Source organism: Paenibacillus xylanexedens (assembly GCF_007676705.1).
Taxonomy (GTDB): domain Bacteria; phylum Bacillota; class Bacilli; order Paenibacillales; family Paenibacillaceae; genus Paenibacillus; species Paenibacillus xylanexedens_C.
Genome location: NZ_VEBF01000003.1, coordinates 1 through 115,343, shown reverse-complemented (window position 1 = coordinate 115,343; position 115,343 = coordinate 1). Strand labels below are relative to the sequence as shown.

The window sequence follows — 115,343 nt, the reverse complement described above, 5'->3', positions numbered from 1 at the left end:
AAGAAAACGACAACAACCACGAAACAGGTTGTACATACACTCGGTAATCTCTCAGCTGTTAAAGTGACAGCGCGAAGTTCCGTAAGATTAACAGATGTCAATATCTTGGCGCAGGATGATGGCAATGTGGTTACGTATACATTGTCTTATAAAAACAATGACAGCACCCCAATGATGATGCTCGATTACTGGAGCAAAGTGAAAACTAAGGGTGGAACATCGTTCTCACCTAAACTGATTGCAAAAGATCAGGAAAAGAAAACCGTCCCGCCTGGATCAACAGTTGACCTGACCTATGTCATGAAAGTGGGTCGCGAGGTGAAACTGAGTGATCTGAACTTCCTCATCGTGAAATGGGATTTCAGTCAAGCTAACTATGAACGTACGCTGGGTAAGTTTAACGTGCCCGCATCCTATAGCATTACTACGCCTGTAGGTAAGCCAAAGACGGTTCGTCTAAGCGACTCTGCGGTGAAGGTGAAAGTATCTGGCATTAAAGTGTTTCCAGGTGAAGATAAGAATCAGTATGTGAAAATTGGCGTGAATTTAAACAATATCAGTTATAAAATGCTTGAAAATCCGAATATCAAATGGATCTTACGTACGCCAAGTGGTACGAACTACCCGTTAACTCCGGATAAAGACAGCACGAGTGTCAGCATCCAAGCTCAAGCTAATAAGGCCCTCAGTCTGATGGCATCTCTCCCAACGTCAGTGAAGCTGCAAAAGTCTGAGCTATTGCTAGTAGAAGAACAGGGTGAAGAGAAGAGTGTTCTTCCTGTTGCTGCATTGCAATTGCCAGAGGCTAGCAAAACGAATGTAGAAGTCGCTACCAATCAGCCCAATATCATTTCTGTTGAAGGACAACGACTTTCTACATTGCTTGAATCCGCTAAAGTCCGAATCGATGATGGTGAATATATTCTTAACCTTCAAATGAAGCTCAAGAATGAAGGCAAAAAAGTGATTAAAGTGCCGACGTATACCTTCGAGGTACGCAATACAGACGGAACAGTCTATCCGATTGAAACCAAAGCATTGGATACATTGAAGTTGAACCCGGGCGATCTCAAGACAATTAAGCTCAGTGCAACCCTTCAGGGTGATGGAGATACAAGTAAAATCAAGTTGTATGTGATGAGTCCGGTAGACAAAAATGAAAGCACAGAATCCACAACGCCTTCTCCAACGAATGGATTTGTCTTCTCCTATCCTGTAGGTGTCTATGGGATTCCTGAATCGGTATCCAGTGGAGATGGATTGATGACCGAAACGGTCATTAAGAATAACAAAGGTACATTTGGTGTGTCTTTTGGATCGTTACAGCGGTTGCCGTGGCTTGATAGTGATATTATTGCCGCAAAAGTGACCATTCGTAATGCAGGTAACAAAACGGTTCAACTTCCTGAGCTTGAAGCAATGTTTATGCTTGATTCTGCTCAGATTGAAGGTGACAAGAAGCTAATCTACACACAAAGTGGCAAGCTACTTGGAGCCGGCATGACAACCGAAGCTTACCTGTTGACCAAGATTCCTTCTGAATTAAGTATATCTCGTCTGGAACTTAGTCTGAACGAGAAAGTTAGTGAAGAAGAGACGAATGAGTGGATTACTTTAAATACGTCTGGATTAATTCCGCCTGTATCTTATGTTGGAAGTGGCAAGACATACACATCGGGTACTGCTGATAAAGAGACCGAAATGGGTGTGCGGAGAACGATTCGTTATCCGGGAACGTCATCGGACATCGTATATACCGAATTCGAAATGACGAACAAATCACTGCGTCAGAGTGGGCTTGGCAAACTGGTAGGTTACTTCAAAACATCGGATGGCCAGTATTACAGAGCAACTGCAAAGCAAGCAGAGCGTCTGCCTGGACCGGGCCAAAAGTCGATTGTTACGTTCTGGGCTAAGATTCCGAAGTCCGTTACCTTCTCAGACCTGCGCCTGATTGTGGGTGAAGGTATTGCAGACAGCAAATTTGTAACCGGTGAAGGGGAAGCGACTGCTTATGTGAATGCTCTGGCATTTGAAGTGCCGCCAACCTCCATTAGCGTTCAAGGCTCGTTGACCAATATTGATCTCTATCCTTACTCTTGGACTGCCAACAGTGTGAGAGCATATCTGGCAGGAAGTTCGTCTGTACAGATCGAGATGAATTACAGCTTATCCCGTAATGAAGAGATTGAGATGGGTGAGAACGAGCACAAGTTAATCCTTACAATGACGGACCAAGCAGGTAAATCATATGAGAAAGAGCTGACTTTGGGAACCGATCTGAAAGTGGGAACCAACCAGACACTGAGCTGGAGCGTAGAAGACAGCTTCTTCGAGAAGTTGCGTGGTGGTTCGTATCGCTTAAGCGTAGATGATCAGTTCCAGGGACAACGTCTTCGTCTTGCAGAGCAGAGCTACGGATATGACTTGACCAAGCTTCCGAAGGAAGAACCTGTCGATTTGAGATAAATGTATATTCGAGTAATAGTAAGATTTGTCCCCAAAACCTCGTTTCCACTCCCACGGAAACGAGGTTTTGCTTGTCGCATGGCGTTTTTTTCTCTATAGTTAAAGTTAATAGATTACCAGAGGAGGAAAATGATTCACATGAAACCTTATATGAAAATATCCCTCGCTGCGCTCGCCATTGGTGTTGGCGTGTGGGTTGGGTCGGTATACAGCAATACAGCCATTGGAGCAGGCACCAGCCAACCAGGTACAGCGGATGATCCAGTCGTAACGAAGAGTTATGTAGATCAGCAGATCCAACAGGCTTTGGGCGGTAAGATCCCGACAGGAAGCGGTAATACCAATACGGGAACAGACAGTAATGCAGGAAATGGTAACAATACAGGCTCCACGGGAACCGGAAACTCAGCTAGTACAGGTGGAGATACATCCCTTCCTCCATTGGTCTCAGGCGCTTCTGATGCCGTTGAGATCGTAACGGTGAAGCCAGGTCAACAGCTGATCGGCAAGTCTGGCGCGGAGTTCATTGTACGTAGCGGCAAGGCTGTGATCGTCAGTGAAGGTACGAATGGTGTAGCGGATCTGACGGACGGGATTGACCTGACGAATGGACAGGCAGCGCCGACCAATCACTTGCTCTCTTTTCCAAGGGATGGACGGGGGATCACGGTATTGGAAGGAAACAAATATAGCCTGACCGTAATGGTTCGCGGTGGATATACTCTGAAATAGGATTTGTAGCTGTATAAGGAATTATTCATTAGTCATGCATTTCATTTGCTCAGATTACCCAGTTCTAACAAACATTAATACGGCTAGCCAACCTTGTTCCTGCTCACTCTATAACTGTTGACAATCAATTAATGGAGGTGCAGGAGCCATGGCTAGAAGCAATCGTAAGGTCGTTCCCGAAAGTCGTCAAATGCTGGATCAGATGAAGTATGAGATTGCTGCAGAATTTGGTCTCAATGTGGGTTATGGTGGCAGAGGTTTGGCTGGTGCGGATACAGAATTTGGATCTGAACTGGGTGAAGTGAGTGATCACTCCTATGGGCAATACAAAGGGTGGGGACATCTGACTTCCCGCGAGAATGGATCGGTTGGTGGAGAGATCACCAAAAGGCTAATTCGCCAAGCAGAGCAGCACTTATAGGGCATTTTCCTTATCCCAATCCGTTTGACACGTCTTGACAAATACGTTAAGATGGCATTTGAGGTATGCAACCTTTTCCACTAGGGAAAGGTTGATTTTCGTTTGAGGCAATTACCTGAAAAATCCTTATCTTCGCAACTGCGGACCCTGCGTCCTTATTCCATTTTGGAAAGCTTCGAGGGTACAGTGAACGAATCGCTGTCATGTTTTGTTCGGGCAATCGCCATACTACTAGTTATGGGAGGTTGAAACTTCATGTCTGTTAAAGGCCGGCATCTATTTACATCGGAGTCTGTAACCGAAGGACATCCGGATAAAATCTGCGATCAGATCTCAGACGCCGTATTGGACGCGTTTCTTGCAAACGACCCCAATGCTCGCGTAGCTTGCGAAGTTTCCGTAGCCACAGGCTTAGTGCTTGTCATCGGTGAAATCAGTTCAGCTTCTGAATACGTGGACATTCCGTCCATCGTTCGTAATACAATTAAGGATATTGGCTACACACGTGCCAAGTTCGGTTTTGATTATAACACTTGTGCAGTTCTGACTTCTCTGAATGAGCAGTCTGCTGATATTGCCCAAGGCGTTAACGCAGCGCTTGAGAACCGTGACCCGGAACAAGTGGCTCGTGAGACAGAAAACATTGGTGCAGGTGACCAAGGTCTGATGTTCGGTTTTGCAACGAACGAAACACCGGAACTCATGCCTTTGCCAATCGCATTGTCCCACCGTATCGCACGCCGTCTGGCGGAAGTGCGTAAGAACGGTACATTGGAATATCTTCGTCCGGATGGTAAAACGCAAGTAACGATTGAATACGACGGTGACAAGCCGGTACGTGTGGATACAATCGTGGTGTCTACTCAGCACGCTGAAGAGACTACACTGGAGCAGATCCAAAAAGACATCAAGGAACATGTAATCTTGCCTGTCGTTCCAGCTGAATTACTGGATGAGCAGACTAAATATTTCATCAACCCAACAGGCCGTTTCGTTATTGGCGGACCTCAGGGAGATGCAGGCCTCACTGGACGTAAAATCATCGTAGATACCTACGGCGGTTATGCACGTCACGGCGGTGGCGCGTTCTCTGGTAAAGATCCGACAAAAGTAGACCGCTCCGCAGCATATGCGGCTCGTTACGTAGCGAAAAATCTTGTAGCTGCAGGTCTTGCAGACAAAGTGGAAATCCAGCTCGCTTACGCGATTGGTGTAGCCAACCCGGTATCGATCAACGTGGATACATACGGAACTGGCAAAGTCAGCGAAGAGAAATTGGTTGAGCTTGTTCGCAACAACTTCGATCTTCGTCCGGCTGGCATCATTCGTATGCTGGATCTGCGTCGCCCAATCTACAAACAAACCGCTGCTTACGGTCACTTCGGCCGTACTGACCTGGATGTACCTTGGGAGCAAGTGGACAAAGTAGATCTATTGAAAACTCAAGCAGGTCTGTAAGTTTCTGTTCAACACGTGTAGAAGCCCAAGATTCCTATAAGGAATCTTGGGCTTCTTTTTTTGCATTAGTATTATGGATATCTCATTAACAAAAAAGGTAAATAGATTTACATATTATAACTATTCGCTAATCAAATATTTCCTTTTTGCCGAAATACATAAAGAGGTCTATACATGGAATAAACAGTTGAATCTGGATGAGGAGGAACGAAAGGTGAGTATAAAAGGATTGATCCGTAAAGGGATCATCGGATTGTTAATTGTATTATTGACTACGCAAGGTTGGTATAGCGGTATGGGGTGGAAAGAAAGCAAAGCGTATGCGGATAATGATTTAACTGGATTAGGAATAGAGTCGTCTGTTCCAGCGTTAGGCGCCATAAACGTTGACAGTACATTACCGTTTAGTCTTGTCTTCCAGAAGCCGGTAAGAAAGGTTGCAGGTACGCAGGAAAACATATCCATATACAGATTACCGGAGAACAAGCTGGTTGCAGAAGTTCCTGTGAATTCTGCAGTAAATGTTTTAGCCGATTCCGCTGATATCCCGGGTGTAGGAAAAATCATTAATTTTCAGTTGAACGAAGCATTAAAAGGTGGGCACTACGCCATTCGAATCGGAGCGAAATCCTTTGAATACGGAGATAATGAGCCTTTTGATGGCTTAAATGAAGAAGCTTGGTCATTCTATACCTTGGGACTAGGGGCTACGACTATAAATTCTTTATTTCCAACCAACGGAGCAGTTTCAGTTACTCGCGATTCAAATTTACAAGTAACTTTTAGCAATCCAATTGATGTTGGTGTGGGGGGAATTGTGATTTACGAAGGCGGTGTTGAGTTTGAGAGGTATGACATGACTCTACCACAGTCTCGTGTTGTGATAAGCGGAAATACGCTTACGATTGATCCTGTAAAAAGTTTTTCTAATAATGCTACATACTCAGTTAACATAGATCAAGGAGCTTTAAGAGATAAGGCAGGGAATGATGTCTCTGGAACTGGAATAAATGGATGGAACTTTACAGTTTTTCAATCTGATCCTACTTCCTTAATTGTATCTTCTCTATCACCATCTAACGGAGCGAGTGGAGTCGCACTGACAGGAGAACTGGCAGTGACGTTCAATAAAGAGCTGGATCCTCGCTATCCTGGATCAGTAACGCTGAGAAATGCGAGTGGAGCAGTAATAACAACATCTACGTCTGTCAATAGCTCGAATCATCGACAGCTGCGAATTATCCCATTGAGTAGTCTAACTAGCAATACAAGCTATACCGTGGATATTCCAGGAGGAGTGTTGCGAGACAAATCAGGTAATCTGTATACAGGACTTAACGGAGCCACATCGTGGACATTCCGTACACTAACGTTAGATCGAACTGCTCCTGTTCTCAAAACCTCCAAAATGTACAGTAATACCATCATTCGTCTGACCTATGATAAATTGCTCTCAAGTCTTGATCCTCTGCCATCCAGTTTCTCCGTTACTGTTAATGGGGAGTCACGTAGTGTATCTACGTCTTATGTGTCTGGAGATAGTGTTTACGTAGTTCTAGATACAGGTGTAGCAGTAGGACAAGTGGTTCGCATTGGATACTCCCCTGGATCATCAACGCGCAAAATTCAGGATTTATCTATGAATTCGGCAGCTGCCTTCGGAGCCAGAGATGTGGAAAATAGTTTGGAATCAATCATGTCCAAACCTAGAGAAGGCAGCGTCTATAACAGTACGCTCAATCTCTATTATCCTGAGACCGTATATATTAACTCTAGTGAAGCATACAAACAATTCAGCGTGACTGCAGATGGAACTTCTGTGGGTGTAAGTAGCATTTCTACCAATAACAGTTCACTTGTCACCCTGAACCTTAGTCGTTCGATTACGAATGGTGAAGTCGTCCGTGTATCCTATCAGCCGAGTGAATGGGCTGTAAAGGATAGTCGCGGTCAAGCGCTTGCCGGATTTAGCGAATTTTACGTTCGTAATAGTATTGATACGAAGAACCCAGAGTTCCAAAACGCTGAGGTCAGCGGCAATAAACTGTGGATTCGCTACAACGAACCGCTAAGTAAATCAAATAAACCTTTGAAAAGTCAGTATTCGGTACTGGTAGACGGGAAAGCTGTATTTGTCAATGATTCGGAAATTGAAGATGATCTCGTGACACTGGCATTGGCCTCGTCTGTCACTGATACACAGACCGTGACACTATCTTACGTTCCTGGAACGAGCCGTCTAACAGACCTAAACGGAAACCCGGCAGGATACTTGAATTTAACCCCCGTGACCTACACATATGGAAATGGAACGATCCTGTCTGGTGTGTTACAAGGAGACACGATACTTATTAACTTCCGTAATGCTTTAAAGGCAGAATCTGCATTAAGTCCAGCTCAGTTCAGAGTACAGATTGGCAGCAATAACGTAGCTGTTAGCTCCGCATCGGCATCCGGCTCAGTTGTTACTTTAAAGTTGCCCACTTCTGCATCTGCAGGACAAACAGGAATCGTTAGTTATACACCGGGTGCAGTTTCGCTTCGGGATGCTCTTAATACTGAAGTAGCGGCTTTTGGTCCACTAACATTGCAAATAAAAGAGGTAGATACAGTTACAACCACACCCACTGCTCCATTGGAGGGCCGTCCCTCATGGATTAGTGAAGTAGGTGCAGCTGAATCCGGTTTTGGACAATCAATGTACATTATGAAAAGTGATACAGCTGCTGTCGAAACTATAACTTCACGGAACAATCGTCCAACACGGCAGTTTACCATTGATGAGACCAAGCTTGCCCAAGCATTTGAATATGCGTATTCAAGCGGGAAACTAAACCAACCCGTCATGTTCGAAGTTCCAGAGAGTGAAGCAACAGCATCTGTGGGAATCCCGTTCCATACGCTCTCTCGGATAGCTGCAACTTATCGCACTGGTTCATTTGGCATTAAATATAGTGATAGTGTCTGGCTTGTGCCCTTGTCGCAACTGGAAGTTGTGGCTATGGGACAAAGTGCAGGGATAACAACAGCCCCTGGTACTGCCATATTATATGTGCAGTTAGAGGCTCTTCCTATATTCTCCTTAGGAACGTTAGAGTATATGTTAACAAGTTCGAACGCTCAGCGACTGGCTAACGTGACAGAAGTTCATATTGAGCTCTATAACGGAAATACCGGGCAAACTGTAGAACAGAATATCAAAAGTCAGTTTTGGATGCAACTTCCTGGAAACACGTCAACAGTCTTATCCGGATTCACTGCTGTGGATTCGAACACACAGACGTTATCCTATGTACCAACAACTTTCAGAACTACAACATCTGGAATGGTTGCTAGAGGTAAATTAAACGGTAATCAGATCGTAGCCCCCGTGACTCATTTGGTAAGCTTCCCGAATGCAAAACCATGGGCACGAGATGCTATTACAGAGTTGGCCTCCAAGTGGATCATAAGTGCTGATAACCTTACTGTATTTAAGCCAGATATGAAAATCACTAGAGCAGAGTTTGCTGAGTTGATTGCCAAAGGATTAGGGCTAAAAGGCAATCGTGCAGCTGCACAACAGTTCCGAGATTTGAATGCAAACAGTTCAACCTATGCATATATAGGCGCTGCAGTGGAGGCGAAAATTATTGAGGGTGTTGGCGATAATAAATTCCAACCCAATAGATTCATCACCCGGGAACAAATGGCCATTATGTTGATGAGAGCAATGAATTACGCTGGGCAAACAGCAACCCTTCAACTGTCAGTTGAGGATACCTTATCTAAATTCAAGGATAAGAAATCTATTAAATCCAAGGACATTGTTGCTAAAGCAGTACAGACAGAAATTATTAATGGTGTGTCGGATACTGAATTTAAGCCGCTGGCACATGCAACAAAAGCACAAGCGGCAGTCATGCTAAAACGTATGCTAAATAGAATTGGTTATCTGTAACCGATAATCTTAAAGACATAATTATTGTTAGTTATCAAAGAAGCACATCAGCCAGAGTAATCCGCTGATGTGCTTCTTTTTATATGAACTTCATATGAATAACTGAAAAAATTACATCCGAGATATGAAAGTGTGCTATTTTCATAATCTATGCATGCTAATATAGGGGACAAACGTAACTTTTTCCACAAAAAGCAGTCTATTAATAGAAGAGTATACTAGAGATCTCGCTATCTGCTGCCTACTTGGCAGTGTTCGTGATGTCTAAGATTGATATACAAGATGGGAGAGACGTTTCAGACATGCTGGGGAAACATGGGAAACAGCTGGAAGACGTTAAGGGCAGTAAGGTGAAGAAATGGGCGATTGTGACGCTGGCGGGTGTTATCTGGATTGCGCCGGTGATGAGTGCAGGCGGGCAGATGTGGTCAGGCACTTCGTGGCAATCGGTGGCCGCAGCGGCATCTACGAGTACAAGCAAGTTGAGTGAAGAAATTCTGACTTCGGGTGCGAAGCTCATGAAATACAGATATACAACAACACGTTCCGGTTCCAAGGTCAACGTATTGGCGGATGTAATCCAGGTGGATCTGCAGAACCCATATGTGAAGCTGGATGTGATGACAGGCAAGGGCGGTAATCTGAACAGCAAACAGAGCACAGGTGCCATGGCTAAGGAAAATGGTGCAGTAGCTGCTGTGAATGGCGATTACTTCAATGTTTCCGGGGAGCTCGCGCCGATTGGTGGACAGGTCTCCGATGGCGTGCTGGTCTCCACACCTTCTGTACTATCGGGCATGTATGCCCTCACGGTGACCAAGGATGGCAAACCGATGATCGATGAGTATTCCTTTGACGGAACTGTGAAGGCGCAGGATGGTTCAACCTTTGCTTTGCGTGGGATAAATAAAGAGGATTATACGGTAGAGTCGGGTGCGGTGAAATATAGTCATGCCAACTCGATGTATATTTATACACCCGCCTGGACGTCCACCAAACGTCCGAATGACCCTTCCACAACGCCAACAGAGGTTCTAGTACAGAACGGAGTAATTACCCAAATCTCGGATAAAAAAGCGCTAAACATGACGGTGCCGAAGGATGGGTACATTTTGCGCGCGCATGGAACAGCGGCGACATGGATCATGAGCCATCTATCTGTTGGGGAAACCTTGGATGCCGATTACAAGCTGAAAGCCAAAACAACCGGGCAATCGGTTGATCCAAGTAATCTGGAGATGATGATTGGCGGTCATACGATTCTTGTGAACGGTGGAAAGGCAGCATCCTTTTCCCGTGATATCGCATCTTCCGGCATCGGTGGCATTCGTGCAAGAACGGCAGTAGGATACTCCCAGGATGGTCGGTATGTCTACATCATTGCAGCGGAGAAAAACAGTAACAGCAGCGGTATGTCGCTGACGGAACTACAATCCTTTATGACCAGTGTGGGTGTCTGGAAAGGCATGAACCTGGACGGAGGCGGCTCCACAACAATGGTGACACGTCCGTTGGGTGAGCAAACCGCCGGTCTGACGTTCAATACAGAGTATGGCACCGAGCAACGTCAGGTTGTAAACACGCTGGGTGTGTTCTCTACGGCTCCTGCAGGTAAACTGAAGGGCTTTGCTGTGAGTGGCAGCCAAACGTTGCTGGTGGGACAAGAGGGCAAGTACACAGCCAAAGGATATGACACCTACTACAACCCGATCGCAACAGGCGATATCAGCATGTCCTGGAAGTCCAGCAACAACGGTATCGTGAGTGTCAGCAACGGAACGATTAAAGGCGTGAAGCCGGGTACAGCAACCCTGACGGCAACGAGCAATGGAGCTTCATCCTCCATTAAAGTATCGGTACTGGGTGGAAGTGAATTGGCTTCCCTGACAGCAGGATCGGGCCTCGGTTCGCTCAAAGCGGGCACAACGATGTCGATTCCGGTAACGGCAACGACGAAGAGCGGACAAAGTGTAACGGTTCCGGCAGACTCGCTGACATGGGAATTTATCGGGTTCAAAGGTAAAGTGACTGCTGACCAATTAACCGTATCTTCAGTCGATTCTGGTGCACAAGTGGGATATGCCATTGGTCGCTATGATGGTTACAGCACAGTCGTAGTACTCTCGGCATCTGCCAGCGAAACGATCTGGGAGAACTTCGAGAATGTGAATTATCCGATCAACTTCACGACGAACGCAGCGGGTGTAACGGGTACGGCAACCGTTACAGCAGGAACAGATGAGAAAGCCGGCTCCAATGTACTGCAACTCGGTTATGATATGACTGCTGGAACAGGAAAAATGTATGCTTATGCACAACTGAATGGCTCTACCGGTAGAGAGGTATCTGCTGCAGCTACATCGATGTCGATGGATGTTATGGGAGATAAGAGCCTGAACTGGCTGCGTGCCGAATTCACGGATGCCAATGGCAAAACGGTATATGCCGATCTCGCCAAGGCGATTGACTGGAACGGGTGGAAGAAGCTGAGCGTGGACCTGAACGGACTGAACATCGCCTATCCGGCGAAGCTGAAGCGGATCTATGTGGTGAATGTGGAAGAAGGTCAGGATGAGCGGGCGAAATCAGGTACGGTTGCTTTTGACAACATCGCATTCACGATGCCTTCCAAGTCCAGTGAAGTCGGATTGCCTACGGGTACAGCTTCGCTTGTGCTTGGACAGAAATCGATGACGGTGAATGGAACGAAAAAAGCGATTGACGCAGCACCAGTCCTGAAAAATGGTACCACGTATGTGCCAATCAAACATGTTTTGGATGCTTTTGGTGGTCAGGCAAGCTGGGATAGCAAAAATCAGCGGATCACGGTATTGCGTGGTGGCAAGCTGATTGATCTGGTTGTAGGGCAGAAAGAATTCATTCTAAATGGTAAAAGACAGAGCGCAACTGTTGCACCATACGTAACGGGTGGTAGGACTTTAGTCCCGCTTAGACTCGTTTCCGAGCAACTTGGTCTGACTGTAAAATGGGAACAGAAAACGAAGACCGTTACCATCTCATCGTGATATGGTATGATATATACCGGAAACGATAGAAATGGAGTCGAACAAACGTGGATTTACAAGCCGATGCCATAGACCGCGTCATTAAAAACGCCATACAAGTCATGGAAAACAGCAAATATCAAATGTTCGAAATTATGGACGCGACTCGCGATGAGCTGAAAACACTCAACGAGGAGTTAAAGTCGGTGCTGAAGGAGACGGCGGAAACGATCGAGAAAGTAGATCAATTGGAGCTGAACTACCGTCGTTCCCGGATCCGGCTGACGGAGGTTAGCCGTGACTTTGTCCGTTATTCCGAGCATGATATCAAGCAGGCGTATGAGAAAGCAACACAGCTGCAGCTGGATCTGATGATTTATCGTGAGAAGGAAATGTATCTGAAGGCCCGTCGGGATGATCTGCAGAAGCGTGCCAAAAATGTGGAAGCTTCTGTGGAGCGTGCCGAGACCATCGGTTCGCAGATGGGTGTTGTACTCGAGTACCTGTCAGGTGAACTGGGTCAAGTGACCCGGATCATCGAATCTGCCAAAAATCGACAAATGATTGGTTTGAAAATAATTTTGGCCCAGGAAGAAGAGCGGAAACGCATTGCTCGTGAGATTCATGACGGCCCTGCGCAGATGCTCGCCAATCTAGTGCTTAGGACGGAAATTGTAGAAAGAATGCTCATTAAGCAGGATTTTAAGATGGTCCAGGCCGAAATAGTAGATTTGAAAGGCCAGGTTCGTTCCAGTCTTGAAGAAATGAGAAAAGTAATTTTCAATCTGCGTCCTATGGCACTGGATGATCTGGGACTGATTCCAACGCTTCGGAAGTACGTGCAGGATTTTGAAGTAAAAACGAAAATCCGGTCGCTTTTTGAAACAAGAGGCAAGGAACATCGTTTATCTTCAGCCATGGAGGCTGCAATCTACCGCCTCGTGCAGGAAGGTCTGTCGAATGCTGCAAAGCATGCTTATCCCACATATGTTGTAGTGGAAATTACATATCAGGCTCAGCTCGTCAAAATTGTCGTTCAGGACAATGGGCTTGGGTTCAAACCGGAGCTTCTTGCGAAGAAAAGCAAGGATCATACCCACTTCGGTCTGATTGGGATGAGAGAACGGGTTGAACTGTTAGAAGGAAGAATAGAGATTGAATCCGGAGAAAATCAAGGAACCAAAATAGTAATTCATATCCCGACAAACGTGGATAAGGGGAAGGAGTAGCAGGATGATGGAAAACCGTGATACTGGTAAAGCATCAATTAAAGTTCTTTTGGCTGATGATCATCAGCTGTTCCGTGAGGGACTGAAACGCATTTTAAATATGGAGGACGACATTGAGGTCATCGGCGAGTGCGGCGATGGTATCCAAGTGCTCGAATTCTGCAATCAGGATAAGCCTGATATCGTATTGATGGATATTAACATGCCGATCGAAAATGGGGTTGAGGCAACGGAGAAATTGCGTGAGCTGTTCCCTGATGTCAAAGTGATTATCTTGTCCATTCATGATGATGAAAGTTATGTATTTGAGACGCTTCGTAAAGGGGCTAACGGATACTTGTTGAAGGATATGGAGGCCGAGTCTCTGATCAATGCGATTCGTTCCGTGCATGAAGGACATGCGTTCATTCATCCGAAAGTAACCGGCAAACTGATCATGCAGCTGCGTCGTATGACGTATCTTAATGAAACAGGGGCAATGAGTGAAGGAGCTTCGAAGGAAGCAGGCGTTAAATTTGTCGCTGGCGACAACAACCCGCTCACACGTCGTGAGGCTGAAGTACTGCGCTTGATGGCAGAAGGTAAGAGCAACAAAATGATTGGTGAATTCCTGTTCATCAGTGAAAAAACGGTAAAAAACCATGTCAGCAGTATTCTGCAGAAGATGGAAGTGGACGACCGTACACAAGCTGTAATCAATTCGATTAAATATGGTTGGGTTACGCTCTAATACCTTATTTTTTCTTAAAGTAATATTCTTATCGGAAGTCAGTCCATTGGTTGATTCAACCTGATGAAGTATAGATTGGTGTACACTCGCGCCCTTTCCAGAATGTTGGATTGGTCTGCGGGTTAATGGACTTTATCGCTGTGAATGAGCAAAGTGTAAAGTTGTACGGAACATATGTTCAAGCTTAGGCGTGAATGAATGACCTGGCCTGTCTTTCTTCGTCCGGTGTCGATCAGAATGGAATATGAGTGATAGGAGTTGCAAGTGTAACCCTTCAGAAAGTACAGCATATACTGCTGTATACAGGGATGTTCGCCATGGGTGAGCATGACCTTCCGAGGAGGTGCAGTTGCCATGGTTGCTCATCTGACTATGATTCTGCTCATATACTTCCTGGCGGCAATGGCCGTTCATGCCATGCACCAGCGCCATCTTTCCCGTCCGGAATCTGAAGGCTTCGAGCAGATCCTGCTCATCCCTTCCAATCAGGCAGGACGGATCGAAGGCACTGTTAGAGCACTTTGCCGGGAATTGTTATACCGTGGAAAGAGCTTCAGATTAACAGTTGTCGCTGATCGTACAGAAACGGAAACGATTACGATTATTGAAAAGCTTATGCAAAGGCAAGGAATGGAGACATCTTATCTGCCTGCTGTCCCTGCTGATATTGAACGGGTAGCACAGACCGATCACACGTTTCGCTTGATTGATTTGCGTGAGCCAAAGCAATAAATCTGGGTGTGAACGAAAATTGGATGGGTATTTCTCAGATCTACAGTGAAAAGATTACAGCAGAAGCTGTAGTCTTTTTTTTGTAATTGTAGCCAAGTCTGCTTTTAAATTAAAAATGGGTTTTTATGCAATCTATGGTTATTGTCTGGGTGTGGTGAATTCTTGATCAAAGAAATAAGCTTTTCGAAGTCAGAACTCTTAATTTAAAAGTATAGACGAAGCAGACTGGAAAAAGTTTCGCAATTTTAAAGAAAGATTCTGGTTATTAGAAGAATTTATATGATGCATGACTAATCTTGTGATGTAGAGAATCAATTGGTATAGTGATAAGTAGATTGATCGTATGAAGATTGAATATGGACATGAAGCACATGCTCCGGCGAACAGCCGGGTTGGCATGTGCTTTTTTGCGTTCGGAAAATGTGCGATGGGGGAGGAGAGTAAATGAAAGTTGCCTTATATGTATGCCGTGTACGGGAAGGGTGGAGGATGATCTTGTCTCTCGATGTTCGAGTGGATGTGGCTTGGTGGCTAGAAGGGGGAAGTGGGCGACATGTGCTGCGCTGGTTGTTGTTGGATCCAGCGTTGCCGTTAAGTCAGGCATCTTGGTTGGTTGAACATTTTGAGATGGAGCGGGGCATGGATCAGTGGGGCGAGCGCGAATGGCAGAGTTATCTTGCGCGGAAGCTGGATGTGTATGAACTGGCCTCAGGGGAAACAGAGGCTAGGAAAGCTACAGCGGGCAAAGCGGGGAGTGCCGCTGTGCGTGGCATTCAGGTAGGCGGGATGCCAGAGACGTATCCCGCCGGGCAGTGGGCTCAGCTGGAGCGGGACGCGGCCCTGCTGGCTGAGCGGATCAGCGGCCGCCAATTACTGGCGGCCGAGGCGGAGGCGTTGCTGGCGGATACCGCCCAGCCGCCAGGGGAGTGGCGCGCGGCTGCACAGCTCGCGCGCTTGCATGGGCGGCTGAGCATCACAGCCGCCCTCGAAGGGCCTGCCACGCGCCGTCGGCACGCGTGGCTTGGACGCGCGCGGAGCGCGCCCCGCTGCCACCGTTGTGGCAGCGAAGCCAGGCAGCGCGTGCCCTGCGCTGCCTGCGGCCTGGCGGCGTGCGCCTACTGCGAGGCTTGCCTCGCGCTGGGGCGCAGCCGTGCTTGTGCGCTGCTGCTACGCAGTGCAGCGCAAGGGGCCGTGCCACGACGCGGCGAAGCACCGCGTGGCACGGCCTTGGCCCCCACCGGCGGCAGGCTTGCCCGGTGGGGGCTTAGCGCAGCGCAGAGCGCGGCAGCAGCCGCGGCGCTCGCGTTTTTGGCCCGGCCACCCGCAGGGGATGGGCCGGGGCGGTTTTTGCTCTGGGCCGTGACTGGGGCCGGCAAGACCGAAATGATTTTCCCACTGCTCCAACATACAATGGATCGTGGCGGACGAGCTCTGGTCGCTACGCCGCGCAGGGACGTGGTGCTGGAACTGGCTCCGCGTCTGGCGAAGGCTTTCCCGGATACCTCACTCGCTACCCTTTACGGAGGCAGTGACGAACGCTGGAAAGACGCTCAGCTCACGCTTGCCACTACACATCAATTGATGCGTTTTTATCAGGGGTTCGATCTCGTTATCATCGACGAACTGGATGCTTTCCCCTATCACAACGATCCTATGCTCGCTCACGCGGCGGCATCCTCCTGTAAACCGGAGGGGAATTTCGTTTATCTATCTGCCACACCGCCTGCTCGGCTCCAAAGGGAAGCAGCACAGGGGAAACTCAATCATGCCAAAGTTCCAGTACGTTTCCACCGTCATCCTTTGCCCGTGCCAAGATTGATCAAGATGGTTACCGTTGCTGAATGTATTAAGAAACGAAATCTTCCTTCTGCCTTGAAGACTAACATTCAAATTTCATTGCAGCGTGACGCCCAGGTATTTGTCTTTGTAACACGCATTGCCCAGATTGAGGCGTTTGTGAACCTGATGCGTCGTACCTTTCCCGGAATTCATATCGAAGGAACTTCATCTCAGGACCCCGATCGCGCTAGTAAAGTTACAGCCTTTCGTGAACGTATAATTCGTCTGCTCGTAACCACCACAATTCTGGAGCGTGGCGTAACCATTCCGCGAAGCGATGTCTTTATATTGGATGCAGACAATGGTCTCTTTGATGAGGCATCGCTGGTTCAGATGGCGGGCAGAGCAGGGCGTTCCAAGGATGATCCGGCGGGTAGAGTGGTTTTTGCATCGTCTCGTCGGACACGTTCTCAGGTGAAGGCCGTTGCACAGATTCGGAAAATGAACGCTATCGCTCGTCGCAAAGGCTATCTGCATTCGCCATCCCAAAGATAATCGTCATCTACCAAGTTTATATCCATATTTTACATTCACCAGACTGGAGGTTTGCATCCTAATGTTCAACTGGCTCAGTGACATCACCGATCACGCGCAGTACTTGACTCAGCGCCTTCACCAACTGCTCGCCCCACCGGGTGCGACTTGTCTGACATGTGGCACTCGGGCGATCCTTTCTCCACTCTATCCAGATATATGTCTACGTTGTGTGAAGCAGATTCCATGGATTCGTTCCATCCGCTGCCTGCGTTGTGGTCGGGGTGTCGGTTGCCCGGACTGTGCTCGTCCACACATGCAAAACCGTTCTTTTATCTCCAACCGCAGCGCCGTACAATACAACCCTCTTATGAAAGAATGGATAAGCATGTACAAATTCAGAGGCCATGAACGCTACGCGCCGCTCTTAACCGCACTGTTGATTCAAGCTTTTCAAGCGATGAGCGAGGAACAGAATTCTGCTTCGGCAAAAGAACCCCCAGCCCCCGTGGCTCATTCCGCCACACCTGCTCAACAAAAGAAGCCGCAATGGCAGCCTGACGCGGTCACCTATGTTCCCGTGAGCAGCGAGCGCCTGGCCGAGCGCGGCTTCAATCAGGCGGAGCGGCTGGCCGCAGGACTTGCCACCGCCTGCCGCCTACCCATCGTTGATCTGTTGCAGCGCCAGATCAACACCACCAAACAAAGCTTTAAATCACGCGGTGAGCGTATCGAAACGATGAAGAATGCTTTTTCCATCAACCCGGATGGCATGCAGTTAATTGAAGAACTGTACAGGGAATCTTATCTGCCAACACAGATGGGCATGTCACATGCCAAACCCATACAGTTACTGCTGATTGATGATATATATACAACAGGTAGCACCTTGGACGCTTGTGGACGAGTTATCCTAAATAGATGCTTCTCAATGGAGATTCCGGTCGAGATTTACACGCTGACACTGGCAAGATCCTAATTAACAAATGGACTTGTTGTCTATTTGTGGAATGCTTACTTCTTGATACACGAATAATATGTTCAACGGGAGGAGATAGAAGTGATATTTTAAACTAAAGTAGCCATGAGTGGGCTTGCGTATATATGCATCCTGTTCCCTCTTTTGTTTTGCAAATAGACTATGGCTTCATCAGAGAAAATAAGGTAATGTATAGTTATTATCTATTCGGAAATGGAAGTTTGAGAGGGGCGTTTTAGCGATGAATCTAGGTAATTGTCCTCGCTGTGGTAAATTATATGCGTTAAATTTTAGAGATGTATGTTCAAACTGTATTAAGGAAATAGAGCTGGAATATCAGATCTGTGTAGATTATTTGCGCGAAAACAAGGGCACCAACATACAGGAACTATCCGATGCAACAGAAGTTTCAATTAAAAACATTACCAAGTTCATTCGTGAGGGACGAATTTCCATCGAGAATGCCCCGAATATGATGTATCCTTGTGAAGTATGCGGTACATTGATTCGTGAAGGTCATATGTGTGATTCTTGCCGTCATCGTTTGACGAAAGACTTGGCAGGAGCAGCTCGTGAAGTAGGTCAGAAGGATAACAACAATGTAGGCGGACGAACCTACAATGCTGTCGACAAACTACGCGATTAATAGGAGCGAGGGCTCAAATACATGTTTTGCTATAACAAATGTTTTGAAACGTACCGATAAACTTATTAAAGATTATCGGTTTTTTTTATTATCCTAATCATTTTGATAACATAAAGATAAAGTAAGAAAAACGTATATCGTCGTAAAACCCTAATGTGGAAGGAAGTGCAGTTTAAATGAAAATCAATGAACCGAGTAGAATTGGCGCCATCAATTCATATCAAAGGAACGTTGAATCCAATCAGCAGGCTGATGCCAAGAAGAGCCGCCGTAAGGACGAAGTATCCATTTCTCCGGAGGCGATGAAGATGCTTGAGGAACAAAGTCGTACACAGGATGCAGGACGCATACAACGGATACAGGAACTGAAAGAACAGGTTAGTTCGGGAACGTATCAGGTAGATAGTAGCAAGCTTGCTGACAAGCTGCTGCCGTATTTTAAGTCTTTTGATAAGGAATAGGTGATCACGTAATGGCAGCACTGGACAGATTGATTGCAGTTTTGCAGCAAATGGAACAAAGTCACCGCGATATGCTGGCACTCAGCGAGGTCAAGAGACAGGTCATTGTCAAAAACGATGTGGATGAGCTCATTGCCCTCCTCAACAAAGAATCTCGATTCATGAAACAACAGGAGCCATTGGAGATCGAGCGGCAGAGCGCAGTTCACGAACTCCTACAGGAGCGAGGCATCAAGTCCATGCTGAACCTGAATATCACCGAGATCTCGAAGCTGATTTTTGATCCGGCTGACAAACAGCGATTGCTTGAAGTCCAGAAGAAGCTGGCGGGAACACTGCAGGAGTTAAAGGAAATCAATCAACTGAATCAAAAGCTGATCGAGCAATCATTGATGTTTATTGACCTATCCATGGACATCTTTGCTTCTCGACCAGAACAGGATGCCACGTATCAGCATCCTGCTGATAAGAACGGTAATCCAGGGCGAATCGGTCTGTTTGACACGCGTGCCTGATTAATTAGGGGGAAACCAGGTGACATCTACATTTCATTCAATCGAAACGGCTAAACGCAGTTTGTTCACACAGACGACAGCTCTTAGCACAACAGGCCATAACGTAGCCAATGCCAACACGGAAGGCTATTCACGACAAAAAGTAAACATGCAGGCATCCATTCCAATGGAGCCGTTCGCATTTCTGCATAGCACAACACCAGGACAGCTCGGTACAGGGGTAGAGTTCGACTCCATTACCCGTGTGCGTGAAAAATTCCTGGATGACCAGTATCGCAATGAAAATACCAACTTCGGAAGTTGGTCCATTCAACGAGATACACTTGAGAAACTTGAAGCTATTGTAAACGAACCATCCAATACTGGTTTTCGCACTGTTATGGATAACTTCTACAAATCATGGTCAGATCTAAGTAAAAACCCAGAGGACGTTACAGCACGTCGGATCGTGAAAGAAACGACTCTGGCGCTAACAGATGCGATGAACCAGATTAGCCGCCAACTGGATGCGCTCAGTCAGGATCTGGACAGTAACATTGCAGTGAAAGGTAATGAAATTCAGGGCTATCTGGGCAACATTGCAAACCTTAATAGTGCTATTGTGAAAGTAGAGTCTCTTGGCGATAATGCCAACGATTTACGTGACCAACGTGATCTAATGACAGACAAGTTGTCTAAGATCATGAACGTTACAGTTACAGATTCTCCGCAAGGATACCAAGTTCAGATGAATGGACAGGCACTCGTCACAGGCGGGGCAGTACAAGTAGCGGTAGATCCTGCTTTTCTGAATGCTGCGTATACAGCAGGCACGCTCACCAACGGCGAGGTCCATGGCATGATCAAGTCCAGAGACACGTTGGTGACGGATTATCAGAAACAAATGGATGACTTAGCTAATACGCTTGCCAACGGAGATATGCAGATTACGCTGCCAGCAGGCTCCGTCCTGCCAGATAATACTGTTCTGGATGGAGTGACATATACTGGAGCTGCACGTACACTGACCGCTGATTTGACTGTTACGGTTAAAGGCTTAAACGGTTTGCATCAATTGGGATACAGCATGGATGGAACGACTTCTCCCGGATTGCCATTTTTCACATCATCTGATGGTGGAACCGCGATCACTGCTGGCAATATTTCTTTGAATGCAGCGATTCTGTCTGATCCGAATAAGATTGCGACATCTTTAAGAACAACTACTGATGCCTCAGGCACAGAGACTGTAATCAAGGGGAATAATACACTGGCGAATCTACTTGCCAATCTGAAAGATACGCCCATGAAGTCTGCTGATGGTTTACGTAATGCAACGGTTGGTGCTCAGTTCAGTGCCATTGTGGGACAACTCGGGGTCCAATCTCAGGAGGCGGCACGTCAGACATCGAATTCGGAGTTCCTTGTAGAACAAGTAGATACTCGCCGTCAATCGGTTAGTGGTGTTTCCCTGGATGAAGAGATGGCTAACATGATCAAATTCCAGCATGCATATAGTGCATCAGCACGTTTTATGACCACATATGACCAATTGCTTGATAAATTGATTAACTCTACCGGTACGGTAGGCAGATAATAGAAGGGAGTGACTAGAAGACAATGAGAATAACAAATAATATGCTTAGCTCACAGTTGATTCTTAACCTGAACCGGAATGCGCAGCAGATGAACAATACGCAAACTCAATTGGCCACAGGCCGTAAAATCAATAAACCGTCTGACGACCCTGTAGGGATTACATACTCCCTTCGTTATCGTGCCGAGCTGTCTTCCAACGAACAGTATCAAAAAAATGTGGATAGCACGATTTCATGGTTGGATTTTAATGATACGGTAATGGATCAGGCGGGCAGTGTAGTTGAACGTTTAAGGGAACTAACGGTGCAGGCAGGGACTGGAACCAACCCACAAGCTGCACTGGATAGTATTAATGAAGAGGTAATGCAACTTAAGGCACAACTCGTTGATATTGCAAACAGTAAACTGAACGGGAAATACATTTTCAATGGCGAAACTTATGATCAAAAACCTTATGACTTTCCTACAAGCGGTGATGGTTCATTTGATACAACCAATGCAGCAGCAGTGATAACCGACCCTGGCAAGATTAATTTCATTGTTGGTGAGAGCATACAAATGCCGATTAACGTAACTGGTAATGAGTTTTTTGGGAATTCAACCGACACAGACAATCTATTTGTAATATTCAATACAATCAGTCAAGCACTTACAGATGGGAATTTGGAAGAACTGTCTAATCAGCTTGATACAATTGACAGTCGCACAGACAAAATGCTAGCTATTCGTGCAGAGGTTGGGGCTAAAACCAACAGGGTTGATCTTATGCAAGGAAGATTAAGTGATCTAGAGGTTAACTTGACAGATTTGCAATCCAAAGTAGAGGATGCGGATTTTGCTGAATTAGCTATTCAATCAAAAATTCAGGAAAATATCTATAATGCTTCGTTGTCTACTGGTGCCAAAATCATTTCTCAGTCCTTGGTTGATTTCCTTAGATAAATAGGAAGGGTGATCTTTTGAAAACCATTCCCACCCTACAAATTCACACTACTCCTTCAATTTTGCATATTGATGCTGATCTGGGTCAGCAATCTATTCGTCAACCGAAGGCAGATGTTCAGATGAAGACGCGTCCGTCGAAACTGACCGTGGAGAGTCATCCGATCCGCTTCGAGGTTGATCAGAGCAGAGCAATCTCTGCCTATACTGGCGGCAACATGATTGATATGAATGCTCGCATATACTCAGGGATCGAGAAATTATTTCTGGAAAATATGGCTGAGCGTGTTCAGCAAGGGAATGAGCTGGCGGCTATACACAAGCCAGGCAATACGATTGCGAATATTATAGGGACCAATTGGAAGTCCAAGCCCTTCCCCGAAACAAGAACGCCCGCCTCTATGGATAACGTGGATATACGCATTGAGACGCGTGCACCAAGTGTTCGTTTCGAAGCGGCTGTCTCTGAGATGAACGTCATCGTAAATAAACCTGAGATTGAGTATCAGCGTGGCAAGTTAGACATTTATGTTAAGCAGTATGCTTCTGTACAATTCACTCCACCTGCTATAGATCTGGAGTTATAAGCTATAATGAAAGCTATAGACGGTCATTCGTATGCCTGCTATAGCTTTTTTTGCATCAAAAAAACTATCGCCAAGGAGGCGTTTATGATTAAGATTCAGACAAGCATGTGGGGAGAAGTAGAGGTCAAGGGCGAAGATGTATATCAATTCCCGAAGGGGTTACCTGGGTTCGATGAAGAGACTGAATTTGCATTGGTTCCTTGGGAAGATACGCCGTTCAGTTATTTACAATCCACAAGGGAGCCGGGACTGGCATTCCTTTTGGTAAATCCATTTACTTTCGTACCAGATTACTGCTTTGAATTGGGAGAGGTAGATAAGGAAGAACTGGAGATTATAGAGCAAGTATCCGTGTATTCTATGGTGACCATCCATTCGCAGGCGAACAAATCAACAATGAACCTGCTTGCACCCGTAGTTCTTAACCCCGAGCAGCATGTAGGGAAACAAGTCGTGCTCCATCAGTCTTCTTACGATACACGCCATCTGATCTGGGCAGAAGACGATGCCAAGTCAGTGAAGGGTGGAGTGTAAATGCTGGTATTATCACGTAAAAAAGGCGAGTCTATTATCATTCAGGATCAGATTGAAGTGACTGTGCTCGCTGTAGAGGGAGATACAGTGCGAATTGGAATCTCCGCTCCCAAGCATATTGATATATTCAGGCAGGAAATATATGCATCCATTCAAGAGACGAATCGGGAGTCTGCAACCCCGCTTGCAGCCAATATTGAAGCCTTTATGGAACGTCTACGAAATACAGAACTCAAAAAAGATTAAAAATATTCCAATTAGCTATAAACAGTTGCTCACCTTCCGCCGATATATTATATAGACGCTGCTTCGGCAGGGCGGCCGACCTTAATGTCGCGGCGTTTACCACAAGGATGTGGAACTAACTTAATTTCAGGGAGGAAATACCATAATGATTATCAACCACAATATTGCAGCAATGAACACACACCGTCAGCTGTCTGTAAACACAACCAACACTAACAAGTCGATCGAGAAGCTGTCTTCGGGTCTGCGTATCAACCGTGCAGGCGATGACGCTGCTGGCTTGGCAATTTCCGAAAAAATGCGTGGACAAATTCGTGGTTTGGACATGGCTGCCAAGAACTCACAAGATGGCATCTCGCTGATCCAAACAACTGAAGGCGCACTGAACGAAGTGCATTCGATCCTGCAACGCCAAAGAGAACTGGCAGTTCAATCTGCTTCGGATACAAACGTGACAGCAGATAGAACTGCTTTGAAAGATGAATTTGATCAGCTTACAGAAGAAGTCGGACGTATCAAAGATACGACAGAATTCAACACAATGAAGCTGTTGAATGGAAGCGCAGGAACTGCTGGCGTATTGAAGCTCCAAGTGGGTGCGAATGCTACTCAATCGATTGAACTGGATTTGGGTAAAGCTGGAGTAAAACTGGATGATATTGAAACAGCAATCGCAGCTGCAAACATCAGCACACAAGGTGGAGCGGATACTGCGATTACTACACTTGATACTCAGATCGCTTCCGTATCTTCGGGCCGAAGCTACCTGGGTGCCGTTCAAAATCGTCTGGAGCACACAATCAACAACTTGAATACTTCGTCGGAAAACCTCTCTGCTGCTGAATCTCGTGTTCGTGACGTTGATATGGCGAAAGAAATGATGGCACAAACCAAAAATAACATCTTGGCGCAAGCTTCGCAAGCGATGTTGGCACAAGCAAACCAACAGCCGCAAGGCGTTCTGCAATTGCTTCGTTAATTTTAAAAGATTGTTTAGAAGAACCAGAGCATCTAGCTCTGGTTCTTTTTTGTTTTTATTTTTTAAAAAAGGTTATGAGCTAGGTTTGTTTTTCCGATAGTTATAGTAACGACGCTTCAAAAGAAAGGAAGAAATTTTTACATGACTCAAACTATTCTTTCAGCACAATATATGCAAAAATTTTCTTGTATCGGTTCTGCATGTGAAGATAGCTGCTGTTCCGGCTGGCGCGTAGACATTGATGAAAAAACCTATCAAAAATATCGTAAAGTTAAACACCCGAAGTTAACTCCTATGTTCAAAGAATTTGTTTCCAGAAATCGATCAAATCCAAATAAATTTAGATATGCTAAGCTCAAAATGGATGATAATCATAGCTGTTCATTTTTAAATGAAAAAAAATTATGCTCGATTCAATTAGAATTAGGAGAATCGTATCTTTCTAAAGTTTGCAGCACATATCCACGGAATATTAATAGAGTGGATGAAGGGCTTGAAAAATCAGGAACAGTGTCTTGTCCTGAAATTGCCAGATTAGCTTTGCTCAATCCTGATGGAATTGAATTTGATCAAATTATTCAAAGTGGAGAGGCAGAATCTAGCCGTCATAGAGTGTTGCATACCCAAAATGAAAAGGCGAATCCAATTGCTGAATATTTCTGGGATTTAAGAATTTTCACCATACAGATTTTGCAGGATCGAAATTATGAGCTTCAGAATCGTTTGATTTTCTTGGGAATGTTTTATAAAAAACTTGATGAATATATGAAAGCAAGTCGCTATAAAGAAGTGCCTCATTTGATTTCTAGCTATAAAATTATGTTTAATGATTCGAGTTTGAAAAATTCTTTTGATGCAATCCCCGTGCAACAGGTAGTACAAATGGAATTGATTAAAAAGATTGCTCAGCAAAGATTTGTTTACGGTATAGGAAGTAAGAGATACGTGGAACTGTATGATAAGGTGATAAAAGGATTGGATGCATCTGAAAATTCGCTTTTGGACGAAAAAGCTGCTGCATATGATCGTGCTTTCCACTCTTACTATCATCCTTTCATGTCAGAACACGAATATATTTTGGAAAATTATCTGGTCAACCATGTTTACCAAAATCTTTTCCCTCTTTCTGGTTTTGATGAAATCTTCGACAATTACGTCTTGCTTGTCATCCACTATGCGATTATTAAATTGCATCTTATCGGACTTGCTGGTGCGGAAGAAGGTCTTAGTCAAGAGTCGATAATTGCTACAATTCAGGTTTTTTCTAAAGTAGTTGAACATAATAGTTTGTTTTTAAGTGGGATCTTTAATCTCTTAAAAGAGAACGGTTTTACAAGTATGGCTTACATGTCTGTATTGATCAAAAACTAACTTCAAAAAAGCAAATTTTCGGAATTCCTAAACCATTCACTTCTTATTGCCGATAATAAGGAGTAATGAGTGAATTTGAATGTCGGAGGGTTTGGAGATGAATATTCAGTTTTCGCTGTCAGCCAAAACTAAGTCTGAGGTTTCACCTGCGATTGCCGGCTTGGGGACTCTTGGAACACTTGTGTCCGCTTCCCATGGAACTAAGGATTTGAACAGTCTTGAACAACAAGGACTTGTTACTGCTTCTTTAGGGCAAGAGCAATTAATTAGTCGCATCGAGAAGGCAGTAAAATCGTTAGAAGGTCCGCAAACTACCCTGGACATTAGTATTCACGAAAAAACAAATCAAATCCTAGTGAAAGTGCTTAACAAAGAGACTGGTGAATTACTTCGTGAGGTCCCGCCTGAAAAGACATTGGATTTAGTAGCTAACATGATGGAGCTCGCTGGAATTATTGTTGACGAGAGAGTATAAGAGGGAGGGAAATTAATGGTTACAAGAGTTAATGGCTTTTCGGGTATGGATATAGATAGTTTGGTCAAAAGCATGATGGCATCCAAGCGAATTCCTTTGGATAAAATGAATCAAAATAAACAGGCTCTGCAATGGCAACGAGAGACTTACAGAGAAGTAAACAGCCAACTGTTTGATTTCGGGAAAAACAAGTTGACAGCTCAAGCTAGTGGTTATCGTAATTCGGCTGCTCTCAACACGCAAATTGCAACTATGAAAGATAGCAGTGGCAATATGGTTGATTCGGCAAGTTCAGCCGTTAAGGCTGAAGCACTGGCTTCGGCTAATGGTGTTCAGATGGATGTAACAGTTACGAAGTTGGCTACAGCAGCCAAAATCGAAACACCTCCAAAGTCCGGAATAAAAAATACGGATACTTTAGCAACTCTAAAAGGCTCTAGTGATCTTACTGAGCAGTTCAAGGTTACAATCAACGGAAAGACCCTTGATTTTAAGGCTACTGATCAACTTTCTTCTGTTCTTTCCAAAATTAATGCTGATCCGGATATGAAGGTTAAAGCTGCTTTTGATGATTTATCAGGGAAGCTCATACTTACGTCTAAAATAGAAGGCTCAGCTAGCAAAATTGAGATTCCTGGTGCTTTAAAACCTGAAGTTAGCGGAGACTTTGCAGTAAACAATAGTTTTTTAACACTGTTCGATACACAGCAAAATTGGACTGATAAGTCAGTTGCAGCAAAGGGGGAGCAAGCCGAGTATTCAATTAATGGTGGGGGAGTATTGAAAAGTGATTCAAATTCTGCCACGCACAATGGAGTTAAATTGACGTTCCAAGGTTTAACTGCTGATAAAGGTCCTATTACTGTAACAACCAAAACGGATCCTACTAAGGCGCTGGAAACAGTCAAAGCCTTTATTGAGGATTACAATAAATTGATCAATAATTTAAATACGATGATCAGAGAAGAAAAATTCAAGGACTTTCCTCCTCTTACAGAGGAACAACGTTCTGCTATGAGTGAAACCGATATTACAGCTTGGGAGAAAAAAGCTAAAAGTGGTCTACTTAAGAATGACCCCTTCTTAAAAACAATGCTTAGTGAGATGCGATCAGCCCTGCAGGTTCCTGGCTTAAGCTCAATGGGCATATCGACTAAATATTATTATGAGAATGGTAAACTCCACCTAGACGAACAGAAATTCAAAGAAGCTATTGAATCGAATCCGCAGCAATTAACTGAGTTATTCCTAGGGACAGGAGAAAATGTATCTCAATCCATATTCGGTAAATTAGCAGCTGCTGCAGATAAGGCAATGGATAGTATTTCTAAGAGAGCGGGTACATCAAAGTTTGACGGAAGCACCACGGTTGCTTTTAAACCTGAAAGCATCATGGGTAAACAAATGGAAGACTATAATAGTCGTATTAAAAGAATGACAACTCAAATGAGTGCTGCTGAAAATCGCTATTACAAACAATTTGCAGCTATGGAAGCAGCAATGACCAAATATCAATCGCAACTCTCACAGTTAACAGGATCAGTCGGTTAATTCAATTCACAATAATAATTATGTAAAGGGTGAATGAGAAGATGATGACTTCCCCACATGAGAAATATCGCCAAAATGCAGTTCAAACTTCTCCTGCACAACTTCTAATCATGACTTACGATGGAGCAATTCGTTTTGTGAAAACAGCGATTCATGGAGTCGAAAATGGAGATATTGAAAAAGCAAATCTCTTTTTCGGAAAGGCTCAGACGATCGTATTTGAACTTATGGCTACTTTAGACCGCTCTTATGAAATATCGGAAAGTTTATTTTCCTTATATGAATATATGAATCATCTTCTAATTCAAGCCAATATCAAAAAATCCAAAGAACTGGCCGAAGAAGCTCTCGGCTACCTGTGTGATCTAAAAGAAACCTGGATCGAAGCCAGCAAACTTGATTCTGCGACTCCGGCGCCTTCCGTAGGGAGTGCGGTTAATGTCTGATTCGATCAGACTTCTCGAAGAGCTGTCGGAAGATATCCAGAGCAGGCTGGGTGCGCTGACTTATGAAGAGCTCTCCGAACTGATGGACCGAAGACAGATCATCGTGGATCAGATCGAACAGGAAGCGTCGGAAAGTCCGCTAACAGAAGCAGAAAAACAGTGCATAAGAGCGGTTATTGGCCGTGATACGACGATTCAAGTTCGCATTAATTTCTTACGCAACGAAGCGGCTCATTGGCTGAAGCAGCGCAACCAGGCTAAAGCACAGCGAAGCGTCTATGAAACAGCCTATACGCCAGATGCTTATCTGATGGATAGTCGGAAATAGAATGTAACAACAAGGCATATCGGTGCTTTGGAGACAGAGGAGATATGCAGCTTCTGTTTCCACTTGCCGGATGTCTTATTTATTTTGCGGATTATCGGAAGAACTGGATTCAAACACGTAGAAACCAGTTATTTAACTCATAGTTTAAACTTTGTCTAACCACCTTAACTGATCAATATCTTTTACTGGAATATATTTGAATAAAATCATTTTGAGGACACTTCAAGCAGACTTCGTCTAGTCATTTGTGAATCTGAAATTACTAGCCTGGCATCAGACAGCATACGTACACCATCATCTCTGCCGGCAGAGAAGGAGTTATCAATCTTTTTACCTTTGTTATCTACGAATGTTAGCGGTTGTAATACGTCTGAGCGTACAATGAATGGTTTAGCTAAGTTGAAGTTAGAGGAACCCCAATCAGTAATTAGCAGTAGAGCTGGAGTACCCTTTGCCATGCTATTAATCGTGTAATGCCAATTTTGGGGCAACGTAATCGAATGAAGATCAAGTTTAAAGTTTAGCGACTTGTACGGTACCGTGGGTCGCCTTTTTTTTAACAATGCTGCTCGATAATTCCCTGTATGTATGGTCGCTAGGCTTGTTACCCGTCCAGTAATCCTCCTCGGCTAGGATCGTTTTTTTCTTTTGGAGCATAGATATACACTGTATACTACGCCCGGTAGGCATCGCGAAGCGTGAAGGATATACGGCTGATTTTTTGCAGTTCTTCTGCAGGTATTCTCTTCTCTTGAGCATCAGCATGATTAGTTGGAGACAGGAGTAGTATCCATGTGAACAGAATGAACAAAAGGAGTGCAACTGACCATTTCGACTTTAGAACGCTGCGAATCATCTTGGTAACCTCCCCTTATACAATAGATAATAATTGCCACACTGGATTTTGACATTTAATGGATATGAACATCAATTGGACTCTTTATGCTTGTTATTCACCTCTACGCTAAGTTGCCCCTGTACCACTCGATCTAGATCGACACCACCATTCGTCCAGTGGCTTGTTTGAATTGTTGGAGGTGGTTATTTATAGATACGGGCCATACACCGCAAGTTTAATGAGGAATAAGGTTTTTTTATGGAACCTACTATTAAAAATGGTCGACAACTAGTAGGTAATCAAAGTAAGATTGATTCGGTGTTCTGTACGGATGATGAAAACCTATTAGAATTTGTTGAATGTAAATCAAACATCACTATTGTAATGCCTTCTACCTTGCCGATTACTGAGCTTAGTCGGAGAGATAGGAAAAAAATAGATTATCTTAGGCTTGCTTATGATTATTTAAGTGGAAATTTATGTTCGCCAGAAATATACATAGCATGCTTTAACGTAGATTACGATGATTCCGAAATATGATCCGCTTACATAATGCATCCTATGAGGCGCAGACACTTTAAATAGCTTCTCAGATTTTTTATTGTCTGAGCAGATGTCATAATTCGTATTCTCTAAATGTTGAATCAATTACATTTTTCATAGGTTCGACAATAATATACAAAAAACTTCCAATAAAACATTTTCATTACCAATTGACAGTGGATAACTTTGGATGGTATTATCTGAATTGTGGGCAGAGGTTAAGGCCGAAAGCTTCACTTCATTTGATGACGAAGGGAATGTTAGTGCATGCAAGGTAAAGTAAAATGGTTCAACGCAGAAAAAGGTTACGGTTTCATTGAAACTGAAGACGGCGGCGACGTATTCGTACATTTCTCCGCAATTCAATCCGAAGGATTCAAAACTTTGGAAGAAGGTCAATCCGTAGAATTCGACATCGTCGAAGGCGCGCGTGGACCGCAAGCAGCTAACGTAATCAAATTATAATCATCCGGACAATCCGACCTACATATATGGTTAGATGGTTACCAAATTGAATTATCGATAGCATCAGACTCCGGTACGTTCCGGGGTCTTTTTTTGTTCTACTAGATTGCAGATTTGAGAATCATCCAGGAAACATTATTCTTAAGAATCTAATAGATTCAAGCGATTGATTAAAGTTCATTTTACATAATAGATTGAGCAAGCTCAAAATAGGTTAATTACATCATCAAGCGCCTAATAAGACATAGCATGAAAATTTGCGATTATGGCTGAATATGATGGAATATCGCGAAATATGGCGTTATGCCTACATTGGCAGATGTGGCTTGAACAGACGTCATTATTCGGTCACCGGGAGTTTTTACATCGCGCTTACATTCGTGTTATAATGAAGTGGCAAAGGAAAAAGGAGGAGTGCCCTATGAATTTAAGTATTCGAGGTCAACAAATCGAGGTTACTGATGCTTTGAAGGATTATGTCGACAAAAAGTTGAGTAGACTCGAGAAGTATTTCGATGCACCCCTTAACTCTGACGGTGCTGTTACATTGAGCACGACGAGAGGCTTGCATACGGTAGAGGTGACGATCCCTTTGAAAGGCATTGTGCTCCGCGCTGAGGATGAGAGCGACGATATGTACGCATCCATTGACTCCGTGGTAGACAAGCTGGAACGTCAGATCCGCAAACATAAAACAAAAATTAACCGTAAGTTCCGCCAGGAAGGCAGCCTGAAAACACTCTTCGTTGAAGATCCAACAGGCACTGTAGCTACAGCTGAACTGGATGCGGACACGGATGAAGATGATCTGGAAGTTGTACGGACGAAACGCTTTATGTTGAAACCAATGGACGTTGAAGAGGCAATCCTCCAAATGAACATGGTTGGCCACAATTTCTTCGTATTCTCCAACATTGACAGTGAAGAAGTTAGCGTTGTTTACAAACGGAACGATGGTAAGTACGGATTGATCGAACAAGGTTAATCTTAACGTACAAGATCATTGGATCGGACTTGGGTATAATATCTAATAATAATGAACACAGGAACTGTAGTTTCCTGGATTAGACTTAACAAGAGCTTCCATCCCTTAGGGGATGGGGCTCTTTTGTGCGTAAAAGGGCTGGGAAATGACCTTTGGAAATAAAATGGTGAAACTATTCCCTATGCTGCTGCGTCTAATAGATAGTAAGAAGAGGCACAGACTGTGCAATTATACGACCAGATTCAAATGGTTACGAAAATATTCGTACACATGCATTCGAGAACTGGATATTGAGATTTACATCCAAATTTACCATCAAAATTTGTTGACAGGGCGGTCTACCGTGCAAAATCAAACATGGCAATCGATGGCTTCCGCTAACGACTATGATTTTTTGCACTTAAACTCGATTTGATATGTCTCAGAAGTTCAAAGAAGTGTGCCGTGGCGTGTTGCGGCGACCCTTACAAACTGTTACAATTTATGCAAAGAGAATCATTGTCCTGATGGAGAATTGTCAACGAATGATCGCTAATCATAATCAATGACAGGCACAGCACCATGAACATGATTCGCAAGGCTCGGGCTTCGGCTAGTTTTTAATAACCGAATCCGTTTGAACACCGAATCAGCTTCATGAGGAACCCTTGGCAAGCCTGAAGTTGATTCATCATATTACTTATTAGTATATGATTTGAATTTGATTTTTACAGGGATGACGAAGAGGGCAGAAATGACCTGTAGAAGCGAAGCGTTCGCCTTTATCCCCTGATTTCCCCCTCTGAGAAGAGAGTTTAAAAGAAATCAGGGGATAACAGCGATCGAAAGGACATTCTGGCAACTGAGTTGACGAAGTGTAATCTTCATTAAGCTCAAATCATATTGTTTGTCACCCCCGGGCAAGTGGATGCAACATCCATCCGATGGTGTCGCGTGGCGGCAACAGGGGGTCTATTCTGTTTTGCACGAAAGGGGTATACCATGCTAGGACTTGTCAAAAAGATCTTCGGCGACATGAACGAACGTGATGTTAAACGTCTGATGAAGACGGTCGATGTGATCAATAAACTGGAACCACAATTTCAGGCGTTGTCTGATGAACAACTGAAAGGTAAAACGGACGAATACCGTGCTCGTATTGAAAAGGGAGAAACGACAGATGAACTTCTTCCAGAGGCATTTGCAACCGTGCGTGAGGCATCACGCCGTGTACTGGGCAAACGTCACTACGATGTACAGATGCTGGGTGGTATCGCTCTGCATGAAGGCCGTATTTCCGAGATGAAAACGGGTGAAGGTAAAACACTGGTAGGAACACTTCCGGTATATCTGAACGCATTGATGTCCAAAGGTGTACACGTGGTTACGGTCAATGACTATTTGGCACAGCGGGATAGCCAGGAAATGGGACAAATCTACGAATTTATGGGCATGACGGTAGGGGTTAACCTGAGCGGTATGGACCATGCTTTGAAACAACATGCTTATGCATGTGATATTACGTACGGAACGAACAACGAATTTGGCTTTGACTATCTGCGTGACAACATGGTGCTGTACAAAGAGCAAATGGTACAACGTCCATTGTTCTTCTGTATCATTGATGAAGTGGACTCCATCTTGGTCGATGAGGCGCGTACGCCACTCATTATCTCTGGACAAGCTCAGAAATCGACGGACATGTACTATTCAGCAGATCGTTTTGTGAAGCGTCTGGTTCCTGAAGAAGACTTTACGGTAGACATCAAGGTGAAATCCGTAGCGTTGACTGAGGCGGGCGTGGCAAAAGCAGAGAAAGCGTTTGGTATCGAAAACTTGTATGATCATGCCAATGTAACTCTCAACCATCACATCGTACAGGGTTTGAAAGCTAATGTAATCATGCGTCGTGACGTAGATTATGTGGTCAGTGATGAGGAAGTTATGATCGTTGATGAATTCACAGGTCGTCTGATGTCTGGACGTCGTTACAGTGATGGATTGCACCAGGCGATTGAAGCCAAAGAAGGCATTGAAGTACAAAACGAGAGCATGACGCTTGCTACGATTACCTTCCAGAACTATTTCCGGATGTACCGTAAACTTGCGGGGATGACGGGTACAGCGAAAACCGAGGAAGAAGAGTTCAAAAAAATCTACGGTCTCGAAGTACTGCAAATTCCAACCAACCGTCCGAACAAGCGGGATGACATGGCAGATGTCGTGTACAAGAGCATCGATGGCAAGTTCAATGCCGTTGTGGAAGAGATCGTGGCACGCCACAGTAAGAACCAACCCGTTCTGGTAGGTACAGTATCCATCGAGAACTCGGAGCGCCTGTCTGACATGCTCAAACGCCGTGGTGTAAAACACCAGGTACTGAACGCCAAGTACCATGCGGAAGAAGCAGAGATCATCTCAGGAGCTGGCCAAGCGGGTGCAGTAACGATTGCAACCAACATGGCTGGACGCGGTACAGATATTATCTTGGGTGAAGGTGTAGCTGAAGTAGGCGGCCTTCATATCATCGGTACAGAGCGTCACGAATCACGCCGGATTGATAATCAGCTGCGTGGTCGTGCGGGACGTCAAGGTGACCCGGGTTCAACACAATTCTATCTGTCACTCGGCGATGAATTGATGAGACGTTTCGGTGCAGACAATGTATTGAACATGATGGAGCGCCTTGGTTTTGAAGAAGACCAACCGATCGAGAGCCGGATGATTACCCGTGCAGTAGAATCGGCGCAGAAACGTGTTGAGGGTAACAACTTTGACGTACGTAAAGTCGTTCTCCAATATGATGATGTAATGAACCAACAACGTGAAATTATATATAAACAGCGCCGCGAGGTACTGGAGTCCGAGAATATCAAACAGATCGTTATGGATATGATCAAGCCATCCATTGAACGCATCGTCGAAGCACACTGTAGTGACGATATTCCGGAGAACTGGGAGCTACAGGAAGTTGCCGACTACATGAACAGCAAATTGCTGGATGATGGTTCGATAACAAAAGATGATCTGTGGGGCAAGGAAGCAGAGGAGATCATTGAGTTCCTGTTTACGAAAGTTCAGAACAAGTACAATGCACGTGAAGAGCGAATTGGCGAAGAGATGGTTCGTGAGTTCGAGAAAGTGGTTGTGCTCCGTGCAGTAGACAGCAAGTGGATGGATCATATTGATGCGATGGATCAATTGCGTCAAGGTATCCACCTTCGCGCCTACGGCGGTACAGATCCACTGCGTGAGTACCAGTTCGAAGGCTTCGAGATGTTCCATCAGATGATCGCTTCGATTCAGGAAGAAGTAGCAACATATGTGATGAGAGCGCAGATCGAGAGCAATCAGGAGCGTCAAGCGGTTGTTGAGGAAAGCCAGATCTCGACAAGCGGTGAGCCTGCTGAGAAACGTCCAGTGAAGGTTTCTGACCAAATCGGACGTAACGATCCATGCCCATGCGGTAGTGGTAAGAAGTTCAAACACTGCCACGGTCAAGAGTAGTCAAAGGTTTTTCTATACACGAATGACATGAACGGCTCCTCGCAGCCGGGTATTCCATAGGATGAAGTGAAGGATGCAAAACCGGTTAATGGTGCATAGTTATAGTAATATGACCATGATCACGGAGAAGAGATATACTGATACACCAGTAATCTCAACACCAGGTGGCGCATCGGATACTTGATCTGGAGGAATGCCCTGGATGCGGGGAGCTTATCTTAATGAAAAGAGGAATTGCACATGATCGATCCAAACGTGAAGCATGACCTGCGTGAAATAGGCAAGAAACTAACAAACCTTAGGGGGTCTCTTTGACTTAGATCTGAAGCAAGAGATGATCGGCAACTTCGAAGTGAAGATGTCTGCCCCGGATTTCTGGGACGACAGTGACAAGGCACAATCCGTAATCGCTGAGCTAAACGCGGTGAAGGGATCTGTGGATCAGTACACCAAACTTCAACAAGATTATGATGATGCGGTGATGATGATTGAACTGGCGGACGAAGAAGGCGATGAAGACCTCGCATCCGAGATTGGCAACAGTATTACAGCGATCGTGAACAAGGTTGCAGAGTTCGAACTTCAACTACTCCTGAATCAGCCGTATGACAAGATGAATGCGATTCTGGAGCTTCATCCGGGTGCGGGTGGTACCGAGTCTCAAGACTGGGGACAGATGCTGCTCCGGATGTATACACGTTGGTCCGAGAAGCGTGGTTTCAAGGTTGAGGTACTGGATTATCTGCCAGGTGATGAGGCTGGGATCAAAAGTGTTACGTTGTCGATCAAGGGACATAACGCTTATGGCTATCTGAAAGCCGAGAAGGGTGTACACCGACTGGTGCGGATATCTCCTTTTGACTCATCAGGCCGTAGACATACGTCCTTCGTATCCTGTGATGTGGTACCGGAGATTGATGATACGATTGAATTGGACATTCGCACAGAGGATCTCAAGATTGATACGTACCGGGCAAGTGGCGCGGGTGGACAGCATATCAATACCACCGACTCTGCCGTGCGGATTACTCACCTTCCGACAGGTGTGGTTGTAACGTGTCAGAATGAACGTTCACAGATCAAGAACCGTGAGCGAGCGATGACGATGCTCCGTTCGAAATTGTATGAGCGCAAAATTGAAGAGCAAAAACAACAGCTGGATGAAATCCGAGGAGATCAGTCGGATATTTCATGGGGTAGCCAGATTCGCTCCTATGTGTTCCATCCCTATAGTATGGTAAAGGATCACCGTACAAGCGTAGAGACTGGAAATACAGGAGCAGTAATGGACGGCGACCTCGATGCATTCATCGATGGTTATTTGCGTAGCCAGATTAAAGTAGAAACCGATTAATATAAGTTCCTGTATGGACCCATACGTGTAGGCGTATGCTGGTGTGTACAGGAGCTTTTTTTGAGTTTACAGACAAAAGGAGAGCAAGATGACATGCAACAACGATCACAACTTCACAATAATCGCAAAAAGAGGATAACTAGCCTCATTCCACTCAATGGTCCATGGAGGAACGTGGTGGATACGGTATCCATCATTGTAGGTTCGTTTTTAATCGCAGTGGCCTTTAATTTATTTTTATTACCGAATCAGATCGCTTCGGGTGGGGTATCAGGGTTATCAATCCTGGGCAAGGAGTGGCTCAATCTGGAGCCGGCATACACCCAATGGGCAATTAACATTCCACTCCTGATCGCGGGTTTCCTGCTCATTGGCAAGCAGTATGGTGTTCGCTCAGTACTGGGAAGTATTGTCCTGCCACTGTTAGTCTATCTTACGAAGGATTGGGCGATTCCAACAACGAATCCGCTACTAGGGTCACTGTATGGAGGAATTGGCGTTGGTCTTGGGATCGGAATTGTATATCGAGGTAGAGGATCAACAGGCGGCATGAGCATTCTTGCCAGAATCGTGCAGAAATACAGTGGCCTGAGTTACTCTCTATGTGTAGTCATTATGGATGCCACTGTTATTATTATGGCTGCTTTTGTATTGTCATTGGAACAGTCTCTCTATGCGTTGATTGGGTTGTATGTTACCGGTAAAGTGATCGATGCCGTTGAGATGGGGCTCGGCTTCTCTAAGGTGGCTTATATTATCTCCAACCAGACGGAAGCGATTAGCAAAGTGATTCTGGATGACTTGGATCGCGGATTGACGAAGCTGGAAGCCAAAGGCGGTTACACTGACGATCAACGAACAGTACTGATGGTCGTGGTTGGGCAAAATGAGGTTCCTAGACTCAAAGCGTTGATCCGGTCTGTGGACCCGGGAGCTTTTGTCATTATCAGTAACGCGCACGAAGTGCTTGGCGAAGGCTTTAAGCGGGGAGAACATGTATGACAACGTAAGAAAATAGCAAGTGAGCCGTGTAGGCTCATTAGTTTGGAAGTTCAAGACAAGAAAAAACAGGCACATCCTTCTCCGAAATGACGGGAGAGGATGTGCCTGTTTTTTTACTATTACTATAATTTCAACTAAACATAACGATAACGGAGAAGACAGAAATAGCCTGAAGAAGCGAAGCGTTCGCCTAAAAGCTTTCTGAAGGAAAGCTACTTCGGAAGGCGATTCTGTCATTGGAGTGCCACCGCTACAGAATCGGAGACAGCAGACGGGAAATCGCTTCTTTGAAGCGGATGATCAGACTGCGTTTTTTGTATTCCTCAAGCGTCATCTCCCGCGAGACATGCAGGTCATGCTCAAAGGTATGTACAAGAGCTGTCGCAATCGTCTCATCGTACATAAAAGCATTAACCTCAAAGTTTAACCGGAAACTGCGGTAGTCAATATTGGCGGTTCCGACAGATGCAACCAAACTGTCAATGATAAGTGTTTTGGCATGAATGAAACCATTGTCGTATATAAATACTTTGGCGCCAACCTTCAACAACTCACCAATATAAGATAACGTAGCCCAATATACGAAAGCATGGTCGGGCTTATTTGGAATCATGATGCGAACATCAATGCCGGACAGACACGCGAGACGAATAGCTTCGAATACACTGGCATCCGGGATAAAATAAGGCGTTTGAATCAGAATCGATTGTTTGGCCCCGTTAATCATCTTAAGATAACTGTTCTTGATATGCTCGGTCTCTGCATCCGGTCCACTGGAGACAATCTGCATGGCAATCTTTCCTGTGCCCTCAATATGAGGGAAATGCGCGGGAACATAAGGTGTGTCGTGTTGCTTGGACGCTTCATTCCAATCCAGGAGAAAACGGGTCTGCAGCGCATGAACGGCGTTCCCTTGAATACGCAGATGTGTGTCACGCCAGTAACCGAATTTCGAGTTCAAGCCCAGATACTCATCTCCGACATTAAACCCGCCCGTGTATCCAAGGTTACCATCGATGATGACAATCTTCCGGTGGTTCCGGTAGTTCATTCGCAAGTTGATCAGACTGAATTTGGATGGGAAAAAGACTTCAACCAGACCGCCTGCTTCGCGCAATTCTTTGAAAAAGCGTTTGGATACCCGCCGTGATCCGAGCGCGTCATACAGTAATCGGACTTTGATGCCTTCCCGCGCTTTGCGGATAAGTGCATCCCGGATTTTTTTGCCCAGCCGGTCGCCTCTATAAATGTAGTATTGAACGTGCACGTGATCCTGAGCCGCTTCGATGTCGTCCAGGAGCCGCTGGAATTTGTCTGTTCCATCCGTAATGATCTCGACCGCATTGTCCTCTGTTAACAGAGCACCGTTCTGCTTCAGGTTCATATAGATCATATCCTGGCTACTCTCGGTTGCATGGTTGCGGAAAGGGGTGCGGTTATCGTGCAACTGCGTGAGCTGGGCTTCAATACGTTCCTCTAGCCCGAGCTTCTTACGTTCTTTCCATTGGAAAAGCCGGTATCGGGTCAGGTTCTGACCGGTTAGAAGATAAAGTACAAACCCAAACACCGGAATAAAGTTCAAGACGAGCAGCCAAGCCCAGGAAGCGCTAGCATCCTTCCGTTCGAAGAAAACGACTGCTGCGGCAAAAATAATATTCAGGCCCAGGAGTACAATAAGTAAAATGGATTCGATATGCACTATAGTCCCCCACGTCCTCATAATGACGATCATGAATCTATTCATATGTCCTTGATTAGCAGGTTAGTTATGAATGAGACCCTGATTGTAATGTTTCCTACTAATACGTATTTTAACAGATGTATACCTATTCGTCCCGGATGTTAAAAAAGATATGTTCGGATTGGATGGAAATCCATGTGAAATTGATGATAGAGTGTTGTATTTATATAACCAGAGTTGTATAATAATACACAAATATGCATATAAGCGACGGAATTGCTGTGTTCGGACCTTATTAAGGGATGGCATAGCACAAGTAGCGCATACATCGAGATTGGGGGAGCGAGAGTGAATAACAAATTAAAAGTGGCAATCGTCGGTTCCACCGGCTACGGCGGGGTGGAGCTGATTCGTTTTTTCCAGAACCATCCGCTGGTTGAAATCACATCGGTGATCTCATCATCGAGCAGTGGTGAATCCATCGCAGATGGGTTTCCGCATTTGACGGACGTGATTCACAGGCCGCTCGACGGCGTCGATCCGGCTGAAATTGCGAGTCGTGCAGATCTGGTATTCACAGCGACCCCGTCCGGCGTAAGTGCGAAGCTCGTACCAAGCCTGCTGGCAGCAGGGCTTAAGGTCATAGATCTGTCTGGTGATTTCAGACTCAAAGATGGAGCAGTGTATGAAGAGTGGTATAAACACCCGGCTCCACCGAGTGAGTTGCTGGAACAAGCGGTGTATGGAATGGCTGAGGTGTACGGAGATGAAGTGAAGGGCAAAAACTTTATTTCCAATCCAGGCTGTTATCCGACCGCTACACTTCTCGGACTTATTCCTGCGGTAGAAGCGGGATGGATTGATCCATCCACCATTATCATTGATGCCAAATCGGGCGTATCGGGAGCGGGACGAGGAGCAAGTTTGACGACCCATTATGCAGAGATGAATGAGAATTTCAAAGCCTATAAACTGAATAAACATCAACATATTCCCGAGATTGAACAAGTGCTTGGCAGTATAACGGGAACGCCTGTTACGGTTACCTTCACAACACATCTGGTGCCAATGACACGTGGAATCATGAGTACGATGTATGCCAGCCTCGTGGGGGAACACAGTGACCGGGAGATCGTGGATTTGTACCGCAAATATTATGAGAACAGACCTTTCGTACGTGTACGTGAACCGGGTATCTGGCCTTCTACCAAAGAAGTGTACGGATCCAACTATTGTGATATCGGATTTGCGGTAGATCCTCGCACAGGGCGTTTGACGATTATTTCGGTCATCGACAACCTGGTGAAGGGTGCTTCCGGGCAAGCGATTCAAAATATGAACCTGATGATGGGATGGGAGGAGAACCTCGGGCTGAACATGACACCGGTATATCCATAAGGAATGAAATTCAAGAGGAGCATTGTTACATTCGATGTAAAAGTGCATTCTCGGAGTCACTTAAGGAGAACGGATCAGGTTAAGCAGGCGATCATCAGCATATAGCTGAACGCATACGGGGGATATGATATGGGAACGAATGTGGAGCAACAGACTTTTACCGTGATTGAGAACGGAACAATTGTAACTCCGGGGGGGTTCACTGCGGGTGGACTTCACTGCGGATTGAAAAAAACATCTCGCAATGACATTGGAGCGATCCGCTGTGAGGTACCGGCTACAGCTGCTGCTGTGTATACAACGAACGTGTTTCAGGCGGCGCCACTCAAAGTAACGCGCGAAAGCTTGAGCAATGGGCGCCTTCAGGCTGTCATTGTTAATAGCGGCAACGCCAATGCATGTACAGGGCAACAAGGTGAAGAAGATGCTTATGCGATGCGTTCAGCCGCTGCGCGTGAGTTGGGTGTGGCAGAAGAGGACGTTGCTGTGGCTTCCACAGGTGTCATTGGTGAATTGCTCAAGATGGATGCTGTACATTCAGGCATCAAGGCGCTTCCGAAGCAACTGGGCAAGGAGTTAAATGAGGCGGAACAATTTTCACAAGCGATTCTGACAACGGATTTGGTGAAAAAGGAAGCCTGCGTCTCCGTTATGGTTAACGGCAAGACGGTTACGATTGCGGGTGCCGCCAAAGGCTCGGGTATGATTCACCCGAATATGGCGACAATGCTCGCTTTCATGACCTCTGACGCGGTCATTGGTGCAGAAGCGTTGCAGCGCCTGCTGCGCCAGGCAACGAATCATACATTCAACATGATTACTGTAGATGGAGATACAAGTACGAATGACATGCTGGTAGCCATGTCTAGTGGGTATGCAGGCAATGAAGAGCTGACGATGGAGCACCCGGATTGGGACGCTTTTGCAGCTGGATTCACCTATGTATGCCAAGTGCTGGCCAAAGCCATTGCTCGCGATGGCGAAGGAGCAACCAAATTGGTTGAGGTAGAAGTTGCAGGTGCGGTAAGTGATGAGTCCGCACAAGCGATTGCCAAAACCGTCATTGGTTCCAGTCTGGTGAAATCCGCCATGTTCGGCGCTGATGCCAACTGGGGACGGATTATTGCAGCCGTAGGGCGTGCAGGACAGCCGGTGAACCCGGATACCGTGGATATCCGTTTGGGAGAGATCTCGGTACTCGCGCAGTCCCGCCCAGTCGTATTCGACGAAGAAGCGGCACTGGCGTATTTACAAACTGATACGGTTCGCATTGTGGTGGATCTGCACCACGGCGAAGGAACTGCAACGGCCTGGGGCTGTGACCTGACGTATGACTACGTCCGAATTAACGCAGCATACCGCACGTAATAAGAATTATTACTTTTACACGGTACGGAGAATGCAGCTTTCCTAAGAGAAGCTGCTTCGTAAAATATGTTGAAAATTAAATATGAGATTTAAACTCAACCTTTGTGTTTGACAACTGGCGAAGGCAGTGGAGGAGTCGGAATCGATTCTGTAGAAGCGAAGCGTGCGCCTTTGTCTCCGGGTTTTCCCTTTAAAAAGGGAATCAAAAAAACCTGGAGACAACAGCGATCAAAAGAACGATCCGGATCTGTAACGTTCAGCCGCTTTCAGTCAAGCATCTATTAAGTGTTAAATCTGTTTTTAAAAAAATGAACGAAAGGAGTTGCTCTCTTGAATTCAACATTGCCAAATGATAGTACCGCAACGGAAGCGGGTACTGAGAAGCAGATGTTTGTCATGAAATGTGGAGGAAGTACGCTCGCAGCGTTGCCTGAATCTTTCTTTGCGGATCTGCGTGATTTGCAGTCTCAGGGTACGCAGCCAGTTATCGTGCATGGTGGGGGTCCTGCCATCTCGGATAACCTGGCAAAGCTCGGTATCGAAACTGAATTCGTTAACGGTCTACGCAAGACGACTGAACCTGTACTGGACGTAGTAGAGATGGTGCTTGCGGGCAGTATCAACAAACAGATCGTGCGTCTGATTCAACGTGTGGGTGGTCGTGCACTAGGCTTGTCTGGCGTGGACGGGGGTCTGATCCAGGCTAAACCTGTTACAAACCACGCAGAGATCGGTTGGGTAGGCGATGTCACTGGCGTGAATGCAGAGATTATCCAAGGCATCGTTAACATGGGTTATATGCCGGTTATCGCACCAGTTGGCGTAGATGCAACCGGACAGCGTTACAACATCAACGCAGATACAGCTGCGGGTGCAGTGGCGTCTCATCTCGGCGTGAGTCGGATGATTGTCGTGACTGACGTTCCTGGCATCATGAAGAACGTAGGCGGCGAGAAAAAAGTACTGCCATCCGTATCTGTACAAGAGATTGAGGACATGATCCAGACCGGAGAAATCTATGGCGGCATGATTCCCAAAGTACGTGCAGCAATCGCATGTATCCATGGCCAAGTACGTGAGGTCGTCATCGTAGACGGCAGCGAACCCCAAATTCTGAGCCGAGTACTTGGCGGAGAAATCATCGGAACAAGAATTATCCGTATGCAATAATTTGCTCTCGATGCGCTAGGGTCTTAATAGCCTTATATTATATATAAAAATATGTGCACGATTTTTTTGTGAATCTGGGTGTAACGCGATAACAGAAGAGTGCAGAGCCAATCTGAAGAAAAGACGCAAGAACGGAGAGGACAGAAATAACCTGAAGAAGCGAAGCGTGCGCCTTTATCCCTGGAGTTCAACCTTTAGAAAATTAATCAAAGAAATCCGGGGATAACAGCGATCGGAAGGTTGTTCTGTCATCGAAGTGGAAGTATGCATACGTTCGGAAGATGGACGGCAATCGAAGTGGTTTAGTGTTATGTTTAATTCACCTTAGGCGTGCACCAACCAATAAGGAGTGATATGGTCATGGCAAAAGGCAACGAACAGCCAGGTTCTGGCACAGCGGTAGCGGGCGCAACAGCAACAGGGGCAGCGGCACAGACGGAAAGCTCGCTTTTCCAAACGTATGCGCGTTATCCAATCAGTCTGGTTAAAGGTAAAGGCAGCTGGTTATGGGATGACCAGGGCAATCGCTATCTTGATTTCATGTGCGGACTCGCTGTAACTAGCCTGGGCCATGCACCGGAGAAAATCGGAGCCAAGCTGAAAGCTCAGATTGATGAGCTGTGGCATGTATCCAACCTGTTCCAGATTCCGGGCCAGGAGAAAGCAGCAGCATTGTTGACAGCCAATACATGCGCTGACGCGGTGTTTTTCTGTAACAGTGGCGCTGAAGCGAACGAAGCAGCTATCAAAGTTGCACGTCGTTATCACCAGAAGGTGAAAGGCACAGATCGGTATGAAGTGATTACCTTTGCCCAATCCTTCCATGGACGGACGCTTGCGACACTGACAGCAACTGGACAGGATAAGGTGAAAGAAGGATTTTTGCCATTGCCAGCCGGATTTGTAACTGTACCTTTGCACGATATTCCTGTACTGGAAGCGGCAATTGGACCTAATACGGCAGCTATTATGCTGGAGATGGTTCAAGCCGAGGGTGGTGTATATCCGGTCGAACCAGAATTCGTCAAACATGTACGGAAATTGTGTGACGAGCACGGTTTGCTTCTGATTGTCGATGAAGTACAGACTGGAATGGGACGTACAGGCAAACTGTTTGCGCACGAGCACTACGGCATTGAGCCAGACGTGTTCACTGTTGCCAAAGGTATCGGCAGTGGTTTCCCTGTGGGAGCGATGCTGGGTAAAGGCTTCTTGCGGGATGCGTTCACGCCAGGCAGTCATGCGACAACATTTGGCGGAACACCGCTCGCTTCATCCGTTGTCATTGCGACAATTGAAACGATGCTGGAAGATCGTTTGCCAGAGCGTGCAGCGGAGATGGGTGAATACCTGATGAGCTCCCTGCGGAATCGTCTGGCGGGCAATTCCTTTGTGAAGGAAGTTCGTGGCTTGGGATTGCTGGTCGGCATCGAATGTGCTGAGCCGGTAGGCGATATCGTGCTTGCTGGGCAAAAACGCGGTATTTTGTTTGTCTCGGCAGGACCGAATGTGATTCGTTTGCTTCCGAACCTGTATGTGAGCAAAGAAGAGATCGACGAGGCGGTATCCTTGGTAGCCACATTGATCGAAGAGCACGTAGCGGCGAAAGCCTAACATACAAATGAGAACCTTTCTGTCTCGGGGCCATTACTGGCCTCGAAGCAGAATGAGATGATGAATCCCTGTAGCCGCGCGGTGTACTTGCGGAAGATGAACTTGAGAAGCACTTAGACAAGATGTTAATACTGCTCTCTCTTCTGCCCATGCGGGTGCAGGGAACCGGAAATAAGGAGGACATTATAGATGACAGCACAACAGACGGAAAAGATTCAAAAGATTGATCTGAGAGGCCGGGATTTTATCGAATTCACGGACTACACAGCCGAGGAGATTCGTTATTTGCTTGATCTCGCGATTGAGATTAAAGGCAAGCAAAAAAGCGGTGTGCCCTTTCAACCATTGAAAGGCAAGACGATCGGACTTATTTTTGAAAAATCATCCACACGTACACGTGTATCCTTTGAAGTGGGTATGTTCCAATTGGGGGGACACGCACTTTTCCTGAGCAAAAATGATATCCAGCTGGGTCGCGGGGAAACAACACATGATACTGCCAAAGTATTGTCACGCTACCTAGACGGCATCATGATCCGTACCTTTGGACACCATAATGTAACTGAACTGGCAGAGCATGCTGATGTTCCAGTCATTAACGGCCTGAGCGATGCGGCGCATCCTTGTCAGGTGCTGGCGGACTTCCAAACGGTGCTGGAGCACAAAGGCAAGCTGGCAGGTCTGAAAATGGCCTACATCGGAGATGGCAACAATATGGCGCACTCCCTGATGCTCGGTGCAGCGAAGATGGGGATGCATGTTGCTGTAGCAACGCCAGAAGGCTATGAGCCGGATAGCGCAGTTGTGGAGCAGGCGCGTATCATTGCACAGGAGAGCGGTTCTGAAGTGACTGTAACGTACAGTGCACAGGAAGCTGCGAAAGATGCAGATATCGTGTATACGGATGTATGGGCGAGCATGGGCTTTGAGGAAGAGCAGAAGATTCGGGAGCAGGCATTTGCGGCATATCAAGTGGACGAGGAACTGATGAAAGGCGCGAAGCCAGACTACATGTTCTTGCACTGTCTGCCAGCACACCGTGGCGAAGAAGTGAGTGCCGGTGTAATTGACGGACCAAACTCTCTGATCTTTGATCAGGCGGAGAATCGCTTGCATGCACAGAAAGCATTAATGGCTGCATTAATGAGCGAATAGATGCTGTTTGTCTTTATGGGTTGATTTTAGGCGCAGATTTCGCGATGATAGATTCATCTATAATGTACTTTAAAAAGTTAATTAAACAAGAAGCATACACAAAAACGGAGAGACAGAAAAAGCCTGAAGAAGCGAAGCGTGCACCTGAAAGCTTTCTGAAAGAAAGCTGCATCGGAAGCATAGGCTATCCCCGGATTTTACCCTTTGTCATAACGGGATGAAAAAATCTGGGGATAACAGTGATCGGAAGGGTTTTCTGGCTCGTAGGATTCAGTGTATGAAGGCTCTGTTTAACTTAACTGATCTTGGGGAGGACCATCACACATGGCTAAGGAAAAAATTGTACTCGCGTATTCAGGCGGGTTGGACACATCTGTAATTTTGAAATGGTTGAAAGAAACATATGATGCAGAGATTATCGCATTCACAGCGGATATTGGACAAAAGGATGAATTGGACGGTTTGGAGGAAAAAGCACTGGCAACAGGCGCTTCCAAAGTATACATTGACGATCTGCGCGATGAATTCGCAAAAGATTTCATCTATCCGATGTTCCAGGCTGGCGCCCTCTATGAAGGACAATACCTGCTCGGTACAAGTATCGCTCGTCCACTGATCGCTAAACGCATGGTGGATATCGCTCGTGCAGAAGGTGCTACAGCCATCGCTCACGGCGCTACAGGTAAAGGAAATGACCAAGTTCGCTTTGAGTTGAACGCGGCTGCACTGACACCAGACATTAACGTAATTGCACCTTGGCGTTTGGAAGAATTCCGTAACCAGTTCCCGGGACGTGCCGAGATGATTGCTTACGCTGAAAAACATGGCATTCCGGTAACCGCTTCTGCGGCTAAACCATACTCGACAGACCGTAACCTGCTGCATATCAGCTATGAGAGCGGTGTGCTCGAAGATCCTTGGTTCGATCCAAGTGCGGACGAGAACAAAGACATGTTCCTGCTGAGCAGTGCACCTGAAGATGCACCAGATCAAGCGGAATATGTTGAACTGGAATTCGAAAAAGGTGACTGTGTTGCGCTGAACGGTGAGCGTTTGAGCCCACTGCAAGTGATGGAGCAACTGAACGAGTTGGGTGGCAAACATGGTATTGGCCGTGTAGATATGGTCGAGAACCGTTTTGTTGGTATGAAGAGCCGTGGCGTGTACGAGACACCAGGTGGAACAATCTTGTTCACAGCACATCGCAAAATGGAATCCATCACGATGGACCGTGAAGTGATGAACCTGCGTGATAGCCTGATCACACGTTATAGCACACTGGTATACAACGGTTTCTGGTTCGCACCAGAACGTTTGGCGCTGCAAGCGCTGGTGACTGAAAGCCAGAAAAATGTAACAGGTACCGTTCGTGTGAAATTGTATAAAGGCAACATCATCGGCGCAGGTGTGAAAAGTCCTGTCAGCCTCTACAATCCAGACATCGCAACGATGGAAGCTGATCCAACGCAAGCCTACGATCAAGGCGATGCAACAGGCTTTATCCGCCTGAATGCACTGCGTTTGAAAGTAAACTCCGGCGTGGAGCAAAACAAAAACTAATTTCAACCTGCACAATAAAGCTACATCAATATAAATGACAAGGCAGGCCGTTCTTGCACATCTGGCAGGAACGGCTTTGTCCATGAGCGAAAGGGGAGTACTCACCGTGAGCAAGCTGTGGGGAGGACGTTTTACGAAACAAACCAATCATTTGGTTGAGGAATATACGGCATCGATTAATTTTGACAAAGCTTTGGCTGAGGAAGACATTCAGGGCAGTCTGGCCCATGTAACGATGCTGGGCAAATGCGGCATTCTTCCGGCGGAAGATGTAGAGACCATCAAAGAAGGTCTGATCACCGTTTTGCACAAAATCCGTGCAGGTGAAGTGGAATTCTCCGTATCGGACGAAGACATCCACATGAATATTGAGAAAAACCTGATCGAGACGATTGGCCCTGTAGGCGGCAAATTACATACAGGCCGTAGCCGGAACGACCAAGTTGCAACGGACATGCACTTGTACCTGCGCGAGCGTGTGGTTGGATTTGTGGGCATGCTGCATTCCTTGCAGGAAGCACTGATTGGACAAGCGAAAGATAACCTCGATACAATCGTACCGGGTTATACGCATCTTCAACGGGCACAGCCGATTTTGTTCGCCCATCACCTGATGGCGTATGTATCCATGTTCCAACGGGATGCGGAGCGTCTGATGGACAGCTATAAACGCATTAATATCCTGCCACTGGGCGCAGGTGCGCTCGCAGGCACAACATTCCCGATTGACCGTCATTTTGTGGCGGAACAACTGGGCTTCGATGGTGTGTACGAGAACAGTCTGGACGCAGTAAGCGACCGTGACTTCATCGTGGAGTTCCTGGCAGCCGCTTCCCTCATCATGACTCACTTGTCCCGTTTGAGCGAAGAGTTGGTACTGTGGAGCAGCACGGAGTTTGGTTTTGTGGAATTGGACGACGCATTCTGCACAGGCAGCAGCATCATGCCGCAGAAGAAAAACCCAGATGTTCCTGAACTCGTTCGTGGTAAAACAGGACGTGTGTACGGCAACCTGATCGGCTTGCTGACGGTACTGAAATCTCTTCCACTGGCTTATAACAAGGATATGCAGGAAGACAAAGAAGGCATGTTCGACACGGTAGCAACGCTAGAGGGTGCGCTGCAACTGTTCGCTCCAATGGTCGCGACAATGACAGTGAACAAGGATCGGATGCGTCAAGCGGTCAACCAGGATTTCTCCAACGCTACGGATATTGCCGACTTCCTCGTAGGCGAGGGCTTGCCTTTCCGTCAGGCGCATGAAGTGATTGGTAAAACAGTGCTGTACTGCATCCAGAACAGCAAGTATTTGCTGGATCTGACGATTGATGAATTCCGTCAGTTCTCACCATTATTCGATGACCGGATCTATGACGTGCTTCAACCGGAAGCGGTAGTGAACGCTCGTAATGTATACGGCGGAACAGCTTCGGGTCAAGTCGCTGAAGCCATCGGACGCAGTGAGAAGGTACTGGAGATTACTGAGCAATGGATTACGAACCGCGGTTAATACCACGGCTATTATAGGCATCCTTACAGATACGACTACGACAGTACAACAAAGAAGCAGGCCAGAGAACTTCGTTCTCAACGGCCTGCTTCTTTGTGTATTACAGCGGTCTAGATACATTCAATTCAACGGCAAGCAGAAGGTTGTTCCGTCATCGGATTACCTGTCTTCATGATCCGCAGGAGCTCCCAATGCTCCACTAGTCCCGCTTGGGTAAAGGCAACCATCTTAGTACATCCTGAATCTTCGTATCCCAATAACCCCAATCATGCCCACCTGGTTCTTCCTCGTACGTCAGTTCGAATTCCGTCTGTTCACAGGCTTGGCGGAAGGTTTGATTATCCTCATACAGGAAATCTTCCGTTCCGCAACATTGGTAGAGCAGAGGCCGCTGGCCTTGGCTTTCTTTTAACAGATGAATGAGATCATTCTCAGTGCCTGCCACCTTTGGTCCGAAAATCCGTTGTAACTCAGTCTGTTGCAATGCTGAGGATGCGTTTCTATCCATATGTGCAGACATATCGAGTGCTCCAGACAAACTGGCAGCTGCAGCATATTGATCTGGTTTACGAAGGGCCAGCTTGAACGCCCCATAGCCACCCATGGATAATCCGGCAACGAAATTGTCCTCCCGTTGATCTGACAGCGGGAAGAAAGAACGAGCAAGTGCGGGCAGTTCTTCACTGATAAAGCTCCAGTAACGTCCGCCTTCTACCATATCCGTATAGAAGCTGCGATGTACCTGTGGCATAACAACAGCGATCCCGAGGTTGGCCACATAACGTTCGATGGAAGTCCGGCGCAGCCAGATGGAATCATCATCAGACAGACCGTGCAACAGGTACAGGGTTGGGTGCAGTCCTTTGCCGGTCACATTCTCCATGCCGATCTGATTGTGGGTTTGTTGCGGTAGAATGACATGCATGCTGGTACTTAATCCAAGCGTATCGGAGTAAAAATCACATTTGATTAGTGCCATGAGTATAAGAAACCCCTTTCATAAGTTCGTTAACCACGTGTTCTGACATGAGACGATGGGATGGAGTTCGGATGTCTGGAACTCCAAAGTGTTTATATGTAACAGGTTATACGCATTGTTCTTCCATTGCAATAACAAGATCAGTCTACAACGTAACAATGTTATGTTACACTGACTTCAATATAAAGGGGGACCATATATGACGGATGATTTGATCTCCAAAAAAGAACTACTGGACCTCACAGGGATCTCGTACGGCCAGTTATACCGCTGGAAGCGGAAAAATCTCATTCCGGAAGAATGGTTCATTCGGAAGTCGTCCTACACCGGACAAGAGACCTTTTTTCCAAAACAACAGATTTTACTCCGTATTGACAAGATTCTTAATATGAAAGACGGATTGTCGCTGGATGAGCTGGCAGACGTGTTCTCACCTACATTGGGCGAAGTGGAGATGTCTGCTTCACAACTATTAGAGCGAAACATTGTTTCACAAATCTCACTGGATCTGTTGCAAGAAGCAGGTCGGGAACAACCGCTGTATGCTTTGGAGCAGATCATGATGCTCTACGTCCTTGATAAGCTGTTAATGAGTGGAGACATTACGCGGCAAGAGGGTGCGTTGCTGATCGATGTCATGTCTGAACATTATTATCGTTTCACAGGCAAACCCAGCGAACTAGTGCTTACCCGTAAGATGGGTGTCCCATCATTCATGCTGGTGACAGCAGGAACGGAGTTTTATTTTGACAATGGTGTAAAGGTGGTTCTTAGGCAGCCCATGGGAACATTTATGGAAGAATTAAAACTCAAATTGGGATAAGGAGAGGGTCTTCTATGGTAGAGCGAAATAAGCGAAATGATCTGAACGTAGCGGGCATAAGTCAAACAGCAGGCGGGGAGTTTCATCTTGTATCTATTGATGGCATGGCTAAGGTGAATGGTAACCTGGACTGCACTTCTAGGAAGTGAATGGAACATTGAAGATGCACGGTGCTTTGAGCTCCGAGAGTGCAACGATTAACGGGATGTGCACGTTGAATGGCCCTTTGACCAGCTCGCTGAGCATATGAAAGTGGTCGGTGAGCTTTATCTGTCAAGCGATTGTCAGGCGGAAAGTATCAAGCTGAACGGGCAATTGACGATAGCGGGAATGCTCAGCGCTGAACATATGACACTCAAAATCATGGCGCCATCCGAAGTCAAGGAAATGGGCGGTTCCATCATCTCTGTGAAGAGTGGCCGGATGAATGACTTGTTTACGGGGAGTAAATCGATTCTTAAGGCACAGATTATCGAAGGTGATGATATTGAATTAGAGAATACGGAGGCCGAGATTGTCCGTGGAGATCAAATAAAAATCGGTCCAGGCTGCCGGATTGGTACAGTGGAATACCGTTCATCTCTGCAAGTTCATCCGCAATCGGAAGTTTTAGCGCAAAGCAATCGGTCTTTGGACTGATTAACGCAGACTTCCTTTCGGATATACTAATGCAGTCATATGAATAGAGCGTGAATGGAGAGATTGAGTACAATGGTTGCACGTAAAAACAGTATTGGATTGGTGCTGGCAGGGTTACTGCTCAGCATACTAATGGCCTCGATGGATAATACCATCGTGGCAACAGCTATGGGGGATATTGTCGGGAAACTGGGTGGGCTCGACAAGTTCGTCTGGGTTACCTCCGCGTACATGGTGGCTGAGATGGCGGGAATGCCGATCTTCGGTAAGCTATCGGATATGTATGGCCGGAAGAAGTTTTTTGTATTTGGTATTATTGTGTTTATGCTTGGCTCGGCGCTATGCGGAACGGCAACGTCTATTGTGGAATTGACGATATACAGAGCGATTCAAGGTATTGGTGCAGGTGCCCTGGTGCCGATTGCATTTACGATTATGTTTGATGTTGTTGCACCAGAATCACGCGGCAAATTGGGTGGATTGTTTGGAGCGGTTTTCGGCCTCTCCAGCGTATTTGGACCCCTGCTCGGTGCTTACATTACCCAGTATGCGACATGGGAATGGGTATTTTATATCAACCTGCCACTCGGCTTGATTGCATTTGTGTTTATTGCATTCTTCTATAAAGAATCCCATCAGCATCAATCTCAACAGATCGACTGGCTGGGTGCGGTAACGCTGATCGGTGCTGTTGTGTGTCTGATCTTCGGTCTGGAACTGGGCGGCAAAACGTTTGCCTGGGGTTCCTGGCAGATTCTTGGCTTGTTTGCCGGATTCGTAGCACTAGCGCTGCTGTTCCTGTTTGCAGAAACGAGAGCCAAGGAACCGATCATCTCCTTCGGCATGTTCCGCAACCGTGTCTACTGGTCCAGTAACGTCATTGGTATGTTCAGTGGTGCGGCGTTCATTACAGCATCCGTGTACATTCCGATCTTCATACAGGGAGTACTTGGTGGTAAAGCGACCAACTCCGGTCTCGTACTTCTGCCCATGATGCTGGGGTCTGTTGTGACGGCGTCCTTGGGCGGAGTGTTGATGACCAAAATCAAGTATCGCAATATCATGATCCCTACGTTGGCTTTGCTTGTCATTGGACTTGGATTGCTGACTACGCTGGATGAGAATTCGTCCCTTTGGACGATACGTATCTACATGGTGATGGTTGGTCTTGGTGTCGGTGCTTCGTTCTCCGTACTTAGCAATGCAGCCATGAACGCGTTTGAACCTCAAAGACGTGGAGCAGCAAGCTCCACACTTAACTTTTTGCGGTCCCTCGGTATGACGATGGGCATTACGATCTTTGGTATCGTACAGAGCCAGGTGTTTACGCGCAAAATGAACGATGCCCTTGCTGGTTCAGCTGCGGAAGCAGGCGGTGCTTCAGCGGGCGGTATGCCTCAGGGAGTGAATCTGACCGATCCACATGCGTTGCTCTCACCAGAACTCAGACAGGCAATTCCGCCTCAGGTGCTTGACACCATCACACATGCACTGTCTTCTTCCATTGTGCAGTTATTCGCCTGGGCTGTGATTCCAGCTGCACTCGCGTTGGTCGCTTCCTTCTTCATGGGAAAAGAGAAGATGGTCGTAGGCGAAGAAAAAGGTGAATACACAGGCGGTCACTAAGCCTTTATGCAGAAAACTGTAAGTTACGTATAGCGGCTAATCGTAGTTTATTACAACTCGAATACCTATCTTAAAACATGGAAAGACACACTTCTGGCGTATCCTCAAAAGGGACGTGAAGTGTGTCTTTTTGTTTTCGTAGGATCAGCTGATCCTTGAATGCCTGAATTACGGATTGAGCCTAAGGCTGTTTCGTATCGCTAACCCCGTCCTCGACCACAGAAGGCCCTTGTGGATCAGGCAGGCTGCTATGACCAGAGCGGGCAATCAGACGATTCTGAGCTTTGTACGTATCCCGTGTGATCGTTTTGGATTCGACCACTTTGCCGTCTACACTCTTGGTTCTTACCGTCTCGACAATATATCCAGGCTGTCCGTCTTGCAGCACCTGCTGGGCACCATCAGGCAATACCGTACTGGACACATACTTTACAGGAACACTTAATGTTTCAATGGTACGAGATTCAAGGGCATAGCTGACGCTTTCCGGGAATGTCCCAAAAAATTTCACGACCAAACTCCCGTTTATGACTTCGGCATGGATCAGCAAGGACTTGCCTGTATTGTTTTTGAAGCGAAAATTGATGGCTCCCGAGGCAAAGGTGGCATCCAATCCTTTCGGCAAGTATTTGACGGGCAGGGAGTGATTGCGACGCTCAATAATATCGAGACCCGTCAACAGTGCTGCGTTATACACTGTACTGGATACCTGGCAGATTCCACCCCCAATCCCGGGGGTCAGTCTTCCGTTCACAATGACCGGTGCCTCACGAAACCCATAATCCTTTTCAGCTTTACGGACGACCTTCTCATAATCGAACACGGCATCCGGAGGCAAAATCATGCCGTTAATCGCTTCCGCGGCTGCGCTAACATTATGTATCCGGCCTTCACTGCTATTGCCAAGACCCGTGGAGAACTGGATGATCTTCCGTTCAATGCCTTCTTGGCGAAGAGAGTCAAGGGTTACCTCAGGTTTCAGCGTATACAGTGGTACCTGGATTATCAGCGGAGCTGGTTTCTCATCCGGGTTCAGTGCACTGAAATCCCGGTGCAGCTTCGTCTGAATGAGACTTGTGAGCGTATCCCAATCAATCCGGCGGACACCCTTTTCCGGGATATACTGGACTTGGTCACTTGCGGTAATGCGGCGAACGGCGTTCGCAGGTGTACCGAAGGTTTCTTTTTCCCAGGCAGGGCTGAGATGTTCTTGGAGTGGTTCTAAGTGGTGGGTCATATCCAGAGAGAACTCTTTCGGAAAATGATAACGTGCATAAGCGCGTTCCCACAGGTTACCTTCCTCAAGCTGCTGTATTGCGGACTCAAAGCTGTTAACGTTGTAGCTTACTCCCACCTGGGCTGCGGTATGCGTCATGGTCTTGGGGTCAGGTTCAGTCACTTCAAGGGTGACAGGCCAGTCCTCCAGCTTTTGGATCCGTTCATCGATTGCATGCAAAACTTCCTTACGGTTCTTCCCTTCTACCGCCCAGCCCCCAACATGGACGTCTTTGGGCAGGGCAGGCTGATTCACGTACATATACAACAATCCATAGGACGCGGAGCCGATCAAGAGGATGGAGAATAGAACAATGACCGTCAGATGTATTTTTTTCATAACCGTACGCTCCTTTATACTTCAGTTGTTCCCGACTTTGTAACACTTTCTATATATATGATCCAATGCAGGAAAACTTTCGGGTACTCAATAGGTAACAAATTTGTTACAATAAACTTCATATGAATCCATGCTTCACCATCAAAACAGGGACGACGTGGATTTTTTCCTGATGAAATTCAGGTCTTTTTAAAGGAAATGCCGGGATTGTGTCGAAATGATAATGGCTAACTATGTGAGCAGGAAGTGATGATGTGATAGAAATGCAGGACGTGTGGAAGACCTACGCCAATGGGACCCACGCATTACAAGGGGTGTCGGTGAAGATCGACCGCAATGAATTTGTCTATATCGTCGGTCCGTCCGGCGCAGGCAAATCGACATTTATGAAATTGATGTACAGAGAAGAAGTTCCGACCAAAGGACAAATATCCATTAACGGATTTAATATTGGTAAATTGAAGCCAAGAAAGATTCCTTATGTGCGTCGTAACATCGGCGTTGTGTTCCAGGATTTTCGTCTGCTGCCACGGATGACAGCATTTGAGAATGTGGCATTTGCGATGGAAGTTATTGAAGCGCCGAAGCGTCATATCAAAAAACGGGTGATGGAAGTGCTCGACTTGGTGGGACTGCGGAGTAAGGCAAATCGCGAACCTTCACAGCTCTCGGGTGGAGAACAGCAACGTATTGCCATTGCACGGGCTATCGTCAATAACCCATCGGTTATAATCGCGGATGAGCCTACAGGAAACCTCGATCCGGAGACGTCATGGGGGATTATGCAACTGCTGGATGAGATTAATTTCCGGGGGACAACCATTGTTATGGCGACCCACAACAAAGATATCGTAAACACGATGCGTAAACGGGTAATCGCCATTGAACGTGGACAGATTGTACGGGATCAGATGAGAGGGGAATACGGTTATGAATTTTAGCACTCTCTTGCGCCATCTGCGGGAGGGATTCAAAAACGTATTCCGCAACGGCTGGATGTCTGTAGCCTCCATCATGTCCATTATTGTGTCGCTGTTGATTCTTGGCGTGTTCATGTTGCTGGTGCTCAATGTAAATTCCATGGCGAATCAGGTTGATAGCCAGGTGGAGATCAGCACGTTTCTTGAATTGAATGTGGATGAGAAACTGCGCACTACCCTGGAGCAAGAAATCAGCGCGATGCCAGAAGTAAGTGAGATCCGTTTTGTTTCCAAGGAAGAAGGACTCAAGGAGTTCCGTGAACGTCTTGGAGAGAGTGCAGATAACGTGCTTAGCGGTTTCGATGTGGATAACAATCCACTGCCGGAGACCATTGAAGTTGAGGTCATTGAACCGGAAACCGTGACTTTTGTGGCGCAAAAAATCGAAGCCTTGAACGAAAAACACCCGGAGAAGCCGATCATGAAAGTGAACTACGGCAAGGAAACGGTGGAAGTATTGTTCAAATTTACGAAACTGGTTCGTAATATCGGATTTATTTTTGTCGGGGGACTGGGTCTGATGTCCATGTTCCTGATCTCGAATACGATTCGCGTAACGATTCTGGCCCGTCGCCGGGAGATCGGCATTATGAAGCTCGTTGGCGCAACCAACACCTTTATTCGTTGGCCTTTCTTTATTGAAGGTGCACTTATTGGATTTATTGGCTCGGTCATTACGGTTGGGGTGCTGTTCGTTGGATATAGCCAGTTAATGGCCACGATTGGTCAGGATGTATTCATGCAGATGCTTAACTTGATTCCGCTCGGCGAAATCTGGTTGCTGTTTGGAACACTGTTGATCGGACTCGGTGTGCTGGTAGGTATTTTGGGAAGTACACTGTCCATTCGGAAATCACTCAACGTTTAATCTTGTTTTCATCGATCGAATTGCAGAATATGTCGAAAAGAATGGTAAAGCAGGTTCATTCATGGACGCTGTTTGACGATATGTAGGAAAGACGGAGTCTTTTAAGATTGAAGAAAGCAAAGAACATGCTGTTCACCACCTGTGCAGGTTGCTTTCTTGTGAAATCATAGGATGGGGGATCATCATTTTGAAAAAAACCGCTTCGCTGCTGGCCTTAACGTTATTGGCCGGTATGACGCTTCAACCTTCTGACGGATATGCCAAGAGTAGCATCAGCGATATTGACCAGCAGATTCAGCAACTGGAGAACAAGGCAGCTACTGCCAAGCAGGAGCAGAAAAAAGCCGCTTCCAACAAAAAGGAAGCTCAGCATTACAAGAACAAAACCAATGCTTATCTGAAGGTTGTCATGGAACAGATCAATGTCGTTAGTGATGAACTGGCCAGCGTATCCTTGCAGATCGAGAACACGGAGGAAGATCTCCGTACAACCAAGAAAGACCTTCAAGCGGCAGAAGAACGTATTGTTGCAAGGGAGAAACTTTTGGAGTCACGTGTGCGCCTGATGTATACGGACGGTGCTGTATCGTATCTGGATGTATTGTTGTCCTCCACCAGCTTCACTGACTTTCTGACCCGTGCGGATTCACTCAAAACGATCGTGGATCAGGATCAGCATCTGCTGGATGAACATAAAGCGGACAAGCAACTGGTTGTGGACAAAAAGGCAGAACTGGATGTGCAGTATGCAGAAGCCAAGAGTCTGTATGCACAGAAGAAACAGCGCAAGTCCCAATTGAATGAAAAAGAAGCGGAAAAGCAAGTGCTTCTCGCTTCATATGATGCTAAAATTGAAGAGTCAGAAGAGCTGACACAAGAGCAGGAAGATGTATTGATGCAGATTGCCAGCAAACGTTCGGCACTTCTTCAAGAGAAAAATAAATTGCGTGAACAACAGGCAGCCGCCGCAGCCAAAGCAAAAGCCGCAGCCGCTGCTCGGGCGAAAGCTGCAGCGAAGACGCCAACCAGAGTCAGCTCGGATAGCAGCAGTGAGGTCACGTATTCATCAGGTAATGGTATTTTCTCAAGACCGGTATCTGGCGGACGCATTTCTTCTCCATTCGGTCCCCGTACCCATCCAATTACGGGTGTAGTGGGTAAAATGCATGCTGGTGTTGATTTCGCTGTTCCAACGGGAAGCTCAGTTTATGCTGCTTCTGGCGGAATCGTAATTATGGCTGAATGGTATAGCGGCTATGGCTATACGGTTATTGTGGACCATGGCGGCGGGTTATGGACGTTATATGGTCACTTGCGCGAAGGTGGATTTAAAGTCAGCAAAGGGGACACCGTGAGCAAGGGTGATACCATTGCTGAGTCAGGAAACACAGGGAACTCTACAGGACCTCACTTGCACTTTGAAGTGCGAGACAATGGTACAGCAGTGAATCCAATGAATTATCTGTAAATTCCTTGTCCCCGGACCGAATGGAAAAAACATATTCCGTACAAGCTAGACATATACTAAGCTGGCATGTTTAGGGAATGGATTCCGGCAACAATGGAATCTGACACGCTTCAAAACGAAAGGCGGTGACAAACGGATGATGAAGAAAAGATCGGCGCTACTGCTTGTCATTGTGGGTCTCCTTGGCGGTAGTTTGCTAACCCTGGTATTGATGACTTATCCGGGAATAGCGAGCCAGACCACAGCGGGCGAAGGTTTGCTGGCCAGTGTAACCGGCAATACGCAGCAGAAGAACGATTTGAAGAAGATTGAAACCGCGATGGATTTGATCTCAAGCAACTATTATAAAGACGTGGATCAGACCAAATTGATTGACGGTGCGATCAACGGCATGATGGAATCCCTTGGTGATCCGTATTCCAACTATATGGGGCAGGAAACGGCTACCCAGTTTGAAGAGTCGATCGAAGGTTCATTTACCGGTATTGGTGCAGAGGTATCGTCACAGGATGGAAACGTCGTTGTGGTTTCCCCGATCAAAGGGTCTCCTGCCGAGAAAGCGGGTATTCGTGCGAAAGACATGATTATGTCTGTGAACGGAGAATCCCTGCAAGGTTTGGAACTGAACAAGGCGGTTAACAAAATCAGAGGTCCAAAGGGCAGTGAAGCGAAGGTACAAGTTAAACGTGCTGGATCTTCAGAACTGATTGAATTTGTTATTATACGGGATGACATTGATCTGGAGACCGTATATGCGCACATGGAGGACGGTGGAATTGGCGTTATTGCCATTACCCAATTCTCTCTCAATACAGGTGATCGCTTCAAGGAAGAATTGGCGAAGCTTGAGAAGCAGAACATGAAAGGTCTGGTCATCGATGTACGTAATGACCCAGGCGGTGTATTGCAAGTTGTCATTGATATTGCTGAACAGTTCGTTCCTAAAGGCAAGGTTATTGTGCAAGTTGAAGACAAGAACGGCAAAAAGGAACAAAGTAAATCGAATGGATCAGCCAAAGCTTATCCAATCACAGTCCTGATGAACAAAGGTAGCGCGAGTGCGTCGGAGATTTTGGCTGGTGCATTACAACAGTCAGCAGGCGCTAAGTTGATCGGTGAAAATTCCTTTGGTAAAGGAACCGTGCAGACGAGTTATGACAAGCAAATGGGTGACGGCAGCTTGCTGAAAATTACCATTGCCAAGTGGCTCACACCGAACGGGGACTGGATTCATGAAAAAGGAATCAAACCGGATATTGCGGTAGACCAACCGGATTACTTCTCGGTGGCACCGATTAACAAAGAGAAGTTACCACTTAAATATGACAGCAATAGCACGGATGTGAAAAGTGCGCAGACGATGCTGAGAGGACTCGATTTCAAACCGGATCGTGTGGACGGATACTACGACCAGAAGACAGAAGAAGCGGTCAAGGCATTCCAGAAGCAAAAAGGCATTCAGGCTACAGGCCAGATTGATGAGAAAACCGCTGAATCACTGGAAGCGGCTCTGATTGAACGTATTGCCAATCCTCAATATGATGCACAGCTGAAACGCGCGATCGAAAATGTCTCAAAGGATATTTCGTCCGCAGTGTCGAAGCCATAAAGAAGGCTGATTTTCAGCCTTCTTTTTTTCTGAACCGGCTGAAGGAGAGGGGTGACCGACCACAATGGAATGGGTATGGCCGTGGTTAACTACATTAGGGGAAGCTTTGTTGCAGTTGTTTATTCAGCCGTTTTATTATATTGCGGTGATCCTGATTGCGCTGATCTATCATCGTCAGTTACTGCAGGAGCGTAAATTGTTTCATGTCCGTTTGCAAAGCTCGATCACACAGACGATTCGTGCGGTACTCGGAGGCATACTCATCGGTACCATTGTCTCGATCGTGTCCCTATTTCTCGGTGCACATCTTACACTGGGAAGTCTCATATGCATATGGGCTGCAACGCTAGTTCTATCTTTGTTCCGCATCCGGTATCTGTGTTTTGCTTATGCGGCCGGGTTACTGGGTGTGCTGCAATTTGGTTTGAATCTGGCTTCAGGCTGGCAACCATCGGGTTGGCTGGGTAGTATAACGGAAACGCTACGTACCCTGGATATGCCTGCACTGCTTGTCCTGGCGGCCCTTCTACATATGGGTGAAGCCCTGTTGGTACGCATGCAGGGGGTATCGATGGCATCACCGCTTCTCTTCGAGGGAAAACGCGGGAAACTGGTTGGTGGATATCAATTACAACAATTCTGGGCTATTCCTCTGCTGATTCTTGTTCCAGTCACAGGAGGTGGCGCAGAGCTGGCATGGAATCCGCTTATGAATGCGGGACATAGTTACATGCTGGTTGCGCTGCCGATCATGCTCGGATTTGGTGAGGTAACGCAGAGTATGCTTCCAGGCCAGAAGGTGCAGATCTCGTCAAAACGCTTGATGCTATATGGGACAACCTTGCTCTTGTTCAGTTTGCTTGCCGCATGGTGGTCTCCACTCATGGTGGTTGCAGCACTGATTGCATTTGTTGGACATGAATTTCTGGTGTGGTACAGTGCGTTCGAAGAGCAAAATCGCAGTCCGGTATTTGTTCATCCGCAGCACGGGTTGAAAGTATTGGCTGTTATTCCGGAGAGTCCTGCTGCAGATTTGGGGATTGAAGCCGGAGAGACGTTGTACAAGGTGAATGGTAAGTTGGTTCATTCGCCGGAAGAGTTGCATCGTGCACTGCGGATGAACCCGGCTTTTTGCAAACTTGAGGTGCGAAATCACCAAGGAGAAAGCAAGTTCATGCAACGAGCGATCTATGAAGGGGAGCATCATCAGCTTGGGGTCATTATGGCACCGGACAATCACGAGGTCTGGGCGATTCGTTTACGTCCACTGACGCTGTTCCATGTCATTAATCTCAAATTGTTTGCCCGTCTGAAAAAACCACAAAGGGACGAAGCTCCATTGGCTTTACCGCCAGCCCCTGTGGCCAGTGATAAAGGGTCCATAGAGATGTAACTAAGCATACGTGATGAAGTATGTTGCATAAATCAAGCAAAGAAAAAGGTATTTCCGAGCGCCGTCACAGGCAAGGGAAATACCTTTTTGTTATTTTTTTAACATAAAAATGGCGATTTGAGTCCGATCACGCAAGCTCAGCTTACCGAGAATATCCGTGACATAGTTTTTGACCGTGCCTTCACTGAGGAACAGTTTGGCTGCAATTTCCTTATTGGATAGTCCTTCCGATATGGCCTCGGCAACCGCCAGCTCCATACGTGTCAGTCCATAGGCTTCGATTGGATGATGTGTCTGGGAAGTTGGAGAAGGACGAAGAAGGCCAGTGAGCTTGCGAGCAATATCTGGATGAATTAACATATCACCGTTATGTACGGTCTTGATGCCTTGAATGATGCGCTCAGGGGGCACATTTTTGAGTAGATAACCACTTGCGCCATTCTGCAATGCCTGAATAATATACTCATCGTCGTCAAACGTAGTCAGCATCAGCACCTGGATTTCAGGAAAACGTGCCTTTATGCGAAGTGTGCCTTCGACTCCGTCACATTCCGGCATCCGAATATCCATTAAGACCACGTCCGCAGGCGTACCTGCCTCAAGCAATGCCAACGCTTCCTGTCCATTTGAGGCTGTGCCTGTAACGTTAATGCCGGAGTCCAGTCCGAGCAGCACTTTAAGGCTCTCGCGAATGAAGTAGTCATCGTCAGCGAGAATCAGCCGAATAAGTGGGGGCTGGGCTGAATCATTCTTTACGTTCACATCATTCTGTTCGGGCATGAGAACATTCACATCCTTTTTTCAGAGTATATGCATTTGGTTGGTTATTGGAATGCGTGTAATCACCGTATATGGATAAGCCGATTGAATCTCCAGGGCTCCTCCCACCATTTGTGTGCGCAGAAGCATGCCTTCCTGTCCTATGCCATTTCGCTTGGAAGAAAGGGGATTGATTTTGCCATCATTACTTACACTCATGCACACTTCCTGATCCCCGAATACCAACTCCACAGTGATCGAAGAAGCATTTCCATGTCGCAGGGCATTGGTCAGGGCTTCTTTGGCATTTTTGTACAAAACAATCTGTATGCTGGGATATAGCACATGAGATGGGCCATGAACTTCATAATTTGTCTTCACGCCGGTGTCTCTGCCCACTTCTTCAAGGAAACGATCCAGTGCGTAGGTAGTAGAAACATAGGAATCCGGTTGTAGTTTGTGAAGGGTGCTGCGCATATCATCCATACTGCCGGCCAATTGATCGCGAATCTGTCTCACCATTTCCGTTCCTTGTTCCCTATTTCGGGGGAGGGTCAGCAGGGCGGCTTCCGACATCATTTTGGTGCGAATCAGTCGATGCCCGATATCGTCATGAAGTTGTCTTGAGATACGGGTGCGTTCCTCTGCCTGAGCCGCTCCTTCAAGTTGCTTTGCGAATAGTAGCAGCTGCGCACGCGCTTCTTGTAGCTCGTAATGTTTGCTGCGAAGCTCGTCGTAGACTTGTTCCAGTTGTCCGCGGCTGCTCGCCGTTCTTGATCCCTGCCAGGACAGAGCCGCTATGATGAGCAAAAGCAGGTTGCCAAGAACCATCGCTGTTGTCTCTGCGGAGAATTGAGTATCGGCGTTTGTATACAGTGTGGTTAACCCTGGCTGCAATGCCTGTGGGTTAGAATAATGCCAATGCAATGCCACATTGCTTGCCACAAGCTGATTTCCAAACATCAACCACCGCTGACTCCCCTCCAGTCTGTACATATACACGTAGAGCATGGATAGAGAGAGGAATACCATAAATGGTCCATACGAAGCAATCAGCCAGCAGTTCCAGAGTATTTGGGCCAGAAACAGCAGCCACTGCTGTGTACTTGAACGGGTAAAATCTTTCCACACGGAGAGTCCAAGCGCGATGATGACATACAGGGTGTAGACGGCTTCATTTTCCAAGGGCAGCATCAACAGGTATAGCACTGCTGGAACGATAATCAATCCGTATTGCAGAGACCGCATCGGCATATGTAAGTGACATCCTTTATATAAAAGTGGAGTAGAAAATCTCTCGGTAATGCGCCCTTGATTATACCATAAGCAGGATTCGAATCAGGAGATGACTTAAGTCACCTTCGATTCATTACTTTTCGTACCTTCGTCTTAGACGGCGATCCGTTACAATAAAACTATGAAATCCAGCGGCGGAAGTCGAACCGGAAAAGGGGCGTTAAAGAGATGGGTATACTTGAAGTGGATCAGGTTGTGAAACGATACGGCAGCAGGCTGTCCGTGGATCATTTGAATCTTAGTGTTGGCAAAGGCGAAATTTTTGGATTGCTCGGTCCCAATGGAGCAGGGAAAAGTACCACCATCAGCATGATTGCAGGGCTCCTGAATATGGATCAGGGTGAAATCAGATTAGATGGTATATCGGTCAAGGAGCGACCGCTAGAAGTAAAGCGCAAGATCGGACTGGTTCCACAGGATCTGGCGTTATACGAAACCATGTCTGCTGCGGAGAATGTGACCTTTTTTGCCAGACTGTATGGACTGCGTGGAAAATTGCTTAAGGAAAGAGTGCAGGAGTCCCTTGAATTTGTAGGGTTACAGGATAAAGCAAAGGATGCCCCCTCGACCTTCTCTGGCGGTATGAAACGCAGGTTAAACATCGCATGTGCGATTACACATCGCCCGGATCTAATGATTATGGATGAACCTACAGTTGGCATTGATCCGCAGTCTCGGAATCATATCCTTGAATCGGTACGCACACTTAACAAGATGGGTTCAACGATCATATATACAAGTCATTACATGGAGGAAGTGGCTGCGATTAGTCACCGGGTTGCGATTATGGATCAGGGGCGAATCATTGCCTGTGGCACTGAAGCAGAACTGAGAGAACGGGTAGCATCGGAGGAAAAAGTAGTGCTCTCCACTTCCGGTATCGGTCCCGACGTCGTGGAAGAATTGAAACTTCACCCTCGCGTGCGAATGGTAGACGTTTCAGATAATACACTGATCATTACGCTGCCTTCGGCACAGCAGGATCTACAGGATCTGCTCTTTATTTGCAGCAAACATGAAATAACCATTCAGTCACTCAAGGTTGAAGAGCCTGATCTGGAAACATTGTTCCTTAATCTGACCGGGCGTACGCTTCGGGACTAGGGGGAGCAAGAGATGAATATATGGCATATTTGCATCTTTGAGTTAAGACGTATTCTTAAGATTCGATCTGTGGTATTGAACCTGTTCATCCTGCCGTTGTTACTGATTTTTATATTGGGCACGGCCCTTTCCAGTACAATGGGTACGGCGGAAGATGTCATTCCGGATTCTGTACGTGTAGGGATAATCCATATGAATTCGGAATCAGGCGGAGGATCAGATGCGGTTAGTCAAGCGCTGGATTCATTTGTGAAAGCTCCAGCGGTAGCTGAGATGGTTAAGGTGCAGAACTTTACGACAGAAGAAGAGGCTGTCCATTCTCTGCGCACTGGCAAGCTCGACTTTGCCGTAATGATTCCTTCAGATTTTGAGCAGAACGTGATGATGGGGAAAGAGGCCAGGTTGCAATGGATACGTGGAAAGGACAGCACGCTCAATACCTTGGGCGAAACCTTGTTCACGCGGTTTACGGATGAATGGAATCGACAGATGGCGATTACCAAAGTGCTGGGTCCGGAAGTGACTGCTGCCATGACCTCTGGCTTGGATTCTAATGGAGCGAACTCGACTTCCATTACTGTCATTAATCCCGGAAAAACAGGTACGTCCTACAGCGCCTCCCAATACTATGCAGCATCCATGCTGGCGATGTTCATGTTGTACTCGGGTATGACAACAAGTACCAGCCTTTTTGGAGAGCGGGATAACCGAACGCTGATCCGCCTTCAGGCTGCGCCGATAGGTAACGGAGTGATCTTTGCCGGGAAAATTGCCGGCAATAGTCTGCTCGCTTTTTTACAGGCAACGACGATCATCCTTATGACATATTGGTTCTACGGTGTAGATTGGGGAACGTATCCTGGGTATATTGTGCTAACTTGTGTTCTCATCACTTTGGCATCTATGACCCTCGGCATTATTGTATCCCTGGTATGCAAAAGCACGGCATCGGCCGGTGCAACCTTACAAGGCATCATTATTGTCATGACATTCATCAGTGGTGGGTTCAGGCCCATTCCGGTTGATTTGGTGCAACGTCTTAGCGAATTTACGGTTAATCACTGGGCGCTCCAAAGTTTTCTGAGAATGATGCTGGATGCACCTGTAGGAGAGATAGTATATAACATACTGATGCTAGGCGTGGTATGCGCTGTTTTACTGGCCATCTCAGGATTGATCTATAGAAAGGCAGGATATCGATATGAATAGTCTGCACATCGCCTGGTTGATGATCAAACGTACACTTGGCCGTAAAATGGGCTTCATTACGTTTCTGCTTCTGCCTTGCCTGGTGGTTACAGGTGCGGTAGCTCTTTTTGGAAGTGAGCAGAGTACACGCACGGTCATTCCCTACGTCAATGAAGATGCAGGGGTGGCAGGGACATGGATGATTCATGAACTTGCTGGCGAAGAGGAATATTTGCTCAAGCCAATGAACAACGAAGCTGAAGTGAAGGAAGCTATCGCTCAGCAAAAAGGAAGTTCTGGCATCATCATTCCGGCAAATTATACGGAGGATCTGTTACAAGGTAAGGCAACCGAAATTCAACTGGTGGAACTGCGTATAAGCGAAGGTTCTTATACACTGCGAGCAGCAGTTGAAGGTTTGACGAGCGGCCTGCAACAATCTGCTTCAGCTGTTACGGTGGCGGCAGGTCGAGTCTCAAGTGAGATGGACGTACTGGAGAGCACACAGAAGCCGTTAGAACAGCTATTACAGGAGATAGGCAAGCAACAGGTTGCTGGTGAAGTTACCGATCTGCAGATCTATCCCAAGCCAGGCCTGAACAATGTGACTGGATTTACAATTATGTTTATGATGGGTCTGCTGACCAGTGCAGTAGCTGTGATTATGGAAGATCGCAGGAAACGCACGATGGCCAGAGTATATACGGCACCCGTACAAGCATATGAGATTGCGCTTGGCAATTTTCTGGGCAGCTTTGTCATTGGTATGATTCAGATTGTGATGGTTTTGGGAGTCAGCAGATGGTTGCTGCATTATGATGCCGGTATTCCTTTTGGAATTCATTTCATGATATTGTCGGCATTCATGCTGGTCTCCATGGGAATCGCAAGTACGGTTGCAGGATTGATCCGGAACTCCAAAAATGCGAATATGTTAAATTCACTTATCATTATGCCAACATGTATGATAGGTGGTTGTTTTTGGCCGATCAGTTTCATGCCGGACTATATGCAGAAGCTCGCTAACGTAGTTCCGCAGAAATGGGCCATTCAGGCGGTGGAAACGATCTCCGCTGGCGGTACGTTATCGGATATTACCCTGCCGCTATTGATTTTGTTTGGTATGGCTATCATTTTGCTGACGGTTGGTTCTGCAATTCTGCGTCCCAGTCAGCCAGGGGTAGATGCATAAGGCAATCGACATAAAAGAAAGCACGTTCTGCTGAAATGAATTCAGTTAGAGCGTGCTCTTTTTGCATATATTATAAGTAATGATGCATTATGCGAGATATTGATGATTAAGGTTGAAGTTGGCGGAGTACGGTGATTTCCACCCGACGGTTCTTTTGTCTTCCAGCCGAAGAGGTGTTGTCACCCGTTGGGCGAGTATCTGCATATCCGGCATACTGGAACCCGTCAGGGTTTAGATTTTCTGTATCCAGAAAAAATCGCAATACCGACAGTGCACGTTCACCAGAAAGTTCCCAGTTGTCTTTGTACGTGGAGTTGGCCCCGACCGGAATATTATCCGTATGTCCTTCGATGCTGACAACGGTATTCAGGTCCCGAAACAGACTCGCCAGCTTGGTCAGTGTGGGTGCAGCATCCCCTTTGAGGGCAGCTTGCCCCTGATCAAACAGGAAGCGGTCACTGAGGGTAATGGAGAGGCCCTGTGGCTTGTCCGCAACAAAAATCTGGTTTTCCAGTTTATTATCCTCGATATATTGGGTAATCACATTGAACAGATTTTGCAATTCCTGCTCTTGTGATCTGAACTGTTCTTCCCGTTCTGTGAGCGGCTTGTTGTCATCTTCTGGTGTTGCTGTCCCGGAATCGGAGGGGGTTCCTTCGTCTTTTGAAGGATCTTCACCCTGCACCTCGGATGGTGGATTCTCTGTAATCGTCTGTCCGGGCTTCTCACCGAGTCCCTCACCAAGCTCAAGTATAGAGTCGGATGCGTTGAATGTATTCTGTAAAGATTGAGTAACGACGTCATATTTACCGGAATCCAGATTGCTCATGGCGTACATGATGACAAAAAAGATCAAAAGCAGGGTAATGAGATCGGCATAAGTAATCATCCAGCGATCCCGATGATCGATAGTTTCACGTTTTCCGCGCCGTTTACTGCGCCGACTCATCCAATCCCTCCTTTGCTAAGGGGCGTATATGCTGACGATGCGTGAGCGTGAAGGACTCCAGTCTTTTGCGTACGAGCTGGGGATTCTCACCGTTTTGAATGGCAAGTACACCTTCGAGAAGCATTTCCATGGTCTGCACTTCGTCGGCACCTCTGGATTTGATCTTGGAGGCAATGGGCAAAAAGATAAGGTTGGCACTGGCGACCCCATACAGGGTTGCGGTAAAAGCAACAGCAATGGCAGGTCCGAGTCCGGTTGGATCGGTCAAACTGCCAAGGACCTGAATGAGTCCCATCACGGTTCCGATGATGCCCATGGTTGGGGCGTAACCACCAGCAGATTCGAATATTTTGGCGTAGCCCTCATGTTTTTGTTCAATAGAATCGATCTCCATCTCCAGGATCTGGCGAACCACATCCTGATCCGTACCATCGACAACCATCTGAATCCCGTCTTGCAAAAATGGATGCGGATGATCCATAACTTTGCGTTCCAATGCAAGCACACCTGATCGGCGTGCGATCGAAGACATCTCGACCAACTCTTCAACCCATATACCGGATTCATTATTGTTACGTCCAAAAGCCATACGCAGAGCAGCTGGAATCGTACGCAGGCGATGTGCAGGGAAACTGGCAACCACAGCAGCAATCGTTCCACCGAATACAATTAAAGCAGCCGTTTTTTGCATGAGGCCGGACAGTTGACCGCCTTCCCACAAGAAACCGCCGATGACTGCGGCAATTCCGGCAATAATACCGATAAGTGTCGCAATATCCATAAATTAATCCACTCCTATCTTCATTTCACGTTTGCATCACTAAAACGAACAAGGTATAATTGAACGGGAACAAATATTCCTATTACTATAAGTTTTCCCATATGAAAATTCGGGGAACTTCGACAATATATAGTGACTATTATTTTAGACGATAGGGTGAGATACGGCAATGAGCGATATTATAATGAGCGACAAAACGTTCGAAATCGAATCAGAGTTTTCTCCCCAAGGTGATCAGCCTGCAGCCATTAAAGAACTGGTGAAGGGTGTTCAGGAGGGGAAAAGGTATCAGACTTTGCTGGGTGCAACGGGTACGGGTAAGACATTCACCATTGCACAGACCATAGCTCAGCTGCAACGGCCAACGCTGATTATTGCGCACAACAAGACGCTGGCAGCACAGCTTGCAAGTGAGTTCAAAGATTTTTTTCCTAACAACATGGTTGAGTATTTCGTCAGTTATTACGATTATTTTCAGCCAGAAGCATATATCCCGTCCTCCGATACGTATATCGAGAAGGATTCAAGCATTAATGAAGAGATCGACAAACTGCGTCACGCAGCGACCAGTTCGTTGTTTGAGCGCAGGGACGTCATCATTGTAGCGAGTGTATCCTGTATTTATGGTTTGGGTTCACCGCATTCGTATTCCAGTATGTTGCTGTCACTCCGGGTAGGTATGGAGAAACCGCGTAATCAGATTTTGTCCCGACTGGTAGAGATTCAGTATCAGCGGAATGACATTAACTTTGTACGGGGGACATTCCGTGTTCGTGGGGATGTCGTAGAGATCTTCCCTGCCTCCAAAGGCGAACATGCGATTCGGGTTGAATTGTTCGGTGATGAGATCGAGAAGATTACGGAGATTGACGTGTTAACCGGTGAATTGATTGGCGAACGTGAACATATTGCCATCTTCCCGGCGTCTCACTTCGTAACGCAAGAAGAGACGATGAAGGTTGCGCTGGTGAACATCGAGCGTGAACTGGAAGAACGTCTTGAAGTGTTGCGTGAACAAGGGAAGTTGTTGGAGGCTCAGCGACTGGAGCAGCGCACACGATACGATATCGAGATGATGAAGGAAGTTGGCTTCTGTTCTGGGATTGAGAACTATTCCGGTCCACTGACCTTCCGCGAACGCGGCGATACACCATATACACTGATGGATTACTTCCCGGATGACATGTTGATCGTGGTCGATGAGTCCCATGTGACTCTTCCACAGATCCGTGCGATGTACAATGGAGACCAGGCGCGGAAGACGGTATTGGTTGAGCATGGTTTCCGTCTGCCGTCAGCATTGGATAATCGTCCGCTCAAATTTGAAGAGTTCGAAGGCAAGATGGATCAGATTATCTATGTATCGGCCACACCAGGTCCATATGAGATAGAGCATACGGATACGATGGTACAACAGATTATCCGTCCAACCGGTCTGCTTGATCCAATCATAGAACTGCGTCCAACGAAGGGACAGATCGATGATTTGATAGGTGAGATTAATGATCGGATTGCCAAAGACGAGCGTGTGTTGATTACAACATTAACGAAGAAGATGTCAGAGGACCTGACGGATTATCTGAAGGAAGTTGGAATCAAGGTTCGTTATCTGCACTCCGAGATCAAGACGTTGGAGCGTATGGCGATTTTACGTGATCTAAGGTTGGGCGTTTTCCATGTCCTAATCGGCATCAACTTGCTCCGGGAAGGTCTCGATCTGCCCGAAGTTTCCTTGGTAGCCATATTGGATGCCGATAAGGAAGGATTCCTGCGTTCCGAACGCTCACTAATCCAAACGATTGGTCGTGCCGCACGGAACAGCGAGGGTCGCGTTATTCTATACGGTGACAAAGTGACCGATTCGATGGATAAAGCGATAAAGGAAACCGAACGTCGTCGTGCGATTCAGATCGAGTACAACGAGAAACATGGCATTACACCACAGACGATTCGCAAAAAAGTGCGTGATGTTATTGAGGCAACCAAAGTTGCTGAATCCAAGAAAGACTATCTTACAGGCGCTGCCGAGAAGATGTCGAAGAAAGATCGCCAGGCGCTTATTCAGCGCCTAGAGGTAGAGATGAAAGATGCAGCGAAAAACCTGCAGTTTGAGCGTGCTGCCGAACTTCGCGATGCGTTGCTAGAACTCCGCGCTGAATAAGACACCTGCTCATTCATATGCTCCAGTAAAGAGAGATCGGTAACAAGAGAACGGCCAATTGGCCGTTCTCTTGTTGAGTAAGGAAATCGTTGATATCTACCGATAATAAGAGATGTTGAAAACTTAAAATCAGGTCTATACTGATAGAAAAGTTGAAATTGGTTAAAAGGTTTATAGAAAAGCATTTGGGAGTCGTGTCCCCCTGCGAGCCAAGAAGCGCCATGGTATTGAACCTGGAGCCGAGCCGAAGGCAATAGCGACCCGCCGCGAACGTGGCGAAGCCGAGAGCGTCCCCGGTGTTGACCTTGAAGCCGAGCCAAAGGCAATGGCGACCTGTCGCGACCAGGGCGAAGCCGAGAGCGTCGACGGTGTTGAACTTGGAGCCGAGCCGAAGGCAATGGCGACCCGCCGCGAACGTGGCGAAGCCGAGAGCGTCCCTGGTGTTGACCTTGGAGCCGAGCCGAAGGCAATGGCGACCTGCCGCGACCAGGGCGAAGCCGAGAGCGTCGACGGTGTTGAACTTGGAGCCGAGCCGAAGGCAACGGCGACCTGTCGCGACCAGGGCGCAGCTGAGAGCGTCACCTCGTAGTAGAGCGGTCCCCTAATGTTCCGGCAATAGGCCGGAACATTAGGGGAAACCGCGGGCACACGACCACCCTTCACATAGCAAGACCTGACCCCTCACCGTTGCACTGCTTGTTTCGGGTGTCCAGAGGGCTGCGCCCTCTGGGGCCCTCCCTTGGAAGGGAGGGTTTGGGAGGGATCGAAAAGCCTTTAAAAAGGTTTGGATTAACACACTGAGAGGATGAGTACTATTGGCGAGCGATAACATTGTCATTAAAGGTGCACGAGCGCATAACCTGAAGAACATCGACATTACCATCCCGCGTGACCGCTTTGTCGTATTGACCGGCCTGAGTGGCTCAGGTAAGTCCTCGTTGGCTTTTGACACCATCTATGCCGAAGGACAGCGGCGATATGTAGAATCATTGTCAGCCTATGCAAGACAGTTTCTGGGACAGATGGAGAAACCGGATGTGGATTCCATTGAAGGATTGTCTCCTGCCATTTCAATAGATCAGAAAACAACAAGTCGTAACCCGCGTTCTACAGTGGGAACAGTGACTGAAATCTATGATTATCTGCGTCTGTTATTTGCACGTGTGGGTCATCCGCATTGTCCAGACCACGGCGTGGAGATCAGCTCTCAGACCGTAGAACAAATGGTTGACCGTATTATGCAATACCCGGAGCGTACCCGTTTGCAGATTTTGGCACCCATTATCTCGGGTCGTAAGGGCGAGCATAAAAGCGTGTTTGCCGATGTGTCCAAGCAGGGTTTCGTCCGTGTACGGGTGAACGGGGAGCTGCGTGACCTGTCAGAAGATATTCAATTGGAGAAAAACAAGAAGCATACGATTGAAGTGGTCGTTGACCGGATCGTGGTTAAGGATGATGTACAGGCACGTCTGGCCGACTCCATTGAAACAGCACTTAATTTATCCGGAGGACAACTCCTCGTGGACATTATGGGTGAAGAAGAGCTACGTTTCAGCTCCAACTTTGCCTGCCCGGTGTGCGGATTCAGTATTGAAGAGCTTGCACCGCGGATGTTCTCTTTTAACAGTCCCTTCGGCGCTTGCCCGGATTGTGATGGTTTGGGTGTCAAGATGATCGTCGACCCTGATCTGCTCGTACCGGATCGCAGCAAGACGATTGAAGATGGTGCTTTTGATGCCTGGACAGGTGGAACATCCACCTATTATCCGCAGTTCCTGAAGTCAGTATGTGAGCACTTCAACATTCCGCAAAATGTACCTGTCGAAGATCTGCCAGCTGAGCAGATGAACAAGTTGTTGCAGGGTACAGGTACGGAGAAAATCCGTTTCCGCTATGAGAATGATTTTGGACAACGCAAGGAAGCACTGGTTACCTTTGAAGGTATCGTGAATAATCTGGAGCGTCGTTACCGGGATACAGCATCTGAAGGTATCCGTGAATTCATCGAAGGTTACATGAGTGCGAAGCCTTGTGGTACGTGTAAAGGTCAGCGTCTGAAACGGGAGAGTCTCGCGGTTACGATTAATGATCACAACATGGCGTATGTGACTAGTCTGTCCATTGGTGAAGCTGGCCGATTCTTCGATACATTGGAATTGTCGGAGAAAGAGCAGACGATTGCCAAACTGATCTTGAAAGAGATCAATAGCCGTCTCGGTTTCCTGGTGAACGTCGGTCTGGATTACCTTACACTGAGTCGTGCTGCCGGAACATTATCCGGTGGAGAAGCGCAGCGGATCAGACTGGCTACACAGATTGGTTCCAGCCTGATGGGTGTACTCTACATTCTGGATGAGCCGAGTATCGGTCTGCATCAACGTGATAATGACCGTCTGATCTCAACGCTTGCGCATATGCGGGATATTGGTAACACGTTGATCGTGGTTGAACATGATGAGGATACGATGATGGCTGCCGACTATATTATTGATATTGGCCCAGGTGCAGGTATTCACGGAGGTACCATCATGTCACAGGGTACACCGGAAGAGATCATGAATGATGAAAACTCATTAACCGGTCAATATCTGAGTGGTCGCAAATTCATTCCTATTCGTACAGAACGTAGAAGTGTAGGAGACCGCTGGTTGGAAGTACGCGGAGCCAAAGAAAATAACCTGAAGAATCTGAATGTGAAGATTCCTGTAGGTGTATTTACCGCGGTAACGGGCGTGTCTGGATCTGGTAAATCCACATTGATCAATGAGATCCTGTACAAAACACTGGCACGTGATTTGAACCGTGCACGGGTACGTCCGGGTCAGCATAAAGAAATTCGTGGTCTGGAGCATATCGATAAAGTCATCGATATAGACCAATCGCCAATCGGGCGGACACCACGTTCCAACCCGGCTACGTACACCGGTGTCTTTGATGATATTCGGGATCTGTTCGCTCAGACGAATGAAGCCAAAGTACGTGGATACAAGAAAGGCCGGTTCAGTTTCAATATCAAAGGTGGACGTTGTGAAGCCTGCCGTGGAGACGGCATTATCAAGATCGAGATGCACTTCTTGCCTGACGTTTATGTTCCTTGTGAAGTCTGCAAAGGCAAACGATATAATCGGGAAACGCTTGAAGTGAAATATAAAAACAGAAATATTTCCGATGTGTTGGAGATGACGGTTGAAGATGCAACCCAATTCTTCGAAAACATTCCTAAGATCCATCGCAAAATGCAGACGCTGATGGATGTGGGACTGGGTTATATCAATCTGGGACAACCTGCAACCACATTGTCTGGTGGTGAAGCCCAGCGCGTGAAGCTCGCTTCCGAGCTGTATCGTCGCAGTACGGGGAAAACCATTTACATCCTCGATGAACCGACAACCGGTTTGCATGTGGATGATATCGACCGTTTGCTGAACGTACTACACCGTTTGGTGGATTCCGGGGAATCGGTGTTGGTAATCGAGCATAACCTGGATGTGATCAAAACAGCTGACTATATTGTCGATCTGGGTCCAGAAGGCGGTAGTGGTGGAGGAACCATTGTTGCAACTGGAACACCTGAGGATATCGTTAAAGTGGAAGCTTCCTATACCGGCAAGTACTTGAAGCCAGTTCTAGAGCGGGATACCGAGCGGAGTAAGGCGCTGCAATTGGTGGACTAAGTCCCTGTAGTCAGAGATTATTGAACGAAAAACGATAGTGAACAAGCCCTTCTTTTCGAGAAGTGTGAGCCATTGGATTATGATCTGATGTGCTCTGCTTGCGAAAAGAAGGGTTTTATTTTTGGAATATGTAGAGCGCTCCTCAAGGGGAAATCTGGTTACAGATTATGCTTCCGATGCAGCTTTCTTTCAGAAAGCTTTTAAGCGAACGCTTCGCTTTCTCAGTTTTTCTTTCCTCTCCGTTATGGTATAAATGATTAATTCAACTTATATAGAATGTTTTCGTGAAAGTGTTTACATATATGTAGGGGCAAGCATTGCAGGGATATCCAGCCAAATTGGATTTTTTTCATTTTTATGGATGATAGGGCTTGCATTACAAGCAGGGTACAGATAACATAGAGGAAGATATTAGGGTATGCGTTAGCTGTTCAACTATGGTGAGGAGGTCTGTCTATCCATGCTGTTTGCAGAAGCTGCCACGGCGAGTACATCGAATTTTAATGCATTTGATATTTTTGTCATCTTATTTACGATCCTGATTTTCATCGGAGTCGTTCGACTCCTTCGGGCACCGAAGAAGAATCTGTTTGCGATCGGATTTGCAATAGTCAGCCTGTTGGTATTTCTGATGACAGACTATGCGATGATAACCGGTTGGTTTGCTCAGTAGGAATGCTGCTGTAGTGGATGGAATTTAAGCCAAAAGAGGTACAGACGAACACTTTCCAGAGAGACATGGAGGGTGTTTTTTTCATTTATACTGAACGATTGAATAGGATTCTATCTTCTCTACTAAAATAGGACTTAAAACAATTGTATATCCAGATTCTGTATGATACATTGAAGGATACCTGAATTGCAGATGAGAGAAAAAGAGAATAGATTCAGCAATGAATCCGATGTCGAGTCGCGCAAGAAGGATGTATAGAGAGGGTCAGGTGAGAATATGAGTGTGTTGGGTAAAAAGGGGATAGCCATACTGATGGCTGCTGTACTCTCGATTAGTGTGGCGGCAACGGCTGGTGCGGCTGAATCCAAAGTGGGAATGCAAGCTAAAGTGGTAGATGGTCAAGTCTACGTGAGCACCAAGGATCTGGTTAAGGCATTTGGTGGAAGTGGGCAATATGATGCCAAATCCGGAACGTATTCGTACAAGGGAAATGAAGCCATTCCCAAAGTGATCGAAAAGGTGTCTCCTTCGGTCGTAGGTATTATTGGGAAATCTACCGAAGTGCAGGAAGGTGCATCATCAGACCGTTATAATCTTGCACATGGTACAGGTGTCATTATCCGGTCCAATGGATGGATCGTGACGAATGCTCACGTGATTGACGGATTAACAGATCCGGTGGTCGTAACGACGGATGGCAATACATACAAAATTACGAAAACATACAGTGATGTACTAAGTGATCTCGCGCTAATCAAAATCAATGCCAAATCACTCAAACCTGCGAGCTTTGCCAAAGCTTCAAACATCTCTGTTGGCGAGACGGTGATTGCCATAGGTACGCCGATTTCTTTTTCCTTGCGCAACTCGGCAACGGTAGGGGTAATCAGCGGCTTGAATCGTGGTGTAGAGGAGACCTATCGGTTGATTCAGACCGATACGGCCATTAACCCAGGGAATAGCGGAGGACCGCTGGTCAACCTGAAGGGTGAGGTGGTTGGTATTAACTCCATGAAATTCTCTGCGGTCGGTATAGAAAGCTTGGGATTTTCGATTCCGGTGGATACCGTTCAATATATCATCAATCAGTTTTTTGAATATGGCAAAATAAAACGTGCGAGTCTGGGGTTACAGCTGGAAGAAAGCTGGTCTGCCATAGTGGGTCTGCCTACGGATGATCCATTAACGATCACGGGTGTACTGTCTCCTGAAGCAAAGAAAGCCAAAATCAAAGAAGGCGATGTCATCTATAGTGTGGCGGGCACACGTGTGTCCTCTGTCGTGGATATCAATGAGTTGCTCAAAAAGTATCTGCCCGGGCAAAAGGTAAAGCTGTTGATGCAGACGGATGGCGATATCGTCACTCGTACGTTGGTGCTTGCTGATCGAGCAGATATTCAGGACGCTGAAGAAGAGGCCTTCCTTGCAGATGAAGAACAATAAAGCCCGGCGATCAACCCGGATGGAGAGAGGACGAAAGAGCGGAATGAAAAAGTCTTTCATACGTGTGCTGAGCACAGGTGTATTAACTGGGATGCTAGCCATTGGTGCGGCAATCCCTGCATGGGCATCTGATCTGACGACAAGTGAACTGCGAATCCAAGCAGGTAGCACGAGCGCCTACATTAACGGAGATAAGCAGGCCATAGCCAAACCGTACAAGGTCAAGGGTGTTACGATGGTGCCTGTCGGCGTATTCAAGAAAGCATTTGGCAGTGAAATCCGGCTGGAGAAAAATGATGTCGTCAAAATCAAGGAAGGTCCTCACACGGTTACTCTAACAATTGGCAGTTCGATTGCTTGGGTGGATGGTGTGAAACATGAGATGGGTGTCGCTCCCAAGATGGTGAATGGCGTACTCATGGTTCCACTTCGTCCGGTTGCTGCCGGTATCGGAGCGACGCTTGCTCCAAGCAGTACCGGTGAAATGGTGATTCGTCTATTGCAAACCGATGATTCGGTGGACGAAGAGGGTGGCCTTCATCCGGATGAAGGAAAAACAAGAATCGGCAACAGTTTTTACGGCTGGTCCATTAACTATCCTGCGGATCTCATGGTTTTCCAGAGCGGTGAGCAGGAGCGCATGATGACTTTTGGTGCAGCGGACAACAGTTATTATCTTGAAGTGTACGTCAGCGACCAGGATGTGGCTCTGGATTCGGATGATTTGTTGCAACAACTCGTGCAGGAAGCCAAGCAATCGGGAGATACCGTGCTGGATCGTGAAGCGGTGTCGAAAGGCAAAACGCGATATGCACGGATTATTGTAAAAGATGCAGACGGCATGTTGTGGGAGATGCGGCAGTATCTCAATGAAGGTCGTCAATATGATGTATACCTCGCTGATTATCAAGCCTTGAATTACAAAGATCTGGGCAAACGTGCGGCGCTGCTCAATTCATTCCAGCCAACCTATGCGGAGTCGGATCGAACGATTAAGGATCTGTCCACCGTAGATAATGGCATGCTCTCCGCGTGGAATGATGACTATGGCATTGAATTGAAGATTCCTGCTGGCTGGTCGATGGACAACAATCAGATGATCTATGAAGCCAAGGATGGTGCGTATCTGCAATGGCGTATCACTTCGGCGAAGGCCGGTACAACGGTAAAAGACTGGAGCGGTCAACTGGATAAGTGGATGCGTGAGACATTTACGCCAGAGAGTTACGAGCCGGTTGGCTCATATACGATGGATATCTCGGGAGAGACTGCCGAGGTGAATGAATTCCGTTATAACTTTGGCGGAGGCTGGCAGACCGAGTTTGATGTTCTTTTGCAGAAGAACGGGTATCGCTATTATGCGGAGTATACGTTCCCTGAAGAGCAGGCTGCAGATCGGGCATGGTTTGAACGGATCATGAAGAGTGTAGAGATTGATTTTGATACGGTTGCCGATAACTTCGGTCAGCTGGGCGAAGATCCCTATTTGACAGACAAAACGAAGACAATCACACGCACGTCCAAACGTTATCATTACAGTGTGGATATTCCGCGGTACTGGACGCCGTATAGTGATCAATTCGAATACTCACCTGTGGTGTACACCTTCACGGGCGGAGAGTTCTCCATTGCGGCGAGCGAGGATAAGTCCATCGAGATGACAGTCAGTCAACTGAGAGAGGCTTATGCCGAAGCTACCAAAACGCGTAAGAACTTCAAGCTGCTTGGCAGTGAGGAGCTAACGTTTGCGGGTGTGCCTGCATTTTCCTTTACGTATCATGAACTGGACAACGGTGTGCCGTATGAGGGTCGTCAGATTGTATTTGAAAAGGACGGTACCACCTATACGATTACAAGTGGTCTGAATGATGCCAACAAGACAGAAGTCCAGGCGGCCGCCTTGGAGAAAGCAGTGAACTCATTTACATTTATTAAATAAATACAGTGGAGCCGGAGGGTCAGAGGACCTTCCGGCTTGTTTGTTTTCTGTATAAAGATAAATTAAACATTTACACTTGAACGAAGAGTGCAGAACCGATCTGAAGAAGCGAAGCTACAAGCTTTCTGTAGGAAAGCTGCATCGGAAGCATAGGCTACGCGTTTATCGAGCGATCGGAAGATGGTACTGCAATCGAAGTGTCTAGTGTACATCTTGCTGGAAATGAAAATGGTAAACGGTTTTTTCAGGAAAGCGTAGAAGAGTCGGTGCAGAAGTGGTACACTATACTAGTTCAGGAGTTATGACTGCTGATCTGATGAATATGGATGACTGTAAGCTTGGAGTTCAGGCAATACAGACATAATGTATAGATATAGCAATTCAATGACAATGCAGGTGTACCGGATAAGGTACAGGCTTAAGCTTGACGTGTTCAGGCTTTAAAGGATATAGGGATGAAATCCGGCGGATAGCCGGTTATGGGGAGGATCTACATGAAAACAGCAACAATACGAAGAGAAGACGTTGAACTTCTGGCACCCGCTGGTGACTGGGATTGTATGCGTTCGGCGGTAGCCAATGGCGCAGATGCAATTTTCTTCGGAGTCGAAAAGTTTAATGCACGGGCACGGGCGAACAATTTCCGCATGGACGAGCTGCCAGAGATTATGGCGTTTTTGCACAGTTATGGCGTAAAAGGGTTTTTGACCTTTAATATATTGATTTTTGAAAATGAATTGACGGATGCCAAAGAACTCATTGACGCTTGTGTCGATGCAGGTGTGGACGCTGTAATTGTTCAGGATTTGGGTTTGGTGAAGATGATCCGTGAGATCTCGCCGGATTTCCCGATTCACGGTTCAACACAGATGACGATTACGTCACCGGAAGCGGTCGAGTTTACGAAGCCGTTTGATATGGAACGTGTCGTTCTGGGACGGGAGAACAATCTGAAGCAGATCCAAAAGATCGGTGAGCAGGCGAAACTTCCAATGGAAGTATTCGTTCATGGTGCGCTGTGTGTATCCTACTCGGGGCAGTGTCTGACTTCCGAAATGTGGGGAGGACGTTCAGCGAACCGTGGGGAGTGCGCCCAAGCTTGTCGTCTGCCATACGACCTGATGGTGGATGGGGTGCACAAGCCGATGGGTGATGTAGCTTATCTGTTGTCTCCGAAGGATCTGGCAGCGATTGACCTAATGCCGGAACTGATCGAAGCAGGAGTGACTTCGTTCAAAATTGAAGGACGTCTCAAAACGCCGGAATACGTAGCGAACGTAGTAAGCAAATACCGCAAAGCGATTGACCGTTATTTTGATGGAGATAACACGCCGCCAAGCAAGGAAGAAGTTCGCGAATTGCAGCAAAGCTTCTCCCGCGGATTCACGCATGGTTTCCTGAGCGGTACGAACAACAAAGAACTGGTGGATGGGACGTTCCCGAAAAGCCGTGGTGTCTACCTCGGTCGTGTAGATCAAGTGTTGCGCGATGGTGTGGTTCTGAAGCTGGACGCACCCGTGAAACGTGGAGACGGGATTGTATTTGACGCCGGAGACCCGACTCAGAAGGAAGAGGGCGGACGTGTATACGATGTACGTCGCAAAGGCGTAAAACTCGAAGGCGAAGCCGAAGAGGGTTGGATCGTTGATGTCGTGCCAGGCCGCAGTGACGTGGATCTGCGCCGCGTGAAAGTTGGCGACAAAGTGTGGAAAACGAATGACCCGGCGCTGGACAAACGTCTGCGTCAAAGCTTCGAGACCGAGAAGCCATACCGCGTATTCCCGGTGAAGGTAAAAGTCATCGGCAGCCCGGGGCAGCCGCTTAGTACGTGGTGGACAGACGTGCAGAAAGGCACGACCGTCCGGATCGATTCCGAGATGGAACTGGACATCGCGCAGAAGCGTCCAATGACGCATGAATTGCTCGAAGAGCAGTTCGGACGTCTGGGAGGCACCGTCTTCCAGTTGGAAGGAATGGACGTCAATCTGCACGGTGACGTTATCATCCCGATGCGCGAGTTGAACAACATTCGCCGTCAGGCGGTAGAACAACTCGCGGGCGAGCGTCCTAAACCGCCCGTCTACGTGAAACGAGCGGTAGATGTTTACGGCGATTCGGTTAAACCGGCATCGCCAGTCGCTCGCGGTCAAGCAGAACTGACCGCGCTCTGCCGCAGCCTGCCACAAGTGGAGGCAGCGATTGAAGCAGGAATCGGCATGATCTATGCCGACTTCGAGTTTATCAAACAGTTCCCGGCAGCCGTGGAAGCTGTGCATGCCGCTGGTCGCAAGATCGCGCTGGCAACGCCGCGTATTCACATGCCTGGGGAGAACGGATATCATAACAACATCCTGCGTCTGAAGCCGGATGCGGTATTGGTACGTAATACAGGTGCACTGTACTTCTACCTTCGCCACCGGATGGAAAACCCGGATGCGAAGCACCCTGAACTGATCGGCGACTTCTCATTGAATATCGCCAATCACAAGGCAGTTGAATTGTTCCTGGAAGCAGGCTGTGACTGGATTACGCCATCCTATGACCTGAACATTCAACAAATGGTTGATTTGCTGGGCCACTCCCGTACAAGTCAGACCGAAGTGGTTATCCATCAGCATCTGCCGATGTTCCACACCGAGCACTGTGTATACTGTACGTTCATGAGTGAAGGAACAGACTTTACGAACTGTGGCCGTCCTTGTGAGGAACAGCGTGCATCATTGCAAGACCGAATCGGTATGTCTCACCCAGTACGTGTGGATGAAGGCTGTCGTAATACGGTATACAATGCAGTGGAGCAGTCAGGTGCCGAGTATCTGACCAACTTTATGGATCTGGGTGTATCCCGTTACCGTGTGGAATTCCTGGAAGAGACACCGGAGCAGGTACGTGAGGTTATTGATCTGTACAACCGTGCACTGCGCGGCGAGATCAGTGGCACACAAGTGTGGAAAACACTAAAAGCAACGAACCAACTGGGCGTTACACGTGGTCAATTGGTGAAATAAACAGCAACCCCAAACTCTGCTTTAAGGAGCTCTTGGGGTTTTTTTACATCATGGCACAGGAGGCGAAGAAGCGTGACGCCATTCACAATCATGGATATCAAATTGCTGTGCGGAGTCACGGCATTCAAGCGTGGAGAAGATTATAACCAGTCTGGCCGGGTGACTAATCTGGTGGTCAGTGAGGATCAGCTTCATTATGAAGCACAGGTGCGTGGAACCGAACGCTACCAGGTGACGGTGGATGTGGATGGAGCGGGAGAGATTGTGGCAGGCTGCAGTTGTCCGGGTGACGGCAGACATTATGACTATTGCAAACATGTGGCTGCCGTCCTCTTGGCTATTCACGAATGGGGTGAGCAGCAGGAGCGTAATGCCACGCGTGATTCCGGGAAGACTTCTCAGTCTTCTACAAGCCAAGGAGTCAATACCAGTTCCAGCACAGGTTCCAAGTCCAGAGTTGGGACGCTAGTCGAAGAGAGCATGTGGGAGCGACCACAGTCTCCTTCACAACCAGAGCACTTCAATGATGCACCAGAACATCTACCCGTTCACTTTGCCCAGGCAGGTCGCCCAAGCTCAGCTTCAGGTTGGGGCCGTTCGGCAGATAAGCCTTCATACCGTACGGCGGATCAGATTCTGTCCATGTTTGCCAAGGATCGGAGACCGCTGCATGGAAATGATCGAAAATACACTGCCCCTGTTAACCGATCCTCTCTGCGGGAGGAGTTACAGGTTCAGTTTATATGCAAGCTGACACAGGTTCACAAGGGTGGTGGGAAACTCGCTCTTGAATTGAAAGTGGGTAACAAACGTCTGTATGTGGTGCAGAAAGTGAAGCAATTTCTCAACTGCATCGAGAAGGGCGAGCCAATGTCATTTACCAAGCTGTTCCACTATGATCCATTAATGCATGTTTTCACTCCGCAGGATCAAGCCATTCTCTCGATGCTTATTCGAATGAGACAGAGTGAGGAGGCCTATCGCCAATCCATCTCCGGTTATCTGGGAGCTTCGGACGGACGGGATATATTGATTGCTCCGCTCGTATGGAAACCATTGCTGGAATTGCTGCTACAGGCTGACAGCCGGATGGAGGGCACGGGATTTGCCAATGGACCACTCACACTGGGTGAGGGGGTACTTCCTTTATTTTACCGGATCGCCCAGGGAGCGAATGAAGGATATCAGCTTGAAATTTCCGGACTGCGTGAGCTGATTCTTCTCCCTGCTTATGATGCCGCTGTGGTGGAAGGGCAGTTGCACATGTTGGAGCCGATGCAGATGCGAAGTCTGGAGGACTTGAGTGGAGCACTTACCTCATATGGGATCAAGGAAAGCATTGATATTTCGACCCAGCAGGTGGATGAGTTCGTACAGCATGTCGTGCCAGAACTGCGTACGCTCGGCCATCTGTCTATTGATTCACAGGTGCGTGAACAGATCGCGGAACCGGAACTCTCACCAAAGCTATACATCGACTTCTATCGTGAGCGTATTACAGCACGTCTGGAATTCGACTATGAGGTCATGGTTATTAATCCGCTTGCAGAGTACTTGATAGATGAAGAAGAGAAAAAGGTTATTTTGGTGCGTGATCGGTACAAGGAGCGGAATCTGATTGAACGGCTCGATCGTTCTTTCCTGGAACGTGATGGTAGCGTCTGGGCGAGTGAACGGGAAGATGCAATCTATGATGTCATGTATCATCTGTTGCCTGAGCTTGAGAAACAGGTAGACATCTACATGCCGAACGCCGTGAAGGCGATGGTGCAAGCCTATCCCACACCACCGAAAGTCCGAGCAGATTTGGGGAGAGGACTGGACTGGCTGGAGATTTCATTCGAGATGGAAGGTGTGGACGAGCAGGAACTTCAGGAACTCATGCGTCGTATTGTGGAAAAGAAACCGTATTTCCGTCTCAAGAGCGGTGTCTTTCTGTCGCTTGAAAATGAAGGTGCAGATAGTTTCGCTCACATGGCCGATTCACTCGGACTGGGAGCAGATGACATCAAAGGCAGCCATATCCGGCTGCCAGCTGTTCGGGCGTTACAATTGCCAGGCAGAGATGAAGTTTCAGGTCATGTGAAGTGGGGAGGCTCTCTGAAACGTTTCCTTGATGATCTCCGAGATCCCGAGCGGATGGATTTTGCATTGCCAGAAGCTCTCACTCCCATCCTGCGGGATTATCAGAACAGTGGATACCAGTGGCTGCGTACTCTCGCCTATTATCGTTTTGGCGGCATTCTGGCGGATGATATGGGACTTGGCAAAACATTGCAAAGCATCGCCTATATTACAGCGGTGCTTCAGGAAAAGCCCGAGTACAATATGGACAATACGGGCGTTGATAATTACCGGGAGAGCGGATCGCTATGGGGCGGTACAACGGAGGCTACTGCCGGCATCGACCCCGAAACTGGTCTCCCATTGGATAAGATGACCTCAGAGAATACGGACGGTCTATGGTCCACGATGCAGCAGGATGGACTGACGATCCGAACGAGGGTCATTCATCCTCCGGTACTTGTCGTGGCGCCTGCCTCGCTAACCTATAACTGGGCCAATGAGTTTACGCGGTTCGCCCCGCATCTGAAAGTCCTGACCGCTGCCGGTCAGAAAGAAGAACGAGCCAGCATGCTTTCAGGCATGGATGAGGCAGATGTGATTGTGACGTCTTATCCTTTATTGCGCCGGGATCTAGACACCTACCTTGGCCGAACATTTCATACGCTCATTCTGGATGAAGCTCAGGCGATCAAAAATGCTTCTTCTCAGACCGCGCAGGCAGTCAAACAAATTCAGGCTCCGCGCCGTTTTGCACTCACAGGTACACCTGTGGAGAACTCGCTGGATGAATTGTGGTCCATTTTTGAAGCCGTATTCCCTGGGTTGTTTCCAAGTTACAGAAGATTCCGTGACCTTCCTCCGGAACGGATATCGCGTATGGTACGGCCGTTTATTCTGCGCCGTCTGAAGAAGGATGTGCTGGAAGAATTGCCTGATCGAATTGAAACGGTACAGCGGTCAGAGCTTACGGTTGAACAGAAAAAATTGTACGCCGCATACCTCTCCCAGCTTCAGGATGAAGCATCGAAGGACATGGAGGATAATGGATTCCAGAAGAATCGTATCAAAATTCTGGCAGGCATCACGCGCTTGCGTCAGTTGTGTTGTCATCCGGCCCTCTTTGTCGAAGGCTATCAAGGCGATTCCGGGAAAATGGAGCAGTTGCTTGAAACGGTCGAGGATTGTTTAGCTGCAGGCAAACGTATTCTTATTTTCTCTCAATTTGCGAGCATGTTGAACCTGATTCGTCAGACGCTCACGGCACAGGGAAGAAATCTGTTCTATCTCGATGGTCAGACCCCTGCACAGAGCCGTGTCGAGATGTGCCGCAGATTTAATGAGGGCGAAGCAGAATTGTTTCTGATTTCTCTTAAGGCTGGAGGGACAGGACTAAACTTAACAGGTGCAGATACCGTTATATTATATGATCTATGGTGGAATCCAGCCGTGGAAGAACAGGCCATTGGACGTGCCCATCGCATGGGGCAGAAACAAGTGGTGCAAGTCATCCGTCTGGTTACCGAAGGTACGATCGAAGAGAAGATTTTGGAGCTACAGCAACGGAAGAAGGACTTGATTGCCGAAGTGATCGAACCGGGAGACGGGGGATCGACGACCTTATCCGAACAGGATATCCGCGAATTGTTGATGGTATAATGGAGTCCAAGCATCGCAGCACTCAGAAGCATTAAATATATGAATCTATACAAGTTTGACTAATCAATTATACGAGAAACGTAGAGGACAGTGTAAATACTCTTTAGTTCAATTTATCTAGCAAAAGGAGTGGGTTCGTGTGCGTATTCGCAAAGCGATTATTCCAGCTGCAGGGCTGGGTACCCGGTTTTTGCCTGCCACCAAGGCGATGCCTAAGGAAATGCTGCCCATCGTGGACAAGCCAACGATCCAGTACATTATTGAAGAAGCCGTAGCTTCTGGCATTGAAGATATCATTATTGTGACAGGTAAAGGGAAGCGGGCCATTGAAGATCACTTCGATTATTCATTTGAGCTGGAGCAGAATCTGGCGGACAAACAGAAGTGGGACTTGCTTAACGAAGTACGCAAACCCTCTGAGATGGCAGATATTCATTATATCCGTCAAAAGGAACCGAAGGGACTTGGTCACGCCATCTGGTGCGCCCGCAAGTTTATCGGCAACGAGCCTTTTGCCGTCCTTTTAGGGGACGATATTGTGGAAGCGGAACATCCCTGCCTGAAGCAGATGATAGATGTCTACGATGAGCTGCAGTCTCCAATCGTTGGTGTACAGCCTGTTGATTGGAGCGAGGTGTCCCGCTACGGGATTGTGGACGGAGAGTTGCTGACCCCTACCGATGATCGTGTCTTTCGTGCCCGCCGCTTAATTGAGAAACCGAAGACCGAGGATTCGCCTTCAAACCTGGCCATTATGGGACGTTATATTCTTACGCCGGATATCTTTGAGATCCTGGGTCAGCAATCGGCTGGCGTCGGAGGAGAAATTCAACTTACGGATGCCTTGTCCCGCTTGAATGAGCAACGGCAGATTCTCGCATATCACTTTGATGGATTGCGTCATGATGTCGGTGAGAAGTTAGGTTTCATTGAAACGTCCATACATTATGCGTTGCAACGCCCGGATCTGCGGGAGGATTTGTTGAAGTATTTAAAGAAGATAACAGAATCGAACTAACACATCCCTAATGAATTAGATCACAAAAAAGGTTTGCCCTTTGATGAGGGCAAACCTTTTTTGTGTGTGGAATTATTGAGGACCACTAGTGCATTTTGTTATTAGAAATTCAGTTCTGCTATCTGTTTAATCTCGTCTGCTTCGTTAGGTGCGACAGCGATAAGCTTATCATATATAGCTTGATCTTGTTGCCCATCCTTCGTTAGAGCGGCAAGGTACCAACGAGCAATTTCACGGTGGGTAGCATCGGTCAGATCCTCTGCAATCCCACCCTTAAGGGTAGTAGCAGCTCCAGCTGAATCGTTTAACATGTATTTTATTTTCCCCGCGTTCAGAATCATTGTTGGAGTCAGCTCGAACGGCAGTCCTTGAAGTTGTCCTTCAGGGAGGGTCTTTAGATGCTCTACTCCATCAACAACGTGCTGGTAAGCCTCCAGACCTGAATTGAAGTAAGATTCCTTCTTAGCCGTATCGCCTTGTCCAAGTGCTTGATATCCTAGATCGAACGAACGGGTAATTAGCCGTTCGTACCACTCCATATCCCAGATATAGTTGTTGGCATATTCTTTTTGAAGAGTATAGGCATGTTCATTATCACCTTTAAGCTCATAGAGTTGGATCAACTGTTTAACCATGCCTTTGTTGTAGGGTTCTGCTTTTAGCCCTTTTTGAAGCAAATCTACACCAGCATTGTAGAACTGATCATCTTGTGTTTGTTGAAAACCTTGTTGGTAAAGCGAAGAAAGCGTCAGCAGGGAATCTGAATGTGCACTGCGAATGGCAAGGTCCTTATCCAGTGGAGCTTTGATTTCCTCAAAAGATTGGCTGATTTCTGCAACTTCCTTCGCTGCATACGCATAATGATTTGCTTGCAAAAAGCGCACGGATACTATCAACAGTACAATGATCGATACTCCGGCAATGGCGGTATAGATTCCACGGGCGGCAGATGAGCTTACTTTGAAACGCTGAACTGGCCGTGGGTCAATCGCTGCAGCCATGCCTCCAAACCCGATAAACACCAGCATGCCGATGAAGACGTAACTCATATTGAAATCGAGAAGACTCAATACCAGAATAGTCATGGATAAAATGAAAAATACAAAATGCGACTCTCTTTCATTTTCGTCTCTTCGCAAGTAGCTGCGAACGTATTGATAGAAGATATACAGAATAAATGACATGAAAATGATAAATCCGATAATTCCGACTTCAACCAGGTACTGCATGAAGAAGTTATGTGCCTGCGCACTAACATATGGATTGTTCTGATACTTCTCGTACAGCGCAGTCCAAGCCCCACCACCTGCACCAATCAATGGGTAATCTGCAATGACCTTTGCGGCATCTTTATAGAAGGTGATTCGTTCAAGAACACTGTGCTGCTGGAAGTTGATGTTTTCCAGACGCGTACTGATGCTATCAGGCAAAATGTTGCGAACGCTGGTACCCAACAGCAACACTGCTACGATAATGGCGAGCAGCATGGAGCCTAGCGGGATCCACAAGCTTGAACCTTTACGTTTACCCCAAGCTTGGAGCTTTGTTTCTAAATTGGGAGCAATCCAACGTTGAATAGCCCAGATGATGATTGCGACAACGATGGCTGCTGCAACTAGATAGATCCAACCTTTGGCTGCAACTCCAGCAGTGAACTGTTGCTGCAGTTCTAGTCCAGCAGTATTGACTGGATTTAAGATCGCAATTGTTCCTATTCCTGAAATGACAAGATAAATGAACCATAAAATCTGTTTTGCTGGTTTAAGCAACAACAGGATAATCACGAACACAATTGGCATCATCACAAGACCTGTCCGCGAAAGTGTAAGCAACAGGGAGAGTAAGATGGGAACAAGCATGAATCCATGCAGTAGCTGTGTGTACACTTTTTTGGAGCGGATCATGCTGAAAATAGCAATAAATAAAAATGCCATCAGGAATGCTGCGTATGTATTCGGATATTGGAATACTGAAGCAAGTCGTGGACCATTTGCATCATTCCAAATCGTTTGATTGTATATCCCATTAACAACACCTGAAGAGAACCATCCAACTAGCCTACCTGCCAAATTGGAAGCCCCAAGCCAGTTCAACAAACCAAATCCGACAATTACATATGCAAGTCCTATTAAGGAAGATTGTATGGTATGATTGATTTTGTTGTTTTTGAGCAGGTACATAGTCATGACGAAAATCATAGCATAAATGCACTGGATTAGGATCATGTTGACTGCCAAGTAATGAGATGCTGCACTAATCAGTGACAACATATAGGTAAGTGGCAGAAAAAGAACGACTAATTTTAGCCAATCTCGTTGGGATTCTAATGCGATATTTCTGCAATAAATTACAGCCCAGACGATGAATAAGAGGATTGTAATTGCGAGCGCCCAGTAAATGGGACCCTCGAATTGGAGCAACTGTCCGTTAAATAACGCAACTTGGAAAGAGGACCAGAGTAAAAATAAGATGAGTCCTATGGTCAATGTCCATAGTAGTGGCGTAGTCGAGTTGCTATTTGCTTTTCTCGACGTCTTATTAGATTTCCCGTATACTGGATTCGACAAGGTATGATTCTCCTTTTCTTGTAGATACGACAATATCTTAGCATAACATAACGGGATAGGCCAAAGTAGAATAGCTATAGATTATTAAATTTATTGAAATGATTTAGTATTTTTAATGTTAAGGAGCTTGTTAATGTCTTTGTTTAAACGACTAATTTTATTATTTGTTGCAGTTATCGCTTTTGTTGGTTCATTTCGTTTAATTGATAATTACCAAAAAGATTCGGCAAGGGTTTCTTTAAGTTTTGAAGTGAATGCTCCTAATGAGGACGACTATCAAGTATTCTTTCTAACAGTTGCAGAGGGTGGTGAATGGAACGAGGCTCAGTCAAAACATCTAATTTATGATAAACCTGGTCAATGGAAAAAAATGAGTTATGAACTTCCAAATAACACATTAAAAGTTCGGATTGATCTCGGGACGCAAAAAGCCGACATATCTATTCGTAATGTGCAAGCTAAAGCCATATCTACACAACCTATACAGGTAGAGAATATAAATATTAATACCAATGAAGTCAAAATTGCACAAAATCAAAATCAAAATCAAAGTTTGCACATTGAATCTATAGGCGGCGATCCGTATATTGCATTTAATTTTACTCCTATAGCCTCTACAATTTTTCATGGATTCAGTATACTTCATATAGTTGTAAATCTATCAGGTAGTGTATTAATAGCCATGTTGACGGCTTTTATAGTGCGACACATGAGAAAGAGTTTAGGCTTGATTAAGCCCATATATCAAAGTAGAAATTTAGCACTCAATCTGGCGAAAAATGATTTTAAAACAAAATTTGCATCTTCTTATCTTGGTGTAGTATGGGGATTTATTACTCCTTTATTGACAATCGTAACTTACTGGTTTGTTTTTCAAGTGGGTTTAAGAAGTGGTGATGTAGCAGAGGTACCTTTTATACTTTGGTTTATAGCTGGAATTATTCCATGGTTCTTTTTTTCGGAAGCTTTTTCTGGTGCAACTAATGCATTTATCGAGTACAGTTATCTAGTCAAAAAGGTAGTTTTTCGTATAGAGTTATTACCTTTCGTAAAAATAGGTTCTGCACTGTTTGTTCATTTATTTTTTATTCTATTTATTTTTATTGTCTATGGTTTTTATGGATATTATCCAACAGTATACACAGTTCAAATACTTTACTATTTGATATGTACGATCTTTTTAGTCTTTTCAATGTCATTACTGACTGCTTCGCTTGTTTTATTCTTTAAGGATTTAAATCAAATTATTGGCATTGTCTTACAAATGGGTTTTTGGTTCACGCCTATTGGGTGGCCTGTTACTATGTTGAATGATTTCTGGGCGTTTATTTTTAAACTCAATCCAATGTTTTATATTGTTCAGGGGTTCAGGGATTCGTTGATAGACCATGTAATATTCTATGAAAGACCATATGAAATGCTTTATTTTTGGTTATTCTGTTTTAGTGTATTAACACTAGGAGTTGTCACGTTCAAAAAATTAAAATCACACTTTTCTGATGTGCTCTAGGAGTGAAATGATGGAGCCTATAATTGAAATTGAGCAAGTAGTTAAAACGTATAAACTTTATGATAAACCGGCAGATAGATTGAAAGAAGCTTTGTCTATCACTAAAAAAAAATATCATCGTGAATTCTCTGCTCTGAATGGGGTTACCTTTTCAGTTGAAAAAGGTGATGCGCTAGGAATATTGGGAAAAAACGGATCGGGCAAGTCGACCTTGTTGAAGATGATTACAGGTGTGTTATCACCAACCAGCGGGAACATCCAAGTTAATGGGAAGATTGCAGCAATACTTGAGCTTGGCGCTGGTTTTAATCCAGAATATACAGGCAGAGAAAACATTTATCTGAATGGACTTATGATGGGATATTCGAGGGAAGAAATGGAGCCGAGAATAGCAGCGATTATTGAGTTCGCTGATATTGGTACTTTTATCGATCAACCGGTCAAGGTATATTCAAGTGGAATGTTCGCGAGACTTGCTTTTGCCGTTTCCATTAATGTGGATCCAGATATTCTGATTGTAGATGAGGCGTTGGCCGTAGGAGACATCAGATTTCAAACAAAATGTATCGATAAGATGAAGGAACTAAAATCAAAAGGGACAACTATTCTTTTTGTATCGCATGCAGTGGAGCAAGTAAAGAGGTTTTGTAATAAAGCGGTGTGGATTAAGGATGGGGTAGTTGAAGCTATTGGTGATGCAAGTGAAGTTGTCGATCACTATGAAGATTTTATGAAAAACTATACAGAAGACCATGTTGAAAAGCGAAATGTGACTTTAGATATTCAAGAGAATCAGACGATAGAGGAGCTTGTTTTGCCTGAGAATCCGGATATTTTGGCTTATATAACAGAGGCTCATATAAATAAGGAGAATTTTAGAACACATGAAAGGCTCGAAGTCGAGATTGACTATGATGTATACGAGCCTGAAATTCCCGATTTGCTCCTGGGTGTAGCTATTTACACTCCAAATCGCGACTATATTTTTGGTCCAAATACATTCCTTGAGAAGGTTTCAATTCCTACAAAGAGAGGGAAACATCGAGTGAAATATGTTATTCCAACAATTCCATTGCTTGGGGGGACTTATTCCATAGATGTAGGGCTTTTTAACAACGAAGGAATCGTTTGTCTCAATTATCAGGAAAGTATACTTTCATTTAAGATTGCCAATAAGTATTTTTCTGAAGGCTTGGTCTATATCAATCATGAATGGGACGTGGTTAAGTGAATAGTCCTTTATCCGATCAACATTATAACAATGTAGCGTTCGACCAGTATCAGCGATATAAAAATGTAGCGGATGCAATAGAGAGTATGAGAAAAGCAAACGAACAATTTACAATACTTGAAGTTGGTGCTAACGAACACCGTAATTTAGAAAAGTTTCTTCCTCGAGATTCAATTAAGTATTTGGATATCGAACTGCCGACGGATCTGCAAAAACATCCGGATTACATCCTTGGAGACGCAACTCAAATGGAGTTTCCAGATGGTTATTTTGATGTAGTTGTAGCTTTGGATGTATTTGAGCATATTCCAAGTGATAAACGGGATGACTTTATTAGTGAAATCCAGCGAGTAAGCAGCGAATTTTATGTAATCACGGCTCCTTTTGCTTCTCCATTGGTGAGTGAAGCAGAACGCAGGACGAATGCTGTATATAAATCTTTGGTTCAAGAAGATTATCGCTGGTTGGCTGAACATTTTGAAAATGGACTTCCTGTACAAAAGGATCTCGAAATGTTTTTGGATAAATTGGGGGTGAATTATCGAGTTCTTTCTCATGGCAGCCTACCAATCTGGGAAAGTATGATGGAGATTCATTTTGTGGCCGCCTGTTTTCCAGAGTTGCAGTACTATCGTATGGAGCTAGATCGCTTTTACAATGCAAATATTTTTGCTGAAGATTATGCTGAAGATTCTTACCGGAAAATTTATATTTGCAGCAAAGATCGTGGAATGTCGGAGCTTATTGAAAAGAGAAGTCGGATTAACATGGCGCCAAGACATCTTGAAGAATTGCAAAGATTTAAGGCAACATTCTTTTCTTTGGCGACTATGCTTGTTAATAAAAAATCTGTTGAGACAGAAGTACAGGATAAAAGTGTACAAGATAAAATTCAAGTATTTACAGATAGCGGTAAAGGGTTCAATGAGGAAGAAAGCTTTAAAATCGATGTAGACGAAAATAGGCCTATTAATAAGTTTTTGTGGAACGATAGTAGAGTGGAACCGATTAAGTCTATACGAATTGACCCTTCTGATCGAAAGGGTATATTTAAATTTGATAATATAACAATTCGAAATCTACAAGGAGAGCTGGTTGAAGAGTACTTCGAGGATGGGAACTATATATACTCTTTTGACGGTATATATGGATTTTCAAACGACGATCCTTTTCTCATATTGAACTTTTCCAAACCAGTTTCAATTGATTCGATTAGTTTTGACGTTACATCGTTAACAAAAGATGAACGAAAGCTGATTTTGGAAGTTGAGAAGGCGTTTCTTGGAGTTAGCCGACTACAAGAAAACAACAAGCAAATAACGTTTGAGTCCAATAATAGGTTGGATGAAATTCGCAATCTTAACAATCAACTTCATCAATCTGAACTAAACAAGCAGAAAATCGAGCAGTTGCATCAGCAGGAGATTCAACAGATCGAGCAATCGATAATGGAAGTAAAGCAGGCATTAGAGGACCGAAATCGAGAATATGAAACTTTGGAATCAGAATTTAATAAAGCTCACCAACAACTTCAGGATATTAACGATTCCAAATATTGGAAAATTGTTAGACTGATTAAAAAGTTATTTGGAAGATGAAGATAAAGGTTTAGGGGGACTGGTTTTGAGCATCAGAAGTGTGATGAAGAATCGGATTGAACCTGCTTTAGCAGGATTACTCGGAATTAAAACAAGAGCAAGGCTAAAGCCTATTTCTCATTTAGAAATGAAAAATGAGAAATGGATCTCGACTGGAAACGATCCATCTTTCTTGGTAACTGGAAGGTATTTTTCAGGTTGGAACAAGATTAAATGGGAATCTGAAGCGAAGTCCGTTATCCCTCTTAAGATGTACTGGGATCAGGGGAACGGATTTTCTGAGTCAGAAAGCCTTACTTTTTCTACTATTCCGAAGGGGTTTGTGAAACGTGAAGTTACGGTTTATATTCCTCCGGGAACTCAAAATTTGAGAATTGATCCGGGTGAAGATGAAGCAGAGTTCATGTTTACGAATGTACAGTTGAAAAAAACGACACGAATTAAAATGGTCCTTGGTTTTGCCTGGAAAATCATTCACCGAAAAGGACTAACAAATCAAGTAACTCTTCAGCTGTTGAAGAAAGGTTTTCAAACTTTGCGGACAAGTGGCCTTAAGGCTACTTGGTCTAAGTTTAAAGCCTATACCGGCCATCATGCCATTGGATCTACAGGGAGCTATGAAAGCTGGATTGCAAATCAAGCGCTGACATCTATTGATATCAAAAGAATTAAAGATGAAATCGAGCGAATGGCATACAAGCCTCTTATATCGATTATTGTTCCTGTCTATAATGTTGAAGAAAAGTGGCTCCGTCTATGTATTGATTCGGTTTTAAACCAACTTTATCCTAACTGGGAACTTTGCATCGCCGATGATGCTTCCGACAAACCTCATATTAAAAAGGTATTGAATGAATACGCGCAAAAAGACAGTCGAATCAAGGTGGTTTTTCGTGATAAAAATGGGCATATATCAGAGTCATCAAATTCAGCACTAGATGTAGCGACAGGGGAATACATAGGTCTGCTAGATCATGATGATGAACTTACTATTAATGCCTTGTATGAAAATGTTAAGCTTCTTAATCAACACCCCGAAGCTGACATAGTCTATAGTGACGAAGATAAAATCAGTGAAGAAGGTGTCCGCCACTCTCCGTATTTCAAGCCGGATTGGTCTCCAGATCTTTTGCTATCCCAAATGTACACCTGTCATTTCAGTATATACCGCAAAAGTCTGATAGACCAAGTAGGTGGCTTTAGAAAAGGGTATGAAGGAAGTCAGGATTACGATCTTGTATTGAGAGTTAGCGAACTGACTGAAAAGATTTATCATATTCCCAAAATCTTGTACCACTGGAGAACAATTGCTGGGTCCACAGCATTTCAGGGTTCTTCCAAAAGCTATACTCATATCTCTGGTATGAAGGCCTTAGAAGATGCATTGAGTAGAAGAAAGGTTAACGGGTGGGTAGAAGGAATCGAAGGGATTCCTAATCTTTACCAAGTGAATTATAAATTAGAGCAAGAACCGTTTGTGTCAATTGTAATTCCTAATAAAAATCTAGCTGATGTATTAGATAAATGCTTGGATTCTATTTTCAACAAGACTACCTATTCTAACTATGAAGTGCTAGTCGTGGACAACGGTAGCGATACTTTAGATACCTTTGAAGTCTACAAAAAATGGGTTGAGGCACAACCAAATCGTTTTCGATACTGTGAATATGACGTTCCCTTTAATTATTCTAAAATTAATAATTTTGGTGTGAAACAAACACGTGGAGAACTAATCCTTCTGCTGAATAATGATGTCGAAGTGATTACTCCTAACTGGCTGACTGAAATGGCAAGTCAGGCTTTGAGATCCGAAATTGGAGCAGTAGGTGCATGTCTTTACTATCCGGATAATACGATACAACATGCTGGCGTTGTGCTCGGTATTGGTGGAGTAGCAGGCCACAGCCATAAACATTTTAGGGCATCTGAGAACGGATATTTTAGCCGGTTGAAGATGATCAGCAATTATACGGCCGTCACTGCGGCTTGCTTGATGATTAAAAAGGAGATTTACCAGGAAGTAGGTGGACTTGAGGAAAGTCTCCAAGTTGCGTTTAATGACGTGGATTTTTGCTTGAAGGTTTATAAAGAAGGCTATCGTAATATTTGGCTACCACAAGTGCAATTGTATCATTATGAATCCAAAAGTAGAGGATATGAGGATACCCCTGAAAAGCAAAGGCGATTCAAGAGTGAAATGGACTTTATGAGAGAAAAATGGGGTGATATTCTAGACAATGATCCTTATTACAATCCAAATTTGAGCAGAGTGAAAGAGGACTTTTCTATTATATAGTTTGAACTAAAAAATATACCTGAAGTATAAGCCGATCAAAATGACTTGAGAATAACGGTTGATTGTGATTTATAAATTTCGATTTTGTTACATGAGAGCGATTGACGTAGAACATCCGGAAAAATACATTGTTCACGATATCCTGCTTGAGCCACTTCCACAGATCTTCTACGGGATTAAGTTCCGGGCTGTATTTGGCAAACAAAAAAATTGCAACCTTGGATTCTTTCTCAAAAAGGCTGAATCACTTTAGATGAATGCGGGCGTAAAAGAAATGTTTGAGGACTTGCAGATTGGGCGCATAGAGAAAAGGATTACAGAAGCTGCATTTTTAATTGAGAATCGACTCTCTTGGACTGATGTTGATGCTTTAAAAGAGAATTTGGTTAAATACGAATCTCAACTTTCTGAATATACAGAAAAGCTTCAGTTAGTTAATGAGGTAATTGCAACACTAGAAGAATAACAATAAAAGTCGTCCAAATGGACAGCTTTTTATTTGAATAAATGTTGAATGTGATACAAATACCTTATCATTGTCCCATTTAGAAAAATCGTGTAACATTTAGGAGGTGCAAAGGAGGACTTTACTTGTTTAAGAAATATCTGTCACTGTGGATCGTCTTATTTGTTATGTTGGTAAAAGGAATCGTTTGGGTATATATTATACCGCCACTGCAAAATCCTGATGAGCATGTTCATTTTGCTTACGTACAGTACATGGGAGAAGAAAATAAAGTACCGATTCAAGCAAGTGATCAGTCTTACTCTCATGAACTGAATTTATTTACTATGGCAGTTAAAATGAACGATATTGCGTTTAATTCAGATGTTAAATTCAGTATTAACCCAAATATCTACGAGTTGCTATATACTCCGGAAAATAGCAATCCAGAAATGCGAACTGCATCAGGAAGTAACCTTGCTGCAGGTTATCCACCTGGATATTATTTTTTCGCTTCTCTAGTATATAAGTTAGGTTATGGAGCATCAATTTTATTCCGGTTATATGCTGTGAGAATACTATCAGTCATTCTTGGTTTGGTAGCCGTTACATTAGCTTATTTTATAGGAAAAAGAATTGAACCTAAGTCTAATTTCCTGGCTATTATACTGGCGATCATGACGGGGATGCAGCCTATGTTCTCTATGGTTGGAGCAGCTGTTAATAACGACATAATGATGGACGTTGCAACTATTGCTCTTCTATACTGGTTGTTGCACATAGTTACTGTGCAAAGTAAAAAAACGAGTTTAATCATAGGAGGAATACTAGCGGGCTTTGGTTTAATCATAAAAGCTCATATGGTATATGTTTGCGGTATAATATTATTGATTGCCCTCATAGTTTTTATCATAAAATATGGATGGGCATATGCACTGAAATCAGCTTCGTTCGTTGCTGTTCCGATGTTCTTTGTGTACTTACCATGGATGATCTTTAGTTATATCCAGTATGGATCATTTACTGGTGGGGTTGCTTTTCAGCCTGAAGGAGATCCAACACACGGATTAGCATGGTATCTCCAAAATGCTATGTTTAATGAAGCTGGCAGAGAGAGATTTTTTGATGTTTGGGTAAAAATGTATTGGGCAAAATTCGGTTGGCTAGATACAGAGTTTTATCCGAAATTGATCTATACAATCATTGCACTAGCAATGGTTATTGGAATTATTGGTTCGATTTACGGGATTATTCGTAAAAAAGAAAATTACAAATATGTTTTATTCAGCTTGATATTTGTGATCGGGAACTTAGCGTTCCTTTATATAGTGGAAATTGTTTATTTCGCTGAATATCATAATTTCATGCTACAAGGGAGATACATTTTAACCTCACTAGTCCCATTTAATTTAATTCTTTTATTTGGTTTTAGATTCATTTTCCCTGAAAGATTTAAAAATTACGTTTACTATTCAGCTGGATTGTTAATGGTTGTATTAAATTTAATGTCAATTGGTCTGATATACAGTAGATACTATTAATATTTTAAGTCCTACTTAGGGGATTTATTTATCCAACTTTATTTTATATTTATGAATTTCATAATACTAAGAGGGATGAAAAAAACTTTTGTGGTTTGTATGGCTGCTCTGATTTTTACATCAGGTGTTGGGGTTAATCCAATATCCTCTGGTACGGGTGATATCTTTGACAGACCTATTGCTAGAAAGATAACAGAGATCATCCGGAAGGATGAGCAAGCTAAATGGATCGCATTAGATAGTCTGGTAAATGGTCAGTATCTATTGTCATTAGGTGCAAAAACCTTTAATAGCGTTCATTTTTTACCTGACCTAAACCAATGGAGGGAAATGGATGTAATTGGCGAGTATACGGATGTATATAATCGATACGCACATGTAAAAGTGAGTTGTACAAATGAGCCTATTTCTTTCCAATTAATGAGTACCGATTCTTTCAACATAGAACTCAATACAAATGATTTGGAAAAAACGGGTGTGCAATATATACTGTCTCCCAAGCAACTAATCGATTATAAAAACTTTAATGAGATATACTTTGATCCGTCGAGCGGTTTATATATTTATTCGATAGTAGGAGGCCATAGACTTTGAAGGTAATTTTGATCATACCTGCGTATAATGAAGAGAAAAATATAGCAAAGTTACTTCAGGTTTTATGTTTGGATTATAAAAACGTTGACGTTCTAGTTATTAATGATTGCTCTACTGATAATACGTCAAAAGTTTGTGACCAGTTCAATGTGAAGGTTATTAACCTTCCATGCAATCTTGGAATTGGTGGGGCTGTGCAAACAGGCTATAAATTTGCGCAGATGCACAATTATGATATCGCTATTCAGGTTGATGGTGACGGACAACATAATCCAGAGTATATAAAAGATCTAGTAGATCCCTTAGTGAAAAATGAAGCAGATCTTATTATTGGGTCCAGGTACATTTCTAAAATTGGATTTCAATCAACATTCTTAAGAAGAGTAGGCATTAATTATTTTTCTAGACTGCTTCGTATTCTTACGGGACAACTCATAACAGATCCCACTTCGGGATATAGAGCTTGCAATAAGAGGGTAATTGAAATATTTGCGAAAAGGTATCCGGTTGATTACCCGGAACCTGAATCTATTATGTATCTAAAACGGAATAGATTACGCATTAAGGAGATCCCTGTGGTGATGGAAGCTAGGCTTGAAGGTAAATCGTCAATAACATTAATAAAATCTGCGTATTATATGGCAAAGGTATCTCTTGCAATTCTTATAGATAGCCTGCGCAAGCAGATAGTATAGGTATGGGACTATTATGATATCACTAAAATTGCAAATAATTCTCGTCGTAGGGTCTGTACTCAGTTTTTTGATTTTGTTGAATTTATTAAGAAGGTATAGATTAGAGTTAAAGTATTCAATGCTCTGGATTTTTATAATGATATTTGTGATGATTTTATCTTTATTCCCTAAAATGTTTACTCATGTTGCAAATACTTTAGGGATTGAGATGCCTGTAAACGCGCTGTTCTTTCTAGCTATTTTTGGTATGATAGTTATATTGTTCTCTTTGACAGTTGAAATTTCACGTGCCACTCTGAAAATAAAAGAATTATCACAAGAGCTAGGCATATTGAAACATGAACTCAAACAGATTAATGATAGTTGTAATAAGGATTAGGGAAAAAAGGATAGAAGAAGGAAAGGGAATCTTTATGCATAAGGCGCCTACTCTTATAAGCTATATTCTTTTAACATTAAATATACTGATGTTATGCGGAGGACAAATTTTATTTAAGTTAGGTTTAGAGAAACTTGGTGGTGTGAATTTATCAAATGCATGGAAAGCTATTTTTACACTTCCTATTTTTACCGGTTTGGTATTGTACGCTCTAGCCACATTGATATGGTTTGTAGTTTTATCGAGAATGCCACTGAGCGTAGCGTATCCTATTCAAAGTGTTGCATACGTGCTTGGCATAGGAGCAGCATTAATATTTTTTAATGAGCCTGTGTCTCTTATGAAGTGGATTGGTGCAATGATCATTATGATTGGTGTTTTTTTTATTGCGTTAGATTAAACTATTACAATTATAGTTGGAGGTATATTTGAATTGAAAGGAATTATACTCGCTGGTGGAACAGGTTCACGTTTGTATCCACTTACCAAAGTAACCAATAAACATCTTCTTCCCGTAGGGAAGTACCCTATGATCTTTCATTCGGTTTATAAACTCAAACAGTCGGGTATTGAAGACATCCTCATTGTAACAGGTAAAGATCACATGGGTGATGTGGTTAACTTACTCGGCAGCGGAAGTGACATGGGGGTTAGTTTTACATACAAGGTCCAAGACGAAGCTGGTGGTATAGCTCAGGCGTTGGATCTTGCTGAGCATTTTGTCGGAGATGATCAGATGGTGGTCATTCTAGGAGACAATGTGTTTGAAGATGATATTTCACCTTTTGTTGAAAACTTCAAAACTCAATCTACTGGAGCAAAAATTCTTATCCAAGAAGTTCATGACCCAACTCGATTTGGTGTTCCCGAAATTGATGGTTCTCGTATTCTATCAATTGAAGAGAAACCTAAAGCTCCTAAGAGTAATTACGCGGTAACTGGAATTTACATGTTTGATCATACCGTATTCGAGATTGTAAAAACATTAAAGCCATCCGATCGAGGAGAATTAGAGATCACAGACGTTAACAATGCATATATTGAAAGAGAACAACTGTCTTTTGATATTCTCCAAGGATGGTGGACCGATGCAGGTACGCATCCTTCATTGGCACGTGCTAATGAATTGGCTAAAGATATTGTTTTCGGAGAAGAATTCGGCAAGTTGAAATTGTAGGAGGGTATGGAGATGAAAATAACCCCTTTAAAATTGCAAGGCGCAAGCTTGATTGAGCCAGTGGTTCATGGTGATCATAGAGGTTTTTTCGTTGAGAGTTTCAATGAAGCTGTTTTATTAGATAAAGGAATTAAGCATACATTCGTTCAAGATAATCAGTCTTTGTCTGCCCAGCCTGGTGTACTTCGGGGTCTTCATTATCAGTTGAATCCGAAGGCACAGACCAAGTTAATCCGCGTTATTGCTGGTGCAATCTACGATGTTATCGTTGATATACGTAAAGGGTCGCCGACCTTCGGCAAATGGGAAGGTTTCATCCTTAGCGAGCATAATCATCGCCAGCTACTGGTACCCAAGGGATTCGCCCACGGTTTCTGTACGTTGGTTCCAAACACCCAAGTTTTGTACAAAGTAGACGAGTACTATTCCCCGGAGAACGACCGAGGCATATTATGGAGTGACCCGGCACTTGGAATTGATTGGCCCACATCCAATCCGGTTTTGTCAGAGAAAGACCAGAAGCATCCTTTGCTTCAAAATGCGGAAATTAACTTCGATTTCGAAGTGAAGTAATTAGGAGGTTTCGATCATATGAAACTGCTTGTGACCGGCGGCGCCGGATTTATTGGAAGTAACTTTGTCATGTATATGCTTGAGCAGTACCCAGACTATGAGATTATCAACGTGGATGCACTCACATATGCGGGCAATCTGGAGAACTTAAAATCACTTGAAAGCAACAAGCGGCATACCTTCGTCAAGGCAGATATCACTGATGCCAAGGAGATGGACCGCCTGATAGGTCAGGGTGTAGATGTGATAGTTAACTTTGCTGCCGAATCTCATGTGGATCGCAGTATTCTGGAACCGGACGTATTTGTAAGAACGAACGTCAATGGTACTCAGGTATTGTTGGATGCTGCGAAGAAGCACAGCATCACCAAATTCGTTCAAGTTTCGACTGATGAAGTATATGGATCTCTCGGACCTACAGGGTTGTTTACAGAAGATACGCCTCTACAGCCTAACAGCCCGTATTCAGCCTCCAAGGCAGGAGGAGATTTGCTGGTACGTGCTTATCATGAGACCTTTGGTCTGCCTGTAAATATTACCCGCTGTTCTAACAACTACGGTCCACTCCAGTTCCCTGAGAAGCTAATTCCACTCATGATCTCACGTGCGTTAAATGATGAGGCTCTGCCAGTCTACGGTGACGGGTTGAACATTCGGGATTGGCTTTATGTAGAGGACCATTGCAGCGCAATTGATCTGGTTATCCATAAGGGGCGTAATGGTGAGGTGTACAATATCGGCGGCAATAATGAGCGAACGAACGTACACATTGTCCAAACCATCTTGGAGCAACTGGGCAAACCAGAATCTCTGATCCAATATGTACAGGACCGTCCTGGACATGATCGCAGATATGGCATTGATCCGACTAAAACAATGACTGAACTTGGCTGGAAGCCCAAACATAATTTTGAGACGGGAATTAAGGAAACGATACAGTGGTATCTCGATAATAAGGAATGGTGGACTCGTATTCAATCGGGCGCTTATCAAGAATACTACGAAAAACAATACGGTTCTCGTTTGGGAGACGCCAAGGCATGAAGGTTCTGGTAACTGGAGCAAGCGGACAGCTCGGACGCGATGTGGTGCTTCTTTTGGAAAAAGTGGGGCATGATGTTCTAGCATGTGATCGGGATCAAATGGATATTACCAATCAGGCACAGTGTAATGACGTCATTTCCTCCTATCATCCTGAAGTGGTCATTCATTGTGCAGCTTATACAGCCGTAGATGCAGCGGAGACGGATGTCGATGGTGCGTATAAGGTGAATGCGGCAGGAACACGTAATGTTGCTGTAGCGGCAGAAAAAGCTGGAGCCAAACTAATTTATATTAGTACGGACTATGTATTTGATGGCAAATCGGTAGATCCTTATCAAGAATATGATAATACGAATCCGCAAAGCGTGTATGGCAAATCCAAACGAGCTGGAGAATGGTTGGTGCAGTCTCTGTCCTCCAGATGGTTCGTTGTACGAACGTCTTGGGTGTACGGACTTTACGGAAATAATTTTGTTAAAACGATGTTGAAGCTGGGCCAGGAAAAACCAAAATTGCAGGTTGTCCATGATCAAAAAGGATCGCCTACGTATACGGTAGACTTGGCAGGATTCCTTATGGAACTCATGGCAACAGAAATGTATGGAATATACCATGCCTCCAATAGTGGTACCTGCACATGGTATGAATTTACTCAGGCTATATTTGAGGAGGCTCAAACCACTGGAGGGGTATCCATTCAAGCAAAATTGGAACCTTGCACAACCGAACAGTTCCCCAGACCGGCTCCTAGGCCCGTCAATTCAGTTATGGACCACGTGTCCATTCGGACAAATGGCTTGACGGATCTCCGCCCATGGCGGGACGGACTAAAAGATTTTATTTTTTCCTTGTCAGAAACTAAATAATTATAACATCCTTTTAGGTAACTCTCGCTCTGGTATTTCTGGGCGGGAGTTTTCGTATATAATGAAGAAAAGTTAATTTTTGAGGTGAAACGTGAACGAACCTAAAGTATGTGTCATGCTTTCTACATATAACGGAGCAAAGTATATTGATGAACAACTCGAAAGCCTTCTTGCACAGAGTCAGGTCGATCTCCACATTCATATCAGGGATGATGGTTCTTCCGATGAAACAGTCCAGAAGGTTCGTGGGTATGCCAAGGCATATCCGGATCAGATTCGTATGATTGAAGGGGAAAATGTAGGCGTAATCGGAAGTTTTTTTGAATTAATGCGTCAAACGCAGCCTGTATACGACTTCTATGCATTCTGTGATCAAGATGATGTGTGGATGCAAGACAAACTTAGTAGAGCAGTAACTAGATTACAAATAAGGCAATTGAATGTACCACTTATGTACTGTTCTTCTACACAAATGGTAGATCAGGATTTGAACAATCTGAATATATGGCCCAAATTGCCTCCCAAACCTTTAAGTTTGTATAATGCCTTGGTGGAAAATTGTTGTGTTGGTTGTACTATGGTTTTGAATTCAATAACATTTGAGCAAGTTACTAAAAACATTCCCTCCGATTTCACACAGGTTATTATGCATGATCGTTGGATTTATCTGTACGTCAGTGCTTTTGGAGATGTAATTTTTGATGAAGATCCAAAAATTCTGTACCGCCAACATCAGGAGAATGTTCTGGGGGGGAGCGACGAATCATTGATTATAAAATGGAAAAACAGATGGGACCGTTTCATAAATGAAAAAAGTTTTAGATTAAGTAGGCAAGCTGCCTTATTTCTTAAAGTGTACAAAGGACAACTATCTTTGCAGCAACAAGAGGATATACAGCAATTTTTAGTTCAATTGAGCAGCCATTGGATTAAACGCTTAAAATATGCTTTCAATATGCCCTTTTACCGTCATACCTATCTTGATAATCTTGTGCTCAAACTCATATACGTTCTAAAGAAAGTTTAGTTGAATGAAGCAATCTGAAGATATGCTTGCTTCGATTTTTTTCGTCCATAATATGTTATACTTTCAATAGTTAAACACAGCATTAAAGTCAGGAGTTTTTCCAGAATGATTGAGACAGTAGATCTTTCCTTACGAGGAAAATCGAAAAATAATAGTTCGTATGATCCGGATATCAGCATCATCATCGTCAACTTCAATACACGCCAGCTAACATTGGACTGTCTGGCATCGGTATATGCATCCCAAACCTTTTACCAATACGAGGTTATTGTCATAGACAATGCGTCTCATGATGGCTCGGTGGAAGCGATTCGTGAGGTGTACCCGGACGTCCAACTCATCGCTAATCAGAACAACTCAGGTTTCTCCGTAGCCAATAATCAAGGAATGGAAGTAGCCAAAGGCCGTTATATACTGCTTCTTAACTCCGATACAGTCATCCAGTCGGATACACTCCACACCATGATCTACTTCATGGATCGCCATCCTGAGATGGGAGCATCTGGCTGCAAAGTCATCCTGCCGGATGGCTCCTTGGATAAGGCTTGTAAGCGTGGATTTCCTACGCCGTCAGCGTCATTTTATTACGCATTCGGTATTTCTCGTCTTTTCCCCGATCGGCCGAAGTTTAATCAATATCAACTGGGACATTTGAGCCCTGATGATGAATATCCGGTAGACTGTCTTGTCGGTGCGTTCATGTTAGTGCGGCGTGAGACGATTGAGCAGGTTGGCGGGTTGGATGAGACGTTCTTTATGTATGGAGAAGATATTGACTGGTGTTATCGCATCAAAGAGGCGGGTTGGGGCATTTTTTATTATCCGCGTACATATATTGTGCACTACAAGGGTGCCAGTGCCCGTCGCAAACCTTTGAAAATTACGTATGAGTTTCATAGAGCGATGTGGGTGTTCCACCGCAAGCACTACGCGAAGAAATACAATCCGCTGACGAATGCAGTTGTGTGGGTAGGCATCTCGCTCAAATTTACTTTGTCCCTGCTGCGCAGCAAATTGTCCCTTCCTTCTCGACAAGGGCAGACTGCAACCCGCATGAGAGCGGAGAATGAAGCATCTTCCGAGGTGAACCCATGATTCGGCGTAATCAACGATTTCTAACTCAATTGTATATTGCGGCTGATTTTGGCGTAATCCAGCTTTCATTTTTGTTGGCCTGGTGGCTGAAATTTGAGAGTGACCTGTTAACGAACCAAAATCCACTACCTATAGAGAAATATATGATGTGGAGCTTAGTTTACGCAGCTCTTGCTATCATTACAGGACTGATGTCCTCTCTTTATATAGCCAAGCGAAAAAAACGATTTGTAGACGAACTTTGGAGAATCCTCCAATCTCATGGCATAGCCTTCTTCATGCTGCTGAGCCTGATGTTCTTTTTCAAAGAAGTAAACATCTCACGTGCATATCTCGCCATGTATATGATTGGCAATGTATCATTCACACTGTTCTATCGCTATATAGTGAAAGTGCAACTGAAACGCTTGCGCAAAAAAGGCTTCAACCGTCAGTTTGTGCTCATCCTTGGTGCTGGATCACTAGGCAAACGTTTCTATGACAACCTTAGAAATTATCCCGAACTTGGATATGAAGTGACTGGATTCCTGGATGATTACCGTCACTGGGATCAGAGTGAACAGAAAAGATACAAACCCATTCTTGGCCGAATCGACGAACTGGAAGAGTTCTTGTCTACGCATCTTGTTGATGAAGTCATTCTGGCATTACCTCTGGATGCTCACGATAAGTATTCGCATATTATCAATGTGTGTGAGAAGGCAGGCGTTCGGACACTAATCATTCCTGACTTCTTTGATTACTTGCCAGCACGGCCTCATTTTGATAATTTTGCAGGCATGCCGATGATTAACGTTCGCGACATTCCACTGGATATTGCGGTGAACCGATTGATGAAGAGAACTTTCGATATTCTTTTCTCTCTCACTGCGATCCTCTTAACTTCTCCGGTAATGCTCGTTGTCGCGGTAGGAGTACGACTTACTTCTTCTGGGCCCGTCATCTTCAAACAAGAGCGAGTAGGACTTAACCGACGCAACTTCATGATGTTCAAATTCCGCTCGATGAAAGTCATTCCTGAGGGCACAATGGACACAGGGTGGTCCACCAAGAATGATCCGCGACGAACGGCTTTTGGCACTTTTATAAGACGCACAAGTCTAGATGAGTTACCTCAATTTTTCAACGTTTTGCTTGGTCATATGAGTGTTGTTGGTCCTCGGCCAGAACGACCTTACTACGTCAACCAATTCAGGGATGAAATCCCAAAATATATGATCAAACACCATGTCCGCCCAGGAATCACAGGATTGGCACAGAGCAAGGGATTACGAGGAGATACCTCAATCGAGGATCGAATTGAACAAGATATCTTTTATATTGAAAACTGGTCTTTATTATTCGATATCAAAATCATATGGGAAACCATTCGAAATGGTCTCAAGAATGCATATTAGGATTACCTAACGGTATTGATTTACAATCTTTCATCCCACCATTTAACAGCCGCCTCCGGGCGGCTATTTTGTTTTGCACCTCCTCAATTCGGGTAGTTAGCTATCAAAAAGGTACTGAGGATGTGAATGCTATATGAAACGCATTGCCGCCGTTTTAACATTATTAATCGTTACCGTAGGTACACTCTTTTTTGCCTATGAAAGCCAGAGTGAAGAACAACGGGACGGATTTACCGCTTATAGATTAATAGCCCATGCAATGGGCAGCATTCGTGATCAACCATATACCAACGCCTATGAAGCGATGATAGCCAATTATGAGAAAGGCACACGTGTATTTGAAATCGACTTTATGCTGACCTCGGATCGCAAAGCCGTAGCCAGACATGAATGGACTGCTAATATGAGCAAAATGCTAGGACAAGACGAAGAGCTTCCGGAGGATAAACAGGCCGGGGCGCTGACACATGATGAATTCATGGATACGCCAATCTTGGGCATGTATCAACCCATGGATGCCGATGGCATTATTGATGTACTGGCTCAGTACCCGGATATGTATATCGTAACCGACACCAAGGAACAGAAGGACGAGGACATTCAGCAGGTGTTACAGTCCCTGGTGGATGCAGCCAAAGAACATGATCCCTCCGTGCTGGATCGGGTGGTGGTACAGATCTATAACGAACCGATGCTTGATACGGTGAAAGAAGTCTATGCATTCCCTTCCATTATCTATACGTTATATGCAACACAGGATACAGAAGCTCAGATTGTTGATTTCGTGCAAAAAAATGATATCGATGCCGTAACCATGCCGGAATATAAAGTAAACCAGAATTTCGTAGCCAATCTGAATAGTGCGGGTTCTGTCACCTACGTGCACACCATCAATGATACTGAACAAGTGGCTAACTATGAGAAGTGGGGCGTGTACGGGGTATACTCAGACGTGCTGACGGAGCAGGAACTGGATGAGATGAATACACGTTTTGCGTGGAAACCATAAAAAAATACTGCTTTCCTGTTCCCCTTTTTATACGAACATTGACACTCACTGTCTGCTGACTTAGACTTAGTTTACAAGCTTTCTAGGATGCAGAAGAACCTCTGGAGGAATGTTCGTTGATAGATATGATTAAGCAGTGGAGACATGTATTTAAGCTTGACCCGGACCGGGAAATTACGGACGAAGAACTCGATCTGGTCTGCATGTCGGGGACCGATGCGATTATCATCGGCGGATCTTCCGGAATTACCTATGATAACACGGTAGACCTGATGTCCCGCGTGCGTCGCTATGAGTTGCCCTGTGTGCTTGAAGTATCCGATCTGGAGGCCGTGGTGCCCGGGTTCGACGGATATCTGATCCCGATGGTCCTGAATGCAACGGATAGCAAATGGATGATTGGGCACCACCAGCAGGCCATAGAGCGTTATGGTTATCTCATTCCATGGGATCTGCTTATTGCCGAGGGCTATATTGTGCTTAATGGGAACTCCACGGTAGCGCGGTTGACTGGTGCAGATACGGAATTGACAACAGGAGCTGCAGTGGCATATGCCCAGGCTGCGGAGCGTCTGCTCAATCTTCCAATCGTATACATGGAGTACAGTGGAACGTTCGGAGATATGGAGCTTGTTGGTGAGACGCACAGACAACTGGATCGGGCGCACCTGATCTATGGCGGCGGAATTGATGATCCGGAGAAAGCCTCGCAAGCTGCCCAGGTGGCAGATACCGTCGTGGTAGGTAACATTGTGTACAGCGATTTGAATAAGGCACTTGAGACGGTGTTGGCCGTGAAAGGAACCGTTTAATCGGTTTAGTTTACCAATCCCCCATTTTCCCCTTATGATCTGTTAAAATAGAACTTTGCCCTAACTAATTAAAGAAGTTATATGAGCGTAATGTCGTTTACACGAAAACGAAGGACAGAAGTAAGCTGAAGAAGCGAAGCGTTCGCCTTTATTCCTGGATTTCACCTTTTACTAAGAGATTCGTATACAGGAACTATGTTTACACAAAAACGGAGAGTGCAGAAGCAATCTGAAGAAACAAAGTGTTCTCTCTTGTATTTTTACTACCTTTAAATATAAGCTAAACTAATTTTTACACGAGAACGAAGAGGACAGAAATAAGCTGGAGAAGCGGAGCGTTCGCCTTTATTACCGGATTTTCACCTTTGAAAAAGTAGATAAAAAAAATCCGGGAATAACAGCGATCGAAAGATTATTCTGTCATCGGAGTGGTGAGTGTAACCTATTAATTTTGCTTTATAGACCAACCAATGAAAGGAGCATGCATGCATGCAACCTGTAAATATACATGATGCCGTTGCACGACTTAACACCCCTCAACGGCAAGCCGTCGAGGCGACGGATGGCCCGCTGTTGATTATGGCCGGAGCGGGCAGTGGCAAGACCCGGGTACTGACACACCGGATTGCCTACCTTATTGCAACACGGAAGGCGCCTCCGTGGGGCATTTTAGCGATTACATTTACGAACAAAGCCGCCCGTGAGATGCAAGACCGGGTTTCCCAACTGGTTGGTGGCTCCCAGGGCCGCGACATTTGGGTATCCACGTTCCACTCCATGTGCGTGCGTATTCTGCGCCGTGACATTGAACGTATTGGTTTTACCTCCAACTTCAGCATTTTGGACTCATCGGACCAACTATCTGTAATTCGCAGCTGTATGAAAGACCAGAATATTGATACGAAGAAGTTTGAACCTAAGGCAGTTCAATCCATGATGAGTACGGCGAAGAATGAACTAATCAGTCCGGAGCAATATGAGAAGCAGTCGGGAGACTATTTCGAGGGTATTGTGGCGAAGGTATATAAGATGTACCAGAAACGGTTAAGAGCCAACAACTCGCTTGATTTCGATGATCTCATTATGCAGACCATTCAACTGTTCAAGGAAGTGCCTGAGGTCCTCGACTTTTACCAAAAGAAATTCCAGTACATTCACGTTGATGAATACCAGGATACGAACCGTGCACAGTACATGCTGTGCCGCATGCTTGCTGACAGTCACCACCGTATCTGCGTTGTAGGGGATAGCGACCAGTCGATCTATCGCTGGCGCGGGGCGGATATCAGCAATATCCTGAACTTTGAGAAAGATTACCCTGAAGCAAATACGATTTTGCTGGAGCAGAACTATCGTTCTACTTCCAATATCCTGAATGCAGCGAATGAAGTGATCGGCCTGAATACGGGGCGTAAACCGAAGAAACTGTGGACGGACAAAGAGGGTGGTTCGAAGATCAAGGTGTACCGTGCGGATTCCGAACATGATGAGGGGTATTTTGTTACTTCCGAGATTAGTAAAAATGTGAAGAACGGCAAATCCTATCAGAACCATGCTATTTTGTACCGTACCAACGCCCAGTCCCGGGTTATAGAGGAAATTCTGATCAAGTCTGATATTCCGTATCAGATTGTCGGCGGCATCAAGTTCTATGATCGTAAAGAGATCAAGGACATTCTGGCGTATCTGCGCCTGTTATCCAATCCAGACGATGACATCAGTCTCACCCGGATCATTAATGTTCCTAAGCGTAGTATCGGTGATACAACGGTAGCGAAGCTCGCGGCTGCGGCAGGAGAGCGTGGGATTTCCATTTACCGAGTACTTCAGGTTGTGGACGATCTTGGATTTGCAGGCCGTACGCGGAATGCGCTGGTGGAGTTCTATGACATGATCGCTGCGTTGCATCAGATGGTAGAGTATCTGTCTGTAACTGAACTGACCGAGAAAATTCTTGAGATGAGTCAATACCGTCTTGAGATGCAAAATGAAAACACACTCGAATCTCGTGCACGGCTGGAGAACATTGATGAGTTCCTGTCAGTAACCATGGAATTTCAGAAAAATAATGAAGACAAAACGCTCGTATCGTTCCTCACCGATCTTGCATTGATTGCTGACATCGACAGTATGAACGATGATGAAGAGGACCAGAGCGACGCTGTTACCCTGATGACCATGCACAGTGCCAAAGGTCTGGAGTTCCCGGTTGTCTTTATCGTGGGTATGGAAGAAGGGGTCTTCCCGCATAGCCGTGCATTTATGGACAATGAAGAGTTGGAAGAAGAACGCCGACTTGCTTATGTAGGGATCACCCGTGCGGAAGAGCAACTCTTCCTGTCTTGTGCCCAGATGCGGACGTTGTTTGGACGTACAACGGCGAACCCGCCTTCCCGCTTCTTGGATGAAATTCCGGACGAGCTAAAGGAAGACACCTCGATGGCTCGTGATCGTTACCGCCGCGGCAGTAGCGGAGGCGGCTCGTATGGTGGACGTGGACTGGGTTCCAGTGGGGGAAGTAACTTTGGTGGTGGCACCAAGCTGTTCGATCACCAAAGCAAGAGCGGTTCATCTGCTACTTCATCCACGCCAACTTCGCGTGTGACTACAAGTGTCTCCCGCCCAACATATGCTACCCCATCATCTGCTTCCAAGCCTGTAGCTTCTAATGGTGAAGCAGGGTTTAAGGCAGGAGATAAAGTGCAGCATGGCAAATGGGGAACAGGCACGATTGTTGCGGTCAAAGGTACAGGGAATGATACCGAGTTGCAGATTGCATTCCCGGCTCCGGTTGGCGTGAAACGTCTGCTTGCCGGTTTTGCCCCAATTACCAAAGTAGAATAATTTTTGGACGAAACTTCCTTTTGCACGATAACAGAGAGAACAGAAATAACTTTCCTAAGGAAAACTGCTTCTTAAGCATCTTCCTCGTTTTTGTCACGGGATTTCTAACCTTGATTGATATGACTAGAAATCTATATAAGTTCAATGTAATATCGGCACGGTAACGGAGAGAACAGAAATAACTTGAAGAAGCAAAGCGTTCGCCTTTATCCACGGATTTCTACCTTCTAAAATGAATTAAAAGAAATCTGGGGATAACAGTGATCGGAAAGTTATTCTGTTATTGGAGTGTTAGTGTGGATATACATTCATTGAAATTATGTAGTGATACCAACGATGGAAAGTTATTCTGTTCCGAGTTTCAAGTGCAATAGGGGTGTTCGTTCTACATATATGATCAAATTAACGGAGGGATGGCCCTGTATGGACCCGATGCACCGGATGGAGCAACTCGTTACCGAGCTGAATCAGCATAATTATCAGTACTACACGATGGATCAGCCACAGATCAGCGATAAGGAGTATGACCTTCTGTACGATGAACTGGTTACGCTGGAACAGGAAAGCGGCATGGTTCTGCCTGATTCTCCAACCCAGCGTGTGGGTGGCGAATTGCTCAAGGGGTTTACCCCACATCGCCATTTATCCTCATTGTGGAGTTTGGACAAAGCGCAGAATATTGAGCAGCTACGGAGCTGGAATACCCGTGTACTGAAACTGATTAATGACTATAACAGTAAAAATCCGGATACGCCGTTACCGGAACCGGGTTATGTCATCGAGTTGAAGTTTGACGGATTGACGTTGAACCTGACCTACACCAACGGTGAGTTGGTACAAGCCTCTACGCGTGGTAACGGTACGGTGGGCGAAGGGATACTGGCACAGGTTAGAACGATCCGATCCGTTCCGCTCAAAATTCCTTACACAAGCGGGACGATTGAAGTACAAGGTGAAGGCATCATGAATCTGTCCGTCTTGGACCGATACAATGAGACGGCGGCCGAGCCGCTCAAGAATGCACGGAATGCAGCAGCGGGAGCGCTCCGCAACCTGAATCCGAAGGCGACGGCTGAGCGTCGACTGAATGCTTATTTTTATAACGTAGGTTATTCGGATGACATTCAGTTTGCCAATCATCAGCAGATGATGGATTTCCTGCGTGAGAACCGCTTCAAAGTGAATCCATCCATCACGTATTTCCATGAGTTTGATGATGTAGTGGAGCAACTGGCCGCCATTCAGGAGAACCGGGGTCAACTGGACTATCTGATTGATGGAGCTGTTATCAAAATTACGGACATGCGCACACGCGAGGTGCTGGGTTATACCGATAAGTTCCCTCGCTGGGCGGTGGCATATAAATTCGAGGCAGAAGAGACCACGACGGTTCTTAACGCAGTGGTATGGAATGTAGGTCGTACCGGCAAAGTAACTCCACTGGCACGGGTAGAACCGGTTGAACTTGCCGGGGTAACGGTTCAGAACTGCACTCTTAACAATGTCGGCGATATTGAGCGTAAAAATCTGAAGTTCGCTCTGGGCACACGGGTCTTTATCCGACGCTCCAATGACGTCATTCCTGAGATTCTGGGTAAAGTGACTGAGGAGAGTGATGGCGAGGAGATCGTCTTCCCTGAGCAGTGTCCGGCATGTGGATTCCCACTGGAGCAACGCGGAGCGCATCTATTCTGTAACAATAGACTTGCGTGTAAACCGCAAACGGTGGCACGAATTTCCCACTTTGCTTCCCGTGATGCCATGGACATCGAGACATTCAGTGAGAAAACGGCGATTCAGTTGTATGATGAATTGAACGTACGTGAGCCTGCCGACCTGTATACGTTACAGTTTGATGATCTGGTGAAGCTGGAGCGGTTTGGGGAAAAGAAAGCGAACAACCTTATCGCTGCGCTGGAACTCAGTAAGGATCGTGATCTGGCTTCCTTCTTATACTCACTGGGTATTCCGAACACAGGTAAATCCACCACGCGCATGCTCGCTGATCATTACCGGGATCTGCACGCCATTATGAATGCAACCGTGGAAGAACTGGTTGAGTTACCCGACGTGGGTGGTATCGTGGCTGAGAGCATCGTAAACTTTTTTGCAGATCCGTTTACACAGGCTGCGATTGAGAAAATGCTCAACTTGGGCGTGAAAGCTCAGGCACCTGAGGCACCAGCCGTTGCTGTTGTGGAAGATTCCTTCTTCAGTGGTAAAACGGTCGTCTTGACCGGAACACTGCACCAATTGACGCGGGAAGAGGCGACGCAAAGACTGGAAGCACTCGGAGCGAAGGTAACTGGCAGTGTGTCGAAAAAGACAGATTTGGTTATTGCCGGAGAGAAGGCAGGTAGTAAACTAACCAAAGCACATGATCTTGGCATTCCTACGATTGAGGATGAGGACGAACTTGTACGTCTTTTGAATCCCTAGGGTTAAAGTGTAATTAGAGAGTTCATAATGAGGAAAAAGAAAAAAGCCCCCGCAGACACGAATATGTGATCGGGGGCTTTTGTTAGTTATCTAGATTATTTTTACAACGAGTGCACAGTCACCAATCTTAACTGATCAGGATCCACTAATGTTGTTAGGAATGCGCTGAGATGCGCCTGTAAGCCATGCATCCTTGTCATATCCTCGTTCTTCCCAGTAACCGATATGTTCACTGTCGATGAGTTCAATGCGATTTAACCATTTTACCGATTTATAGGCATACATCTGAGGAATGACAAGCCGTACCGGACCACCAAGATCAGCGGGGATAGGTTTGCCATCATGCATGACAGCGACCATAATATCCTCCATCTGCGCTTGATCCATCGTAATGGCATCCGTATACACACCATCACCGGAATAAAATTTCACACTATGAGCTCCCGGCTTTACTCCGGCTTGTTTCAAAAGCTGTGCAAGAGAAATGCCCTCCCACGTATTCTTATACACAGACCATCCCGTAACACAGTGGAAATCACTAACCTGTACGGTACGCGCCAGCTTCACGAATTGTTCCCAGTTCCATACCTGTGCCCGTTCAACCATCCCATCGATTCGGAAAGACCAGTTAGCATTGGAGAAGGATGGTATAGGCGTAACTGTATATACGCGGAAATGACCTTCAGCCCCGCCTCCGATGGGAGGTGAAGAGGCAGACAGCGGTTGTGGCAGAGGAACCATACGGTTAGGATCGTTCTCCAGCATGCTATCAATACTATTATCGATTTTGAGATTTCGTCCTACCCAGGATATAAAAGTAGGGCCAAGAGTCACGGCGAGACCAACCCCCACAGCAGAGCGGATGAAAGCTCGTCGTGTATACAACGGTTGAGGTCGCTCTTCTGGTCTGAGGGAATCTCTTTCCGAATTTCGATCAAACTGGGAAGAAGATATAGCAGCCGGAGTTTCTTTTTCATCCGATATTGAATCAGCTGGATCAGCTTGATTTTGAGCTCGTGTTGAAGTTGTATTGGTTTTCACTGCACGACGTGCAGGATCCTTTAACCATTTGGTTCGAGTGATGGAGTGGTAAATAATATAAGGCAAGCCTACCCAAGTTAGCAGGTCATGGATCAGAAGTGCAGCATTTGACCAACGTGGTCCAGCTAGCTTGAACTGCCATAATACAATACCCGAGAGGAGCCATCCCACCAACAGGGCGAGAACGACTATAGTATTTACCCTCTGCCATGGTCTGTTACGAAGTTGTTTCCAGTGCTTTCCGGCCAAAATCAAGTAATATATTACGGGAGCAAGCATAGCTAGCCCAACGACGATATGTAGCCATTTTAGCCAGACACGTCCAATTCCGAGTATCTCGCGCCAAAAGCCACCAACCAGCATAAGCCCCGTGATTGTAAGGATCATAACGATCCAGGCATTCCAAGCGTGGATGGAAACCAATTTTTTGCCGTAACCTTTGCGTACATTCTTTAACCATTCTATCAAGCGCGATCACCCCAAGTAGGAATAATGGTTAATTCTAATCTTTGATATGTAATAGCCAACTGTGGTTGGAGTGCGTGTTATCCAAGTAAAGGTTTATAAGAGATGGTTAACGGTTGTTCATAGTCTAACCATATGAAGAAGACATCCGATTGCTGATCCCTTCCCTATAGCTATATACCTTATTATAGAGTTTTTGGATCACTTTCATCAAACGAAGAGGAGGGTAAGGATCGTTATCCTGATCGGGACTCTAGCTAAACCTTATCTAGATCCTTAATTCCTTATGGCTATAGAAGGCAGTATTATAGAAATGATTTATTTCTTTTATATGTAATACACGTTAAGGGGAGACCATCATTGGTTCAGAGAATGTGTTAATCTGTCGAATACAGGTTGGAGACAACACACCACTAATAAAGATTCTAGATTTCAGAAGGTTGATTAAAAATGCTTGCTAAATAAATCACAACGTGATATATTATTTCTTGTCGCCTCAAACGAATGATTGTCATGATCATTTGAAAGATGACGAAAACAAATTGTTGACAGTAAGTTAGTTAACATGATATGATAAGATTCCTGTCCGGTTGACAAACATCAACATAAACGGACATACAAGTTCCTTGAAAACTGAACAAATGGATAGTAACTTTTGATTCACAATGAATCGTCAGATTCAAAATGAGCTTATCGCTCTTTTCAATACTTTATTGGAGAGTTTGATCCTGGCTCAGGACGAACGCTGGCGGCATGCCTAATACATGCAAGTCGAGCGGACTTGATGAGAAGCTTGCTTCTCTGATAGTTAGCGGCGGACGGGTGAGTAACACGTAGGCAACCTGCCCTCAAGTTTGGGACAACTACCGGAAACGGTAGCTAATACCGAATAATTGTTTTCTTCGCCTGAAGAGAACTGGAAAGACGGAGCAATCTGTCACTTGGGGATGGGCCTGCGGCGCATTAGCTAGTTGGTGAGGTAACGGCTCACCAA

89 protein-coding genes and 1 rRNA gene (1 of these 90 running past the window's edge) are annotated in these 115,343 nt (G+C 45.6%); 79 read left to right on the top strand and 11 right to left on the bottom strand.

Annotated elements, in window-relative coordinates:
* The 25 genes from FS628_RS18490 to FS628_RS18370 form a co-directional block, all read left to right on the top strand.
* A protein-coding gene (locus FS628_RS18490; RefSeq protein ID WP_145324389.1) for a hypothetical protein crosses the window boundary here: on the top strand, positions 1-2,469 show its 3' portion. The gene continues 129 nt to the left of window position 1, outside the view; the window shows 2,469 of its 2,598 coding nt (coding positions 130-2,598); its start codon lies beyond the left edge, outside the window; the stop codon is at positions 2,467-2,469.
* Positions 2,470-2,607: 138 nt separating this feature from the next.
* Positions 2,608-3,201, top strand: a complete 594-nt coding sequence (locus FS628_RS18485; RefSeq protein ID WP_145324387.1) for a hypothetical protein — start codon at positions 2,608-2,610, stop codon at positions 3,199-3,201.
* Between the two features lie 148 nt (positions 3,202-3,349).
* Entirely contained in the window at positions 3,350-3,622 is a 273-nt protein-coding gene (locus tag FS628_RS18480; RefSeq protein ID WP_017691962.1) for an alpha/beta-type small acid-soluble spore protein, read from the top strand.
* A gap of 255 nt (positions 3,623-3,877) precedes the next feature.
* On the top strand, positions 3,878-5,080 hold the full coding sequence (metK, locus tag FS628_RS18475) for a methionine adenosyltransferase (RefSeq protein WP_105600112.1): 1,203 nt from the start codon (positions 3,878-3,880) through the stop codon (positions 5,078-5,080).
* A 214-nt stretch (positions 5,081-5,294) separates the two neighbouring features.
* Complete coding sequence (locus FS628_RS18470) at positions 5,295-9,020, top strand: Ig-like domain-containing protein (RefSeq protein ID WP_186327874.1); 3,726 nt, start codon at positions 5,295-5,297, stop codon at positions 9,018-9,020.
* Between the two features lie 302 nt (positions 9,021-9,322).
* Complete coding sequence (locus FS628_RS18465) at positions 9,323-12,046, top strand: stalk domain-containing protein (RefSeq protein WP_145324383.1); 2,724 nt, start codon at positions 9,323-9,325, stop codon at positions 12,044-12,046.
* 47 nt (positions 12,047-12,093) lie between these two features.
* Positions 12,094-13,254: a sensor histidine kinase gene (locus FS628_RS18460; RefSeq protein ID WP_074092506.1), complete on the top strand. Its 1,161-nt coding sequence runs from the start codon at positions 12,094-12,096 to the stop codon at positions 13,252-13,254.
* Positions 13,255-13,261: 7 nt separating this feature from the next.
* Positions 13,262-13,984 (top strand): response regulator transcription factor, encoded by a 723-nt coding sequence (locus FS628_RS18455; protein WP_026081439.1) that lies wholly within the window; start codon positions 13,262-13,264, stop codon positions 13,982-13,984.
* 354 nt (positions 13,985-14,338) lie between these two features.
* The gene (locus FS628_RS18450; RefSeq protein WP_145324381.1) at positions 14,339-14,716 is read left to right on the top strand and encodes a hypothetical protein; all 378 of its coding nucleotides are present in this window, start codon (positions 14,339-14,341) and stop codon (positions 14,714-14,716) included.
* A 444-nt stretch (positions 14,717-15,160) separates the two neighbouring features.
* Positions 15,161-17,050 (top strand): helicase-related protein, encoded by a 1,890-nt coding sequence (locus FS628_RS18445; protein ID WP_145324379.1) that lies wholly within the window; start codon positions 15,161-15,163, stop codon positions 17,048-17,050.
* A gap of 103 nt (positions 17,051-17,153) precedes the next feature.
* On the top strand, positions 17,154-18,008 hold the full coding sequence (locus tag FS628_RS18440) for a ComF family protein (protein ID WP_145324377.1): 855 nt from the start codon (positions 17,154-17,156) through the stop codon (positions 18,006-18,008).
* A gap of 241 nt (positions 18,009-18,249) precedes the next feature.
* Entirely contained in the window at positions 18,250-18,654 is a 405-nt protein-coding gene (locus FS628_RS18435) for a TIGR03826 family flagellar region protein (protein WP_145324375.1), read from the top strand.
* A 176-nt stretch (positions 18,655-18,830) separates the two neighbouring features.
* On the top strand, positions 18,831-19,115 hold the full coding sequence (flgM, locus tag FS628_RS18430; protein WP_047840678.1) for a flagellar biosynthesis anti-sigma factor FlgM: 285 nt from the start codon (positions 18,831-18,833) through the stop codon (positions 19,113-19,115).
* A gap of 11 nt (positions 19,116-19,126) precedes the next feature.
* The gene (locus FS628_RS18425) at positions 19,127-19,630 is read left to right on the top strand and encodes a flagellar protein FlgN (protein WP_145324373.1); all 504 of its coding nucleotides are present in this window, start codon (positions 19,127-19,129) and stop codon (positions 19,628-19,630) included.
* 19 nt (positions 19,631-19,649) lie between these two features.
* Entirely contained in the window at positions 19,650-21,206 is a 1,557-nt protein-coding gene (gene flgK, locus FS628_RS18420; protein WP_145324371.1) for a flagellar hook-associated protein FlgK, read from the top strand.
* 23 nt (positions 21,207-21,229) lie between these two features.
* On the top strand, positions 21,230-22,150 hold the full coding sequence (gene flgL, locus FS628_RS18415) for a flagellar hook-associated protein FlgL (RefSeq protein ID WP_145324369.1): 921 nt from the start codon (positions 21,230-21,232) through the stop codon (positions 22,148-22,150).
* Between the two features lie 17 nt (positions 22,151-22,167).
* A complete protein-coding gene (locus FS628_RS18410; protein ID WP_145324367.1) occupies positions 22,168-22,737 on the top strand; it encodes a DUF6470 family protein in 570 nt (189 codons plus the stop codon).
* Between the two features lie 84 nt (positions 22,738-22,821).
* On the top strand, positions 22,822-23,271 hold the full coding sequence (locus FS628_RS18405; protein WP_145324365.1) for a flagellar assembly protein FliW: 450 nt from the start codon (positions 22,822-22,824) through the stop codon (positions 23,269-23,271).
* On the top strand, positions 23,272-23,517 hold the full coding sequence (csrA, locus tag FS628_RS18400) for a carbon storage regulator CsrA (protein WP_145324363.1): 246 nt from the start codon (positions 23,272-23,274) through the stop codon (positions 23,515-23,517).
* Positions 23,518-23,662: 145 nt separating this feature from the next.
* Positions 23,663-24,496, top strand: a complete 834-nt coding sequence (locus FS628_RS18395; protein WP_145324361.1) for a flagellin N-terminal helical domain-containing protein — start codon at positions 23,663-23,665, stop codon at positions 24,494-24,496.
* Between the two features lie 141 nt (positions 24,497-24,637).
* Positions 24,638-25,867: a flagellin lysine-N-methylase gene (gene fliB, locus FS628_RS18390; protein ID WP_145324359.1), complete on the top strand. Its 1,230-nt coding sequence runs from the start codon at positions 24,638-24,640 to the stop codon at positions 25,865-25,867.
* Between the two features lie 97 nt (positions 25,868-25,964).
* Entirely contained in the window at positions 25,965-26,342 is a 378-nt protein-coding gene (locus FS628_RS18385; protein WP_145324357.1) for a flagellar protein FlaG, read from the top strand.
* Between the two features lie 15 nt (positions 26,343-26,357).
* Positions 26,358-27,893 carry a flagellar filament capping protein FliD gene (gene fliD / locus FS628_RS18380; protein WP_145324355.1) on the top strand — a complete coding sequence of 512 codons (1,536 nt, stop codon included), beginning with the start codon at positions 26,358-26,360 and terminating at the stop codon, positions 27,891-27,893.
* Between the two features lie 41 nt (positions 27,894-27,934).
* Complete coding sequence (gene fliS / locus FS628_RS18375) at positions 27,935-28,339, top strand: flagellar export chaperone FliS (protein ID WP_145324353.1); 405 nt, start codon at positions 27,935-27,937, stop codon at positions 28,337-28,339.
* Positions 28,332-28,667, top strand: a complete 336-nt coding sequence (locus tag FS628_RS18370; RefSeq protein WP_145324352.1) for a hypothetical protein — start codon at positions 28,332-28,334, stop codon at positions 28,665-28,667. The genes fliS and FS628_RS18370 overlap by 8 nt, the downstream gene beginning before the upstream one ends.
* Before the next feature lie 673 nt (positions 28,668-29,340).
* Here the strand turns inward: FS628_RS18370 and FS628_RS18365 are convergent.
* On the bottom strand, positions 29,341-29,523 hold the full coding sequence (locus tag FS628_RS18365; protein ID WP_145324350.1) for a hypothetical protein: 183 nt from the start codon (positions 29,521-29,523) through the stop codon (positions 29,341-29,343).
* Between the two features lie 792 nt (positions 29,524-30,315).
* Here FS628_RS18365 and FS628_RS18360 point away from each other — a divergent pair.
* The 5 genes from FS628_RS18360 (at position 30,316) to FS628_RS18340 (ending at position 37,340) form a co-directional block, all read left to right on the top strand.
* A complete protein-coding gene (locus tag FS628_RS18360) occupies positions 30,316-30,513 on the top strand; it encodes a cold shock domain-containing protein (RefSeq protein ID WP_024631599.1) in 198 nt (65 codons plus the stop codon).
* Positions 30,514-30,934: 421 nt separating this feature from the next.
* A complete protein-coding gene (gene hpf / locus FS628_RS18355; RefSeq protein ID WP_124116500.1) occupies positions 30,935-31,498 on the top strand; it encodes a ribosome hibernation-promoting factor, HPF/YfiA family in 564 nt (187 codons plus the stop codon).
* Between the two features lie 981 nt (positions 31,499-32,479).
* Positions 32,480-34,984 carry a preprotein translocase subunit SecA gene (secA, locus tag FS628_RS18350; RefSeq protein WP_145324348.1) on the top strand — a complete coding sequence of 835 codons (2,505 nt, stop codon included), beginning with the start codon at positions 32,480-32,482 and terminating at the stop codon, positions 34,982-34,984.
* A gap of 240 nt (positions 34,985-35,224) precedes the next feature.
* A protein-coding gene (gene prfB, locus FS628_RS18345) for a peptide chain release factor 2 (RefSeq protein WP_145324346.1) occupies positions 35,225-36,338 on the top strand; the annotation gives its coding sequence in 2 pieces (ribosomal slippage) (positions 35,225-35,296 and positions 35,298-36,338; 1,113 coding nt in all).
* A 93-nt stretch (positions 36,339-36,431) separates the two neighbouring features.
* Complete coding sequence (locus FS628_RS18340; RefSeq protein WP_145324344.1) at positions 36,432-37,340, top strand: YitT family protein; 909 nt, start codon at positions 36,432-36,434, stop codon at positions 37,338-37,340.
* Between the two features lie 250 nt (positions 37,341-37,590).
* Here the strand turns inward: FS628_RS18340 and cls are convergent, their stop codons facing one another.
* Positions 37,591-39,039, bottom strand: coding sequence for a cardiolipin synthase (gene cls / locus FS628_RS18335; protein WP_145324342.1), 1,449 nt, complete (start codon positions 39,037-39,039; stop codon positions 37,591-37,593).
* A gap of 330 nt (positions 39,040-39,369) precedes the next feature.
* Here cls and argC point away from each other — a divergent pair, with 330 nt between their 5' ends.
* From argC to argH, 7 genes are all read left to right on the top strand, one after another.
* Entirely contained in the window at positions 39,370-40,419 is a 1,050-nt protein-coding gene (gene argC / locus FS628_RS18330; protein WP_145324340.1) for an N-acetyl-gamma-glutamyl-phosphate reductase, read from the top strand.
* A gap of 129 nt (positions 40,420-40,548) precedes the next feature.
* On the top strand, positions 40,549-41,787 hold the full coding sequence (gene argJ, locus FS628_RS18325) for a bifunctional glutamate N-acetyltransferase/amino-acid acetyltransferase ArgJ (RefSeq protein WP_145324338.1): 1,239 nt from the start codon (positions 40,549-40,551) through the stop codon (positions 41,785-41,787).
* Positions 41,788-42,174: 387 nt separating this feature from the next.
* The gene (gene argB, locus FS628_RS18320; protein ID WP_145324995.1) at positions 42,175-42,957 is read left to right on the top strand and encodes an acetylglutamate kinase; all 783 of its coding nucleotides are present in this window, start codon (positions 42,175-42,177) and stop codon (positions 42,955-42,957) included.
* Positions 42,958-43,317: 360 nt separating this feature from the next.
* Positions 43,318-44,571 (top strand): aspartate aminotransferase family protein, encoded by a 1,254-nt coding sequence (locus tag FS628_RS18315; protein WP_145324336.1) that lies wholly within the window; start codon positions 43,318-43,320, stop codon positions 44,569-44,571.
* A 189-nt stretch (positions 44,572-44,760) separates the two neighbouring features.
* Complete coding sequence (gene argF / locus FS628_RS18310; RefSeq protein WP_047840650.1) at positions 44,761-45,726, top strand: ornithine carbamoyltransferase; 966 nt, start codon at positions 44,761-44,763, stop codon at positions 45,724-45,726.
* A gap of 324 nt (positions 45,727-46,050) precedes the next feature.
* Entirely contained in the window at positions 46,051-47,286 is a 1,236-nt protein-coding gene (locus FS628_RS18305) for an argininosuccinate synthase (RefSeq protein WP_145324334.1), read from the top strand.
* 106 nt (positions 47,287-47,392) lie between these two features.
* The gene (argH, locus tag FS628_RS18300) at positions 47,393-48,796 is read left to right on the top strand and encodes an argininosuccinate lyase (RefSeq protein WP_145324332.1); all 1,404 of its coding nucleotides are present in this window, start codon (positions 47,393-47,395) and stop codon (positions 48,794-48,796) included.
* A gap of 199 nt (positions 48,797-48,995) precedes the next feature.
* On the opposite strand, the gene FS628_RS18295 is transcribed toward argH, so the two are convergent.
* Positions 48,996-49,775, bottom strand: a complete 780-nt coding sequence (locus FS628_RS18295) for an alpha/beta hydrolase (protein ID WP_145324330.1) — start codon at positions 49,773-49,775, stop codon at positions 48,996-48,998.
* A gap of 199 nt (positions 49,776-49,974) precedes the next feature.
* Between FS628_RS18295 and FS628_RS18290 the strand changes: the two genes are divergently transcribed.
* From FS628_RS18290 to FS628_RS18280, 4 genes are all read left to right on the top strand, one after another.
* A complete protein-coding gene (locus FS628_RS18290; protein WP_145324328.1) occupies positions 49,975-50,598 on the top strand; it encodes a YhbD family protein in 624 nt (207 codons plus the stop codon).
* Between the two features lie 14 nt (positions 50,599-50,612).
* On the top strand, positions 50,613-50,747 hold the full coding sequence (locus FS628_RS32715) for a hypothetical protein (RefSeq protein WP_260871107.1): 135 nt from the start codon (positions 50,613-50,615) through the stop codon (positions 50,745-50,747).
* Between the two features lie 58 nt (positions 50,748-50,805).
* Positions 50,806-51,237 (top strand): hypothetical protein, encoded by a 432-nt coding sequence (locus FS628_RS18285; RefSeq protein ID WP_145324326.1) that lies wholly within the window; start codon positions 50,806-50,808, stop codon positions 51,235-51,237.
* A gap of 72 nt (positions 51,238-51,309) precedes the next feature.
* On the top strand, positions 51,310-52,863 hold the full coding sequence (locus tag FS628_RS18280; protein ID WP_145324324.1) for an MDR family MFS transporter: 1,554 nt from the start codon (positions 51,310-51,312) through the stop codon (positions 52,861-52,863).
* Positions 52,864-53,044: 181 nt separating this feature from the next.
* Here FS628_RS18280 and FS628_RS18275 read toward each other — a convergent pair whose 3' ends face one another.
* Positions 53,045-54,478: a VanW family protein gene (locus tag FS628_RS18275; protein ID WP_145324322.1), complete on the bottom strand. Its 1,434-nt coding sequence runs from the start codon at positions 54,476-54,478 to the stop codon at positions 53,045-53,047.
* 254 nt (positions 54,479-54,732) lie between these two features.
* Here FS628_RS18275 and ftsE point away from each other — a divergent pair, with 254 nt between their 5' ends.
* The 5 genes from ftsE to FS628_RS18250 all read left to right on the top strand — a co-directional run bounded on the left by ftsE (position 54,733) and on the right by FS628_RS18250 (position 60,796).
* Positions 54,733-55,419 (top strand): cell division ATP-binding protein FtsE, encoded by a 687-nt coding sequence (ftsE, locus tag FS628_RS18270; protein WP_024631580.1) that lies wholly within the window; start codon positions 54,733-54,735, stop codon positions 55,417-55,419.
* Positions 55,409-56,326, top strand: coding sequence for a permease-like cell division protein FtsX (ftsX, locus tag FS628_RS18265; protein WP_145324320.1), 918 nt, complete (start codon positions 55,409-55,411; stop codon positions 56,324-56,326). Before ftsE ends, ftsX begins: the two co-directional genes overlap by 11 nt.
* Before the next feature lie 187 nt (positions 56,327-56,513).
* Complete coding sequence (locus tag FS628_RS18260) at positions 56,514-57,794, top strand: murein hydrolase activator EnvC family protein (protein ID WP_145324318.1); 1,281 nt, start codon at positions 56,514-56,516, stop codon at positions 57,792-57,794.
* A 136-nt stretch (positions 57,795-57,930) separates the two neighbouring features.
* Positions 57,931-59,403 (top strand): S41 family peptidase, encoded by a 1,473-nt coding sequence (locus FS628_RS18255; protein WP_145324317.1) that lies wholly within the window; start codon positions 57,931-57,933, stop codon positions 59,401-59,403.
* 64 nt (positions 59,404-59,467) lie between these two features.
* Complete coding sequence (locus tag FS628_RS18250; RefSeq protein ID WP_145324315.1) at positions 59,468-60,796, top strand: PDZ domain-containing protein; 1,329 nt, start codon at positions 59,468-59,470, stop codon at positions 60,794-60,796.
* Between the two features lie 90 nt (positions 60,797-60,886).
* Here the strand turns inward: FS628_RS18250 and FS628_RS18245 are convergent, their stop codons facing one another.
* Entirely contained in the window at positions 60,887-61,576 is a 690-nt protein-coding gene (locus tag FS628_RS18245; RefSeq protein ID WP_145324313.1) for a response regulator transcription factor, read from the bottom strand.
* Between the two features lie 21 nt (positions 61,577-61,597).
* Positions 61,598-62,809 carry a sensor histidine kinase gene (locus FS628_RS18240; RefSeq protein WP_145324311.1) on the bottom strand — a complete coding sequence of 404 codons (1,212 nt, stop codon included), beginning with the start codon at positions 62,807-62,809 and terminating at the stop codon, positions 61,598-61,600.
* A gap of 210 nt (positions 62,810-63,019) precedes the next feature.
* Here FS628_RS18240 and FS628_RS18235 point away from each other — a divergent pair, with 210 nt between their 5' ends.
* Genes FS628_RS18235 through FS628_RS18225 form a run of 3 tightly spaced genes read left to right on the top strand, consistent with a single transcriptional unit; the run spans position 63,020 to position 66,335 of the window.
* A complete protein-coding gene (locus FS628_RS18235; RefSeq protein ID WP_145324309.1) occupies positions 63,020-63,955 on the top strand; it encodes an ABC transporter ATP-binding protein in 936 nt (311 codons plus the stop codon).
* Positions 63,956-63,967: 12 nt separating this feature from the next.
* Positions 63,968-65,164, top strand: a complete 1,197-nt coding sequence (locus tag FS628_RS18230; protein WP_145324307.1) for an ABC transporter permease — start codon at positions 63,968-63,970, stop codon at positions 65,162-65,164.
* Positions 65,157-66,335 carry an ABC transporter permease gene (locus FS628_RS18225; protein WP_145324305.1) on the top strand — a complete coding sequence of 393 codons (1,179 nt, stop codon included), beginning with the start codon at positions 65,157-65,159 and terminating at the stop codon, positions 66,333-66,335. The genes FS628_RS18230 and FS628_RS18225 overlap by 8 nt, the downstream gene beginning before the upstream one ends.
* A gap of 106 nt (positions 66,336-66,441) precedes the next feature.
* Here FS628_RS18225 and FS628_RS18220 read toward each other — a convergent pair whose 3' ends face one another.
* Complete coding sequence (locus FS628_RS18220; RefSeq protein ID WP_145324303.1) at positions 66,442-67,284, bottom strand: flagellar motor protein MotB; 843 nt, start codon at positions 67,282-67,284, stop codon at positions 66,442-66,444.
* Positions 67,268-68,065, bottom strand: a complete 798-nt coding sequence (locus FS628_RS18215) for a flagellar motor protein (RefSeq protein WP_145324301.1) — start codon at positions 68,063-68,065, stop codon at positions 67,268-67,270. The genes FS628_RS18220 and FS628_RS18215 overlap by 17 nt, the downstream gene beginning before the upstream one ends.
* A 169-nt stretch (positions 68,066-68,234) precedes the next feature.
* Here FS628_RS18215 and uvrB point away from each other — a divergent pair, with 169 nt between their 5' ends.
* The 8 genes from uvrB to galU all read left to right on the top strand — a co-directional run bounded on the left by uvrB (position 68,235) and on the right by galU (position 85,704).
* Entirely contained in the window at positions 68,235-70,226 is a 1,992-nt protein-coding gene (gene uvrB / locus FS628_RS18210; RefSeq protein WP_091013102.1) for an excinuclease ABC subunit UvrB, read from the top strand.
* Positions 70,227-71,041: 815 nt separating this feature from the next.
* Positions 71,042-73,900 carry an excinuclease ABC subunit UvrA gene (gene uvrA, locus FS628_RS18205; RefSeq protein ID WP_145324299.1) on the top strand — a complete coding sequence of 953 codons (2,859 nt, stop codon included), beginning with the start codon at positions 71,042-71,044 and terminating at the stop codon, positions 73,898-73,900.
* Between the two features lie 460 nt (positions 73,901-74,360).
* On the top strand, positions 74,361-74,573 hold the full coding sequence (locus tag FS628_RS18200) for a hypothetical protein (protein WP_062837045.1): 213 nt from the start codon (positions 74,361-74,363) through the stop codon (positions 74,571-74,573).
* Between the two features lie 276 nt (positions 74,574-74,849).
* Complete coding sequence (locus tag FS628_RS18195; protein WP_260871106.1) at positions 74,850-76,016, top strand: S1C family serine protease; 1,167 nt, start codon at positions 74,850-74,852, stop codon at positions 76,014-76,016.
* Entirely contained in the window at positions 76,003-77,955 is a 1,953-nt protein-coding gene (locus FS628_RS18190) for a stalk domain-containing protein (protein WP_260871105.1), read from the top strand. The genes FS628_RS18195 and FS628_RS18190 overlap by 14 nt, the downstream gene beginning before the upstream one ends.
* A 494-nt stretch (positions 77,956-78,449) precedes the next feature.
* A complete protein-coding gene (locus tag FS628_RS18185; protein ID WP_017692029.1) occupies positions 78,450-80,963 on the top strand; it encodes a U32 family peptidase in 2,514 nt (837 codons plus the stop codon).
* 90 nt (positions 80,964-81,053) lie between these two features.
* A complete protein-coding gene (locus FS628_RS18180; RefSeq protein WP_440131297.1) occupies positions 81,054-84,686 on the top strand; it encodes a DEAD/DEAH box helicase in 3,633 nt (1,210 codons plus the stop codon).
* A 139-nt stretch (positions 84,687-84,825) separates the two neighbouring features.
* Positions 84,826-85,704 (top strand): UTP--glucose-1-phosphate uridylyltransferase GalU, encoded by an 879-nt coding sequence (gene galU, locus FS628_RS18175; protein ID WP_145324293.1) that lies wholly within the window; start codon positions 84,826-84,828, stop codon positions 85,702-85,704.
* Positions 85,705-85,805: 101 nt separating this feature from the next.
* Here galU and FS628_RS18170 read toward each other — a convergent pair whose 3' ends face one another.
* Positions 85,806-88,271, bottom strand: a complete 2,466-nt coding sequence (locus FS628_RS18170; RefSeq protein ID WP_145324291.1) for an O-antigen ligase family protein — start codon at positions 88,269-88,271, stop codon at positions 85,806-85,808.
* A gap of 133 nt (positions 88,272-88,404) precedes the next feature.
* Between FS628_RS18170 and FS628_RS32025 the strand changes: the two genes are divergently transcribed.
* Genes FS628_RS32025 through FS628_RS18150 form a run of 4 tightly spaced genes read left to right on the top strand, consistent with a single transcriptional unit; the run spans position 88,405 to position 94,906 of the window.
* On the top strand, positions 88,405-89,781 hold the full coding sequence (locus tag FS628_RS32025) for an ABC transporter permease (protein WP_145324289.1): 1,377 nt from the start codon (positions 88,405-88,407) through the stop codon (positions 89,779-89,781).
* Between the two features lie 10 nt (positions 89,782-89,791).
* The gene (locus FS628_RS18160; protein WP_186327873.1) at positions 89,792-91,012 is read left to right on the top strand and encodes an ABC transporter ATP-binding protein; all 1,221 of its coding nucleotides are present in this window, start codon (positions 89,792-89,794) and stop codon (positions 91,010-91,012) included.
* Positions 91,009-92,610 carry a class I SAM-dependent methyltransferase gene (locus tag FS628_RS18155; RefSeq protein WP_145324285.1) on the top strand — a complete coding sequence of 534 codons (1,602 nt, stop codon included), beginning with the start codon at positions 91,009-91,011 and terminating at the stop codon, positions 92,608-92,610. The genes FS628_RS18160 and FS628_RS18155 overlap by 4 nt, the downstream gene beginning before the upstream one ends.
* Before the next feature lie 43 nt (positions 92,611-92,653).
* Positions 92,654-94,906, top strand: coding sequence for a glycosyltransferase family 2 protein (locus tag FS628_RS18150; protein WP_145324993.1), 2,253 nt, complete (start codon positions 92,654-92,656; stop codon positions 94,904-94,906).
* On the opposite strand, the gene FS628_RS32710 is transcribed toward FS628_RS18150, so the two are convergent.
* A complete protein-coding gene (locus tag FS628_RS32710) occupies positions 94,899-95,111 on the bottom strand; it encodes a transposase (protein WP_260871104.1) in 213 nt (70 codons plus the stop codon). The genes FS628_RS18150 and FS628_RS32710 overlap by 8 nt on opposite strands.
* Before the next feature lie 48 nt (positions 95,112-95,159).
* Here FS628_RS32710 and FS628_RS18140 point away from each other — a divergent pair, with 48 nt between their 5' ends.
* The 17 genes from FS628_RS18140 (at position 95,160) to ligA (ending at position 112,843) form a co-directional block, all read left to right on the top strand.
* Positions 95,160-95,372, top strand: a complete 213-nt coding sequence (locus tag FS628_RS18140; RefSeq protein WP_145324283.1) for a hypothetical protein — start codon at positions 95,160-95,162, stop codon at positions 95,370-95,372.
* 125 nt (positions 95,373-95,497) lie between these two features.
* Complete coding sequence (locus FS628_RS18135; RefSeq protein WP_260871103.1) at positions 95,498-96,892, top strand: DUF2142 domain-containing protein; 1,395 nt, start codon at positions 95,498-95,500, stop codon at positions 96,890-96,892.
* Between the two features lie 99 nt (positions 96,893-96,991).
* Positions 96,992-97,486, top strand: coding sequence for a DUF7654 domain-containing protein (locus FS628_RS18130; protein ID WP_222125257.1), 495 nt, complete (start codon positions 96,992-96,994; stop codon positions 97,484-97,486).
* Positions 97,483-98,181 (top strand): glycosyltransferase family 2 protein, encoded by a 699-nt coding sequence (locus FS628_RS18125; RefSeq protein WP_145324279.1) that lies wholly within the window; start codon positions 97,483-97,485, stop codon positions 98,179-98,181. The genes FS628_RS18130 and FS628_RS18125 overlap by 4 nt, the downstream gene beginning before the upstream one ends.
* Positions 98,182-98,194: 13 nt before the next feature.
* Positions 98,195-98,560 (top strand): DUF2304 domain-containing protein, encoded by a 366-nt coding sequence (locus FS628_RS18120; protein WP_145324277.1) that lies wholly within the window; start codon positions 98,195-98,197, stop codon positions 98,558-98,560.
* Between the two features lie 34 nt (positions 98,561-98,594).
* Positions 98,595-98,960, top strand: a complete 366-nt coding sequence (locus tag FS628_RS18115; protein ID WP_145324275.1) for an EamA family transporter — start codon at positions 98,595-98,597, stop codon at positions 98,958-98,960.
* 33 nt (positions 98,961-98,993) lie between these two features.
* On the top strand, positions 98,994-99,737 hold the full coding sequence (locus FS628_RS18110; protein ID WP_145324273.1) for a sugar phosphate nucleotidyltransferase: 744 nt from the start codon (positions 98,994-98,996) through the stop codon (positions 99,735-99,737).
* A gap of 12 nt (positions 99,738-99,749) precedes the next feature.
* On the top strand, positions 99,750-100,310 hold the full coding sequence (rfbC, locus tag FS628_RS18105; protein ID WP_145324271.1) for a dTDP-4-dehydrorhamnose 3,5-epimerase: 561 nt from the start codon (positions 99,750-99,752) through the stop codon (positions 100,308-100,310).
* A gap of 18 nt (positions 100,311-100,328) precedes the next feature.
* Entirely contained in the window at positions 100,329-101,354 is a 1,026-nt protein-coding gene (gene rfbB, locus FS628_RS18100) for a dTDP-glucose 4,6-dehydratase (protein WP_145324269.1), read from the top strand.
* A complete protein-coding gene (rfbD, locus tag FS628_RS18095; protein ID WP_145324267.1) occupies positions 101,351-102,220 on the top strand; it encodes a dTDP-4-dehydrorhamnose reductase in 870 nt (289 codons plus the stop codon). Before rfbB ends, rfbD begins: the two co-directional genes overlap by 4 nt.
* Positions 102,221-102,311: 91 nt before the next feature.
* Positions 102,312-103,247 (top strand): glycosyltransferase family 2 protein, encoded by a 936-nt coding sequence (locus FS628_RS18090; protein WP_260871102.1) that lies wholly within the window; start codon positions 102,312-102,314, stop codon positions 103,245-103,247.
* A 105-nt stretch (positions 103,248-103,352) separates the two neighbouring features.
* Positions 103,353-104,342: a glycosyltransferase family 2 protein gene (locus tag FS628_RS18085; protein ID WP_145324265.1), complete on the top strand. Its 990-nt coding sequence runs from the start codon at positions 103,353-103,355 to the stop codon at positions 104,340-104,342.
* Positions 104,339-105,739: an undecaprenyl-phosphate glucose phosphotransferase gene (locus FS628_RS18080; RefSeq protein WP_145324263.1), complete on the top strand. Its 1,401-nt coding sequence runs from the start codon at positions 104,339-104,341 to the stop codon at positions 105,737-105,739. Before FS628_RS18085 ends, FS628_RS18080 begins: the two co-directional genes overlap by 4 nt.
* 133 nt (positions 105,740-105,872) lie before the next feature.
* Entirely contained in the window at positions 105,873-106,748 is an 876-nt protein-coding gene (locus FS628_RS18075) for a phosphatidylinositol-specific phospholipase C/glycerophosphodiester phosphodiesterase family protein (protein WP_145324261.1), read from the top strand.
* Positions 106,749-106,864: 116 nt separating this feature from the next.
* Complete coding sequence (locus FS628_RS18070; protein ID WP_145324259.1) at positions 106,865-107,560, top strand: heptaprenylglyceryl phosphate synthase; 696 nt, start codon at positions 106,865-106,867, stop codon at positions 107,558-107,560.
* Positions 107,561-108,049: 489 nt separating this feature from the next.
* Positions 108,050-110,404, top strand: coding sequence for a DNA helicase PcrA (pcrA, locus tag FS628_RS18065; RefSeq protein WP_145324257.1), 2,355 nt, complete (start codon positions 108,050-108,052; stop codon positions 110,402-110,404).
* A 423-nt stretch (positions 110,405-110,827) separates the two neighbouring features.
* The gene (gene ligA, locus FS628_RS18060) at positions 110,828-112,843 is read left to right on the top strand and encodes an NAD-dependent DNA ligase LigA (protein ID WP_145324255.1); all 2,016 of its coding nucleotides are present in this window, start codon (positions 110,828-110,830) and stop codon (positions 112,841-112,843) included.
* 135 nt (positions 112,844-112,978) lie between these two features.
* On the opposite strand, the gene FS628_RS18055 is transcribed toward ligA, so the two are convergent.
* Positions 112,979-114,352: a molybdopterin-dependent oxidoreductase gene (locus FS628_RS18055; protein ID WP_145324253.1), complete on the bottom strand. Its 1,374-nt coding sequence runs from the start codon at positions 114,350-114,352 to the stop codon at positions 112,979-112,981.
* 707 nt (positions 114,353-115,059) lie between these two features.
* On the opposite strand from FS628_RS18055, the gene FS628_RS18050 reads away from it, so the two are divergent.
* A 16S ribosomal RNA gene (locus FS628_RS18050) occupies positions 115,060-115,343 on the top strand; the annotation flags it as partial.

Coding starts and splice junctions, on each gene's coding strand:
- FS628_RS18250 (WP_145324315.1), top strand. CDS start 59,468: ATGGAATGGGTATGGCCGTGGTTAACTACATTAGGGGAAGCTTTGTTG.
- flgL (WP_145324369.1), top strand. CDS start 21,230: ATGAGAATAACAAATAATATGCTTAGCTCACAGTTGATTCTTAACCTG.
- FS628_RS18230 (WP_145324307.1), top strand. CDS start 63,968: ATGAATATATGGCATATTTGCATCTTTGAGTTAAGACGTATTCTTAAG.
- FS628_RS18185 (WP_017692029.1), top strand. CDS start 78,450: ATGAAAACAGCAACAATACGAAGAGAAGACGTTGAACTTCTGGCACCC.
- FS628_RS18140 (WP_145324283.1), top strand. CDS start 95,160: ATGAATGCGGGCGTAAAAGAAATGTTTGAGGACTTGCAGATTGGGCGC.
- FS628_RS18435 (WP_145324375.1), top strand. CDS start 18,250: ATGAATCTAGGTAATTGTCCTCGCTGTGGTAAATTATATGCGTTAAAT.
- FS628_RS18220 (WP_145324303.1), bottom strand. CDS start 67,284: ATGAGTCGGCGCAGTAAACGGCGCGGAAAACGTGAAACTATCGATCAT.
- FS628_RS18075 (WP_145324261.1), top strand. CDS start 105,873: ATGAAACGCATTGCCGCCGTTTTAACATTATTAATCGTTACCGTAGGT.
- FS628_RS18445 (WP_145324379.1), top strand. CDS start 15,161: ATGAAAGTTGCCTTATATGTATGCCGTGTACGGGAAGGGTGGAGGATG.
- FS628_RS18255 (WP_145324317.1), top strand. CDS start 57,931: ATGATGAAGAAAAGATCGGCGCTACTGCTTGTCATTGTGGGTCTCCTT.
- ftsX (WP_145324320.1), top strand. CDS start 55,409: ATGAATTTTAGCACTCTCTTGCGCCATCTGCGGGAGGGATTCAAAAAC.
- FS628_RS18315 (WP_145324336.1), top strand. CDS start 43,318: ATGGCAAAAGGCAACGAACAGCCAGGTTCTGGCACAGCGGTAGCGGGC.
- FS628_RS18385 (WP_145324357.1), top strand. CDS start 25,965: ATGAATATTCAGTTTTCGCTGTCAGCCAAAACTAAGTCTGAGGTTTCA.
- FS628_RS18480 (WP_017691962.1), top strand. CDS start 3,350: ATGGCTAGAAGCAATCGTAAGGTCGTTCCCGAAAGTCGTCAAATGCTG.
- FS628_RS18295 (WP_145324330.1), bottom strand. CDS start 49,775: ATGGCACTAATCAAATGTGATTTTTACTCCGATACGCTTGGATTAAGT.
- FS628_RS18115 (WP_145324275.1), top strand. CDS start 98,595: ATGCATAAGGCGCCTACTCTTATAAGCTATATTCTTTTAACATTAAAT.
- FS628_RS18405 (WP_145324365.1), top strand. CDS start 22,822: ATGATTAAGATTCAGACAAGCATGTGGGGAGAAGTAGAGGTCAAGGGC.
- FS628_RS32715 (WP_260871107.1), top strand. CDS start 50,613: ATGGTAGAGCGAAATAAGCGAAATGATCTGAACGTAGCGGGCATAAGT.
- FS628_RS18365 (WP_145324350.1), bottom strand. CDS start 29,523: ATGATTCGCAGCGTTCTAAAGTCGAAATGGTCAGTTGCACTCCTTTTG.
- FS628_RS18235 (WP_145324309.1), top strand. CDS start 63,020: ATGGGTATACTTGAAGTGGATCAGGTTGTGAAACGATACGGCAGCAGG.
- FS628_RS18360 (WP_024631599.1), top strand. CDS start 30,316: ATGCAAGGTAAAGTAAAATGGTTCAACGCAGAAAAAGGTTACGGTTTC.
- FS628_RS18120 (WP_145324277.1), top strand. CDS start 98,195: ATGATATCACTAAAATTGCAAATAATTCTCGTCGTAGGGTCTGTACTC.
- FS628_RS18280 (WP_145324324.1), top strand. CDS start 51,310: ATGGTTGCACGTAAAAACAGTATTGGATTGGTGCTGGCAGGGTTACTG.
- FS628_RS18245 (WP_145324313.1), bottom strand. CDS start 61,576: ATGCCCGAACAGAATGATGTGAACGTAAAGAATGATTCAGCCCAGCCC.
- FS628_RS18080 (WP_145324263.1), top strand. CDS start 104,339: ATGATTCGGCGTAATCAACGATTTCTAACTCAATTGTATATTGCGGCT.
- FS628_RS18225 (WP_145324305.1), top strand. CDS start 65,157: ATGAATAGTCTGCACATCGCCTGGTTGATGATCAAACGTACACTTGGC.
- FS628_RS18455 (WP_026081439.1), top strand. CDS start 13,262: ATGGAAAACCGTGATACTGGTAAAGCATCAATTAAAGTTCTTTTGGCT.
- FS628_RS18370 (WP_145324352.1), top strand. CDS start 28,332: ATGTCTGATTCGATCAGACTTCTCGAAGAGCTGTCGGAAGATATCCAG.
- fliS (WP_145324353.1), top strand. CDS start 27,935: ATGATGACTTCCCCACATGAGAAATATCGCCAAAATGCAGTTCAAACT.
- FS628_RS18150 (WP_145324993.1), top strand. CDS start 92,654: ATGAAGAATCGGATTGAACCTGCTTTAGCAGGATTACTCGGAATTAAA.
- secA (WP_145324348.1), top strand. CDS start 32,480: ATGCTAGGACTTGTCAAAAAGATCTTCGGCGACATGAACGAACGTGAT.
- rfbC (WP_145324271.1), top strand. CDS start 99,750: ATGAAAATAACCCCTTTAAAATTGCAAGGCGCAAGCTTGATTGAGCCA.
- FS628_RS18195 (WP_260871106.1), top strand. CDS start 74,850: ATGAGTGTGTTGGGTAAAAAGGGGATAGCCATACTGATGGCTGCTGTA.
- FS628_RS18130 (WP_222125257.1), top strand. CDS start 96,992: ATGGCTGCTCTGATTTTTACATCAGGTGTTGGGGTTAATCCAATATCC.
- FS628_RS18485 (WP_145324387.1), top strand. CDS start 2,608: ATGAAACCTTATATGAAAATATCCCTCGCTGCGCTCGCCATTGGTGTT.
- rfbB (WP_145324269.1), top strand. CDS start 100,329: ATGAAACTGCTTGTGACCGGCGGCGCCGGATTTATTGGAAGTAACTTT.
- fliB (WP_145324359.1), top strand. CDS start 24,638: ATGACTCAAACTATTCTTTCAGCACAATATATGCAAAAATTTTCTTGT.
- FS628_RS18200 (WP_062837045.1), top strand. CDS start 74,361: ATGCTGTTTGCAGAAGCTGCCACGGCGAGTACATCGAATTTTAATGCA.
- FS628_RS18290 (WP_145324328.1), top strand. CDS start 49,975: ATGACGGATGATTTGATCTCCAAAAAAGAACTACTGGACCTCACAGGG.
- FS628_RS18215 (WP_145324301.1), bottom strand. CDS start 68,065: ATGGATATTGCGACACTTATCGGTATTATTGCCGGAATTGCCGCAGTC.
- FS628_RS18425 (WP_145324373.1), top strand. CDS start 19,127: ATGGCAGCACTGGACAGATTGATTGCAGTTTTGCAGCAAATGGAACAA.
- FS628_RS18190 (WP_260871105.1), top strand. CDS start 76,003: ATGAAGAACAATAAAGCCCGGCGATCAACCCGGATGGAGAGAGGACGA.
- FS628_RS18180 (WP_440131297.1), top strand. CDS start 81,054: ATGGATATCAAATTGCTGTGCGGAGTCACGGCATTCAAGCGTGGAGAA.
- FS628_RS18305 (WP_145324334.1), top strand. CDS start 46,051: ATGGCTAAGGAAAAAATTGTACTCGCGTATTCAGGCGGGTTGGACACA.
- uvrB (WP_091013102.1), top strand. CDS start 68,235: ATGAGCGATATTATAATGAGCGACAAAACGTTCGAAATCGAATCAGAG.
- rfbD (WP_145324267.1), top strand. CDS start 101,351: ATGAAGGTTCTGGTAACTGGAGCAAGCGGACAGCTCGGACGCGATGTG.
- FS628_RS18450 (WP_145324381.1), top strand. CDS start 14,339: ATGGTTGCTCATCTGACTATGATTCTGCTCATATACTTCCTGGCGGCA.
- FS628_RS18465 (WP_145324383.1), top strand. CDS start 9,323: ATGCTGGGGAAACATGGGAAACAGCTGGAAGACGTTAAGGGCAGTAAG.
- ligA (WP_145324255.1), top strand. CDS start 110,828: ATGGACCCGATGCACCGGATGGAGCAACTCGTTACCGAGCTGAATCAG.
- argF (WP_047840650.1), top strand. CDS start 44,761: ATGACAGCACAACAGACGGAAAAGATTCAAAAGATTGATCTGAGAGGC.
- FS628_RS18240 (WP_145324311.1), bottom strand. CDS start 62,809: ATGCCGATGCGGTCTCTGCAATACGGATTGATTATCGTTCCAGCAGTG.
- flgM (WP_047840678.1), top strand. CDS start 18,831: ATGAAAATCAATGAACCGAGTAGAATTGGCGCCATCAATTCATATCAA.
- hpf (WP_124116500.1), top strand. CDS start 30,935: ATGAATTTAAGTATTCGAGGTCAACAAATCGAGGTTACTGATGCTTTG.
- argJ (WP_145324338.1), top strand. CDS start 40,549: ATGGGAACGAATGTGGAGCAACAGACTTTTACCGTGATTGAGAACGGA.
- FS628_RS18160 (WP_186327873.1), top strand. CDS start 89,792: ATGGAGCCTATAATTGAAATTGAGCAAGTAGTTAAAACGTATAAACTT.
- metK (WP_105600112.1), top strand. CDS start 3,878: ATGTCTGTTAAAGGCCGGCATCTATTTACATCGGAGTCTGTAACCGAA.
- csrA (WP_145324363.1), top strand. CDS start 23,272: ATGCTGGTATTATCACGTAAAAAAGGCGAGTCTATTATCATTCAGGAT.
- FS628_RS18395 (WP_145324361.1), top strand. CDS start 23,663: ATGATTATCAACCACAATATTGCAGCAATGAACACACACCGTCAGCTG.
- fliD (WP_145324355.1), top strand. CDS start 26,358: ATGGTTACAAGAGTTAATGGCTTTTCGGGTATGGATATAGATAGTTTG.
- argB (WP_145324995.1), top strand. CDS start 42,175: ATGTTTGTCATGAAATGTGGAGGAAGTACGCTCGCAGCGTTGCCTGAA.
- FS628_RS18340 (WP_145324344.1), top strand. CDS start 36,432: ATGCAACAACGATCACAACTTCACAATAATCGCAAAAAGAGGATAACT.
- pcrA (WP_145324257.1), top strand. CDS start 108,050: ATGCAACCTGTAAATATACATGATGCCGTTGCACGACTTAACACCCCT.
- FS628_RS32025 (WP_145324289.1), top strand. CDS start 88,405: ATGTCTTTGTTTAAACGACTAATTTTATTATTTGTTGCAGTTATCGCT.
- FS628_RS18085 (WP_145324265.1), top strand. CDS start 103,353: ATGATTGAGACAGTAGATCTTTCCTTACGAGGAAAATCGAAAAATAAT.
- FS628_RS18275 (WP_145324322.1), bottom strand. CDS start 54,478: ATGAAAAAAATACATCTGACGGTCATTGTTCTATTCTCCATCCTCTTG.